The sequence below is a fragment of the Rheinheimera mangrovi genome (assembly GCF_003990335.1).
Lineage (GTDB): Bacteria > Pseudomonadota > Gammaproteobacteria > Enterobacterales > Alteromonadaceae > Pararheinheimera > Pararheinheimera mangrovi.
The window spans coordinates 4256886-4372228 of the sequence record NZ_CP034683.1 but is presented as its reverse complement, the minus strand read 5'-3'; the positions used below and the strand labels follow the sequence as shown (position 1 = coordinate 4372228).

The following is a 115343-nucleotide window of genomic DNA, read 5'->3' as shown; positions in this document are numbered from 1 at the left end:
CTCTGGCGTTGGAGCCCATGGCGATAACTGGCGCGAATTTGTCTTTATGACCGAAGCCGGCATGCCAGCTATGGCAGCTATCCAATCAGCCACTATTGCTTCAGCACGGCTGCTGAAAATGGATCAGGAGTTGGGTTCAGTGACTGCAGGTAAGATTGCCGATTTAGTGGCAGTACCAGGGGATCCACTGCAGGATATCCAGTTGATGGGCAAGGTTAGTTTTGTGATGAAAGCCGGGGTTGTCTACAAGCAATAACTGTGGGCAAAAACTACAAAGGCAGCCTGAGCTGCCTTTGTTTTTTACTTCTGGAAAAACGCCAGTAGTTTTTCGACGTCGGCCAAAATCTCAGTCTTAAAATCAATTTCAGCTTGTTCACGCAGGTGATCCAGATGCCGGATCTCCTTTTTATCACGCTCTTTACGCGCCTGGTGGGTCGGCATGTCTTTGACTACGTCATACATTTTAAATAAGCTTGGATAGGTCTGCATTGCATTAGGTTTATTGGGTAGCTGAAGATGGTCCAGCAGCACCCAAATTCGCAATGCGCCTTCAGACAACTCACACTGTTCTTCACGCATGGCTTTGGCTATTAGCACTATGCTTTGCGTCAGGTCAGCATTTTTTGCCTCAACGACCTGTTGCTGCTTTAACTTCTGTTGCTGAATTAGCCACAACAAACGACCCAGGTAAAAACTCAGGCCAGCAATAATCAAAACGGCAGCTAAGGTGGCCAGTATCCAGTTAAAGGTCAAACTTTATCCCCTATTCGCCTAAAAATTCTTTACGCCAATCTGTACGCTCTAATTTGGCTAACGGATCTTCGTCTTCCTCTGCTTCGTTTTCCTGATCTAAACCTAACAGGGCAACAAGCTCCGCATGACGTGCCGTTTTGGCATTAAAGTACTTCGCGTCTTTACCTGTCAGGATTTCGCCTTTATCGACCAGGTCCAGCAATTCCAGCAACTTCTCATCGTTTTCGAGTAGCGCTAATTCCTGTTCAGCTGGCATTTCCGGCTCTTTGGCTTTGCTCAGTTGCACCACTGGCTTGAACTGCTTAGGTTGTGCCATCAGCTTTTGTTCTGCTTCAGTGACCACCAGCGCTATAGGCTTTTTACTGCCATGACGTGGATCTTTTGGACTTTTGGCTGACTGTTTTTGTTTATCTTCAGCGGACGGAGAATGGCGACTACCGGATTTTAAGCCTGCACCTTTCTTTTTGGTTTCAGGTGCGCGCGTGCGATCCTGACGGGCTTCTTCAGCCGGTCTGTGCCTGGTTCCAAGTGGGCCTGAGGTGCGAGTTTTTTTAATCCGGGTCATATCTGTTACCTACGAAAAAGGGCGCGTATTTTAACCAGTTTATCTTAGAAAACCTAGGTATTTCGTTTTTTAAATAGAACTACGTCATCGGCCGGAAAATTCACTGTGAAATTATCCCGTTTCGCCAAAAATTCAAAAGTGTCCTGATGGAAAAAACTGATATGGGTGGGGTCGTTTTTATAGTGCCAGTTGGTGAAACTGCTTTGGTCTGTGTAGCGTTTGGTCATCAATGCCAGCACAGCTTCTGGCAACAGTAAATCCAGCCATAAACTCCATTCTTTCGCCGGATTAATGAAATGTTCTATGGCTTCAGTGCAACTGACAAAATGATACTTTTGCTGCAGAGCTTTTGGCTCCGGCGCATAAAAAGGATCCCAGACTTGCATCTTTTTACCTGCTTCGCTGAGCATTTGCGCTAATAAGGGCCCGGGGCCACAACCGAAATCCAGTCCGGTGTTTTGTTCAGGCGTGAGGCTGCTCAGCAGAGGCACAGATAAGCGAGATAAGAATTTGCGGTAGCCAGGGTCGTCCAATTGATTTTGATGTAAATCGTATTGGGCCTTTTCCTGCTCTGCAGTCAACAAGGTGTTACGGTCCGCAAAGACTAAAAAACACTGCTGGCATTGAAAGTATGCACGTCTTTTATCGCTGCAAAAAGGCTGGGTTTGTGAATGCTGACACAAAGGGCAAACTGAATTCATGGTGAGCATAAATAAAAAGGGCGGTGTAAGATGTTACCGCCCTCTATATAAGGTGTCTAGCGCGACACATAATCTGCTTTAAGTCATCCTGACGGGAGTTCAACACCCTGTCTGCACAAATTCCCTATATTTTTACGCAAATTCCCTATGAAAATAATTATTCGCGATCGTCCTGATACTTAATGGTCCTTCCGTGCGCTGTGTAAAATACACATTGTCATCATCTTGATGCTGCAAAAAATGTACTGATGCACTGCTGCTTTCCGTGCCAGCTTCCGTGTTTTTTAATGGTTACTAAATGTAACGGACTTAAATCTACTCCGATTTTTCAGAATGGCAATACAACGGTATAAAAAAAACACAAAAAAACTGAACTTTTTTGTAATGTCTTTATAAATCAATTGCTTGGGTTGTTGTTTTGTAGTTTTTGGGTTGCGTAAGTTATATCTTACAAGGTTGTGAGATATATCTCACAAATGGAAAGTAATCGGTTGGTGGATTAGTGTGGGGGGCTGTAGAAATAAAAAAACCAGGCATGAAGCCTGGCTTTGTGCAGAGTAAAAGAGCTGTTAGTGTAAACCACCCACATACTTAGATAATACTTCTATATCTTCGTCAGTTAGTTTTTTCGCAACATCACGCATCATGCCATTCATATCATTGGCACGTGAACCGTTACGGAAAGACTCCAGCTGAGTTTTAATATAAGCCGCATGCTGGAACGAAATTTTCGGGAAGCCAGCTAAGCTATGGCCTACACCACGTGGGCCGTGACAAGCGATACAGGCTGCAATGCCACGATCCAGGTCACCACCACGGAATAATTTTTCACCTTTAGCAACCACATCTTCCGGCGTGCTGCCTTCTTTCATGGTTTGGCTGGAGTAATAAGCCGCCAGATCTTTCATATCCTGCTCAGACAAAGCAGCAACCATACCTGCCATCACAGGGTTATTGCGGCCTTCTTTACCACCTGTAGTGGCTCCGAGTTTAAATTCTTTTAATTGCTTAAATAGATAACCAGCATGTTGACCAGCAATTTTTGGATATAAATCTGTTGGGCTATTCCCGTCCATGCCATGGCAGGCAGCACAAGTCACGGATTTAGCTTTACCTGCTTCTGCATCCCCATCGGCTGCATAAGCTGTACTGATTAACCCTAAAAAGAGCGTGAGTGGAAGTGCGAATTTTTTCATTTTTTTTCCGTCTCTGTCCGCGTTGAACCGCCAGTGATCTGGCAACCAAGTTGAATAACCCTATATTTTATGTCTATTTTACACGAATCTTGCGCAGATAGAATCCCATAAATCACAGTAAAGCTTCTGTGGATCTTCAGGATCCGTTACACTATAGCCAAATTTACAGCCGGAGCTGACAGTGTACAAAGCGATCATCAATTATCAGAAAGCAACTTTTCTGACCAGTGCCCCTGATATTAAGGCTCTGCCCGCAGATACAGGTATCGAAGTTGCCTTTGCTGGTCGTTCTAACGCCGGCAAGTCCAGTGCATTAAATACGCTGACACGGCAAAATGGTTTAGCCCGAACCAGTAAAACGCCAGGTCGTACTCAGTTAATTAATACGTTTTCTTTAGCTGAGAATCAACGCCTGATCGATTTACCAGGTTATGGCTTTGCTAAAGTGCCTTTAGCAGTCAAAGAAAAATGGCAAAAAGCCCTGAGCGAATATCTGATGAAACGCGAAAGCCTAAAAGGCATAGTGATTTTAATGGATATCCGCCATCCGTTAAAAGATTTGGATCAGGATTTAATTCATTGGGCTGTGCAAAGTAATTTGCAGGTTTTATTGCTGTTGACTAAAGCTGACAAGTTAAGCCCTGGCCCACGCAAAAAAGTATTAATGGAAGTAACAGAAGCTTCTATGGCGTTTATGGGTGATGTGACAGTGCAAGTCTTCAGTTCCCTGACTAAATTGGGTTTGTCTGAGTTAGAACAAAAACTGGACCAATGGTACAGCGCAGAACAAGAATAAGTTTTTACCAAGTCTAAAATTGAGAAAGCAGAGCATGTCTCTGCTTTTTTTATTCATGCTATTTATGACTTTCTTAGGTCTCTATCAGTTTTTTGATAAAAATCAGCGTACACAATAAGCAGCACCCTAGCCAGTCAGCCGGAATTGGGTCATGTTGAACATTTTTGCTTGGTCAGAAAAAAGAAAACCGGCCCTTTTTGAGGAGGCCGGTCATAGCAAACGGGGAGAAGCTATTCAATAATTTCAAATCAACAGGGTGTCTTGGATTAACAAGACAACGCCATTATACATAAAATTTTGAATGTTTGAAGTATTTGCTCTAAAAAATCTAGTTTTATTTCAGTTTTTCTGATCGGCAGACAAAAAAAACGCCCCACTGCAAGCAGTGGGGCGGCTAAATAAGCCTTTCTTTCTGGCGACTAAATAGGCTGTTAGGCCTGTTAGTGCTGAAAGATAGAACATCTTACCTCTGTACCCTACGAATTTGATTCTACAAGTGTTGATTAAAAAAGCAAGCCAAGAGCTGTAATTAAACTACAAATATTTAGTTAAACTGTCATTAATTTGAAAATATGTAGCTTTATTACCAATGTGGGACGCTAATTGTTGTATGTAAATCATACGATTTGGCTTGAAAAGCAGATCAGTGTGCTGGTTCTTTATAAAAAAGCCCCAAACAAGTTGGGGCGAAAAATCAAACTACCAGGAATGGGCATTTACACAGCTAATAAGACTATGTGTTTTTAACTAAGTTCAGCCTTAGTGCATTTTTTTAATGCGCCTGATCCCAGTTTGGACCAAAACCAGCTTCTGCAAGTAATGGCACATCCAGTGATGCGGCAGATTGCATGATTTCAACCAGTTCAGAACTTACCCGTTCCAGTTCTTCAGTTTTCACTTCAAACACCAGTTCATCGTGTACCTGCATAATCATTGCAACGATACCTGCAGGTTGTTTGTCCTGCCAGGCTGACACTTGAATCATGGCCATTTTGATAATGTCGGCTGCAGTGCCCTGCATAGGCGCATTGATGGCTGCTCGCTCGGCACCTTTTTTCCGGGCCATGTTTTTGGCATTAATTTCTGGTAAGTACAAACGGCGGCCAAACAGAGTTTCCACATATCCTTGTTCGTGCGCCTGAGTGCGGGTGCGCTCCATATAATCCAATACGCCAGGAAAACGTTCGAAGTACAGATCTACATACTGCTGTGCTTCCCCCCGACTAATGCCTAACTGGCGCGCCAAACCAAAAGCCGACATACCATAAATAAGACCGAAGTTGACCGCTTTAGCGCGGCGGCGTTGTTCTGAACTGACCTGATCCAGCGCTACACCAAAAACTTCAGCGGCTGTGGCTCTGTGAATATCTTTGCCTTGCGCAAAGGCATTCAGCAGAGCTGGGTCACGTGATAAGTGCGCCATGATGCGTAGTTCAATTTGTGAATAGTCGATTGCCAAAATGGTTTTACCCGCTTCAGCAATAAAAGCCTGACGAATACGGCGACCTTCTTCACTACGGATCGGAATATTTTGCAGGTTAGGCTCGGTGGAACTTAAGCGGCCTGTGGCTGCAACAGCCTGATGATAAGAGGTATGTACCCGGCCTGTTGCCGGATTAACTGACAACGGCAGTTTGTCGGTATAGGTGGATTTGAGCTTACTTAAACCCCGGTGTTCCGTAATAAGTTTCGGAAACTCATAATCAAGCGCCAGCTCAGCTAGTACTTCTTCTGCGGTGGATGGTGTGCCTGTAGGTGTTTTTTTCAGTACAGGTAAACCCATCTGTTCAAACAAAATTTCCTGTAGTTGCTTCGGAGATGACAAGTTAAATTCTTTACCCGCCATCTGATAGGCTTCCTGCTCAATCTCGCCTATACGTTTGGCTAAATCCAGACTTTGTTGCGCCAGCAAGTTGCTATCAATTTTTACCCCGGTACGTTCCATTTTGGACAAAATAGGTACCAGTGGCATTTCGATATCACGGAATACTTTCTGCAAGCCTGAATGTTGCTCCAGCATCGGCCACAAGGTTTGGTGTAACCGCAAAGTCACATCCGCATCTTCTGCTGCATAAGGTGAAGCTTGTTCCAGAGCAATTTGGTTAAAGGTGATTTGTTTGGCGCCTTTGCCTGCGATGTCTTCAAAGCTTATGGTTTTATGGCCAAGGTACTTCAGTGACAAGGAGTCCATATCGTGGCGGGAGGCCACACTATTTACAATGTAAGACTCAAGCATAGTGTCAAAGCGAATTCCGCGCAGCGTTATGCCATGGCGCGCCAGTACGCTTTGATCGTACTTCAGGTTCTGGCCTACTTTGGCTTTGCTTTCATCTTCCAGCCAGTCCTTCAACTGAGCTAACACCCAGTCACGATTCAGCTGTTCAGGTGCACCAACATAGTCATGCGCCAACGGAATATAACAAGCATCCCCGGCTGCTAAAGCCAGAGAAATACCCACCACATCAGCTTGCATATAATCCAGGCTGGTGGTTTCGGTATCAAAAGCTACCAGTTCAACTTCTGGCAGACGCTTTACCAGCTGCAGAAAATCAGCTTCGGTTAAAATACATGGGTAGCTGCTGGTATCAATGCCATTGGCTGGCGTTTCACTTGCTTGCTCTTCTGTCTGTTTGGCAGCTGCAGTCGCTACTGCTGTTGCAGTATCTTTACCTGCTAATACTTCGCTTAACCAGCGTCTGAATTCACAAGCTGCAAACAGTTCGGCCAGTTTAGTCTGATCCGGTGTTTTGATATCTAAGCTATCGGGTTGTAACGATAATTCGACATCTGTTTTGATGGTGGCGAGCTGATAAGACAACGTCAGCTGATCTTTAAATTCTTCCATTTTGGCTGCTATGGTTTTGCTGCCACGGAAGTTCAGTGCTGCTATCTGATCCAACTGCTGGTACAACTTTTCTATTGAACCAATACCTTGCAGCAAAGCCATGGCAGTTTTTTCACCGACACCTGGCAAACCCGGAATATTGTCAGCTTTATCGCCCATCAAGGCTAAATAGTCGACAATCAGCTCTGGCCCTACACCAAACTTTTCAGCAACTCCTGCCGGGTCCAAAATAGTATCTGTCATGGTGTTAATTAAGGTGACATGCTGATCTACCAACTGGGCCATATCTTTGTCACCAGTAGAGATCAACACATGGCGGCCTTGTTGGCTGGCTTGAACAGCCAAAGTACCAATCACATCGTCCGCTTCAACACCACTGATACAGATCAGCGGTAAACCCATAGCCTCAATGATTTGATGTAATGGCGCAATCTGGCTGCGCAAGTCGTCAGGCATCGGCGGGCGATGGGCTTTGTATTCGCTGTACATTTCATTACGAAAGGTAGGACCTTTGGCGTCAAACACCACCACCATCTGACTGGGTTTGTATTGGCGCAACAAACTTTTCAGCATGTTGACCACGCCATAAATAGCGCCGGTGGCTTCTCCTTTGGAATTGGTCAGGTGTGGTGGCGAATGATAAGCGCGGAATAAATAAGAAGAACCGTCGACCAAAATGAGAGGATTGTCCGGTATAACAACCATAATAAGGATCCCTAAATGTTTTGCTTAAGCATGCCACAACAGGTCCGGTTCAGCCAGCTGTAGCTACGTTGTCGCCCTATGGCATTGATACTTTTTTATACGAAAAAGCTGTGGATAACTTTGTGGACAGACAATAGCCAATAACCAGATAATCTCTGAAAAGAGTCCGGTGACATGTGTTTAAGTTGTTGTATTTAAAAGAAAAAGAAGGGTAATGCTACAGGTTCCCTTATTGTTTTTCTTATCATTCCATTTTGTGGAAAATTATCTCACTTTGGTTTCCTGTCAAAAAGGCGACAGCGTAAGACAATCAAAGTGGGGCAAACAGACTACCACAAAGATTTTCTTTGCACAGTCCTGATTTGAATTTTTTTTAACTGGAAAAAAATGCCTTTCAGACTGATCAGTTATAAAGCGATTTTGACTGTGAAATTTACCCAACGAAGTCTGGATTATGGGCTAAGTTAAAAGCCAACAAATACAGGGGCTTCCACTATGAAGCATCCCGGCGTTATAATACCCTAACTTTTGTATGGCTTATTGACAGGATTATCCAGATGAAAAAACTCACTTTTGCCTTAGTGCTGATGACAACTGCTGCAATAGCCAACGTTGCTGCACAGGAAGCAGACAACGAAGCAATTAAAAAACGTCTTGAGCCTGTAGGCCAGGTTTACCTGGCTGGTGCACAGGCTGCAGCAGATACCGGACCTAAAGGTCCACGTACAGGCGAGCAAGTTTATCAGGGCGCTTGTTTTGCATGTCACGGTACTGGTGCTTTAGATGCGCCTAAAAAAGGTGATGCAGCCTGGAAACCTCGTTTAGCGCAGGGTCTGGATGTATTGAAGAAACATGCTATCGAGGGTATCCGTTCTATGCCTCCTCGTGGTACTTGTGGCGATTGTTCTGATGATGAAATTGAAGCCGCTATCAAGTTTATGACCGAAGGCGTTTAGAGTTTCTGTTAGTTAAAAAACGCTGCTATGGCAGCGTTTTTTGTTTCTAATTCTTTATAGATCTAATTGTTATCTATTTAGCTCAATTGCTTATAAGAAGATCTGACCAGCTAACTCTTTTTGCCTTCCATCTGGTTAAGCTTTGTGCATAATAGAGATGCTTAACCATCAGCCAGTTTTGGCTACCTTGCCTTTAGATAAGAATAAGAGAATAAGTTGAAGGATATAACAACTCTGGATAAAGCCCACCACCTTGTGGTTAGTCAGTTGCGCCGTTTGCGTAAGCTGGCTGCTGGCTATAAACAGGCTTATATCATTCAAGGCGCTTTACTGAAGCTGTCAGAATTAGCTTCTGGCATTAAAGATATGCGCGAGTTTTACCCTGCCATTCACCGTTTATTAAACCAGCAACTCAAAGCCGATAATTTTTACGTGGTGCTCTGTGATCAGGACCAGCAGTTTATGCTGGAATACTTCGCGGACGAAAAAGATCAACAAGTTTTACTGGATGCGCCTTCCGACGCTTTTGCTTCTGGCCTGACTGGTTATGTGGCGCGGACTAAGCAAGCGCTGTTGTGTGATCAGGACGGTTATCGCCGACTGGTTGAAACCGGTGATATTACGGCGCAGGGCACGGCTTGTCAGTATTGGTTGGGTGTGCCTTTATGCCGTGGTGAAAAAATTATTGGTGTGATGGCGATTCAAAGTTATGACCCGGAGTGTCGCTACAATCAGCATGATTTAGCGCTGATCAGCAATATCGCCATACATACAGTGACAGCCATAGACAGAGTGAAAAGCCGTGAATTGCTGGAGCAAACCGTACGTGAGCGTACTAAGCAGTTGCGCAATACCAATCAGTCGCTGGAAAAAGAAATTCGCGAGCGCACCAATGCAGAACAATTGCAGTCGGCTTTGTATAAAATTTCTGAGATGACAGCAAAAAGCACCGACATGATGAGTTTTTATCATGAGGTGTACCAGATTTTGTCCGAACTGATGAAAGCAGATAACTGCTACATAGCGCTGTTGAATGAAGCCGGTGATCGCTTACATTTCCCCTTTTATTTAGACCAATACACGCCAACGCCGAGAGAGCGCGCTTTGCAAAGTGGCTTAACTGAGTATGTGATCCGCTCTGGTGAAGCCAAGCTCATCAGTCAGGCTCAGTTATTAGACTTAATTAAAACTGGTGTCGTTGATCGAGTGCAATCCAGCTTAGGCCATCATGCCATGTCGACCAGCTGGTTAGGCGCTCCTCTATTGGTGGGGGAACAGGTGCTGGGTGTCATTGCACTGCAGTGTTATGACAATACTTACAGCTACAGCGAACAAGAGCTGAACCTGTTGCGTTTTGTGTCTCAGCATATAGCTGTGGCTATTTCGCGAAAACTAAACACAGAACAACAAAAGCTGCAGCATGAAGAGCTGGAAAAACGTATTTTTGAGCGGACCCGCGAATTACGTCAAACCAATTTATTTCTGCGTTTGCAGGTGGAAGAGCGGAAAAAAGCCGAAGAAAAACTGTTTCACGAAGCCAACCATGATGCGTTAACTGGTCTTGCAAACCGTCAGATGTTTTTAATGCAGTTGCGTCAGCGTTTTTCCTATCGCAACAGAGAAGCAACGCCGCGTTTTGCTTTGTTATTTATTGATTTAGACCGTTTTAAACTGATCAACGATACGCTGGGGCACCACATCGGCGATTTGTTTTTAATCGAAGTCAGCCGACGTTTACAGCAAACTGTGCGTGAACATGATTTAGTGGCTCGTTTAGGTGGTGATGAGTTTGTTGTTTTATTAGGCCAAATTCAAAGCGATATAGATGCGGAAGAAGTAGCGGAGCGTTTGATTGAATCTCTGCGTCAGCCGATGATGCTTGAAGGTCAGCAAGTCTGTTCAGGTGCCAGTTTAGGTATTGCCTGTTGTCAACCTGAATATCAAAACGCCGACGAATTATTAAGAGACGCTGATGCGGCTATGTATCAGGCCAAGTCGTTTGGCCGCAACCGCTTTGTTATTTTTAATGACTCCATGCGTCAGCAAATGCTGCAGGAGCTGGGACAGGAACAAGCCTTACAACAGGCTGTGGACCAACAGCAGTTTGCACCAGCCTTCCGGCCTTTATTGCAAGGCGATGAACAAATCTTGGGTTATCAGGTCGTGCTGGAGTGGCTGCGGGGGGATGCAGAACAAAAAGCTGAATTAAGCCGCCAGGCCACTCAAGCCGGTTTAATGCCTGATATTGAATTGGAACTGGTGCGTCAGATTTGCCAGAAAAATGCCAGCGCAGAAATATTCAGCATTACATTAAGCAGCGGCCATCTGAACAATACCTTGCTGTTTGATAAGCTTTGTAATGTATTACGCCATTCGGTCTTGCCTTTACATCAGTTGTGTATTGGCTTTAACGAAGCCGATTTGTTGCGTTTAACTTCTACCCAACTGGCAAATTTACATCAGTTGAAGCGACTTGGTATTCGCTTATTGCTGGATCAGTTTGCTGCCGAAGTGGCTGCTTTAGGTTTACTGGTACAGTATCCATTTGATCTCGTTGTGTTAGACACTGCCTTTAGCCGCAGTTTACAGCGCAGTGATCATCGTAAACAGCTGCTGCAAGTGCTGTTAAGTCTGGCACAAACCCACAAATACCGTCTGGTCGCTGCCGTGGCCGAAACTGACGAAAGCCGCGCTTATTTGACTCAACTGGGATGCTGCTATTTCGCCGAGAGCAGCCCAGTGAGTGAAACCCAATCAGGGCTTTTTCAACAGTTGGCGTAATCTGTCAATGTGCGCCAGTCCTGTTTCTTGTCGTTGCTGCTCAGTTTTGACTGGGGCCGCTTTGCTCCACTCTAAATCATCCGCAGGCAATTCATATAAAAACCGGCTTGGTTCAGGTTTGATAATTTCACCATACTGACGGCGCTCGCGGGCATAAGTAAAAATCAGCTCACGTTGTGCTCTGGTAATACCCACATAAGCCAGACGGCGTTCTTCTTCCACATTGTCTTCATCTATGCTGCTTTGATGTGGCAGCAAACCTTCTTCCATACCGACCATAAAGACATAAGGGAATTCCAAACCTTTAGAAGCATGTAACGTCAGCAGTTGTACCTGATCGGCTTCATCTTCCTGCTCCTGACGCTCCATCATGTCCCGTAGTGTGAGTTTGGTGACCACTTCGTTTAAGCTCAGTGGTTCTTCATCGTCTTTGCCTTCGAGCATTTCACTGATCCAGCGATACAGCTCATTGATATTTTTCAGCGCCATTTCAGCTGCTTTGGGGCTGGCACTGCTTTCAAATAACCAGGCTTCGTACTGGCTTTGCCGGATCAAATCTTTTACTGCATCTTTTGGATCTGCTCGCAGCGCGTTGTCTGCCACATTATTAATCCAGTTGGCAAAATTCTGCACCGCCTGCAGGCCACGAGCTGGCAAACGTTCTGCCAATTCAGGTTCGAAGCAGGCCGCAAACAAGCTGATATGTTTTTCGTTGGCCAAACTGCCCACTCTTTCCAGCGTAGCTGCGCCTATTTCACGTTTTGGCGTGTTGATAATACGCAAAAACGCATTGTCATCGTCCTGATTCACCAGCAAACGTAAATAGGCCATGATGTCTTTAATTTCAGCACGGGAAAAAAACGAAGTGCCACCTGACACTTTATAAGGAATTCTGTTGGTGAGCAGTGCCTTTTCAAATACCCGTGCCTGATGGTTGCCGCGATACAGCAAGGCGTATTCTTTGTATTGGGTGCGGTTAATAAAGCGGTGCGAAATAATCTCTGCCACTACTTTTTCCGCTTCATCTTCTTCGTTACGAGTCGGTAATACCCGTAAAGGCACACCATAACCCAGTTCGCTGAAGAGTCGTTTATCATATTCGTGTGGGTTATTGGCGATCAGAATATTGGCCGCCTTGAGAATTCGTTCGGCTGAGCGATAGTTTTGCTCCAGCTTAATGACTTTTAAATTCGGGAAATCTTTACCCAATAACACCAGATTTTGTGGTTTGGCACCTCGCCAGGAATAAATCGACTGGTCGTCGTCGCCAACCACAGTAAAGCGTTGACGCTCACCCACCAGCCATTTCACCAGTTCGTACTGACTGGTGTTGGTATCCTGATATTCATCCACCAAGAGGTACTGAATTTTTTGCTGCCACTTCTGCCGCACTTGCTCGTTAGAGGCAAACAAAAGGGTGGGCACCATAATTAAATCGTCAAAATCCAAAGCGTTGTAGGCCCGCAGTTGCTGGGCGTATTGCTGGTAGAAGTTGGCAAAGCTGATACTTTGTGCGTCTGTGGCACGAGCCAGAGCCTGACCAGGCAAGGTTAAATCGTTTTTCCACGAAGATATTTTGCTTTGCAAAGCTTTCAGTAAATCTTTATCACCTTGCAGCTCGTCATCGGTCAGCTCTTTGAGTAGCGCCATGCTGTCCTGATCGTCAAACAGCGTGAAGTTGGGCTTATAGCCAATAGCACGATATTCCTTTTTCAGGATCTCTAAGCCTAAGGTGTGAAAGGTAGAGACTGTTAAACCCCTCAGCAAAGGCCGTGCTAACTGCTGCTTGATCCGCTCTTTCATTTCGCGGGCGGCTTTATTGGTAAAAGTTACGGCCGCTATATGTTTGGCAGGCATATCACATTGCTGAATTAAGTACGCAATTTTATTGGTGATTACCCGTGTTTTGCCGCTGCCAGCGCCAGCCAGAACCAGGCAAGGCCCGCTGATATAATGCACCGCATCGTTTTGTTGAGAGTTAAGTTTCATCAGACACCTTTTGCAGAAGGTGGTTAGTTTAGCTTATTTTTTCTGGCCATACGCCTGCTGATTTCAGCACAAAGCGAGCAAGTCCGGCAAATATGCGGCAGAATGGATCCACCCTGAGCCTAAAGGCTCGTAGAATAAAATGATGCTACAGGAGCTAGACCATGATTGATGCAAAAAAGATTGAAGAAATTGCGAAACAAATTGGTGCAGCTATCCCACCTAAAATGCGTGAGATGGCCGATGATGTTGAAAACAAAGTAAAACAGGTGTTGCAGCAAAAGCTGAGCCAATTGGATTTTGTCTCCCGCGAAGAGTTTGATGTGCAAACTCAGGTGCTGGCGAAAACCCGTGCCAAATTGGATGAACTGGAACGTCGTGTGGCTGAACTGTCTGCGAAAGACGAGTCAGCTAACTAAAAAGTGATGTAAATAAGGACCATTATGAAGTTAAGTCAGGTATCGGTGCTAGTGGCAGGGCTATTCAGCTCTGTGGTTTTGGCTCAGGTTGAGCAGGTAATTCAGGTCGGGCATCTGCTCGATGTACGCACAGGCAATTACCAGAAAAACAAAGCTATTTTGGTTGAAGCGGGTCGCATCAGCGCTATAGTCGATGCGGACCAAGCGCCAAAAAATGTGCAGGTGATTGATTTATCAACACATTATGTAGTGCCTGGCCTGATCGATATGCACGTACATTTAACTTCAGATCCGCAAAAACATGGGTACCGTGGTTTAGTGGAAACCCCAACCCGTGAAGCGATATTTGGTGTCAGTGCTGCCAAAGCTACTTTAAAAGCCGGTTTTACCACAGTGCGAAACTTGGGTGCTGCTGGTTTTGCCGATGTGTCTCTGCGTGATGCCATTGATGATGGTGAAATTCAGGGACCACGGATGCGGGTGGCGGCCAATACCATTTGTATTACAGGCGGTCACTGTGATAACAACCTGCTGCCGCATATCTACAACTCCAGAAGCGCAGGTGTGGCCAATGGGCCGGATGAAGTTCGGGCAAAAGTGCGTGAAAATATTAAATACGGCGCCGATGTGATTAAGTTTGCAGCTACAGGCGGTGTGTTATCCAAAAATACAGATGTGAATGCCAGTCAGTATAACTTTGAAGAAATGAAAGCCTTAATAGATGAAGCGCACGACAGAGGCCGTATAGTCGCGGCTCATGCCCATGGTTTACAGGGGATTAAGCGTGCTATTGAGGCCGGTGTGGATTCGATTGAACACGGCAGTTTTATCGACGACGATGCTATTAAACTGGCGAAAAAACACGGCACTTATTTAGTGATGGATGTTTACGTTAGTGACTATATCTTAAGTGAAGGTGAAAAAGCTGGCATATTGCCAGAGTCTCTGGCCAAAGAGAAAAAGGTAGGCTTGTTGCAACGACAAAACTTCCAGAAAGCTGTTAAAGCCGGAGTGAAGATGGCCTATGGCACTGATGCAGGTGTATATACTCATGGTCTCAATGGTCGTCAGTTTGCTTATATGGTGCAGTGGGGCATGACGCCTTTACAGGCGATTCAGGCTGCCACAGTTAATGCTGGCACCTTATTAAACTGGAAAAATGAGCAAGGCCAACAAAATGTCGGCGTGTTAGAAGTAGGGGCTTTTGCTGATTTAGTGGCAGTGCCTGTTGATCCCCTTACTCAAATCAAAGCGCTGGAGCAACCTGCACAAGTGCTGAAGTCAGGTCAGCAAGTGTTATAAACCACAGCTACAGTAGCATTAGATTATCTAATGCTACTGTCACACTTTTTCTCGTCTTTCTTACACAGAGTTGTCATGGCTTTGCTGAATAATTGCGCTCAGTGAAATGACTTACTATTGGGGAAGACCTATGAAACTTATTACTGCTGCTGTATTTACTGTTGCTACTTTGTTGGCTAGCCAGGTTCAGGCCGCGTCAAACTACACTTATTCAAACACTGAATACTGTGAGCTGGTTGCACAAAATGGCGCTGACAACTTATCAAAAGCTTATGCGAAAAAGTTAGGTTTTACTCCATCGCGCAGTGCTTGTGTGCAGTTACTCAACCCTATGACGGCGCAATTAACACAAGATGCAGAAGCGCAAATTCGTGCTTACTCTCGTGGTTCAGCCCGCAAGTTACCTGCATCCTTGATTCAGCAATTAAAAGCCATGTCTGAACAACAGCGTCGTGCTGCTTTGGTTGAGATCTACGGTTAATTTGCTAGTGCTTATGCTTGAAATCTGCGTACACTAACCCAAGTGTAAAGGCTGGATAGCAAGGCGGAGCATACAATGAGCGAATTTGACTTTGATTTAGACCATCTGGATTTTGATGGTGCTGAGAAAAAAACGGCGCAGCAACAGCTGGCTGCTGATCAGTTAGCCGCAGAACAGGCTGCGATGCAAGACGATGATTCAGATGATTGCGCTGGTGGCGCCTGTAAAATCTGAAGTAAATCTTGTATCAGCTTTATAGCTAAAACCTAAGGGTCTGAGTTCATCACTCAGACCCTTATTTGTTTTTTAGATTAATGCGATTGTTTTATTTTGTTTTTTAAATTGACCCTGGGCCTCTACTCTGTGTTGGCAGGATAGAGCGAACTCCAAAGAGGGTCATAATAATGTTTAATAAATCAGCCTTAGTTTTAGCTTTAGGTTTGTCTTTAGCGGTTCAAGCAAACACCTTAACCAGAGACAATGGTGCTCCGGTTGGGGACAATCAGAATTCCACTACAGCAGGAGCTAACGGCAGTGTGTTACTGCAGGATGTGCACCTGATCCAGAAATTACAACGTTTTGCCCGTGAGCGTATTCCTGAGCGTGTTGTGCATGCCCGTGGTACCGGTGCTCATGGCGAATTTGTTGCTACTGACGATTTATCCGATTTAACCATAGCTGCGCCTTTTGCCAATCAAGGTAAAAAAACGCCTGTTTTTGTGCGTTTCTCCACTGTTATTCATGGTAATCACAGCCCTGAAACGTTACGCGACCCTCGTGGTTTTGCTGTGAAGTTTTATTCTGACCAAGGCAACTGGGACTTAGTAGGAAACAACCTGCCGGTATTTTTTATCCGTGATGCCATTAAATTCCCGGATATGGTGCATTCGTTAAAACCGTCACCTGTTGACAATATGCAAGACCCAAATCGTATCTTTGACTTTATGTCGCACGAACCGGGTTCTACTCAGATGCTGACTTTTGTTTATTCAGATTTAGGCACGCCAGCCAGCTACCGTGAAATGGATGGTTTTGGTGTGCATGCATACAAATTCATCAATGACCAAGGTCAGGTGCATTACGTCAAGTTCAACTGGAAGAGTCAGCAGGGCGTGAAATCCCTGGATGCTGAGGCTGTGACTAAAACTCAGGGCATGGATTTTAACCACCTGACCCGCGATTTGTATCAGAACATCAATGCCGGCAATAACCCGAAATGGGATCTGTATGTACAGGTGATTACACCTGATCAGCTGGATGATTTCGACTTTAATCCACTGGATGCCACTAAAACCTGGCCTGGTGTGAAAGAGCGTAAAGTCGGCACCATGACGTTAAACCGGATGCCGGATAACTTCTTTGAAGAAACTGAACAAGCGGCTTTTGCACCAGCCAACCTGATCCCAGGTATTGAGCCGTCTGAAGATCGTTTGTTGCAGGGCCGCATATTCTCTTATGCCGATACTCAGCTGTATCGTTTAGGGGTTAATCACAGCCAGCTGCCTATTAACAGAGCCAGAGTGATGGTGGATAACCACAATCAGGACGGTGTGATGAACTTTGGCAACAGTACATCCACTGTCAATTACGAGCCAAGCCGGATTGAACCAAAAACTGTAACGACAGCAGCCCGAGCTGTGGAAACCCAGCTGGATGGCACTGTGCTGCAAAAAGCCATCAGTAAGCAGGACAACTTTAGTCAGGCTGGTGCTTTGTACCGCAGCTTTGATAAGCAACAGCAAGCCAACCTGATCCGCAATTTGTCCGGTGATTTAGGTCAGGTCAAAGATGCAGTCACTAAACACAAAATGCTGGCGCATTTCTACAAAGCCGACAGCGACTATGGCACTCGTTTAACCAAAGCCGTTAATGGCGATTTAAAGCAAGTGCAGCAAATCGCTTTGTCTTTGTAAGTCCTTCTCTGGTGCAGGTCAGAAGCCCCTATTCAGGCCGCTGATGCGATTTTAAAGCCCTGCGAAACTCGTATGCTCTGTCCTGCACCCAGGGTGAGTTTCGCAGGCATTACCCCTTCGTACTTTAATTACTTTGGGGAATTCATAACTCTATATTTGAGGAGTTTGTCTGATGCGATTACTGTTACTGAGTCTGATGCTGTTAAGCACTATGCTGCGCTCTGAAGAGCAAGCCGCTGAGCCACTGGAACAACTCACGTCTTACTTTTTTGCTGCTGCCCGTACTGGTGATCTGGTGGTGCTGAATGAGTTTTTACAGCAGGGCTATCCTGTCGATCAGCGCAACAGTCAAAGTTACACCGCTTTGATGGTGGCGACTTATGCCGGTCAGCAACAGGCTGTAGAATTATTACTGCAACAAGGTGCGGATGCCTGCTTACGTGATAAAAGAGGCCATACCGCTATGATGGGCGCCATAGTCAAAGCCGAGTGGACTATAGGAAAAATTCTGTATGCTATTGATTGCAAAGAAGACAACTTAGTGGATGCCAAAGCGCCTGTGACAGACAAAGAGAAGATGACGGTTGCACAGTTTGCTGAAGTTTTTGGGCAAAGCGAAAAACTGCAGCAACTGGCAAAAGAAGCAGAAACGAAACAGCAGAAGAGCCCGAATTAAAGAGCTGCGGTTACTTTAATCTCTACTTTCCACAACGGATTGGCAAGACGGGCTTCCACAGTGGCGCGAGCCGGCGCCTGACCTTCCGCCACCCATAAGTCCCAAGCTGTATTCATCGCGTTGTAATCCGCCATATCGGCCAGATAAATAGTGGTATCGACAATACGGCTTTTTGTGATGCCGACTTCCGTCAGCAACGCGTCAATTTGCGCCAGTACATTAGCCGTTTGTGCTGTGGCGTCAGCGTCCAGATTGTCCGGCACCATACCAGACAAAAATACCAGACCATTGAATATCACCGCTTCACTGTATCTTTTGCTGGGTTGTATACGTTGGATCATTAGTGTTTCCTTGTATCAGATCACGGGTTTAAAACCTTCACTCTGACCATCGATTAAATCATAAGGGGACATGGCCGGGATTTGTTGCTGAATTTGTTGCTCCAGCTGGTCCAGGCTTTTTAGTTGCTGACAAATTTGCTTGCCACGTTGTTGTAAATTTTTGCTGTTTTTTTGCATATCGGTTTTCAGTTGTGTACCGAAGGTTTGCATTTTAGCGCGGAAGCTTTGCATTTTCTCCGAGGCAGACCCCGGACTTTGCAATACATTTTGCCCTAAAGTCAGCATCATCTGGCCACTGATTTTCGCTACGGCTTGCTGAATGCGTTGTTCTGCTTCTTTGGCTAAGTTTTTATCTGCTGAACGCAACTGACTACCGTAGACATAAATAGTATCACCTTGTCGTTGTACCAACTGATTCAGTTGTTGTTCCAGTTGTTCCACAGGTTGTTGTAGTTCCGGGTTTTCGGCCAGACTCATGCCTGTGGCTGTTTGCACATTTTGATCCAGCACAGTGCGGGCCAACTGCAGACTGTCATCCATTAAAGCCGCAGACGCTATAACCTGAGTGCGGATCCCTTGTTGATAGGCTTTCAGTTGTTGCTGAGTTTCAGCATTACTGCTGCTTTTTTGCTGAGCCAGCCACAGCTGCCCTTTGGTATCAATGCGCCATAGCTCCTGATCACCCCGTTGAATGCTGACAATAGAAGGGCTCACTTTTAAATCATCCTGTAGCGTCAAGGCACACTGAGCGCTGGCATAACTTAAGCCACTTAACAGCATCAATGTACTGGCACAAATGTACTTCATAACAACCTCAATCAAGGTTAAAAAAACCATGCTGCCCGACAGGGTCTGAATCACCCCTGAATCAGCTTTCAGCTGTTTTGGTTATAGCGCTCAAACAACAGTGCAATAACGTGCTGGCTTTGTTTCAGGCAAAGCTGTAGCTGGTTGCATAACCAGGGCTCCAGTGCATTATGCTGTAACAGTTGCTGCTCGGTCAGGCGACAAAGCTGACTTAAACGTATCAAGCCTAACTGCCCCATACTGCCGATCATGCGATGGAATACTTTAGGGTCGGCTTTAGTCTGGCTTAATTCGTGCTGCAAAGTGGCAAGCTGTTGCTCTACACTCTGGCTTAGGGCCTGACGTTGTGTTGCATTTAATGCCTGCAAAGCTTGTTGCAAATAATCGATTTGATACAAAGGGCTTAATGGCGGCAGTTGCGCCAGTTGAGCTATTAACGCTTGTAATTGTTCACGCCGCCAGGGTTTACACAGCACAGCGCTGATCTGTGCAGCAATGTCTTTTTGCTCTGAACCAGTGACTAATACAAAACGACTGTTTTCATCAACCTGTCGCTGCAATTTAAGTAGCTCTATGCTTTGCTGTGCGTCAGCGTCCTCCAGCTGGCCATCTAAAAATACCCAGGCCCAAAGCTGTGGTGGCAATTGTTTCAGCTGTTGCAGACTACTGACTGTTGTCACCACAAAACCCAGTTGGGTTAAAGCCTGCTGCAGACTAACCCGGCATAACTCATCGTCTTCCACCACTAAGGCCTGATTGTGTTCTGTGGTTGCTGGCTGCAGTTGCGGCAGTAAAGAGGATTGCTGGCACTTCAGGCTGAAACTGACTTCTGTGCCAAGTCCCGGTACCGATTGGATCTCCAGAACTGAACCCAGTTGCTGCAACAGCTTTTGGCACACCAGCATGCCAAGACCTGGACCTGCCTGCAAAGAACGTTGCTGATTCAGGCGTTCGCCTCTAAGTAACTGGCTGACTTGTAATGTTGTTAAACCTACACCGGTATCACGCACTTTAAATAACAAGTGCAGCACATTGGCTTGTTGTTCAATCAGTTCTACCCGAACTTCAATTTCGCCCTGTTTCGTGTATTTGACAGCATTGGATATTAGGTTGGTCAGTAGCTGAGTGAGTAAGTTTTCGTCCAGCAATAGCAAGTCCGGCACATTGGACGCCACTGAATAGCTTAATTTCAGGCCTTTGTTGCTGGCCAAAGGTTCAAGTAAGCTATGCAATCTGCCAAGTAACTCAGTCAATACAACCTGTTGGTCTACTGGTTGATAGACTCCATAATCCAGCCGGCTGCTGGTCAGAATGTTATTGATAATATTGTCCAGCGACCAGACAGAGCGGCGCGCCAACTGGACTTTTTGTTGGCTGCTTTGATGTTCCAGCTCTGTGAATAACTGAGCCAGCACCGCATCTATGCCCTGCAGCGGCGTGCGGATTTCATGACCTAAGGTTGCAATGAATTCATTTTTCACTGCGATTTTTTGTTGTGCCATTTCCTGCTGTTTTCGCAACAACAGCCGGTTACGCCGTGACTTGTGGTAAAACAATGACAAGAGTAAAGCTAACGCTAAAAATGCGCCAACAGACAATAACAGCAGCATATTGCGCTGATGTTGGTGGGTCAGCTGATCCAGTTGGCTTTGCTGCGCGGCTTGCTGCAGATTTCGCTCCAGTAAACTTTTGTGTTGTTCACTTGAGATCACCAGCGACTGTTTATGAATTCTGTCATCAAATAATTGTTGTTGCAGCTTTTGCACTTGTTCTGCAGCTGCATAAGCCTGTTGGTAATTCTGATTAAAGTCTGCCACTTTGGCTGTTGCAGACCAATAATCCAGCAAGCTCTGAGGTTCGCTAAAATGCGATGTTTGCAAATTCAGTTGTTGGTATAAGGCCGCAGCCTCAGCTTGCTGCTTAAACTCCAGCAAAGCTGTTAAGTGATGCAAGCTGAACTGGCGGAGATTAGCCAGATGTTCGTTTGCTTGCAGCAACTGGCGGATCTGCTGAAACCTGCTGGTGGCCATAGCGGGGCGGTCAAAATATAAATCCAGCCAGGCCAGGCTTTGTAATGCATCAGCTTGTTCAATCTTGTTATCCACTTGCTGAGCGGACAATAAGGCCAGCTGCAACTGCTGCTCACTTTCCTGATACTTATGCTGAGGCAATAAACTACGCGCCAGACTCAAATGATATTGTGCTGTTAAGGCTTGCTCCTGCCGGTTCAAACGCAGTTCCAGCGCTTTGCGGGCAAAGTCTTCTGCAGCCTGATGTTGCTGATACAGCCGGCTTGCTTCGGCCAGCAGATGTAAAAAATTAGCCTGGCGGTTGCTGTCATCCCCAGTCATCGCAAGATTTAAACCGTCGCTGGCAATTTGAATAGCCTGAGGGTAGGCATACAAGTTTAAATAAATATGAGCCAGGTCATAACGAATGATTTGTAGTGGTATAGCATTATTGGCATCGACAGCAATTTGCATTGCCTCGAGCGCTTTGGGCAAGGCTTTATCGGCCTGACCTAAACGATTCAGGTTGTCGGCTTGTCGCCTCAGTGCATTAAATAACTGCTTAGTATCTTGCTGAATACGGGCTAAACGTTCTGTTTCCAGACTGGTTTGATAAGCTTGTTGATATTTCCCTTGCAACATAAAAGCCGTGGTTTGTTGCAACAGTACTCTGTGATAACTGGCACTTTCTCTGTCTGTGCTGTTATCCAGCCATTGTCTGGCATAGCTCAGGCTGAGCGCGGGATCTTGCGTGACAAAAACTTCAGTTAACCTGACCAGTAGGTTCAGCCGTTGTTCTGGTGTTGTACTTTCGGATAGTTGCTGTTGCAATTGCTGACGTTCAGCTGCAGTAGACACTTCCACCTGAGCTTGGTTTTGCGCCATAGCAGGTAAATGCAACATCAGACCTAACCATAGAAAAAGCAGCTTAACGGCCACTATACAGCTCCTTGAACAAACTCAACCCATGCTAACAACAGCTTCTGGTTAGGGCAAGGCGTCCTCTGGTTTTAAGGTTATAAACCAAAAACTTATTTTAATAACTAAAAGGTATAAAGCAGAGAGAAGGGTTATTTAGGTTTATCCATTTAGACGGCTAAAATGGCTGCAACTTAGCTTATTTGTGGTGTTTTTATGCTATTTGCATCGTTAGCTGCTCAGGCCAGTCCTTTGTCCGCTCAACAAATCAAGGATTTACAATCGCTTGTAAGTCAACTGAACCCTATTCAACAGGCCTGGGTTAGTGGCTATCTGGCGGCAGCAGCGCAATTGGCTGGCGGTCAAACTGCTGCGGTTTCGCCACAGAGTCACGAAAGTGCCGTGTTGACCATACTGTATGGCTCACAAACCGGTAATGCCAAAGCTGTAGCGAACAAAATTAAAGCGGCTGCTGAGCAACAAGGCATAGCTGTGAAGTTGACAGATATTGGCAGCTACAAAACCACTCAATTGGCGAAAGAAAAATACCTGCTGATTGTCACTTCTACTTATGGCGAAGGTGAGCCGCCAGAAAGTGCTGTGGCTTTCCATAAATTCTTATTCAGTAAGAAAGCACCAAAACTGGATGGTCTGAAATATGCCGTGCTGGGTTTAGGTGATACCAGCTATGAATTCTTCTGCAAAACAGCCATCGACTTTGACGAACAACTGGCTGCTTTAGGTGGCAAAAGATTACATGCCCGTGCTGATCTGGATGTGGATTATGCAGCGCAGGCGGCCAGCTGGACAGAAACAGCAGTGCAGGCTTTTGCGCCAGAGTTAAAACAAGCTACAGGTTCCGCCCAGGTTATTGCCTGGCCTGGTGCCACAGCCACAGCTGGTCATGACAGTGCTTATAGCAAAGAAACACCTTATCTGGCTGAGTTATCCGTCAATCAGAAAATCACTGGCCGTGATTCAACCAAAGATGTGCGGCATATCGAAATTTCTTTAGCTGATTCAGGAATAACCTATCAGCCTGGTGATGCGCTGGGGGTGTATTTCCTTAATGACGAGAAAGCTGTAGACGCTATTCTGGCCGCTACGGGTCTGGATGGTGCTACTGAAGTGCAGTTGGCAGGCCAGACGTACAGCTTAAAAACGGCGTTAACTGAACACTTAGAGCTGACTCAGTCCTATCCAAGCTTTGTAGAAAAGTACGCTCAGGCGACCGCCAACAGTGAATTGCTGGAGCTGGTCAAAGATAAAGCTGCTTTGCGTCAGTATCTGGACAATCGCCAGACTTTAGATGTGATTTTGCAAAACCCGGCGCCTTTAACTGCCCAGCAGTTAGTGGATGCGTTGCGTAAACAGCAGCCGCGCTTGTACTCCATTGCATCCTCTCAGGCTGAAGTGGGTGATGAAGTGCATTTAACTTTGGGCGTAGTACGTTATGACGCTTTTGGTGACACCCATTTAGGTGGCGCTTCAGGTTTCCTTGCCGAACGCCTGGAAGAAGGCGCTCAATTAAAAGTATTTGTGGAACACAACGACAACTTCCGTCTGCCGGATCATGAAACCCCAGTCATTATGATAGGGCCAGGCACTGGCATAGCGCCGTTTCGCGCTTTCTTACAAGAGCGGGATCAGGCTGGAGCCACAGGCCAGAACTGGTTGTTTTTTGGTAACCCGCACTTTACGCAAGACTTCCTGTATCAGGTCGAACTGCAGGATTATTTGAAACGCGGTGTGCTGAGCAAACTGGATGTGGCTTTTAGCCGCGATCAGGCTCAGAAGGTTTATGTGCAGGACAAACTGTGGTTAAAAGCCGAAGAAATCTGGACTTGGTTACAACAAGGCGCCTACCTGTATATCTGTGGTGATGGCAACAAAATGGCCAAAGATGTACATCAGGCCTTGCTCGACATAGCCCAACAACAAGCAGGTTTTACTGCGGAACAAGCAGAACAGTATTTTGACGATTTACGTCAAGCCAAACGTTATCAGAAGGATGTTTATTAATGACTCAGCCAATTAACCCGGATTTGCAGGTGCAAGGTCAGCTGTCTGATAACGAACGGCTGAAAAAAGACAGCCATTTATTACGTGGCACTATCACCAAAGATTTAAAAGACGAGATCACCGGTGGTTTTAACGGTGACAACTTTATGTTGATCCGTTTTCACGGCATGTACCAGCAGGACGACCGTGATATCCGCCCTGAACGCGCTCAGCAAAAACTGGAACCTCTACATAATGTGATGCTACGTGCCCGTATGCCGGGCGGTATTATCAAACCAGAACAATGGCTGGCCATCGACGAGTTTGCGGCGGATAACACCATCTATGGCAGTATTCGTTTAACCACCCGTCAGACTTTCCAGTTCCACGGCGTATTAAAGCCAAAGATCAAAGGTATGCACCAGATGCTGAACAGCATAGGTATCGACTCTATCGCTACCGCTGGTGACGTAAATCGTAATGTCTTATGTACCTCCAACCCGGTCGAGTCGGTATTGCATCAACAGGCTTATCAGTGGGCTGCGAAAATTTCTGAGCATTTATTGCCAAAAACCAAAGCCTACGCCGAAATTTGGCTGGATGAGCAGAAGGTAGAGACCACAGAAGTCGAACCTATTCTGGGCGAAGCCTATTTACCGCGGAAGTTTAAAACCACAGTAGTGATCCCTCCGCAAAATGACGTCGACGTGCATGCCAACGACTTAAACTTTGTCGCTATTGCCGAAAACGGCCAGTTGGTCGGCTTTAACGTCTTAGTGGGTGGTGGCTTGGCCATGACACACGGTGATAAAGGCACTTACCCACGTAAAGCCGAAGACTTTGGTTTTATTGGCCTGGAGCATGTGCTTGCTGTGGCTGAACATGTGGTCACTGTACAGCGTGATTATGGCGACAGGGTCAATCGGAAAAATGCCAAAACCAAATACACCATAGACCGAATCGGTGTGGACGTATTTAAAGCCGAAGTGGAAAAACGTGTTGGCGTGAAGTTCCAGCCAAGCCGTGCTTATGAATTCACTGGCCGTGGCGATCGTTTTGGTTGGGTCGAAGGCATAGACGGCAAACATCACCTCACTGTCTTTATCGAAAACGGCCGTATTCTGGATTATCCGGGCAAAACTTTAAAAACAGGTGTCGCTGAAATTGCCCGTATTCACAAAGGCGATTTCCGCATGACAGCCAATCAGAACCTGATTATCGCTGGCGTCGCTGCTGAAGACAAAGCCCGTATTGAAGCTTTAGCCCGTCAACATGGTCTGATCAACGACTCAGTCACAGAGCAGCGTAAAAACTCTATGGCTTGTGTGTCCTTACCTACATGTCCACTGGCGATGGCGGAAGCTGAACGTTATTTACCGACCTTAGTCACTCATGTTGAAGGGTTGCTGACAAAACACGGCGTGCCTGACGATCACATTATATTGCGGGTGGTGGGCTGTCCTAATGGCTGTGGTCGCGCCATGCTGGCCGAAGCTGGTTTAGTGGGTCGTGGTCCAGGTAAATACAACCTGTATTTAGGTGGTAATACTCAAGGCACCCGTATTCCTAAGCTGTATTTAGACAATGTGGCCGAAGCTGAAATTCTGCAGGCACTGGACCAGCTGATTGGTCGCTGGGTGCTCGAACGCAACAGCGGCGAATGTTTTGGTGATTTTGTCGTGCGTGTTGGCGTTGTGGCCGAAGTGAAAGTATCAAAAACCGACTTTCATGCCTGAGTTCAGTATTAGATATGCCCTGATCAGTCATTAAAGGCTATTAGGGTAGGAGAGGCAGATCATGAGTCAGTATAAACAGCTATTACAGCTGGACACAGAACAACAGCAACAACTGCTGGTTGAAGCCAACCAGTTGCTGCTGCCTTTAACGCCTGCACAACGGGTGCAATGGGCGCTTGAGCATTTGCCGGATCAGCAGATTTTAAGTTCCAGCTTTGGCATTCAGTCTGCTGTGATGCTGCATCTGGTGACCACCGAGCGGCCTGATATTCCAGTGCTACTCACCGACACAGGGTATCTGTTTCCTGAAACTTATCAGTTTATTGATGAGCTGAAAGAGCGGTTACAGCTGAATCTGAAAGTGTATCGTGCCCATTTAACTCCAGCCTGGCAGGAGGCGCGTTTTGGTCGCTTATGGGAAACTGAAGCTGGTATTAAGCAATATAACCATATGAACAAAGTAGAGCCTTTGCAGCGTGCTTTAAAAGAGTTGAATGTAGGCACCTGGTTCAGTGGTTTACGTCGCAGCCAGTCCAGCACCCGGGCTGACAAAGATATTATCGAAATCAGCCGGGGCACAGTCAAAGTACAGCCTATTATCGAGTGGTCAAATAAAGACGTGTTTTATTATTTAAAACAGCACGATTTACCTTACCACCCGCTATGGGAGCAGGGTTATGTTTCAGTTGGCGATGTGCATTCCACCCGCAAACTCGAACTGGGCATGACCGAAGAAGACACCCGTTTTAATGGCTTTGGCCGCGAATGTGGCATTCATTTGGATGGCGATGGTATTTAAGCTGGCCTCTGAACTCTCAGCCACTGAACGGCCAAGTAGTACCGATTATCGCCTTTGTCCCTTAAGTGAATAAAAATAACTTGTAGTTAACAAGCCGAACCATTACATTTCGTCGGTTAAACAGCCTGCAACGGGTATGTGACATCAGTGCCGAGCTGGCCTGATACATGGAATGAGGGAGCTGCATGTGGGGTGGTTAGGTCGTTTTTTGCGGCTGAGGGCACAGGATTTAGACATAGCTGAAAGTGCGTTCTGGCAACAAAGTGTGCTGCGCATTATCCTGGTGTCTGGTCTTTGCCTGGTGGCTGCGATAGTGCTGCACAGCTCCTGGCAAGCCTGGCAAGCAGGTGCCTATCATGTGATCGCTATCACAGTAACCTTTTATCTGGCTTTACTTTCTACGTTGTTTATTTCTCGCCGTTATGTCAAAGGCAGTGCGGCTGCGTTACTGGCTATAGTGGTTTTAGCCGGCCTCTGTATTTTGCTGCTGGTTGATAATTTTGAGCTGGGTAAACTCGGCATCATTTTTATTTATACCTTGCCAATGATCAGTCTGATGTTTTTTGGGTTTCGAACTGCTATAGCATTTATGGTTCTGAATTTTATTCCCTTTTTCTACCTGCTCCAGAATGAAGCTCCAGGCAATCTGCTGGGTTTGTCTATTACATTGCCCGGTACCCATGACTATCTGCATGGTTTGTTGTTTCTGTTTTTTAATTTGTGTTTGCCTTTGGCCGCTGCCCGTATTTTCAGTACCTTAAAGCGCAGTGCTGGTCAGCTTTCTGAACTCAATCAGAATTTGGCACAAAGCCATGATTATTATGAAGAATTATTTGAGCACAATGGGTCTGCCACTGTGCTGGTGACCGCCGCCGGTGACATCATTAAATCTAATAGCCTGGCGTGTGAGATGTTAGGTCTGGATGTAGGGCAACAAGCCAATTTATTGTCTTTACTGAGTTTTGTGCAGGAGAGTCAGCTGCAAGGGCACTGGCTGAAAGGCAAAGTGGAATGCAACTTAAAAAGCCGTCCTGAATCCAGTTTGGTGCTGAAACATGTGATGCTGACCCGCTCAGGCCATCATGTGGTGAGCTTGCAGGAAATCAGTGTTTTACGCCAACTGCAACAGCAATTAAAACAAAGCCAGAAAGCTCAGGACAGCTGGCTGCATTATGACGGTTTAACCTGTTTGCCTAATCTAGCTGGATTTACTGAACTGGCTAATTACAAACAAGAGCAGTTAGCGCCGCATGAGTTTGCTCTGGTGGCTATTATTCGGCTGCGCCATGTGAAAACACTGAACCAGCAATATGGCTACGAGTTCGGTAGTCAGTTATTGCAACATTTTGCCAAAGTGGCTAAGGCTGCTTTGCCGTCAGACGCTATATTGGCGAGGGTACGGGGTGTGAAGTTTGCGCTCTGGCTGAAAGGTGATTTAAACGTACTGGACCCGAAACAGCTTGCACAAGCCATAGCGACTCAATTACCTGTAGAGTTAACTGTCGGGCCTTACACAGCGCGTATGAGTTATCAGTTTGGTGTCAGCTTCACCGAACTGCGGGATAATCATAATGCGCAACAACTGATTGAACAATGTGAGCTGGCGCTGGAATTGTCAGATCCGAATCAGGCCGTTGGCTTTTATGATCAGCAGCAAGCTCAGCAACTGGAGCAGGACTATCAGTTGTTGAATGCCTTTCGTGATGCAATACGGCAAAAACAGCTGGAGCTTTGGTTACAACCTAAAGTAGACCCACAAGGTAAAATCCAAAGCTTTGAAGCGCTAAGTCGCTGGTTTGTTGATGGGCAGGCGATAGCCCCTGACTGTTTTGTTTTGATGGCTGAGCGCCATGGCTTAATGACCCTGTTTTCGCGTTTAGTTTTGCAGCAAAGCGTCAGTATTTTGCAAAGCTGGCAGCAGCAAGCTTTGCTATACCCCATAGCTATTAACCTCGGTGGGCCAGAGCTTTTAGACGATAGTTTTTTTGCAGAATTGATGAGCTTAAGTGCGGATCATCCATGGTTAACCCGTTACCTGCAGTTAGAAATCACCGAAACCAATATAGCTGTGCAGCAACCTTTGTTGCATAAACGCTTGAAAGCCTTAAGTCAGTATGGTTTTAGTATCTCCATCGACGATTTTGGTACTGGCCATTCGTCTTTAAGCCAGCTGGTGGATTGTCCGGCCGATACCATCAAAATAGACAGACGTTTTGTTAGCTGTATCCCGCAAGACAGCCGTACAGTGCGTATTTTGCATACCACTATTCAGCTGGCGAAAGCCCTGAACCTGAACATAGTGGCTGAAGGTGTGGAAAACGATATTCAGCGTCGTTTCCTACAGAGTTTGGGCTGTCAGCTGATGCAGGGGTATTTGTTTGGCCGTCCAGCACCTGCTGAGTATTGGCAAAACCAAGTGTTACCTGGCTCAGCCGAACTGGAACTTACTTCTAAAAAAGCATAGGAAATGCTGTTCAGTTTCTGTCCATTTTCCTGCAATAAACTGCAAGAAAAATTAAATCAGGGACAGTACAAATGTGGAATACACTGCTGAGAATTGTCGGATTATTGGTTTTGCACTCATGTACAGAGCCTTCGGCACCTGAACTGCCTATCCGCAGTCAAAGTACTGAGACCCTGAATGAACTTCCCTCTGTCAATGAACCTTTAGCCAATGCCAACCTGACCTTATGGGTGGCCGCAGAAAAACGTGAATGCTGGCAACCGGCCCTTCGTATTGTTTGCAAATCCGCTTTAACAGCAGGAAGAATGGCAATTGTTTTATGGCGAAATACAAGGCTTTAATTATGAACCAAGCCAGGTGTATCAGCTTGAAGTCAGCGAGATATTAGTACCGCAAGCTGCAGCAGATGCTCCAGATCGGCAATGGGTGTTGCGACAGGTCATTGGCACTCACTATCAGTAAGTGGCAACTATAGCTATGTTTTCTGAAGTTTACTCTTTGCAACTGTACAACTCTGCAGCAATTTACGGCATGCTATAGTCAACAGAACAACATTGGCTTGTGAGGTCACCGTCTTGAGATTTTGGTGCGCTTTAGTCTTCATGCTGCTGATGCATTGCTCGGCCCTGGCAACTGAGAATTTAACTTCGCGTTTGCTGGAGCTGGAGGAATTAGCCGCCAATCAGTTTGCTAAAGCCGACAAAGAATTTCAGTTGCTGTTCAAAACGGTGTCTGAACCAGAGCAATTATTGCAGGTGCAACAAAGTTATTGTTGGGTCATGACGGATGTCGATGCTGCGAAGGCTTTAAAGCTGGCGCAGAGCTACAAAAATCCGCAACAGGATTTGCTGTGGCAACTGAGATTTTTGTTGTGTGAAGCTTTTGCTAAAGAGCAACTGGATCAAACCGTTGAAGCCATGCAGGACTACCAGCGGGTTTTATCTTTTCAGGAAACCAGTCAGGACAATGAATTACTGGCCAAAGCTTTGGTGCTTCGGGGTGAGTTGCATGCTCTGAATGCAGCATTTGCTGATGCGCTGACCGATTTGCAAAAAGCCTATCAGCTAGAACTGAATTTAGGCAGTAAAAGCCGACAAAATAATGTAGCCAATGCCTTAGCTAATTTGTATTCAGATGAAGCAGTCGGAGATTACGATCAGGCGATCGCTTTGTATAAAAAGACGCTGGAGTACTGGAAAGAAAGCGGCAATTTGCAGGGGCAGGCTACCGCCCTGTTTAATTTAGGTGGAACTTATGAAAGTGCGGGTCAGTTTGAGCTGGCATTAAGCTATTTAAGTCAGGCGCTTGCCATCGATATGCAACGTGGCGATGCGGATGAAATTGCATACGATAAAAGGTCGATTGCCAGGGTGTTGACCAGAGCAGGACAGGCAGAGAAAGCGCTGCTGTTGTTGAATGAGGCTATGGCCCATTACCAGTCCACCCGGGATTTACAAATGCTGGCGTATTGTCAGCTGAGTCGTGCGACCAGTTACAGGGCGTTAAAACAGTACGCACAAGCCCAACAGGATTTTGAATCAGCAAAAAGTTATTTTGAGCACAAACCGGATCTGAGGTTTGAAGCTCTAATGTACAAAGAATATGCATTGTTGCTGGCAGACATGCAGCTGTGGCAAGACGCCTTTATTATGCAGCAAAAACAGCAGCAAAAAGAAGCTGATATTCGGCAACAATTGCTTGACCAACGTACCTCCCGATTAAGGATCCAATTGCAGACCGAACAAATTCAACGTGACAATGTTGAGTTGGAAATCAAAAATGCATCGCAGCAACAGGCTTTGGTTGATGGAGAACAACTCCGGTTCTGGCAGTATCTGGCTTTATGTTGCGCGGTTTTACTGATGTTAGCGATGTCACTGTTGTTTATACGGCAACGGACATTGTCTGCCCGCTTAAAAGATATGGCATTGACCGATGAGTTGACGCACTTGCCAAACCGACGCCATATGTTGGCTTTGGCTCAGCAAATGTGGCAGCAATGGAAGCTGCATCAGCAGCCTTTTACGGCAGTGGCTGTTGATGTCGATTTCTTCAAACAAATTAATGATGAGTTTGGCCACGTCGCTGGTGACCAGGTATTACAAAAAGTAGCCTATTGTTTAAGGCAAGAACTTAGACCCGTTGATAAGCTTGGCCGGGTGGGAGGTGAAGAGTTTTTAATCCTGTTGCCTGCTACTGATCTGAACACCGCCACAGCCATAGCTCAGAGGGTATGTGATGCTGTGGCAGCATTAGGCTGGCCACATCTTGAGGATGGTTACTCGGTCACCATCAGCCTCGGCCTGGCTCAGTCCGACCGTCAAAAAGACTTTATGCAGCTATGGACTTGTGCTGACGATGCTTTGTATAAAGCCAAACAAAACGGCAGGAACAGAATTGAACTGGCTACTTAAACTTATTTTTTAATCCGCATTGTGCAGGTTTTTTCTGTGTTGCTGTAAGGCTAAAAATCTAGCGTCCTAACATTTACGATGCTCTGGTTCATCCCCCTAAGTTGATGACTTGCTCCACCCAGGGTCGTGCAGCATTGACATAGTGTTTCTGCCCCTACAAAGCTAGCAAGGCCAGAGGGGCGTTGCGCAGAGATGGCGCTTTTTCCGGTAGTTTTATAAAGCCTTTGTCTCACAAAAAATGCTCATCAATAAATATGAAAGTTTAAAAAAATAAAACCCGCAGCTTGGGCACTTGGGTTGACCACCTGACTCTGTCGCCGGACAACTCCGACTTGCCCCTCGATAGGATTCAGGGCAAAATCGGGCACTTATTCCTATAACTGTGGCGCGCACCACAGCAGCAACAGAGAACTCGTATGACATCCACCGCATCCCGTCCATGGCAAAAACTTTTGCAACTCGGTTTAGTGCCGCAAATTATTATTGGTATTTTGTTAGGTGTGCTGGTGGCCGTTGTGTCGCCTGAACTGGCAAAGAACTTATCCTTGTTAGGTACTTTATTTGTCAACGCTTTAAAGGCTATAGCGCCTTTACTGGTGTTTGTATTGGTGGCTTCGGCTATTGCCAATAAACAAGCATCTGAAGGCAGTAGCATTAAACCCGTGCTGGTGCTGTATCTGTTTGGTACCTTTTTAGCTGCTGTGGTCGCTGTGCTGTTAAGTTTTATGTTCCCAACGACGCTAGTACTGACGACTGTACCTGAAGCTATTGCCGCGCCTGAGGGCATTAGTGAAGTGTTAAAAGCCTTGTTATTGAAAGTAGTAGATAACCCAATTAACGCTTTAATTGGTGGCAACTACATTGGTGTTTTAGCCTGGGCCGTTGGTTTAGGCCTGGCTTTACAACATGCCAGCAAAAGTACCAAGCTGGTGTTTTCTGACTTGTCGCATGGTGTGTCCTCTTTAGTGCGTTTTATTATCCGTCTGGCACCTTTTGGTATTTTGGGTTTAGTGGCGGATACCATAGCGACTACAGGTTTTGCTGCTTTGGCCAGTTATGGTCAGCTGATTGCTGTGCTGTTGGGCGCTATGGCGATCATTGCCTTTGTGGTAAACCCGCTGCTGGTTTTTGCTAAAACAGGTGCTAATCCTTATCCGCTGGTCTTTACTTGCCTACGCGAAAGTGGTGTGACGGCCTTTTTTACCCGCAGTTCAGCCGCTAATATTCCGGTCAATTTACAGCTTTGTGAAAAGTTAAAACTCAACGAAGAAATCTACGGTGTGTCTATCCCATTGGGCGCGACCATCAATATGGCTGGTGCTGCTATTACCATTACTGTGCTGACACTGGCAACAGTGCATACGCTGGGGATAGAAGTTGATTTTGCCAGTGCTATTTTACTTAGTTTACTGGCCGCTGTTTCTGCTTGTGGCGCTTCTGGCGTAGCTGGTGGTTCTTTATTGTTGATCCCTCTGGCCTGTAGCTTATTTGGCATTCCAAACGAAGTTGCAATGCAGGTGGTCGCCACTGGTTTTATTATTGGTGTGATTCAGGACAGTGCTGAGACTGCTCTGAATAGTTCGACTGATGTGGTCTTTACTGCGGCAGTCTGTCAAAGCCAGAAAGTCTGACCTTCACACTATTTAATTCATCCAATCAGAGGGGCAGAGTTTAAGCTCGGACCCTCTATTCCTTTTAGTTATAAGAGATCGATATCCATTCTTGATAAAAAGACGTTTAGACGTCTAATATGCAGGCTCAAACGAAAAAGCTTTGATTGAGGTCACCACTCTACAACCTAAGTAATTGGAGTTGCAGTGCGGCGACAAGTTGGTGAGTCCCCATGAACATAGCTAACCTATGTGATTGGGGCGAGATAACGCAGTCAACAAAACTGCAGCTTCAAGTCCGACGGTGATAACCAAATCAGAGCATAGTGGTACTAAACCGCTGTCCAGACAGCAGGAGCCTGAAGTGCAGTATTTGCCTATTTTTGCCCAATTGAATAACAGACCCGTCTTGTTGGTGGGGGCTGGTCATGTGGCATTACGTAAGGCTGGTACTTTGTTAAAAGCTGGCGCCCGTTTAACAGTAGTGGCCACTTACTTTTCAGATGAATTCAAAGAGTGGCAGCAACAAGGCAAAGTCACTTTAATTGAAAGCCGTTTTGCGCCTGAACACATCGACGGTCATGTGCTGGTGATAGCCGCTACTGACGATGATGCAGTCAATCAGTCGGTGTTTGAGGCCGCCGATGCGCGCAATATTCTGGTTAATACTGTGGATGACCAGCCAAATTGTAGTTTTATTTTTCCTGCCATTATCGACCGTAGCCCTATTCTGATCGCCATTTCCAGTGCTGGCACAGCTCCCGTGTTGGCGCGGCGTTTACGGGAAAAACTCGAAGCTATTTTACCTGCGCATTTAGGCCCGCTGGCTCAGTTAGTGGGGTCGTTTCGCGACAAAGTAAAACAAAAGATTTCAGGTTTTGCCGGCCGTCGGCAGTTTTGGGAGCGGGTATTTGACTCCTCCATAGTGCGTGAAGTGCAGGCGAACAGGCTGGATGTCGCTCAGCAGCAATTAGAAGCTTTATTAGAGCGGGAAATCCCGACTCAAGGCGAAGTCTATTTAGTAGGCTCTGGCCCTGGCGATCCGGAGCTTCTGACGTTAAAAGCACTGCAACTGATGCAGCAAGCTGACGTTGTGGTTTACGACTACTTAGTCTCAGAACCTATTATGCAGCTGGTGCGCCGTGACGCTGAATTGATTTGTGTCGGCAAAAAAGCGGGGGCCCATTCGGTTGCTCAGGAAGAAACAAATAACTTGTTGGTTTCTTTAGCTTTATCAGGTAAAAAAGTATGCAGGCTCAAAGGTGGCGACCCTTTTATTTTTGGTCGTGGCGCTGAAGAAATTGAAGTCTTGTTACCTCATGGCATTCCGTTTCAAGTGGTACCCGGCATCACAGCAGCTGCTGGTTGTGCCGCTTATGCCGGCATCGCCTTAACTCACAGGGATTATGCTCAGGCTGTGCAGTTTGTCACTGGCCATTGCCGCAAAGATGGTGTCGAGCCGGACTGGCACAGCTTAAGCCGGCCAAATCAGACGCTGGTGATTTATATGGGCCTGATGAAAGTAGAACATATTCAGCAGCAGTTACTCAGCGCAGGCCGTGCTGCAGATATTCCTGTGGCTGTGATTGAAAATGGCACCAGAGCGGATCAGCGCGTTTTTACCGGACAGCTCAGCGAACTGGCCAGTTTAGTGGCAGAGCATCAGGTGCAGTCACCGGCTTTATTGGTGATAGGTGAAGTGGTGGCTTTGCAGCAGAAATTACACTGGTTTGGTGAACGGCCTGATCAGCAGGCTCAGCAGCCTTTAACCAACAGAATTTAAAAACTTTTTGTTTTAGAACTCTTTTTTACAGACTTAATGGGAGCAGACCCTATGGGCCAGCCAGTCAAACCTCTGACACATTTACAACAACTGGAAGCTGAAAGTATCCAGATTTTCCGCGAAGTAGCGGCCGAATTTGATAATCCGGTGATGTTGTATTCCATAGGTAAAGATTCCTCTGTGCTGCTGCATTTAGCGCGCAAAGCTTTTTATCCGGGCAAAATTCCGTTTCCACTGTTGCATGTCGACACCCGCTGGAAATTCCGTGAGATGATCGAGTTCCGTGACAAAGTGGCGAAACAATACGGCTTTGATTTGCTGGTGCATATCAACCCGGAAGGCGTAGCCATGGATATGAACCCCTTTACCTACGGCAGCTCAAAACACACTGACGTAATGAAAACTCAGGGCTTAAAACAAGCGCTGGATCAATATGGTTTTGATGCCGCTTTTGGTGGCGCGCGTCGTGATGAAGAAAAATCCCGGGCTAAAGAGCGGGTTTATTCATTCCGTGACCAACACCACAGATGGGACCCAAAAAATCAGCGTCCAGAGTTGTGGCACACTTACAACGGTCAGGTGAATAAAGGCGAAAGTATCCGTGTATTCCCGCTGTCGAACTGGACTGAGCTGGATATCTGGCAATACATCTATCAGGAAAAAATCGACATAGTGCCGCTGTATTTTGCTGCGGTGCGTCCTGTAGTGGAACGTAACGGTACCCTGATTATGGTGGATGACGAGCGTATGCCGCTGAATCCTGGTGAAGTGCCGGAACAAAAACTGGTGCGCTTCCGCACTTTAGGCTGTTACCCGCTGACCGGTGCCATTGAATCTTCAGCCGACAGCCTGACAGGTATTATTGAAGAGATGCTGTTGTCGACCTCCAGTGAGCGACAAGGCCGGGTGATTGACCACGATTCCAGTGGTTCTATGGAAAAGAAAAAACGTGAGGGGTATTTCTGATGTCAGTCGCCAATGAATTAGCCCAAGTAGGCATTGAGCAGTACTTAGAGCAGCAACAGCATAAATCGCTGCTGAAGTTTTTAACCTGCGGCTCAGTCGATGACGGTAAAAGCACGCTGATCGGCCGTTTACTGCATGACAGCCAACAGATTTATGAAGATCAACTGGCTGCTTTGCACAAAGACAGCAAAACCCACGGCACCACAGGTGAAACCATAGATTTGGCTTTGCTGGTCGATGGTTTACAGGCTGAGCGCGAGCAAGGCATTACCATAGATGTGGCTTACCGCTATTTCTCCACCGATAAACGTAAGTTTATTATTGCCGACACCCCAGGCCATGAACAGTACACCCGCAATATGGCGACAGGGGCTTCAAACTGTGACCTGGCTATTATTCTGGTCGACGCCCGTTATGGTGTGCAAACCCAAACCCGTCGTCACAGCTTTATCTGTTCATTGCTCGGCATTAAGCAGTTTGTGGTGGCCATCAATAAAATGGATTTATTAGGCTTTGATCAGCAGCGTTTTGAGCAAATTAAACAGGATTACCTGCAATTTGCCGCCCAGCTGAATGTGCCTTCTATTCAGTTTGTACCGCTGTCAGCCCTGAATGGCGACAACGTGGTGCACAGCTCCAGCCAAACGCCATGGTACAACGATGGTCCTTTACTGAGTTTATTAGAAAAGGCGCCTGTCACAGGTTTTAACTGGCAGGCTGAAGCCCGTTTACCGGTGCAGTATGTCAGCCGCCCTAACCTGGATTTCCGAGGTTTTGCCGGTACCATCGCCAGTGGCAGTTTTAAAGTAGGTGATGCCATTGTGGCTTTACCTTCAGGCAAAGGTTCCACTATTAAATCGATCGTCACTTTTGATGGCGAATGGCAAGAAGCTATTGCAGGTCAGGCTGTTACGCTGACGCTGAAAGACGAAATAGATATCAGCCGTGGTGATGTGATAGTGCCGGCTGTGCATCATGCAGCGGTATCCAACCGTATTCTGGCTAAAGTGGTCTGGATGCATGAAGAGCCACTGTTGATAGGCAAAAGCTACAACATCAAACTGGCCACAAAAAAGGTCAGCGGCAAGGTCACAGCTATAGCTCACAGCATAGATGTAAATACCCTGGCTGAACATCAGGCCGACAAGCTCGAGCTCAACACTATAGCGCTGGTCGAGCTGGAGCTGACCGAAGCAGTGGTGTTTGACCCTTATGCACAAAACCGCGATACAGGTGGCTTTATCTTTATTGACCGCATCAGCAACATCACTGTGGGTGCTGGTATGGTCGATAGTGCTTTGGCCAGCGTCAGCAGCAAGGCAGAATTCAGCGAATTTGAGCTGGAACTGAATGCTTTAGTACGTAAACATTTCCCACACTGGCAGGCACTGGATTTAAGCCAGCTGACAAAAGGCTAAGCATGAGTTTGGAGCAGTACGGCGTATTCGCTATTTTGGCAGGCTTGATTGCCCTGTTGACGCTGACCAGGCTGTCGGCGGCCTGGGTCTTCGGCGCTGTGGCCGTACTGACTTATCTGACGGACCTTTTAAACGTCCAGCAGTTTGCCGCCAGCTTTACCGACTCCTCGTTATTAACACTGGTGTTGTTATTGCTGGTGTCCATCGCTTTGGAGAAAACCCGGCTGATCAGCTGGGTCGGGCAACAGTTGAATAATGGCGGCTTGCGTACTGTGCTCACCCGGCTTTGGGTGTCCACTGCGTTATTGTCATCTTTTACGGCCAATACCGCAGTGGTTGCCAGTTTAATAGGGGCTATTAAACGCAGTCAGAAGTTTGCGCCCAGCAAGCTGATGTTGCCTATGGCTTTTGCCGCTACTTTTGGTGGCACTCTGACGTTGATCGGCACCTCCACCAACTTAGTGGTCAACAGCTTTTTAGATAAAGCAGGTTTGCCTGTGCTGGAGTTTTTTACCACTACAGCTGTAGGGGCTGGTGTGGTGTTGTCCGGTATGCTGATGATGTGGCTGATCGCGAATCGTCTGCCTGTCACTGAAAAAACTGTGGATGAAGCCGACTTACCTTATTTCCTGGAAGCCCGCATCAGTGCGGACTCAGTGTTGATCGGTAAAACCATTGGTGAAGCAGGGTTGCGGCATTTACGTAAGCTGTTTTTAGCCGAAATAGTAAGGGGCGAGCAAAATATTGCGCCTGTGTGCCCTGAAGACCGCTTGCAACAAGGTGATGTTTTGCTGTTCGCCGGTGATATGGAATCTGTGGCTTTATTGCAGGAAATTCAGGGACTGACCTTATACGGCCATCACAGTATGAATGGGCAGGCCTTGGCTGAAGCTATTATCAGCCACTCATCGAGCCTGAATGGAGTATCGCTGAAAGACGCCAAATTCCGTGAAGAATTTGACGCTGTGGTGGTTGCCGTCAAGCGCGGGCAAGAACGTTTGCAAGGCGGCTTAGGTTCTATAGTGCTGCAAACCGGTGATACTTTATTACTGGTGCCGGGCAAAACCTTTCATCAGAACAGCAAACTCACTAAAGAGTTTTTGCTGGTGAACGGTGTGGACTCGGCCACCCGTTTATCCTTGCGTCGCAGCTGGGGCGTATTATCTGCTTTTGTCGCTGTGATTGCTTTGTCGATGACAGGCGAGCTGCCTTTATTAAAGGGGCTGGTGTTATTGCTGATTGGCTTAATGGCCACAGGCATTATCAGCTTACAGGAAATCAGACGGCGTTTCCCGCTGGATATAGTGCTGATTGTAGGTGGTGCTTTGGTGCTGTCGCAGGCGATGGAAAACACTGGTGTATCTGAACTATTAGGGCAAGGCTTGTTGCAGTTGTTTAGTGGCTATCACTTATTCTGGGCTTTAGCTGCTTTGTATTTTTTCACACTGATTTTAACTGAGCTGATGTCCAATAACGCTGCTGCAGCCCTGGCTTGTCCTTTGGCTATCAGTCTGGCCAAAGCTTTTGGCATAGACCCTATGCCTTTGATTATGGCGGTGTTATTTGGTGCCAGTGCCAGCTTTATCTCGCCCTGGGGTTATCAAACCAACTTATTGGTTTATACGGTTGGTAACTACAAACTCAGCCAGTATGTCAAAGTAGGCTTACCTATGGCGTTGGCCTATTCGATAGCGGTACTGGCGTTAATACCCTTGTTTTTCCCTTTTCAGTCGCTGTAAGGAATTTTTATGAGTCAGGTTGTTTGGCAAAACTATCAAATTAGCCGCGCCGATCGTGAGCAACAAAACGGTCATCAGGGCGTTGTATTGTGGTTTACCGGATTAAGTGGCGCAGGAAAATCCACAGTGGCGAATGCTTTAGAGCAGGAATTGGTAAAACGTAAAGTGCATAGTTATTTGCTGGACGGCGACAATGTCCGGCATGGTTTATGTGCTGATTTAGGCTTTAGCGAAGCAGACCGTACTGAAAACATCCGTCGTGTCGGCGCAGTGGCTGGCTTAATGCTTGATGCGGGCCTGGTGGTGCTGAGCGCCTTTATTTCGCCTTACCGTGCACAGCGTCAGGCGATAAAAGACAGCCTGCCTGATGGCAAGTTTTTAGAGATTTATATCGCCACGTCTTTAGATGTGTGTGAACAGCGGGACGTGAAAGGTTTGTATCAAAAAGCCAGACGTGGTGAAATCAGTCACTTCACTGGGATTTCCGATCCTTATGAAGCACCGGAGCAAGCGGATTTGATCATAGACACAGCTCAGCAAAGTCTGGAGCAAAGTGTTGATCAACTGATTGCCTTACTGACCGAAAAAGGAGTGCTGAGCTAATGCTGGAACTGACACAGGATTTACTGGATCAAGTACGACGTATAGCTGTTGCTGCTGGTGAAGCCATTTTAACTGTGTATCAGCGTGATTTTAGCGTTGAACAAAAAGACGATGACTCGCCATTAACCGAAGCTGATTTAGCCGCGCATCAGCTGATTTTGGCTGAACTGACTAAGCTCACGCCGCATGTGCCTGTATTATCCGAAGAAGCGGCTGATATTGCTTGGTCAGAACGTCAGCAGTGGACAGAATACTGGCTGGTCGACCCTTTAGATGGCACCAAAGAGTTTATTAAGCGTAACGGCGAATTCACCGTTAACATCGCTCTTATTCAACAAGGGGAGCCTGTGCTTGGCGTTATTCACGCACCAGTGCTGGATAAAACCTATGCAGCAGCTGAAGGTTTAGGTGCTACTCGCCAGCAACACGGCTTAACCGAGACGATCAGAGTGGCCGTCACTCCTGCCGCAGGCGAAGTGGTCAAAGTAGTGGGTAGCCGCAGCCATTACAGTGCGGACATTGAAGACTATTTAAGCCGTTTCCCTAAACACGAATTGATCGCTGTTGGTAGCTCACTGAAGTTTTGTTTAGTGGCTGAAGGCAGTGCGCATTTATACCCACGTTTTGGCCCTACTATGTTGTGGGACACTGGTGCAGGTCATGTGATCGCCAAAGTGGCTGGTGCCCATGTAGAGTATCAGGGCATAGCCAATCCGGCTTATCATAGAGAAAACCTGAAAAACCCGAATTTTTTGGTCAGTGCCTTATAATTCAGCGCCTTATAATTCAGTGAGAGAAGCTAAATACTACAAAATAATACTGTCTTGTATTACCAAAGCAGCCGATAATGTTTATGCCAGTCATCTGGATCGCGGTGTCAATAGACGGGCGGGTACAAGACCCGCCCCTACAGGATCTGCAGGTTGATTGGGTATAGAGGCAGTTGAGGTGGGTATGAATCTGTTAAGTCGGTTGCACAAAGCTCCGATCCGGGTATTGCGATTACAACGGCGTAAAAGTATGTCGCGTATTCGCTTTAGCATGATTCGGCTCAGGATGGCCTTGTCGCAGGAAACCGATGAAACCAGACGGATGCTGATTATTTATCAGCGCTCTTTGCAGGGCAAAGCCACTCAGGCTGAATTACGTTTCGCCAATCATCAACTGGTCGACGTATTAAGAGCTACAGGTTTAGGCATATTTGCCGTACTTCCTTTTGCTCCCATTACTATCCCTATCTTAATTAAACTCGGCCGCAAGCTGGGCATAGAAGTGCTGCCAAGCTCTTTTCAACCTAAAGCAGACAAACAGAAAAAGCTGCCGGATTACGAATCTTAATCGCAGCCTTTTATGACTTTGAACTTCTGAATTTCTTCAGTAACTGATCCTGCTCAAACCACACCACAATAATCAGTGAAATGGCAAAAGGGATCAGCAGATAAAATAAGCGGAACACCAGCAACGCTGCAATCACGTCGGCAGGATTTACATCAGGTAACGCCAGCAAAAACATCACTTCCAGCACGCCCAAACCGCCTGGTGCGTGCGATAACAAAGCGGCAGAAAAAGATGCCAGAAATATACCTAACACCATAAAATAACCTGGATTACTTTGTTCAGGCAGGGCGTAATAAATAATGGCGGCAGCAGCTAATAATTCCAGTGGTGCCACGACCAACTGGCGGCAGACCAGAGAAAAACGTGGATACTCCAGCTTCAGTGTCCATAAGTTAATACAGCCTCTGTCAGTCAGACTACCCCATAAATACAGGGCCACCAGAAACAGCATGCCAGCGCCCAATAAGAAGGCGACCCATTCAGGTATGGCTTTGTGAAAATGAGCGGGCAGGCTGGGTTCGATCATCAGGGCTATGCCGCCCAACAAAATGCTACCTAAAGCAAAAGTGAAAGAGCAGAACGCAACCAGAATGCCTACTTCGCCTGCGGTTAAACCTTGTGAACGATACGCTCTGTAGCGCACCACAGCGCCGGAAAATACCGAAGCGCCTAGGTTATGGCCTATGGCATAAGCAGTGAAAGAGGCGACGGAGATAAAGGTCCAGGATACTTTTTTACGTAGATGAGATAAAGCCAGCCGGTCGTAACCCGCTAAGGCCACGTAAGCAAATACGGTAGCTAACCCAGCCATCAACCAGCCATGCAGAGAAATGGCTTCGAGACTGAGCACTACATCTTCATAGGAGATGTCTTTGAGCTGCTCAAGCAACACATAGACGGAAAATGCTACAGCGGCCAAACCTAACAGCGGCCAGAAGTAGTCTTTTTTTATCATCATCTCAATCCTTGTCTGGTTGCAGTGTGGAGCCTGAACGATCAAAGCTGCAACAACATGACTTGTCTTGTCTATATCCGGAAACTTAGACATTACTGACAATGCACCGGACTTTATAATTATAACAACAGGGATATATCAGCATTCACAGCAGGCTTTGGCAAGCAAAGCCGCATTTTTCTGTGTTTAGCTGCTTAAAACTACCGCAGATTAGTTAAAAACCGGCACTTGATACCAAAGCTGCCGGTGTATTGTCTTACTAATTTAACTGCCTTTAATGGTCATGACTGCCACTATCGCAATCAAAACAGGAGAAACTATAGCAGCTAATAACCAGTAAATTTTTTGCACAGCGACAGGCACTTCACCTGCCAGAATAGTCTTAATTTGTGGCCATACCCGCCAACCGACAAAAGTAGCGGCAAACATACCGCCTAACGGCATCAATACATTAGAGGCCATAAAGTCCATCGCATCAAATGGGGTTTTTCCGAAAATTGTATAACTTTCCATACCGCCACCAAAAGATAAAGCTGCCGGAATACCTAACACCACATAATTGACGATAGCGACCAGAATAGTTGCTGTTTTACGCTGTATACCGTATTCATCGATCAGGAAAGCCACTACAGGCTCCAGAATGGAAATAGACGATGTCACAGCAGCAAATAGCAATAAACAGAAGAAAATTAACGCCAGAACCTGACCACCTGCCATTTGCGCAAATAAGGCTGGCATGGTGATAAAGGTTAAACCAGGCCCTGCAGCAGGGTCGACATTAAAAGCAAAGACTGCAGGTAAAATCATTAAACCAGCCAGTACAGATGCCATAGTTGCTAAACCTGCAATCCATAAACCAGCATTCACTACCTTAGTTTCAGGGCTTAAGTACGAACCATAAGCCACCATCAAACCGGCACCTACAGATAAAGAAAACACTGCTAATCCCAGAGCGTCCAGCACCATTTTAATGCTCAGTTTGCTCCAGTCAGGCGTAATAAAATAAATGACCCCTTCAATAGCGCCAGGTAAAGTCAGGCTGCGCCATACCATCACCAGCATCAGCGCAAAGAGCGCAGGCATCAAAATTTTACAAATACGTTCAATACCTGACTGTACTCCTGCAACAACAATCACTGCGGTGATGATCATAAACAAAGCGGTGTAAAGCAGCGACGAAGTTGGGTTGGCGATAAAGTTAGTGAAAGTATCACTTAACACTTTGGCGTCAGTGGTCAGCACTGTGCCCTGTATAGTTTGCACTATATAGGCAATGGTCCAGCCTCCTACCACGCAGTAGAATCCCAATATTAAAAAGACTCCAAGCACAGAGAGCCAGCCTGCGATGTGCCAATAGCCTTTGCCCATAGCACGATAGGCTGAGGTGGCTGATTTTTTTGCTGTACGGCCAATCATCATTTCTGCCAGCAGCATAACGACACCAACAGAGAATACACAGGCCAGATAGACTAATAAGAATACGCCGCCGCCATTGGCTCCTGCGACATAAGGAAACTTCCAGATTGCGCCAAGGCCAACTGCAGAGCCTGCTGCCGCTAAAATAAATCCGATACGCGAACCCCAGCTGCCGCGTGTTGTAGAGTTAGTCATGCTTATCTCTTATTTAGTTATAGTTTTTAATTTTTATAACTGCTGACTCATCAGTACAGAAAAAATGAGTCTGGAAGTCGCAGAAGTTACACCTTGGTGCAGCAGCAAGATAGAGGAAATCTGTGGCAAAAAGCAACCAAAAATCCGCCGCTGTCATTAATCTATCGTTAAACTCTGCTTAGTTTAAGTAAAACATTGAACGAAATTAGCAGAAAGACCGTTCTATAGTAGGTAAGAGCAGTCTGACCAGGAGTCTCTAATGCGTTTTAAACTAATAATCTGGATTTTCATCATGGCCTGTAGTTTAACCTTTGGCCTCGCCAAAGCTTCCGCCCGCACCAATAGTGTCGAGTTCCCGGCAGGTTTGCCCTGGGTCAATGTGACTGAACCACTGACGATGCAACAGTTAAAAGGCAAGGTGGTATTGCTGGACTTTTGGACCTACGGCTGCGTCAATTGTATTCACGTGATCCCCGACCTGCACAAGCTGGAGCAAAAGTATGGCAACAAGCTTGCGGTGATCTCTGTGCACTCCCCCAAGTTTGATAACGAAAAGCAGCTAAGTACTTTAACCTCTATAGTGCGACGTTACGGTATGCAGCATGCGGTAGTGAATGATGTCGACTTCCAGTTATGGCGCTCGTACGCTGTGCGGGCCTGGCCCACTTTTGTGCTGATAGGGCCGGATGGTAAATACGTTGGCCAAACGTCGGGCGAAGGTCGTTATGACGTATTGGATCAAGCCATTGAGCAGTTACTGGCCGAGTTTCAGGGAGAACCTAACCTCCAGCCTCTGCCTATTAAATTACTGGACCCGCTGAACACCATATTAGCAGCCCCAGGTAGTTTAACTGTGGACCAACGTTATATTGCCATCAGCGATACGTTGCATAATCAAATAGTGCTGCTGGATCATCAGGGCAAGCTGGTGAAACGTTTGGGTTCTGGCGTAGCTGAACTGAAAGATGGCCATAGCGACAGTAGCGCTTTTTCGTCCCCTCAGGGTTTGGTTCTGACAGACAAAGCTTTGTATGTGGCCGATACCGGCAACCACGCTATTCGCCGTATTGACTTAGCGACCTTTCAGGTGACGACTATTGCTGGCAACGGTCAATTGGCGCAAGGCCGGTTAGTGCCGGGTTCAGCGCCAACTGAAGTATCGCTGCGTTCACCCTGGGATTTAGTCTTAGATAAAACCACTCTGTATATAGCTATGGCTGGCAGCCATCAAATCTGGACTCTGGATTTGCAAAGCTCACAACTAAAAGCTTTTGCCGGTACAGGTCAGGAAGCTTTACTGGATGGCAAACGCAACGATGCTGCTTTTAATCAGCCGAGTGGTTTAGCTTTAGCTGGCAACAAGCTGTGGGTTGCTGACGCTGAAGCCAGTGCTGTACGACAAATTGATCTAGGTTCTGGCAAGGTAGAAACTTTAGTCGGGCAGGGCTTATTTGAGTTTGGTTTAAAAGACGGTGGTTTCAAACGGGCCTTGCTGCAACACAATAAAGACGTGGTTTCGCTGGATAAAAACACCCTGGCCGTGGCCGATACCTACAATCACAAAATAAGGTTGCTGGATTTAGATGAAGAACAGGTGATGACTTTAAGTTTAGGCACTGAACTGAACGAGCCAGGTGGCTTGGCTGTATTTAACGATGAGCTGTATATAGCCGACACCAATAACAACAGAATTTTGCGCTGGGATTTGAAAAAGCAGAAATTGTCTGAAGTGCAGGTGCCTGCGTCCGCTAAGGCAGATACAAAGCCAAAGTAAGTGGAGTCTGGTACACTGAATGCAGAATAGTTGGGAAACTCAAAATGCGTTTAGATAAGTTTATTTGTGATTGTACCGGTCTGACCCGCAGTCAGGCTGGTAAGGTAATACGTCAGAAACTGGTGACAGTGAATGGCGCAGAGGCCAAACAACCCGCTTTACAGCTACAGGCCTCTGACAAAGTGTTTCTGGATGGTGAGGAACTAGAGCTGATTGGGCTGCGTTATATAGTGATGCACAAACCCGCAGGTTATATCTGCTCGACTGAAGATCCAGACCACAATACAGTGTTTGCCTTAATGGATGAACCTTTGCTGGAGCGTTTGCATACAGTAGGTCGTTTGGATTTGGATACCACAGGTATGGTGCTGATCACAGACGATGGCCAGTGGTCGCACAAAATCAGTTCACCTAAACATCACTGCCCTAAAACCTATCGTGTATGGCTGGCCGACCCTGTGCCTGAATCCGCAATAGAGCAATTTGCCGAAGGTATTATGTTACGTGGTGAAAAAGACTTAACTAAGCCTGCGAAGCTGGAAATTATCGACCCTCATCAGGTCTTGCTGACGATCAGCGAAGGACGTTATCACCAGGTCAAACGTATGTTTGGCGCTATAGGCAATAAAGTCGAAAAGCTGCATCGCGAACAAATTGGCGCCCTGCCACTGGACCCTGATTTGGCGGAAGGCGAGTACCGTTATTTAACTGACGAAGAAGTCGCTTTGTTTCGTTGAGCTAGTGTAAGCAATAAACAGAGTAGCCCCAGTTTGAATGAGGGCTACTCTGTGATTGAGCTAGGGGCGGACCATAGCAGATTGCAACTGCACTGTATTCGTCAGTTGGAATGTCGCCTGATTTGAGGTAGTGGAATCCGTGCCAATAAACAGATTAAATTCTCCAGCTTCTGCAACATATGCCATATCCAGGTTGTAAAAGGCTAAATCTGTGGCTTTGATGCTGAACTGCACAGTTTTACTTTCCCCTTTATCGAGCATTACTTTTTGGAAACCTTTCAGCTCGCGAACAGGCCGGGTAACCGAGGCTGTTTTATCCTGGATATACAACTGCACCACTTCTTCGCCAGCCCGGTCACCCGTATTCGTCAAAGTGACTGACGCGGTGATTTCTTCTGCAGGCTGAAGTTGTGTTGAGCTCAGAGTCACAGCCGAATAGGTAAAACTGGTGTAACTTAAGCCAAAACCAAAAGGGTAAAGCGGCTGATTGGGTGAATCCAGATAGCGCGAGCGATACTTTTGCTCCGGACCTTCAGGCTCGTAAGGCCGTCCGGTATTTTTCATATTGTAGTAAATCGGGATCTGGCCAACATGACGTGGGAATGTGACCGGTAACTTACCTGCCGGGTTGTAGTCGCCATAGAGTACATCGGCAATAGCATGGCCTCCTTGAGTACCGGCATACCAGGTGTGCAGTATTGAATCGAGATTGTCATTCGCCCAGTTGATGGTCATAGGACGGCCACTCATCAAGACTAAGACCATGGGTTTACCAAGCTTTTTCAGCTCTTTCATCAGGGCATCCTGAGTGCCTGGGAAATCCAGTTCAACCCGGCTGGCCGCTTCTCCTGTCATATCCCACTTTTCACCCATAGCCAGAATGATGACATCCGCTTTTTTAGCTGCAGCTATAGCTTCAGCAAAACCAGACTGGTCGGTATCAGTAAATTCATAACCTGCACCTTTGGCATAGTGGATCGGGGAATCAGGGCCTAAGCGCTCGACTAAAGCTTCACGTAAAGTCACAGGTTTAGTGATACGGTCACCTGCAGCGGACCAGGAGCCAATCATATCGGCCTTGGAATCGGCCAACGGACCTATCAAAGCTATAGATTGTTTGGCTGATAAAGGCAGCACTTTGTTTTCATTTTTCAGCAATACAAAAGATTTACGTGCACCATCACGGGCAGCTGCCAGATGCTCTGCTTTGTATATCTGATCTGCCTGACGTTGTTCATCCGAATAACGGTACGGGTCTTCAAACAAGCCTAGTTTGTATTTCATTTCAAGAATACGACGTACAGCCTGATCCAGTTGCGCTTCCGACACTTTGCCCTGCGCCAGTAGTTCTGGCAGGTGTTTACTGTACACTGCGCCTTGCATGTCCATATCCACACCGGCGTTCAGCGCCAGTTGGCCGGCATGAGATAAATCTTCAGCCAAACCATGTGGCACCAATTCATTGATGGAGGTGTAATCCGTCACCACAAAACCATCAAAACCCCAACGATGTTTCAGGATATCCTTGATTAGATAGTGGTTTGCTGTCGCTGGTACACCATTCAGATCGTTAAATGCCGTCATAAAGCTGCCGACACCTGCTTCGACCGTCGCTTTAAAGGGCGGCAGGTAAGTTTCCCAGAGTTCACGCTCCGACATATCCGTCGAGTGATAATCGCGACCAGCCTGAGCCTGACCATAAGCGGCATAATGTTTGGCGCAGGCCAGCACTGTGTTTGTAGCTTTTAAATCGTCGCCCTGAAAACCATGTACTCTGGCTTTAGCCAATTCGGTAGCGAGAAACACGTCTTCACCTGAACCTTCAGAGATCCGACCCCAGCGCGGGTCGCGGCTGATATCGACCATAGGTGCAAAAGTCCAGTGTAAACCTTCAGCAGAAGCTTCGGTTGCTGCAACTCTGGCACTGGCTTTTACAGATCCCAGATCCCAGGACGCAGCTTCACCTAAAGAAATAGGAAAAATAGTACGATGGCCATGAATAACGTCGTAGCCAAATAATAAAGGAATACCTAAGCGGGTTTGTTCCACCGCCACTTTCTGCAGCTCGCGGGTAAAGTTCGCTGTATAAGCGTTAAATACTGCACCTACCTTGCCTGCTTTAATCTGCTGCTGATAGTCGGCTGATAAGGTTGGGCCTGTTTTATCCCAGTCGCTGCTGAGTAAATTGAGCTGGCCTACTTTTTCTTCAATGCTCATTTTGCTGATCAGCTCACTGATAAACTGATCCATGGCTGTTTGTTGCACAGGAGCCACAGTTGCAGAACCTGTGGTCTGTTGCTGAACTGAGCCAGTTATTTCCGGCACAGTGTTCGGATTGCAAGCGCCCAGAACTAAAGCCAGAGCCACACCGCTGGCTATTTTCGAGTAGGTGGTAAATGTCATCTTTTATTCCTTTGACTTTGCCGCGGGCTGAGATTCAGGCTGGAGCTGTTGAATGGGTTTTCCATAAAGAGTGAAGCCAAGTTTATGCAGTCCACTGCGTACATCCGGGTCTCGCATAAAGTAGTTCCACAACAAGGCTGTTCTGTAATTTTCAATCATGCCAACAATAGGGCCTTGATCGATGGCCAGATAAGTCCGGCGCACCTGTTTGACCGGATCCGAACTGGCGCTGAGGTTTATGCCATCGTAAAAACCAGCAGGGCCGAACAGCGTTTTTCCATGGTTGTAGTAAAGGTTCTTCAGCACCCGCATGGAATGTTCTGGTGTGTAAGGCATCGAAGATAAAGCTGCTGTGGGCGCTATGGTTCCTCTGTCGCTGTACATGCCCGGAGCATGAGCACCATAACCATCAGGGACGTGATCACCTGCAGTCAGGCCCCATAAATCCTCACCATAACCTTTCCAGCCAAAAGGGTTGTCTATGCTATAGGCTCTGTTAATCAGCGTATGACGCACATTCTGTTGCCAGTAGTTGGCGTATCTGTCCTGCAAACCGCGAGGATCCAGCCCCATAAAAGAGTAGTGGGCAAAAAACAACGGACCACCTTTTTGACTTTTATCGCCTAAAGGCAGGCTTATACCATAATAATCTTCACCATTACGGAAGGTGTGGACAGTGCTTGCAGCCCAGCCTTTGTGATAAGGAGCGTCGCTGATAGGATAGGTTGGAGAGGCTGCCGCTAACACATAGACAATAAGAGCTTCGTTGTAGCCTTTAATAGGGTGATTCATGGCCCAGCCATGATGCTTCGACCAGTGCCAATACAGAATGTTTTCGCCTTTGGTGTACCAGCTCCATTCCATGTTTTGCCACAGACGGCTAATGTCTTGTCGCAGCTGTTGCTCTTTTGCATTGGCTTTATTGAAATACTGCCGGGCTGTCAGCAACCCCTGTGCCAGAAAAGCGGATTCAACTATGTCTCCACCATCGTCGTATTTACTAAAGTTATGCACTTTGCCGGTCGCCGGATTGTACCAGTGAGCCCACATACCGTGGAATCGCTCTAACTGTTGCGAAGCAGCAGTGATTTTCAGCATACGATCCACAGCGGCTTCACGACTGACCCAACCACGTTCTGAGGCAGTGATTAAAGCGGCTATACCAAAGCCTGTTCCACCACTGGTAATAATGTCACCATCGCGTGGGTTCGGCATGCGTTCTTTGGCCCAGCCTGTGATCGGATCCGCATGATCCCAGAAATAACGAAAGGTGTATCGCTGCACCATTTCCAGTAACTCGTCATCAGAAAAGTCTCTGGTTTGGGTCTGAGCGCTTGCCAGCACTTCTTTTTGATCAGCCGACAATAGCTGATAACGCAGTGTTAAATTACGACCTAAATCCCTGGTAAAGTCTAATTGTGACTGCCCCTGGAACTCTCCTCGGTTTTGCCATGCACCATCATTGATGGATACCCTGAGCTGGTACTTTTGCTCTGCTTTGCATAACTCAATGCACTGCAATTCAACATGACTGTCGTAGCCAGTTGCGTTAAAGGCTGCAGCCTGACAGCCAACACTAACTAATAAAACTGCAGAACTTAGCAGTAAAGTTTTCAGAAACTTTGCGAATAACATCAGATTCTCCATTACAACAAAAAACTGTGCCCGAACATTTCAGGCACAGTCATCAACATGCTCTAGAAGCTCCAGCCGGCAGAAAGTTTTAGCTGGCGCTTACCACCGTTGGTGGAGGTAAAAGCGTTCGGCATGGCAAATTCTGCTGAATCAGGGTTTAAGTTGAAGTTGTTGTAATTGTTTTGGTTAAACAGGTTCTGAATGTCGAAACGAATACGGAACTTGGATCCGTCAACCAGATAACTGCTGCCAAATTCTTTACTTAATGACAGGTCAAAACGCTGGTAATCGCTTTTTGCAGGATCGGTGCGGTCAAAGAAGCAGGCATTGCCGCCTTGTCTGCAGTCGAGATATTCATAGGTGGTTTTTGAAGCCCAGGTGTATTTAAAGGCAGCAAACATTTCCCATGGCAGATCGTAACTACCTGACAACACAATACGGTGTTCTGGTACGCCTACAGATTTCTTCCAGCCATAGTCAGATACGCTTTCATAATCCAGCGCAAAAACTTCACTGAATACCCGGTTCTCCTCGGCGTCGCTGAAGGTATAAGCCAGGTTCAGGCCCCAAAAATCTCTGTGTGGGCGGTCAATTTTAACAAACAGGTTATTAATACGGGTTTGACCATCGTTGGAAGACAGTATTAAGTTGCCCCAGCCTGGTACTCCAAAGGCCCATGGTTGACCCCAAGTTGTGCCATCTGCTAAAAACTGACCATTAGGTCTCCTGTTACCCAGCAGCCAGTTAAAACCGTCTTTGGACTGGGTATGAGCGACACTGACTTCGGTGTTCCATTCATCCCAGTTACTGCGCAGTCCTATGCTAAATTGATCGGAATAAGGGGTTTTCAGATCATTGTTCAGCAGGAAACGTTCACCTTTCACATCAATGCTCGACAATAAGCTATCCAGACCGGCCTGAGTTAAATACGCAGGGTCCCAACTGGTACAGTTTGTTGCAGTCGGGCCACATGGATTCGCTGGATCACCAGCAAACAGATAACTCACCTGCGCAAAGGAGCCTTTACTTTCCTCCAACTGCACAAAGTCGAACTGCTGACGGTCGTAAGAACGGCCATAGCCACCAAATACTGTATGGCTGCGGCTATCGTCCATCACATAGCTAAAGCCAAATCTTGGTTGCCAGGCTCCTTTGAAATAACTGCGTTCTTTGCCAGTACTGATGTAGTCTTCAATATTGTAATTAGCATTGTCCAGATTAGACCAACCACGTAATGCCGCGACCAATTCTGGTGGCGTCTGGTAGTTTTTATAGCTTGGCGTTTCTTCATAATCCCAGCGTACACCAGGGTTCAGCGTTAATCGGTCTGTCACTTCCCAATCGTCCTGAATAAACAAGCCTAGCTGGGTATTTTCGGATTCCACATTACCGCCCACTGAGCCGTTGGCAGGCACACCCCATTCCACCATGTAAGGCTGATCTATCGCAAAAGTGCCTGGACCATTTATTTCAACATTATAGAAATATTGTGGGTTGTAGGGTTGCTGTTGCAGGGTGTTGAGGGTGATCTCCTTGTATTTAATACCAGCTTTAATTACATGGTTACCCTGCCATTCTAAGTCCAGCAGAGTATAGTCATTTTGCACTGCCCAACCTTTTTGGCCTTTGTCCTGAAAATTACGGCCACCGCCCATATTCAAAATGGATTGACGGGTTGCAGTTTGCAGCACAATACCAGGGCCATCTGTATAAGGTTTTGGGTTCCAGCTGGCGTCTTCGTAAGTCAGGCGGAATTCGTTCTGACCATGATCCATATAGTACACATGCTTGACGTTGTATCTGTGGTCTTTGACTTCGCGATTTACCCCATAACTCAGCGTATTAGCGCCACCGAAATCGGCAACATCGCTTTCATCTCTCAATTTGACTGAAGCTTCCAGCGAGTTGTCATCGTTGATCGCCCAGTCCAGTTTGCCAAAAAATAAGTCTTCGTCAAAACCTGAGGTTTCCCGACCCAGCATGGCTTCCAGCTCCGCAGGCAGAGTCACCAGATTCACCCCGGCGCCGCCAGGTATATCTACTGGTTCCTGAATTTCTTTACGTTCATACGACATTAAAAAATGCAGCTTGTCTGTCACAATAGGGCCAGATAACAACATACCGGCATGGCGGGTCAGTGACTCAGTTTTACCGTTTTGCTCGTTGGGTTCTGCTTCGCGCAAACTTTCATTGGTGTAGTCTACAAAAACATCGCCTTCAAATTCGTTAGTGCCAGAGCGGGTGACTGCTGTAATGGCCACACTGCCAACCTGGTCAAACTCGGCCTTGTAATTCTGGGTAATGACTTTGTATTCCCCAATAGCGTTTTGAGGGAAGGGATTACCACGACTGGAATCCTGACCTGTCACACCGCCTTTGAGGACATAATCTTTTTGGCTGACACCATCGAGGAACACATTCACATTACGCTGGTGCTGAGCACCACCGCGGATACTCACGTTGCCCTGACCATCGGTATTGAGTTGCACGCCAGGCGCAAGATCAGCAAAAGATAAAAAGTTTCTGTTGTTTTGTGGCAGGCGGGCAATCATTTCCGGAGTAATGTTGGTGCCCACTTCACCCCCGGAAAAGCTTTCAATACGCACGCCACTCACAGCTATGCGTTCGATGTTATCGTCACTGGGCGCTTCTAATGTGATATTCACAGTCGCTTTTTGACCAATCCGCAGCTCGACTGGTTCTGTCGCGTTATCACCTACTTTGACCAGATAAATACCTGGTTTCAGGCCAACGAAGACATAAGAACCATCTTCGCGGGTTTGAGTCGTTTTGCTGTAGCCCCTGTCTTTGTCTGTTGCTGTAACTGTTACTCCGCCAGCTTTGCGCTCTGCGCTTTGTTGGATCACTTTACCCGCTATAGTCGAGCCTTCTATCTGAGCAAAAGCGGCAGGTACCATGCCGCCGAATAAAGTGCTGGCAACAGCAAAAGACAGCGCATTGCGCCGGAACCAGTGTGTTTTATTTTTCATCGTCTTATCCCTGTTGAGTGCGTATTTGCGCGCCCGCTACTGCTTTAGTTTTATTTTGTTATGTTTTGGAAATCGATTTCCATTTGATGCTAAAAAAATATCCTGAACGGACATTTTTCTATTTTCTTGATGGTATGCTGCAACCACCTGAATTCTTAATTGTTTAAAAAATAACTTTTTGTTTTCAAGGTGTCAAGCCTGTTCATTTTATGTGAAATCTGCTTATATTTTATTTATAACAGTGACTTACGTGTGTTTTTGAGTTTGTTTTTGCAAAATGAAAATTGCTTTTGATTATTTGTTACACAATAAATTAGAGTACAGATACCTAAACAGTACATTTCCGAGGTATATTTTTCTAGGATGTTGTGCCGCAATGGGTTACATTTCTGACAGAAAAAATCCTGAGAAAATGAGATATTTTCTCTGTAAACGCTGTTTTTTAACGCCTTTTTATGAATTTAGAAAGCATTTGTGAAAACGATTTCCAATGCAGTTAAAACGCTTAAGAATTATAAAAATCATGAGTTTAAGTGAGCTTGTTATCAGGCTTTGGCGCTGCATGTAGATTTGATGCGGTGGATAAGACTAAGGGGTTGTTAGTTTATGTCGAACAATCAGTTTAAACATTTGGCTATGGGAGACATCGCCAAAAAAGCCGGCGTTTGCATGGCTACAGTATCCCGTACATTAAACAATCCTGATCGGGTTTCAGAGAAAACCCGTGATCTGGTGATGAAAGTTGTTGAAGATATGGGGTATATCCCTAATCGTCTGGCTGCCAGTTTACGACAAGGGCGTTCACGCAATATCGCCATTATGCTGCCTGATATTACCAATCCCTATTTTTCACCTATAGTCCGGACCATAGAGCAAATTTCGCTGGCCAGAGGTTATTCCGTCATTCTGAAAGATACTCAGGACGATCCTGTACTGGAGCGGTCTTTTGCTGAAATGGTAAAAACCCGACAAGTTGATGGCATTATTACCAACTCGCAGCGTATCCCTTTTGATGTTGATCCAAAGCAGCCATTGCACGAGCAATTACCCCCAATAGTGAATGCTTCCGAGTTTTGTGACTTAGAGGGCATACCTAAAGTTGGGGTTGATAATGTGGCTATAGGCAGAGATGCGGCTGAACATCTGTTGAGTTTTGGTCATAGCCGTATCGCTGTGATCACGGGAACATCACATATTCTGAGCAGTCAGCAAAGGGAAAAGGGCTTCAGAACAGCATTACAGCAGGCAAAAGTGCGTTTTGATGAAAAGTTGCTGTATCAGGGGGACTATTCCTGTGAATCTGGGGTGGCTGGAGTCCAGGCTATTATGCAACTCAAAGATCGGCCTACCGCATTTTTCTGTTTTGGCGATCAGGTTGCCATAGGTGCTTTGCATGCCTTGCGTGAGCTGGGGTACAGGGTACCTGAAGATATTTCGGTAATAGGCGTAGATGGTATTGCACTGTCGCAATACAGCGCTCCGCCTTTAACCACTGTAGCTCAGCCTTTAACTCTGATTGGGGAGCATTGTGCGACCTTATTAATCGACTTGATTGAAGGTAAGCAGCCAGAAAAGCTAGTCCATATTTTGCCCCACCAGTTGCTAATTCGCGCCAGTACAGGGCCTGCTCCTAAGTAGTGACAAAGAGGGTTGGTACAACGCAGCACTAATCAGCATTGCTGCAATACCCGCAGCAGAGGCTGATACAACAAAGCTGGTTGTTGGACTTAACTCCCATAGCCAGCCGCTGACAAGTGCTCCAGTTGCTTGCCCTGTGCCGACACAAAGGGAGTAATACAAAGCCTGCCCACGGCCTTGATAATCGTTGCCAAAGTAGCGATAAAGCAACTCAATGGCACAGGCGTGTACAGCGCTGAAACTAAGTCCATGCAACAACTGGCAAAACACCAGAATACCTATCCAGTCTGCACCAAAAGCTATACCCAGCCAACGCAACGAGGTGGCACAGACGCTGACAAGCAAAATGGTCGCGACTGAAAAACGCTTGAGCAACACAGGCATCAGAGCAAAAACCAGCAGTTCAGCCAGAACAGCTAAAGACCAGAGTAAGCCCATAGTGGTTTTATCGTACTTTAGTTGCTCCAGATAAATACTATAAAAACTGTAATAACTACCGTGACTGAAATAGGCCAGCGTGAGGCCGAGCAATAGTGTGATCAATGCAGGTTGGCGAAGCAGTCGCCACAAACTTTGGGTTTGAGGTCGAATTTTTGTCGTTTTAGTCGCTTCCTTGATCGTAAGGGTGCTGCCCCACATCAAAGCTAAAGCGACCACTATCAAAGCTGGCAGCAGGCTAAGCTGCACCCGATCAAATAACCAGCCGCCACCACTTACTGCGCAGACGAAACCTACTGAGCCCCAAAGTCTGATCCTGCTGTAATCCCTGCTGTTCTCACGTAAATAATCCAGAGTAATAGTTTCAAACTGAGCGTTAATACCTTGCCAACACATGCCACAGGCAATAATAGCCAGAGCCATACCCGCCAGGCCAAAGTCTTTCAGTAGCCAGGCAAAACACAACACACTGGCCGCAGAGCCCCAGCGTATTAATGCCAAACGATGACCTGTTTTATCTGCCCACCAACCCCAGAGTGGCGGTGAAAAAATATTAGTAATCATCAACAGTGAGGTGACAAAACCTATCTCTGCAGCATGATAACCAAGAGAGTGCATGTAAAGGCCCCAAAAGGGCAGCATCAAGCCTAAAGCAACGCAATTAAAAAAGTAAAAGCTGGAAAGGCGCCAATAGGGAAGATTGCATTGTGTCACTTGTACGGCTCTCTGCTTGAACTTTAGGGCTGTACTTTAACTCAATCAATTAAAAATGTGAGCTGCCCCTTTTAGTTCATCTGCAATTCAGCCGGCCTGCCTATAATTGATTGCAACACGGCAGCAGAAGCATATAACGGCATAGTCTGTTACAACTTTTTACCTGATGTATGAACACTTCGCCTTGGTCTGTAACGAGCTGTCCGTTAAACTACGCAGGTCTAATTTCACTTTGTGTTATGGAGTTTTGTATGTCAAAAATGAAAATCGCTGTTGCTGCATTAGCTATTGGTGCTTTGATGTTGTCAGGTTGTTCGGCCACTCATACGGCGATCAGCAAAAGGAATTTGCAAGTTCAGACCAAGATGAGTGACACCATCTTTTTAGACCCTGTTGCAGACGATAAGCGTACAGTGTTTGTGCAGGTGCGAAATACCTCGGATCAACAAGGTTTATCTATCGAACCTCAGATCATCGAAGCTGTGCAGTCTAAAGGTTACCGCGTAGTGCGTGACCCTGAGCAGGCTAACTTCTTATTACAGGCCAACGTGTTACAAGCAGGTGAAACTGATTTACGTGCGCAAAATGAAGCCTTTGGCAGTGGTTTTGGTGGTGCATTAATTGGTGGCGCTATTGGTAACCAGTTTGGCAGTGGTGGTGGCCGTGCCGCAGCTACTGTAGGTGGTGCTTTAATAGGTTTAGCTGCTGATGCGCTGGTGAAAGATGTGCACTACAGCATTATTACTGACCTGCAAATTTCTGAGCGTGCGAAAAAAGGCGTGGTTGTGCTGGAAGAAAACAAAGCCAGCTTAAAACAAGGTAACAGTGGCTATAAAAATGTCAGCTCCACTGAAGAAACTGAGTGGAAACGTTACCAGACCCGTATTTTGTCTACTGCCAATCAGGTCAATATGGAATATGCCGAAGCTGAGCCTGAGTTGGTTAAAGGGCTGATGCGTTCAATCTCTGGCATCCTTTAACCCGTCGTCCTTGCAGCTGCAGCGGCGTTGACTTCTGCCTCGTCGCCTTGCTGCAAAGCTCTAACTATTTTGATTTCCCAGTGGCCGCTGTTTTGTAGTCCTCGGTGGCCATTTTTTTCTACTCTGTTGTCCTGAAGAGCAGCTTCCAAGCCTACTGTACTCTTATTTGAAAGTTTTTAATTGATCGTCCTGTCTCTAGTTGCAGTATCTATCGCAGTGATTCAAAAAGGATGGTCCATGAACAAAATTACCTTATCATTATTGCTGGCGTTAAGCCCTGCCTTATCTGCTGCTGAACAGGCTACACCCAATCAATTTATTGATGTCTTTGCCAAAATTTTTGGTGAACATAAAGGTGAGCGTAAAGGCCATGCCAAAGGTTTTTGTGCTGCAGGCAGCTTTCAGGCGTTGCCTGATGCAAAAAACTTCAGCTCAGTCGCCTGGTTGTCCGGTGAAACTGTGCCTGTCACTGCACGTTTTTCCATGGCTGGTGGTAATCCAAAAGCCGCAGAAAATGGCCGTTCGCCACGAGGCTTAGGTTTACAACTCAAAACAGCCAACGGGCAGATCCAACATTTTGCCATGCTAACCACACCAGTTTTTGGCGCTAAAGATCCGGAAAACTTCTTAGGTCTGCTGCAAACTCAGATCCCAGACCCGGCCACAGGCAAACCTGACATGGCTAAAATTCAGGCCTTTCGCGCTGCTCATCCGGATACCCAAGCCCAGGCTGAGTATTTAGCGAAAAACTCGCCACCCTGGAGCTATGCCACTACAGCTTATTTTGGTATTCACACCTTCTTTATCAAAGACAACAGTGGCGTGGAGCAAAAAGTGCGTTGGCAGTTTGTGCCTAAAGATGGCGTGAAGGGCTTAACTGAAGCTGAAATTAAAGCGCCGCCAACAGACTTTCTGCAAAAGCGGTTAGCAGATCGTTTAGCCAAAGGCCCTACTCAGTGGACTATGCAGCTGGTGCTGGGTGAAGCAGGGGATACTGAAACCGATCCTTCAGTGTTATGGCCTAACGAGCGTAAAACTCTGGATATAGGGCTGTTATCTATCACAGAGCAAGGCGGTGAAGCCTGTACTGGCCTTAACTTTGATCCAAACGTGCTTAGTACAGGTTTACGTGCAAGCGCAGACAGAGTGCTGCAGATGCGCTCTCCGGCTTATGCCATCTCTTTTGGCAAGCGTTTAACCAACCAATAAGCCTAATTTGCGCTAAATAAGATGCACCTTTCGGGTGCATTCGTATGCAGTCTGGCCCTGTTGGCTGAATTTGACTAAGCTGGGTCAAATTCAAAAAAAACAGGGATCTTCGAATGCTGAATAAATCATTGCTCGCGCTGGCTTTAGCGCTGGCTTTAACAGGCTGCGGTAAAGCGCCGGAACAAAACACCACTGCTGTTGTAAATCCAGCAGAATCCAGTCCAACCGCAGTTCAAAGTACTGCAGCAACAAAACCCTGGTGGCAGGATGCAGTGTTTTACCAAATCTGGCCCCGCAGTTTTTATGACACCAACGGCGATGGCACAGGCGATTTTAAAGGTATTGAAGCTAAGCTGCCGTACTTGCAGGATTTAGGCATTAACGCCATCTGGCTGACGCCTATGTTTGAAGCGCCTTCTTATCATGGCTACGACTTCACCGAGTTTTACCAGGTAGAACAAGATTACGGTTCAATGCAGGATTTTGAGCAGCTGGTACAGGCAGCCAAAGCTAAAAACATTAATATTATCCTCGATTTAGTCATCAACCACATTTCCGATAAACACGACTGGTTCCAGCGTTCAGCCAAAGGTGAAGCCCCGTATAAAGACTATTTTATCTGGCGTGACGAACTGCCGACAGAGGGCTGGGGGCCGGCCTGGAGCACTGAAGTCAAGCCTGAAGCCGTCTGGCATTACAACGCAGAACGCAAAGCCTATTACTACGCGGCTTTTGGTGCGTCGCAACCTGATCTGAATTTAAAACACCCAGACGTCATAGCTGAAATGAAAAAGATGGCCAAATTCTGGCTGGATAAAGGCGTTGCAGGTTTCCGTTTAGATGCAGTGCGTTATGTACAGGAAGATGGTCCACAGCAACGTGCTGATACCCAAGGCACCATCGACTATTGGGTCGACTTTACCCAGTACGTGAAAAGTGTCAAACCAGACGCTTATCTGGTGGCTGAAGCCTGGGTCGATTTGCCTATAGCGGCCAAATACTGGGGCGATGGCAAAGGACTGGACGCAGGTTTTGATTTTGAGTTTGGTTACAAGGTGCTGGAGCTGCTGAACGCGGGCAAACAAAATGCTGAGTTTGGCACTATGCAACAAGCTGCAGGTCCGCAAGCCGACAATTTGCTGATGGCTAACTTGCAACAACGCAAAACGACCTCTGCTCCTATGGAGTTTTTCAGCCCATTCCTGACCAACCACGACCAGCCACGTTTAAGCTGGCAAATAGGGCAGGACTTTAACAAAGCCAAGCTGGCTGCGGCTTTGTTATTCAGCTCACCGGGCACAACCTATATCTATTACGGTGAAGAAATTGCGCTGACTCAGGCCTCAGACAAAGAGCATTTACACCGCCGCTCCCCAATGTTCTGGGACAACAGCGCTCAGGCTGGTTTTAGTTCAGCAGACAAAGTCTGGGTGCAGCGCGATGACTTATTCCCGCCTCAGGCTGAAAGTAGCTGGTGGACACCTTTCCTGGCCGCTCAGCAACAAGGCCCGAATAACGTCGCAGCACAGCAGGCGGATGCGAAGTCGGTCTGGTCTTTGTATAAATTCCTGATCAAACAAAAAGCTGACCGCGCTGAGTTTGGGATAGCAGGAGATTACAAAGCAGAGTTCTTAGCCGAAGGTAAGTTACTGAAAATAGTCCGGTCTTTAGGCGATAAACAAAGCCTGATGCTACTGAACTTATCGGCTGAAACTATGGCTGTCCCAGCTGACATAGTGCCAGCAGGTTTTACAGCGACATGGCAGGAAGATGAAACCCCAGAGTTAAATGCCCACCAACTGCAAATCTGGCAGAACTAAATGAAAATGGGTCCAGAACACTTTGTTAACCGTTAACAATGTGTTCTGACCCTAATTTTAAGTCGATAAAAAAAGTACTGCCTTTGCCTAAGCTGCTTTCAAACCAGAGTGTTCCGCCGTGCTGTTCCACTATAGATTTGCTGATACTCAAACCTAAGCCTGTTCCACCAAAGCGTCTGATATCTGATGTATCTGACTGACTAAAAGGTCTGAAAATCACCGATTTAAATTTGTCTTCTATGCCTGAACCATGATCCTTAATAGCTATTCGCACAAAGTCTGTAAACAGCTCGACACTGATATGTACTGTGGCATTGGCAGGTGAGAATTTGGCTGCGTTAGATAAAATATTGGCCAAGACTTGCATTAATCTGTTCGGATCGGCGTATAACCACACATCATTTACGACCGGAGTTAGTTCAAAATGCACCTGGTGCTTCAATGCATAACCTTCCAACTGCTTGATAGCATTGGTCAGCCAGGGTGCCAATTGCAGTCGGGTCAAATGAAAGCTCATTTGACCCGCTTCTACCTTTTGCATATCAAGTATGTCGTTGATTAACCGAATTAAACGCTGGCTATTTTGTTCCGCAATTTCCAGCATTGCTCGTATTTTGGGTTCAGGTTCTCCCAACGCATTTCCCAGTACTAAACCTAAAGCTCCGTGAATTGAGGTTAAAGGAGTGCGTAATTCATGACTGACGGTTGAGACAAAATGGTTTTTTAATAAATCCAGCTGTTTACGGTCGCTAATATCTTCATACACTGAGATACCAAAAATCAGTTCGCCTCCAGCGTTATAGCCAGGCCTTCCCCAGGCTTGAATTGCTCGTCTTTGGCCTGCCTGTTCAATTTCCATATCGTCCAGCTTACAGGTTTTGCCTTGCAGTGCTTGCACTGCTGGCATTTGTAGAGCGGGATAAGATTCGTGGCTACCTGCTACATAGGCTTGTGGCTGGTGTGGTTTGGCACCTAGTAAGTCTTTAGCAGCCTGGTTGCTATAGTAGGGTTGGTTATTGCTACCTTGCACTACTATGCCTAAGGGCAAATCATCAATCCATTGTCGGAACTGGTGTTGCGTGGTTGCTTGTAAAGAGGCGTTATAGCTAATAAAACATCGAACTACGACGTAAAAGGCGATCAGATTCACCAACAGATAAGTAGCCCAGGTTGTGGGGTCTGCCAGATATTTACTGGAACTAAGGGGTAAGCTCAGGTAACCACTGATAAAGCCTGAGGCAATGATCAAAATACTAAGCAGTGTGGCAACAGCCAGAGCTATGGCAACTTTGGTCCTGAACAGCACATGAGCAACCAAACAGCTTAAGATCAACCACCAAATACCAGATGAAGAAAAACCGAAGGTAACAGAGCTTGGGATACCTATTAGCCAGAATAGTAAAATCAGCAGACTGCCTTTGAGTTTTATTGACATGCGATTATAAAAAAAATAGCCAAGAACGAAGCTGGCACCAATAAACAAATGCACGCTGTATAAATGCAGCCAGCCTGTATTGACTGCTCTGAACACAGAAAGTGGAACACCAATCAGCGCTAATAAAGCAAAGCTACGCCACAAAGAGTTAGCAAACTGATGGTGGATTAACCGGAGTTGGTTTTGCAACTCAGCTGTAGATGAGTGATGCGACTGGCTCAAAGCACAAAGTCTCTGCGTTGAAGGTGACATCACTCTAACCAGCATCTCTGGTCTGCGCAATCAATCCTGTGACCAAAGCTGCAAAATAACTAAAGAGTCCTGGCCCATCAGCCTTAAAGATGGATACCACCAGATACTTCAATGCGCTGGCCATTAATCCAGCCGCTTTGTTCTGACAGCAGCATCTGCACTACACCGCCAATATCGTCTGGTAAACCAACGCGGCCCAATGCAGTTTGTGAGGCAATATACTGATTAATAGTAGCGTTATCGCGCACTGCGCCACCGCCAAAATCAGTTTCAATAGCGCCAGGTGCCAGAGTGTTTACCCTGATACCACGAGCGCCAGACTCCAGCGCCAGATAACGGCTGAAGATTTCAACAGCACCTTTCATCGCGGCATAAGCGCCATAACCAGGCAAGGCAAAACGGGTTAAACCTGATGAGAAGTTCAGAATACGGCCGCCATCTGCAATCTGTGGCAACAATTGCTGAGTTAAGAAAAACACTCCTTTAAAATGCACATTCATCAGCGCATCAAATTGTTGTTCTGTGGTGTCCGCCAGTGCTGCCTGAGCGCCAAAGCCTGCATTGTTCACTAAAAAGTTAAACTGATCACGTTGCCAAACTTGCTGCAAATGAGTAGTTAATTGTGCTGAAAAATTTGCAAAAGACGACACATTGCCAGTATCCAGCTGAATGGCTACCGCCTTTCGGCCCAACCATTGAGCTTCAGCCACCACAGCGGCTGCTTCGTCGGCTTTACTGTGATACGTAATAATTAAATCCACACCGGCTTTGGCCAAAGCTAAAGCTGCATTTTTACCTAAACCCCGGCTGGCACCTGTAATTAAAGCGATGTTCCGACTCATACTATTTACCCCTTGTTTATGCGTGGCTAATTCAACAACTGCAGTGTATTGTTAGATTTAATTCGGATAAATAATGTATAAACGAAATCACTGTCCGAAAAATCCGGATAGTTGCTGTGGGGATAAAGCAGTATGGACAGAATTCAGCAGATGCAGATTTTCCAGCGGGTGGCCGAACTGGGCAGTTTTGTCCGCACCGCTGAACAATTGGGCTTACCAAAAACTTCAGTGTCGGAAGCAGTACAGCAGTTGGAAACTCAGCTTAATGTGCGGCTGTTAAATCGCACCACCAGAAGGGTTGAACTCACTCAAGATGGTCAAAACTATTACCAGCGTTGTGTTGAACTGCTGGCTGACTTTGATGAGTTACAGCAGTTATTCCAGCAACAGCCGGAACAACTTAAGGGCGTATTGCGTATTGATATGCCAACAGGTCTGGCCCGTGAAGCCGTGATCCCGGCTTTGCCCGGTTTTTTAGCCCAGCATCCGCATTTGCATATTCAACTGAGCAGCACCGACAGGCGGGTCGACTTAATAGCAGAGGGCTTTGATGCTGTGATTCGGGTAGGTCAGCTCAGCAGCAGTAGCTTAATTGCCAGGCCTTTGTCGCAGTTTCGGCAGGTGAACTGTGTCAGCCCATCGTACCTGGATAAATTCGGTTTACCTGAAACTCTGGACGATTTAAGCAGTCACAACTTAGTGTTTTACAGTCAACAACTTGCAGGCAAGCCGGATGGTTTTGAATATCAGCAGGATGGCAAAACTAAGTTCTGGCCTATGTCTGGTGCTGTCACTGTCAATAATGCCGAGGCTTATACTGCGGCTTGTCTGGCTGGTTTAGGCATTATTCAGGTGCCGGAAGTGGGGGTGCGACAGTTGGTGCAACAAGGCCGGTTGGTGAAGGTATTACCAGAGTATCAGCCCGCAGCCATGCCGGTTTCAGTGTTGTATGCACACCGTCGGCAATTAAGCCGCAGGCTAAAAGTTTTTATTGATTGGTTGCAAGCTGTGGTCAATTCAGACTACAACTAATGAGTGCTAACACTCAAGGTAAAAGCTGTTAGTCTGATTATCCAGTACAAACTTTTGAAGAATCTAACCATAACCCGGGAGTGTATATGCGCTGTTTTTGCATCAGTCTGTTGTTGTGGTTCAGCACTGTGACCCATGCTGCTATCCATATGTCTGATCAGTTTATTGTGGATGGTGTGCCACATGACGTTGACAGTAGTCCACTGGCAAAACTCTATGCTTCTGATGAAATTCAGCTGAAGTTGCAAAACCAGCAACGATGTGAGGCAGAGCAAAATGGTTATAAAGGAGTTTGGGAATTAAAAGGCCAGCAGTTGTTTTTAAATACCTTGCTGCAAAGTAACTGCAACGCCACTACGGCCAGCATAGATCCGCAGCTGCTGTTCAGCGAAAAACAGTACCCGCTAAAAGCTCAATGGTTTACAGGTGCGATCAAAGTGCCATTAACCGACAAAGACTATAAACATTGTCTGACCGACGAAGGCTCAGACGAAACCATAGGTTATGCCTATTTGGCGATGGTGTACGAGTTTATTGGTGGTGAACTGGTCCAGCAGTCCGAGCAGCTGGTCACAGAAAACTGGCAAAGACCCCGCAGTAACTGCGCTAACGTGCCGACAGCCCGGGTTTAAACCCCCGCCCGTGGTGACGATAGCGTCGTATTCCACACCCAAATACAACGCGGAACAGAGAGACGGGCCGGGACAAGCCGCGGCCCCTACAGCCCGCCGGTGTTTAATCCCGATCCAATGTCAGAGTTCTAAATCCCAGATAATAGGAATACTGTCGTCCGGCGCTGGTGCGTCGCCCAAATCCAGTTTTTGCTGAGCTGCTTTTTCTGCAGCAAGTTGAGCCAGTTTGGCATCACGGCGGGCTCTGCGTTGTTCCAATAATTTCAGAATGCGGGAGCGTTCCGCCACAGGTTTGTTGTGCCAGTTAAAGCGTTCGTCACGCGAGCGCAAGCAGCCAAGGCAATAGCCTTTGCTGTTGTTTTCGCAAACCCCAATACAAGGATTGGGTAAGTCAAACAGCTCTAATTGATCCATTACACCAACAATGCACCACACTCTGCTTAAGATTCTGGCTTATTCTGCCTAAAAATGCAGCTTTTGTAATTTTTTTACAAAAATTGGCCAAAAGCAAAAATATCTGTTGACTTAAGATGGTTAGACGGCTATTTCTATAGGCATAAATTTTCGGCACCTAACGTAAAAACACCGCCGAAGTAAAAAATAAACTTAACCAAAGAGTTAAAATTTAAAAATGCGTTTAGCTTCTATTCTGAACATTATTGTGGTCCTCGTAATCGTGGTGATTAGTCACTGCGGGGGCTCGCGTTTGGAATTTTAAGCAGCAAAAAAATTCTCAACAAAACCCCCGCACCGAAAGGTCCGGGGGTTTTGTGTTTTAAGGTCCCCGGAAATTTCGAAACAGGTTTTGTTGTACTGACAACAACACGATAAATGCCCAAAGCAACTGACATTGCAGGGCCAATGAAAACAAAAACCGTAGGGGCGGGGCTTGTCCCCGCCCGTCCAGCAGGTGAGTCGGAACCGGATGGGGCTTGTCTCCGCCCGTCCAGCAGGTGAGTCGGAACCGGATGGGGCTTGTCCCCGCCCGTCCAGCAGGTGAGTCGGAACCGGATGGGGCTTGTCCCCGCCCGTCCAGTAGGTGAGTCGGAGCCGGATGGGGCTTGTCCCCGCCCGTCCAGCAGCCGAGCTGGAGCCGGATAGTTTTCAACAGTCAAAGCAATGTCGGTAACCCAGGGTGCAATGAAATAAGGACGGGATGATGAAAGGCGCAGAACTGGTTATTAAGCTGCTGGAGCAAAAGGGAGTCGAACATATCTTCGGCTATCCTGGCGGAGCTATTATGCCAATCTACGACGCGCTGTATCAGAGCAAAGTCAAACACTACCTGTGCCGTCATGAACAGGGTGGGGCTTTTTCTGCCATAGGTTATGCCCGCAGTTCAGGCAAAGTTGGCGTTTGTATGGCCACTTCTGGCCCTGGCGCTACTAACCTGATCACTTCCTTAGCCGACGCTTTATTAGATTCAGTGCCTTTAGTGGCCATCACAGGTCAGGTGTCGCAGGCCGTGATGGGCACAGATGCGTTTCAGGAAGTTGACGTTTTAGGTTTAAGCCTGGCTGTGACTAAGCACAGCTTTATGGTGACAGACGTAACCGAACTGGAACACACCTTAAACGAAGCTTTTGAGCTGGCCATGTCAGGTCGTCCAGGCCCTGTGTTAGTTGATATTCCTAAAGACGTGCAACTGGCCGAAGTGCAGTTTAAGCCACGTTTAGTTGAAGATGCTGCTTCAGCCCAGCATCAGTTTTTACCGGCAGCGGCGTTGGATCAGGCACGTTTGTTAATCCAAAACGCTAAACGGCCTATCGCCTACATAGGCGGTGGTGTGCATATGGCCGATGCGGTGGAGCAACTGCAAAACTTTTTAGCTGCCAGCCCAATGCCTTCTGTGACCACTTTAAAAGCCATGGGTACAGTTCCGCCATCTAATGCCTATTACTTAGGCATGTTAGGTATGCACGGCACTCAGGCTGCGAATTTGGCGGTGCAGCAAAGCGATTTATTAATCTGTTTAGGCGCCCGTTTTGATGACCGTGTTACAGGCAAACTGGCCGCTTTTGCGCCGGACGCCAAAGTCATTCACATCGATATAGACCCAGCTGAGCTGCACAAATTACGCCGTGCCGAATGCGCCATGCTAGGGGATTTACGTCAGTTATTGCCGGCTATGTCAGTACCCACTCACTGTGAAGACTGGTTAAAACATTGCGTGAAGCTGAAACAGCAACATGGTTGGCGATATGACCATCCGGGCGAACGTATCTTCGCGCCATTAATGCTGAAACAGTTAAGCGAGCGGTTGCCAGATAACTCAGTGGTGTGCTGCGACGTCGGCCAACATCAAATGTGGGTGGCGCAGCATATGAGCTTTAGTCATCCACGTAATCATTTAAGCAGTGGCGGTTTAGGCACTATGGGTTTTGGTTTACCAGCGGCTATAGGTGCGCAGTTGGCCAGGCCAAAAGATACGGTAGTTACAGTGAGCGGCGACGGCTCTTTTATGATGAATGTGCAGGAACTGGGCACCATCAAGCGTTTCCGTTTACCTGTGAAGATTGTCATTGTTGATAACCAGCGTTTAGGTATGGTGAAACAATGGCAGGAGCTGTTTTTTAACGAACGCTACAGCGAAACCGATTTATCCGACAACCCGGATTTTGTCTCTTTAGCTGCTGCTTTTGCTATACCAGGCCACAGCATCAGCCGTAAAGACGAAGTATTACCAGCGCTGGAAGCCATGTTTACCTGGCCAGGCCCATACTTATTACACGTTCGAATCGATGAAACAGACAACGTCTGGCCCTTAGTACCGCCAGGTGCAGCCAATCAGGATATGTTAACGGAGAAAGCACAATGAACCACGTATTAACCATTCAGACTAAAAACCAACCTGTGGTATTAGAGCGGTTATTGCAGGTTACCCGTTACCGTGGCTTTGAAGTGGCTGGTATGGAAATGAAACCAATGGCCGATTTCAGTGGCTTACTGGTGACTTTGTCTATCGTTAGCGACAAACCTATCAGCCTGCTGACCAATCAGTTAAACAAGTTATACGATATCGAATATCTGGATTGTGTTGAGTCTGAACTAACACAAGCCGAAGCAGGATCAATGCGAGCTTAAGCCGCTAAACTTAAGAAAAATAAATAAGGCTCTGCGTCAAATATCAAGTAGCAGAGCATGAATCAAACAAACTGTAACCAAAGTAATTGGAGTCGCAGCTAGGCGACAAGCGAACGAGGCCCCAGGAGCATAGTCGTCTATGTGACTGGGGCGAGAGAACGCAGTCAACAACGCTGTGGCTTCAAGTACGAAGGTTAAATGCACCCCAAAGTAATTGGGATTGCAGCTAGGCGACAAGCGAGCGAGACCCCAGGAGCATAGCAGTCTATGTGACTGGGGCGAGGAGCGAAGTCAACAACGCTGCGGTTCCAAGTACGCAGGGGAACAAAACAAATTGGAGTTACCTAAATATGCCAAAGTTAAGATCCGCCACCACTACTGAAGGCCGCAATATGGCGGGAGCCCGTGCTTTATGGCGTGCCACAGGGGTAAAAGATACCGACTTTGGTAAACCTATTATTGCCGTTGTGAACTCCTTCACCCAGTTTGTGCCTGGCCATGTGCATTTACGCGACTTAGGCAAACTGGTGGCTGAAGCTATTGAAGAAGCAGGTGGTATCGCCAAAGAATTTAATACCATCGCCATAGATGACGGCATCGCCATGGGCCACGGCGGTATGCTGTACAGCCTGCCGTCCCGCGAAATCATCGCCGACTCGGTGGAATATATGGTCAATGGCCACTGCGCCGACGCTATGGTCTGTATTTCCAACTGCGACAAAATCACCCCTGGCATGTTAATGGCTGCGCTACGCCTGAATATCCCGGCCATTTTTGTCTCTGGTGGCCCTATGGAAGCAGGCAAAACCAAACTGTCGGACCAAATTATCAAGCTGGATTTAGTCGACGCTATGGTGTCGGCCGCTAACCCGAATGTCAGCGATGAAGACAGCGAAAAAATTGAACGTAGCGCCTGCCCAACCTGTGGTTCCTGCTCTGGTATGTTTACCGCCAACTCGATGAACTGCTTGGTCGAAGCTTTGGGTTTAGGCCAACCGGGCAATGGTTCTATGCTGGCGACCCATAGCGATCGTAAAGCGCTGTTTATCAGTGCTGGTGAGCGCATTATGGACTTATGCAACCGCTGGTATAAAGACAACGACGCCAGCGCTTTGCCACGTAATATCGCCAATAAAACTGCCTTCGAAAATGCCATGATGCTGGATATCGCCATGGGCGGTTCCACCAACACAGTGCTGCATTTACTGGCCGCAGCTATTGAAGCCGAAGTGGATTTTGGCATGAACGACATAGACCGTTTGTCGCGCATAGTGCCGCATTTATCCAAAGTGGCGCCGAGCACGCAAAAATACCATATGGAAGACGTACACCGCGCCGGTGGTGTTATTGCCATTCTGGCCGAATTAAACCGCGCCGGTTTACTCAACCCAAATACACCTCATGTGGCCGGTTCTTCTCTCGGTGACGTGTTAGAACGCTTCGACATTATGACCACCCAGGATCAGGCGGTAAAAGACTTCTACCGCGCTGGCCCTGCCGGTATCCGTACCACTAAAGCTTTTTCGCAGGATTGCCGTTACCCAACGCTGGACGACGACCGGGTTGAAGGTTGTATTCGCAGCAAAGAACACGCCTATTCACAAGACGGCGGTTTGGCTGTGCTTTACGGCAACATAGCGCCGAACGGCTGTATTGTAAAAACCGCTGGTGTGGAAAAAGAAAACCTAGTGTTTAACGGCCGCGCCCGTATTTTTGAAAGCCAGGACAGTTCTGTAGAGGCCATTCTGGCTGGAAAAATTGTTGCAGGCGACGTGGTGATCATCCGCTACGAAGGGCCAAAAGGCGGCCCTGGCATGCAGGAAATGTTGTATCCAACCAGCTACTTAAAATCTATGGGCTTAGGCAAAGCCTGCGCCTTAATCACAGACGGCCGTTTCTCTGGTGGTACTTCGGGTTTATCTATAGGCCATGTATCGCCAGAAGCCGCCAGCGGCGGCGCCATAGGTCTGGTCGAAGAAGGCGACGCCATCGCCATTGATATTCCAAACCGCAGCATAGCTATTGGTGTCAGCGACGAAGTATTAGCAGAGCGCCGTGCCGCTATGGAAGCCAAAGGCAAACTGGCCTGGAAACCTGTAGATCGCGTGCGCTCCGTCAGCCCGGCCTTAAAGGCCTACGCTATGCTGGCAAGCAGTGCCGACAAAGGCGCAGTGCGTGATTTGAGTAAATTGGAAGACCTATGAGTGCCGTTAATAAAGAGCCGGGTGCCGTACAAAACTCTGTAAAAGACGCTGTAAAAGATCAAGGTAAAACGGCAGCCGACTGGCAGCGCCCTGCGCCTAATCCAACTTTGATGCAGCAGTATTTACGGGAAATTTTATTGTCGCCTGTGTATCAGGCTGCGATAGAAACCCCGCTGCAGGCTATGCCAAAACTGGGTCAGCGTATTGGCCAGCATGTGCTGTTAAAACGTGAAGATATGCAGCCTGTGTATTCCTTTAAGCTGCGTGGCGCTTTTCATAAATTGCATAAAGTGCGTGAGCAACAGCCAGGCGCCAGCGTAGTGTGCGCATCTGCAGGCAATCATGCCCAGGGTGTGGCTTTGTCTGCCAGCAAACTGGGCCTGAACGCTACTATAGTGATGCCTATCACCACACCGGAAATTAAAGTGGCTGCAGTCAAAGCCCTTGGCGGCAAAGTGCTGCTGCACGGCACCGCCTTTGACGAAGCCAATAAGTTTGCCATCGAGTTATCCCAAACTCAGGGCGCCACATATATTCCACCTTTTGACGATGCCGACGTGATCGCAGGCCAGGGCACAGTCGCCAAAGAGCTGCTCAGCCAACATAACAAGCTGGACGCAGTCTTTATTCCGGTTGGCGGCGGTGGCTTATTGGCCGGTATGGCGGTGTATATCAAAGCCGTGATGCCAGGCGTAAAAGTAATAGGGGTAGAGCCAGACGACGCCGCCTGCTTAAAAGCTGCAATGGACGCGGGCGAGCCTGTGACTTTAGACAGAGTAGGACTATTTGCCGACGGTGTGGCGGTAAAACGTATAGGCAACGAGACCTTTAAACTGGCGCATTTATACTGCGACGATGTGATCACAGTCTCCAGCGACGAAATTTGTGCCGCCATCAAAGATATCTTTGACGACCTGCGAGCAGTAGCCGAACCTGCTGGTGCTTTGGCTTTAGCTGGCCTGAAAAAATATGCGGCAACTGCTAGCCAAACGCAAAACCTGAGTGCAGTGTTAAGCGGCGCTAACCTGAACTTTGATACTTTGCGTTATGTGTCAGAGCGATGCGAATTGGGCGAGAAAAAAGAAGCAGTATTTGCCGTTACTATTCCGGAAGAAAAAGGCAGCTTCCGCCGTTTCTGCCAAACCTTAGGCGGCCGCGCCATCACCGAATTTAACTACCGCTATGCCAGCGACAACAAAGCCCATATTTTTGTCGGCATCAAACTACGCCACGGCGCAGAAGAACTGCAACAGGTCAATCAAGCTTTGTCCGCCGCAGGCTACGACTATCAGGACTTATCCGACGACGAACTGGCCAAACTGCACGTCCGCCATATGGTCGGCGGCATGCCACCGCGTTTAGTCAAAGAGCAGGTCTATCAATTCAACTTCCCGGAATACCCAGGCGCGTTAATGAACTTCCTCAACACCCTGGGCGAAAAATGGAATATCACCCTGTTTCATTATCGTAATCATGGGGCTGCTACTGGCGATGTTTTGGCAGGGTTTGAGATAGCTGATCATGAAGAGATAGCCGAGCATTTGGATACATTGGGCTATGAGTATCGGTTGGTGACTAGTAATGGGGCTTATAAGGTGTTTTTGACGGCTGGGTGAGGCCGGTCTTTCGTGACGCAAACTGCTTTGCGTCACGCCGTTTGAATGCTGGATTTCGTTGATTTATTCAACGATCCTAAGATGAGGTTGAGGAACTTTCAGTGTATATCGTTGAGTTAATGTGAACTCATTGAGTCCACTCTGTGTTATTAGTGTTCTCCACGTAGAATAATCAAGTATATCAATGGCTTTTTGGATGACTGTTGGTCTTTCTAAGCTCAATCTTTCATCACCATTTTCTTCTCTAGTTTGTCCACTTCTGGATAAATATGTAAAACCAGAGGCTGCTTTTTCTGGAGATATTAGCCCCAGTTTGCTTGCTCGGTAAATAATTGCTTTAAGGCTCACCCCCCAACGTACTTTCATGTCTTCTAAGACTGACCAATTGAAATATTGGCCACGCATTTGGGGGAATTCAGAGCTAAATGAAATCCTAGGCATTAAAAATGCGCTGGCAAAATTGTTTGCTTGTTCTTCTGTTTTTCGGCATCCAGTTTCAATACCTTGGTGCATTAATAAATGACCCAGCTCATGTGCTACATCAAACCTTTGTCTACCAGGGCTCTGCTTTGATGAGTTTCTTACAATCAAAGGCCTATGATTAAAAATAGAAAATGCATCAATCTTCTCATCTGCATCAGCTAAATCTAAAACCAAACATCCAATTGATTCGCAAAATCGTACGGCGTTTGAAATCGGTCCGAGCCCTAGTCCAGTTTCGCGTCTGAATCTTTCAGCTATTTGTTCTATCAGATTTACTGAACTGATATCTAAATCTTCGGCAACGAGCAGTTTTACTTCAGGAAACTCTACCTCTTCATTTAATAATCGCAGAAAATTATCTTCAAATATTTCTACTTGAGCCATAACCATTTTCTTTAATGTCATTGTAGATGAGCGAAGACTTCTAAAGTGACATTGATCCACTTCAATTGGTTTTTTGCGGCTACCAAAGAAAAAAGCTTCGGAGACGTTAAGAATTTGTGACAGCTCACTTAACTGTTCTTTAGATGGTGTAGCTCCGTTTTCAAGTCTGTGAGCGTACTGTCTTGTTACTCCTAATGCTTCTCCGATCTCACTCAGAGAATATCCTGAAGCTATACGAGCAAGTCTTAATTGTTCGCAATTGAAGTTTCCGGGGAATTCAAAAAAATTAAGTTCCATTTGCTAAATTATCATCATTTTTACGGATTTTACGAGTTACAACAGGCTCTTCGATTTCTGATGGCTCAACAACGTTTACGCCCATAGGAACTTTAGATACTGTTTCATACTGCCAAATACAAAGAGGATTTTGGTTGATATCAAAACCAATCAGGGTCGCGCTAGGACTGACTCCAACTCCTGCATCGCTAAGGCCTACAAAGATTCTCCAGACAACAGCGAGAGTTTGATTATTATCTTCCAAATCGAGACTAATCTGCATATTTTCTAAAGCATTAGTTTTTAAACGATGTGTCTTTTTCGGACTAAAAGCATCATCAACAATAAACTGGATATATGTGCTGCCGATTTTTGCGGTGAAGTCCATTGTATTGTTAGCTAAAGTTAGCCAAGGATAGTCTTTATCTATTGCAAGGCGTTTCATAAGCCCTTGCAGTCGGCCATATGACAAGCAGCCTTTTGTCCAAGCCGTGTCATTTGGCGAACTCGCATCTAGCTGGCTTTCCCTTACAGTATCTAACACGCACTCACACAAGGTTTCTAAACGATCAATCGTCAGATCTTTAGAAAAATCGGTAGGTTGGGTAGTTGTCATCTTCTAAAGTCCTATGCAGTTGATGTGTTTATTTTGTGCTTTATTTTAATTTTGTCAACTAAATTTCTGCACATTTGATTTTTTGTCAACTAGGCAAGCCAGAGCTGTTTACAGAGATTGTGTCAGATCTGAAAGCGATATTAGTTTCGAAGTGAAGTGACAATGTTGACGCGGGGATTCAGTTAAGGCTTTTTGTTAGATGAATGAATAGATTAAAGCCTGCGTCATGCAGGCTCAGACTGCTGACAAAGGTCTGGACGTAGCTCCAGACCTTTGATCTAATAGAATCAGTTCAACACAGGACTGATTATCTATGTTACGAGACACATCTCCCCAACAATATCAGCTTGAGATGGTAACTTTGGAGCAACTGGTTCCTAAAGACCATCTGGTTCGTAAGATTGATACTGCTATTGATTTTGAATTTATCCGCGCTGAAGTGGCTCACCTCTATTGCAAAGACAATGGCCGTCCGGCGATTGACCCTGTGGTGCTGTTTAAAATCATGCTGCTCGGTTATGTATTTGGTGTGCCAAGTGAGCGGCGACTGATGCAGGAAATCGAAGTCAATGTAGCCTATCGCTGGTTTTTACGGTTGAGCCTGACGGATAAAGTGCCGGATGCCTCGACCTTAAGCCAGAACCGTATCCGCCGCTTTAATGGCACTGATGTATTTCAGCGTATCTTTGACCATATTGTGGAGCAGGCCATATCCCGCCATCTGATTGGAGGACGCACGCTGTACACCGACAGCACCCATTTAAAAGCCAGTGCGAACAAGGGGAAGTCCATCAATAAACTGGTGTCTGCCAGCACATCTGCGTACATCAGGCAGTTGAATGAAGCGGTTGAGGAGGAGCGTAAAGTCGCCGGAAAAAAGCCGCTGAAGGAGAAGCAAGAACAGGTCTGTGAACTGCAATCTATCAAGAGTAGCACCACGGACCCGGACAGTGGATTTATGACACGCGAAGGCAAGCCACAAGGCTTCTTCTACCTGGACCACAGAACCGTCGACGGCAAACATGGCCTTATCACCGATACCTTTGCAACCCCTGGTAATGTGCACGACAGTCAACCTTACCTTGCCCGATTAGACCGGCAACTGGAGCGTTTTGACCTGAACCCGGTGGCGGTCGGATTAGATGCTGGCTACAACACGGCCATGTTGTGTCACTTAATTCAAGAGCGCCAGATTGAACCTGTGATGGGGTATCGTCGACCGAATAAAGGCAAGGGACTGCTGCGTAAAAGTGCGTTCAGCTATGAGAAAGACAGCAACAGCTACCTCTGCCCACAAGGTCAGAGTCTTCAGTACAGCACCACCAACCGTGATGGATACCACGAATACAAATCAGACCCGGCGATATGCAGGAATTGTCCGTTACTCAAACAATGCACGCGCAGTAAAAACCAGACCAAAGTGTTGACGCGGCATGTGTTTGAGCAAGCCAAAGAAGCCGCAAACCAGACGAGACTCAGCGCTTGGGGTAAGAAAATCTACCAACGACGAAAAGAGACGGTAGAGCGTAGCTTCGCAGACGCTAAACAACATCATGGTCACCGATATGCACGCTTCAGAGGATTACAGAACGTACAAATGCAATGCCTGATGGCAGGCACCGCGCAAAACATCAAAAAAATGGCGTTGCTACTGGCCGCCTGAGGAAGAAGCCCTTCAAACACCTGCTAATCGACCACAGACACACGACCAGACCTCTTCAGAACAACCCAACGTGCCAAAACACTCAGTCATGAAGTCATCGAGCTTCAGCCGTCAACTGTCGTAAAACTCGCGCTAAAAGTCCTTAAAAAAACAAACCCCATCAAAAAGGTGGGGTTTGTCATTAATCTGAGCCTGCGTCATGCAGGCTTTAACTCAACTTGAGAGTTAGACTCAGTTTTCGGTTTTGTGTACTCCTGAGCGTGTCCTTCTCGTAAATTCAAAAAAATCTCTTTTTTCCACGATGGCCAACTTAACACTGCTTGGGTTGATTTATTGAGATGCTCTAGGAATTGTTGTTTATCATCCATTTCGGGGTTCCCTATGTTGTGTTATATAACTTTGAACAGATGTTGCTGCGAGCGTTTCTCGTTCTATATAAGATGAAGGTAGCATTTGCATTCGCACATTGGTAGTCCCCTCATCCCAACTAACTGTTTCACCAGCTTTTGTTTTTCTTGTGATTGGGTATCCGCTACCTAGGCTGGTCGAAAATAGGTTGAAAAAGCTGCGAGGACCAACCCCTACAAATGGTTCAAACTTAACTGCATCGGCAGAGTCTGCCTGTGAGATTGAGTCTGAATGAAAGTCAAATGCTTTACTTTTTGGATAAGGCTCCACATACACAACTCGTTTTATACCTGCAGCGATGATGTGTTTTGCACAGTTATGGCATGGAAAAGTCGTGCAGAACAGTTCAGCGTCTTTTGTACTGATATTACTTCTGGCACAAGCTAGTATTGACTCCATTTCTGCATGAACAACTCTGCCATATTCAGTAATATCTTTAATTCTGCTTTTCTCAAGGTATCCTTTGAACGTTTCTCTATCACTTTCTGGAATTTTATCCAAAATATTTTGAATTATGGCTTTCTTTTCTGCTGCATTGGAATCAAACCCTCTTTTGTAATCTCGTCCATCGTCTGAATCTTCTATGCTTGATGTCTCGGCATTATATTCAGGCCAGTAGAGCCCTCCACCATATTTAGGGACGTCATTTGCACCTGTAGAAATAATATTACGATCTTTTGTCATCACGGCACCTACCTGTCTTGACAAATCTGCAGACCGTAGGGAAGAGGAGAAAGCCATAAACATTGCAAACTCCTCAAATGTTGGTGTTACATAAGGTTTTCCAAATACAAGGTCTATAATCCGCCAAATATCATTTTGGAGTTTATCTGCATCTCCATCAAAGTTCACAAAAAAATCAGATAGATGAAATGTGTCTCTTGTATGCTGACCTGAATGTAGTGATTCGTCAGCATCTCGCTCAATAAGTTTTAAAGCATTATTATTTTCTATTCTTTTGTTCTTAGTAAGGTACTCGTGCCTACGTTTCTGATCTGAATAAACACCTATAAGAAAAAAACCATTTGAATAAATTTTTCTTAATGCTTGAACTTCATCGGGATGTTTTAATGAGCTAATGATAAACGCGCTTCTTCTCAACGGCTCTGGTTCTCCATTTTTAGAACGCTGAGTCCTTATCTGGTTTATTTTTGCTGCTGCTGTCAACGCTAGGATACTGTTATCCTCGGCATTTGTTCGAATCTCATTACCTTTTGTCATCAAAGTGTCAATTCGAAGATAGTTATCATTTTGAAATTCGGGCAAATCAGTTAGTTTTGGGATAACGTCCCGAGAAATCTTAATTTCTTCACCGATATATTTAAAAGCTTGAAGTCTCTCAGAGATCACTCTCACAACATTTTCAAGTTCAGTACCAACTGCACCAACTAATCCAATTATTAATTCTGAGTCATTAAAATCATGAGATTGATTATTAAGTTTAGACAAAGCATCTGTGACTTGTAAGGGGGGAGTCTGTACTGTAGTTAATTGATCTTCTTGATAATTATTTAATAGGTCGGATACTTCTTTACTCAGTTGCTCGCATAATACGGATGGTCCTTGAAAATTAATTGTTCCTGTACTCGGATACCAATTCATAATTGCGCCGTTATGGATTCTTAATTGGATCTGATTTTCATTTAGTTTTTTCAAGTTTCCGAGGTCGATAATTTTTTTTAGTTTGTTTTCAAACTCGATATATGTACCTATAAATTTCATATTATTACCTATGCTAATCAACCCAAAAACAGTGTCATACTCTGTACCCCACACTACAAACCAACCCCATCCGTCACTTTGACTAATTCTTTAAAAAACTTAATCGCTTTTTCCACTTCGTCTCGTTTAATTAAATGCGGGACTTTGGGGTCGGCGTTATTACGGCCTTGATGCACAGCATCACCACGTTTACTTAACCAGCTATTGAGTTGGGTGCATGCTATTTTGGGTTGATAGCCGTTCCACACCCAGCTTTCTGTGATATCGCGTTGCAGAAATTCCAAGCTGAGTTGCCTGACTTTTTCAGAATTGGGGTTATTGAGCCGCTTAATGTCCTGATCCAATTTCTTTTGAATATAGTCGCCCGCAAAGCTGCCTTTAAGCACTGAAATCTTTTGGCAGAGTTGTTCGTTTAGCCAGGCTTCAATATAAGTTTCCCATGCCGTCAGCGTCATAATAAGCGCAGCACGTTTCAGTACTTCATTGGTTTGTTGTTCTGGTTTGGGTAGTTTATCGAACAGCACTAGCAGACGCTCGGCGTCGGCGATAGCGGTTTCAAAAGCTTGATAGGAGGTTGATGCCATGACGTCCTTTCCCGGCAACTGCAGCCATCTTTAGTGGCTTGAATAGAACCAAATTAGAACAACTGAAACCAAAGCACAAGTTGTTTTTCGGGACTTGCAAGTGGTGACGACTCACTACTGAGGCGAAGCATTGTTGTTGCTAGTCGAATTTGTAGTCGATAAACCAGCCGTTGGCCAATGCTTTGGTAAACCTGATATCTGTTTTCATATCGCGGTTTTCTTTTAAGTGAATAGCGGGGTTAAAAGGGTAAAGCTGTTCTGGCTGAAATCTGAGCCCCATTTCGTTAGAGTCGCCAGCAAAACCGTATCCCCATACGGGTAAGTACAGGCTGCAGTTTGTATTACCTTCAATGACAATCGAGTCTGAACCTACCTCTTCCAGCAGTGGCTCAAGCTCTTTATAAAGCAATAAAGAATGCTCAGAACTCTCGCCCTTCGTAAAATGCTGCCATCTGATGTTGGTTGTGCTCCATATTTCACAGCCAAGGCGCGATATTTCGTTAAAAATGAAGGCCTTTTCTGCGTACTTTGGCTCAAGCTGAGGAATATCTGGGTCAGAAGAGGGATAGATAAGCCATAATCCAGCGCCCAGTAGTGGTGTCGCTATCCATAGTTTTTTCACGGTACATCCTTATTCTTTATATCAAAACCTGTGTCAGGTTTTACCACGTATATGAGACAAGTCCTCCAATTTTAGGCATACCTCAGGCTCTTTGTTGGACGTCTTGTTTCAACACCAAAACTGCCACATAGCAGAGCCCTATCACAGGTAAAAAAGACAACACAAAGCCTAATAAAGTGGCTAAAGCAGGAGTAGTGGTCTTTCTATTTGCCAGTAATGCACTTATCACACTGACGCCAAGCACCTGTAGTAGATATAAGGTCAACATGTACATAGTTCCTTTAGTTGGCAAAACCGCTGTCAGGTATTGCCCTGTGCCCCGGTGAAATCTGAAGTCGCGGATAAAAAATAGAAGATTTAAAGCGGGAGATCTAAAGGCTAAAAGGCCAAGGAGAACTGAACGGCCATGACTTCCTTTTCCGGCAACTTCTTTATAGTTGTAACTCGTTTCGAACCAAGTTAATTCAGCGCGAATAAAACAGCAAGCTCTTTTTCGGGACGGTTTAACCAAGAGGTTAATGCGCCAGATGAAAACCATCAGCCGTTAAAGCCTGTTTGGCGAAAGCGGTAATAGCTTTGGTGTCGTTATAACGAATGGTATGCAGGCCACACTGAGCAAACTCTTGCTCTACCTCTTTAAAAGCGCCTGCCAGTTTAGTGTTGGTTTGTGTTGGGCCTTGCAATGGCAGCAGTATGTTGTCTTTTTTCAGTACATCGTTTTGCGCTAAACGGTCAAAGCGTCCCAGCCAGGTTTGAGCGTGATCCAGAATTTTTCCGGCATTTTTATGCTGGAATGCCAGAGGGCGGATCACAAAGGTGTCGTTGGTTTTTGCTACCAGTGGGAAGGTTATTTCGTCATAGCGGCCAGCAAGTGCCTGCTTTTTAAAATGAGTCAGCTTTTCAGTTTTCAGCTGCGCTCTGATGGCGCGAACCATTAACTGTTCCTGATATTCTTCGGTTAAAAAAGTACGGTGAACCAGCTGTTCAAATAAATGGTCTGCTAATTCGGCTGGCTTTTTATCCACGTACATAGTGCGAAGGTCTGAGTAACGCACCAGCGTTTCCCTTGGTCGCACCAATTCCTGCATTGCTGCCACCAACTCTTTGGGTAATACAGTGGTGGTGTAGTCTTTAATGCGTTTTAGCTCGTTTTGCACTGTAGTAATAGTGGTTTTGTATAACTTACCTTCAACATCTTCAAAGAAATCGGTCACGCGGGCAAAGCGGGTTGGAGCTAAGCGGAATTCAAAAGCAGCTTGTTCAGGAGCGCACAGCACTATGCCGACGTTGGCGAATTCGCCCGTCTCGGCATGAGGTAAAAACCTTACTATTGCATACTGATATAAAGTCTTCATATCAGAGCCTCCCAAAAATCGTTTGTTCTGAACAATGCCAAAGTGGCTGAAATATGAGCCAGATAATCAGGCTCCTCAGCTAACCATTCTTCCGGCAGACTGGCAGCATACTGGGCTAAACCGTCGAGCGCAATCTCTAGCTTAGGACTGTAATAGTCACGCCAAAGTTGATCGTGCTGCTGGTTAAACCAAAACGGGTAACCCAGGTGTAATGGTGCATTTTGTGCAAAGTTGTAGTTTGGGTCAAAAGCCAGATTATGATCCACCACTACATAACTGTTGGAACGCCCGTCCAGGAATAAGTTCGGATTCCCACCGCTTTGGCCCATAGTTCTGTCTTCGTTTTAGATCCAATAATCAAACAGAAATAAATCTTTTGCGAATTGTGTGGGCAGGTTTTGCTGTGATGAAGGCGAGAGTTCAATCATGCCTTTCACTTGCCTCGAAGCAAAAACTACAGAGTTGCCGTCGCCCAGTATTTGACGCGCTGTATCATGATAAGTCAGTAGCTGTGCAGGTAAGTAAGCGGCATGATGTGCTGGCACATTCAGGCCAAAAGCTTTGCCTAAGAACGCACACACCGCTTCGTTAATTAAACCTTTGGTGGTGGCTTGCGGGCCTTTAATGTAATACAGCTGATCATCAGACAACCGACAAAGCCAGGGTTGTGTGCGGCCCTGAGTTGCCTTCTCCTGCAGTTCTTCCACTTCAAGCAAAGTTAAACCCCGGCAAGTGTCTGCTGTCGCTGTTGAATAAAACCAAGTTAAAACAGCGTTGTGGTAAGTACAAGTTGTTTTTGGGGACTGACTGGAAAAGAGCAAAGCAGGGGTTTTGCTTTGCCTCTTGTCCTTGTCGCGCTGAATTAGCCTTTAAAACCACTGTCATCGACTTGGGGTTTGGCTTGCAGGATCACCACAGTTCCGGCCAGTTTGTCGTGCCAGCCTTGTTTTCTTTTATCAAAGATTACCCACAACAGGCCAATAAAAAACGGAATAGCCGCGACAAAGTAGCCAAAGTAGCGCCAGATATATTGGCTGGTGCTTGGTTTATTGCCGGTACGGGCATCGACAATAATGGCTGACACCAGTTTTTTCCCCGGGGTACTTTGGGTTTTTATCCAGAACAGCACTACAGCTAACGCCGGAAATAGCCAGGACAATAAAAAATCAGCAGGCCCCTGAATCATTTTTTCGCTGTTCCAGTAGGCTTCGCCATAGGCCATATACAGCAGGGGGCCTGTGACAAGAAATATAAGCAGAGAGTCGATCAATGAGGCGCCAAGCCGTGGCCATGAGCCCAGATAGGTAGGTTCTTCGTTTTGCATGAGGTTCCTTGTTAGCAAAATATAGTATTGGGTGTTGCTGTATAAAACCGGCTTTAGGTTTTGCCCTTTGTCCCAATTAAATCTGAAGTCGCGGATAAAAAGCAGAAGGTATGAAGCGGAAGGTCTAAAGGCTGAAACGCCAAAGAGAACTGAACTGCCATGACTTCCTTTTCCGGCAACTTATCGATGGTTGTAACTCGTTTCGAACCAAGGTAAAGCAGCTTTTCAGAAACGGCAAGTTGTTTTTCGGGACTCGCGGCGAATGTCTTGGTGTTGATTTAAAAACAGTTGTTTTGACTTTGTCGCTCGGCTAAACCTGCCTACTTTAACCAATACTCAACACAAAACCATCAGCTGGGGATTTGAGAGCAAAAGAGATGCAAATAGTCCATCCTTACCCCGAATGAACTGCCCAGGATAGGGTGGGGCGCGTCATTGGTGCAAGTCAGGCTCTGTGCGGCAGGGCCAATAATTGCCATTCCTGCCGCGACTTGCTTAACTGATTAAAACATTCGAATGATCAGTTATTTACAGGTTGTTAATTCAAGAAATGTTGTATCAGTACAAGCGCTGGCAGCACCTGTATTTGTACAGGTTCGCACCGTTTTAGATTGCGTACAAAAGCTTGCTGGGCCCTTACCAAAATTATAGGTAGCAGGTGAGCTGATTGGACCCAGGTCTACAAAGCTCAAATCACCTGGTTTTACCTCACGAACTAGTTGTGCAAGGCAGCTGCCAGGGTTTTCAATACGAACTTGTGCCGCACCAAATAAAGTTGATGGTCTAATCCCTTCAATTTTAGAGATATCTGTTCTTAGCTGAAAATGCGGTAAAAGTGTATTGATACTTTTTGTCGTAATATCACCGCTATAAGTTACTTTGTAGTGAATTTGGTTATTCACATCTCCCTCTTTGCACCACAGTCCAAAACCATTACAACTGCTGGCTCTTACTGGTGTGATAAGAGATGTATATTCAATAAATTGTTGCTCAACAGCAACACTCGCCATACCAGAAACTCCGGGCCTGGTTCCTGCCGTAATGGTCAAGCTACCGGCAGAAACACTGCCTTTAGACGGTAATGATGACGTAAAATCTCGCGATGTTTGACGTTCCATCTCGGCTCTGATTGCAGTTCGCATTTCATCTAATAAACGGTTTTTGTTCTGTTCTGAGCTGTAAAGATATGCCGCAGCAGAGTTAAGGCAAGCCTCGCTTACGCCTGATGATGTATTGCTAAAAGCTTCAAAGTGGTTTTTTACTCCACTTTTGGGCAAGGTTGAAGCAGGTGGTGTTGTACTTAATTCGGCAATACTAGTTGTAAATGCTTGATGCAGGTCGTAATAGGTTTGGATAATCTCTAGTTCATCTGCATTGATTGAAAGTGACATAACATAACCGGGTTCTCCCATTTTGAGGTTGTCAGCTTTAACCCGGTACTTAAATGCCTTTTTTGTCAAAGGATTAGCAACAAAGAGATCTTTTGTAGGTGCGTAACAGGTGGCATTATTTTCCCCCTGCTCACTATCTGCAGCACCCGTATCAGGGTTTATCCCTTCCTCACACTGTAATAATGGAGCTTGTAGCGCTGCTATTTGTTGCATTTGCTGTATATCGCAGGAGTCACAGCCAAAAAGTTGTAACTGATTACTGGCACTGACATTCATAGAAAGTAGCGATAAAAAAACTAATAGAAAAACCTTTTTAAGAATTGGCATGTAACATCCTTATAAAACCAGTATCAGGTCTCGCCCTGTGCCCCAGTTAAATCTGAAGTGGTGTTAGAAAAAAACGGTATGAAGCGGGAGATCTAAAGGCTGAAAAGCCAAAAAGAACTGAACTGCCAAACTTCCTTTTCCGGCAACTTCGCTACATACTCTTCGTCCTTGACGCCGCAGCTTTGTTGGCTGCGTTCTTTCGCCCCAATCACATAGTGCATCTATGTTCATGGGGACTCGCTCACTTGCCGCCGCACTGCAACAGCAATGACTTTGGGTAGGGTTGTAACTCGTTTAGAACCAAGGTAAATCACCTTTTTAGAAACGGCAAGCTGTTTTTCGGGACTTTTAGCGAGCTATCCTTGGGGCGGCTGATTACTCAACCACAGACAAATTGACGAGTGAAGCCTAAAAGGCTACATTCGTAGCTTATTTGGCTTCATTTGGTGCTGCTATGTCTGCTCTTACGGATTTGCTTTTTACAGGTTATCGCCGTCAGGTGTTGGGTTTGTTATTGCTGAAACCCGACGAGGCTTGGCATGTGCGCGAAATTGCCCGTTTAACTGACACACAGCCTGGCACTTTGCATAAAGAGCTAACGAAATTGGCACAGGCAGGCATTTTGAAGAAAACACAGCAAGGGAATCAGCTGTGTTATCAGGCCGATACCAGTTGTGTGGTGTATGAGGAGTTGGCCAGTATTCTGCGTAAAACGACTGGTTTGGCTGATGTGTTACGGCAGGCTTTGTTGCCTGTATCCGATCAGCTGAACTTTGCTGCTGTGTTTGGTTCTGTCGCCAGTGGCAAAGCAACGGCCAGCAGTGATATCGACCTGCTGTTGGTGGGTGAACTGAGTTTTGTGGATGCAGTGAAGAGCTTGTATCCAGCACAGCAACAGCTTGGCCGCGAGATCAATCCTAAACTATATTCCGTAGCCGAATGGCAGAAAGCGTTGGCAGAGCAATCCGGTTTTATCCGTGAACTGCTTGCCAATCCGCTACTGATGATCGCTGGAGACAAGGATGACCTTAGACAATCTGATTGGCAAACTGCTGGAACGCATTAACCCAGATAGCGCCGCTATTCAGCGGCTGCGGAAGCTGCGCAACGTAATATCAAGTATTCAGAGCTTGCTGAATTAAGTAATGAAAACCGCTTTGATGCTGCATACAAAGCCATTATGCAACTGTCGAATGCTGCATTGCAGGCCGCAGGGTTTCGAACCCTCACCAGTAAACCCGGCCACCACCAGACCATGTTACAGTCACTGATAAAAACTGTGGGCATAGAGACAGACAGGCTTATCGTTCTGGACGCCTTGCGTAAACAACGTAATGTTGCTGATTATTCTGGCGATCTCGTTGAGGACGCTGCCGTTGCTGAATGCATCAGGCAAGCAAAAGAGTTGTTGGTTTTGACACAAGATTGGTTGCAGCAACGCTGATTTGCCTAACTTCTTTTTTCAGCAACCTGATGATGACTGCTGGTTTATATTCTAAGTGATACAGCACTTTAGCTACGATAATCCGTTTTTAGGGGCTTGCTATCATTGTTTTATCACTCTTGGTGAATGACATTGCTTTAATAGATTTCCGCTGCAAAGCACAGCTAGAATGGCGTGTCGTTTTATCACAAGGACTGTCTGATGCCGAGCCCCCGTTATTTTTACTGCACTCTGGCGATAGCTGTGGTGATTTTTATCGCCTGCTTATTAATGGCTGGACCTATGCGGCCGGGTTTGCCTGTGGTGACTGATTTGCCTGTCCGTTTAGCTTATATTCAAAGTCATTTGGCGGTATGGCAATTGGGCTGGCTGTTTTGGATGGCGGCGGCTTTAAGTTTATTGCTGTTTTGTTGTCTGCTGGCATCTGCTATTCCGCAGAGCCCTGTCCGGCAATTTGGGTTGTTGTTGGTTGCGCTTGGCATAGCGCCCGATCTTGCCGCTGAAACTTTATATGCCTTTGTGTTTCCGGCCATGATAAGTGCCAGCAGTTCGGTCGAGTTACTGCATTTTATTGACCAGTTGGCGATGCACCTGACGGGTTTTCTTGGTAATGGCTTGTATAACATAGGTGGCTTAATTCTGACGCTGTTGTTGCTGCTGCATAAACCCGGCTTAAAACTCTGGATTTTCCCCGGTATTCTGGCTTGGGTGGCAGGGCTTGGTTTATCAATGGCGATAGCGTTACAACAGATGGCACTGGCCGAAGCTTTAACTGCTTTTAGTATGGCGCTTAGTACAGCCTGGTTTGTATTGATTGCTTATAAACTTTGGATAAAAGCCGATGTATAGCCTGCTAAAAGTGATTCATATTGGTTCGCTGATTTTGTGGCTTGGCCCTGCGCTTGGGTCATGGTTGGTACTGCGGTATTTTCAGCAGCAACAGGGCGAAATAAGTAGTGGAACATCGCTGGTGTATAAGGTGTTTTTCCTTACCTTAACGCTAGAGCATCTGGCGCTTTGTACCTTGTTGATGAGCGGTGCATGGATGGCTTTTGGTTATGGCTGGATTGATATGCCATGGTTGCAAAACAAGTTGTTGCTGGTGTTGCTATTGATAGTACCGCTGGAAATTGTCGATATCTGGCTAGGTAACTGGAAAGTGCAACAGCTCATCAAAAAGCGCAGTTTGGGTGAGGCGCTGACCAGCAGGCAACAGAACTTAATTCAGTTTTACCACAAAGGTTTTACTAACCTGGCGTTACTGACATTACCTGTAACTGTGCTGGCTATTATGTGGCTGGCGGTGTCAAAGCAGCCGCTGTGGTAGCTTTGTTCTCTTTTCACGAATAACAGCAGGACTTTTTAATGCAACAAGCCAAATGGCCTGGTATGGCTGCAATGTCTTTATTCTCTATGGCTATGGGTATTTTTTTCCTGTTGTTTTATGACTCACAACTTCAGGCCGAAGACAATTTATTGCAAGCCAGTGGGCAGTTGAGTTGGGTGGAAAAACACCGTTATGATTTGCGTTTTGCTTTAAAAGACCAGCCGCAGATGTTTGCTTATTCTCGTAATTCAGGGGCATCTGATAAGGTGAAAAAAGTGCTGGAGGCTGCAGGTGAAAAGATAGTGTCGCTTCGGTATGAAAATGAAACTCATGGTCCGATTTATTCTGATGACAGATACCACAGTGTGTGGGAAATACAAATTGATCAGCAAGTGGTCAGAACTTACCCTCAAATAAAGGCTGCTATAACAGCGGATGAAAAACTTGTTCCTTGGTTAGGCTGGGGATTTTTTTGTTCAGGTCTTTATTTTGCGCATATTGCCCGAAAATCCTATCGCATCATGAAGCGTAACGCCCAGTACCATCATTTGTTTCCGTGGAGTTAAAGTAAAATCTGTGAAAACTGAAGTTGCATAAGGACGCAGAGGGTGCTCAGCTGGAGATCGCAAGACTGAAACGCCAAACTTCCTTTTAACGCCATAAGTCAGGCTTTGTAGTGCTTCAAAACACTAAAACAAAACCTGACTCAGCTGGGCTTTTATGTTTTCTGTTCTGCTTTTTTAGTTTCTTTCGATTCTTCAGTTGTGGCTTCTTCGTCTTTCGCAACGGCTATTTCTACTTTAACCACAGCTCTGCTGCCGTTTTCGCTGACTACCATAATATTTGCTGTGCCTTGGGCCTTTGGCACAATAGTTAAAGTAGATCCAGTGCAATCAGCCACCAGCGCAATAGCAGGGGAGTCCGAGCTGCATTGCGCCAACTTGGCGCCACGGACCACACTCACCACTTTGGTGTAATAAGTCTGGGCAGCTTCCGTCAGGTTAATTGATGTCTCTGTTGCGGGTGCGAACTGGCTGAGCGGGGTTTCTGTAATGGTAAGCACATTTGTATCCAAAGCAAACAGGCTATATTTGCCTGTCGCTTTGGCCAGGTCTTCTTCGCTCGGCAGAGCTTGTAGTAAGGCGTCTCTCATTACTTTTAACGTCGACATCACGCTGACAAATAAGGCTGCACCTTCAGGAGTGAGTGAATCTGGCACTATGGCCCCGTTTGCACCTGCAGCCGCTTCACTTCTGGCCCTGATGTAGTTAGCGTTAGCTGCCTCTATCAGTTCTAAGCCCTGGGAATAGGCCTTGGCTTTTCCTCCGGCATTAATAATGTTTGCTATATCCGGCGTGAGTGCGCTCAGCCCCGCTAATGTGGTGACCACATCCGGATGCACACCTGTTGAGGCTGAAAATGCTGACGCAAAAGCGGCCAGAATCACCTGCATAGCCGACAGGCCCTCTTCCCATTTACGGCCATGGTCCACACGTTTGCGCATGGTGTCTTCCACCAGATAAGCAAACTTATACACTTTTTGGTCTGTGATGTTGTAGTCAACCTCTGGCAGCCCCTCAATATTTGTATCGTTGTCATCGATTTCCAGCAGATGCAGCGGTGGTGTTGGTTTTACATCCAGCCAACCGGCATCTTTATGATCATAGGTGTTTGAACAGCTTGCCAACGCTAAACTCAGAGTCAGTAGCAGAATTAGTTTTTTGCAGTTCATAACTTGTCCTTATTGCTCAGTAAATGGATAGCGCTTTACGCAGTTGTTGCAGGTGGCTGGGCACACCGGGTTTAGTGCTGGATTTTTCCCAATACCGGGTGTGGCAAAACCCGTTGTAAATATCTTTCCAGGGCAGTTCTATTTCCTGAATAGGCGTATTGCCTATATCTGTCGGAGCTTGAATATCCTCTGGGTTTGTTGCGTTTTGGTAGCTGAAAAGTCGTGATACGGGGCCGGAAATAATATCGCCCTTGTAGAACCTGCTGTGCTGCATATACAAATTGGTCCAGCGGACCGGCGCAAACACGGCGGCGTGATGCAAAAAATACTGACCAGCTTCGCTGTAGTAAAAATGACGGTTGTCGGGCACAGGGGGCGAGGTGGGGTATTCTCTGTCCAGCTTACGTTGCCTGAACTGTTCTTCGTTATCAAACAACAGAAAATCGGCGTAGGTTAACGGGCTGCCTAAAGATATAAAATCAGAAATCAGCCAGTTACCCGCAGGAGCGTCCTGACAGAGCTGTGAAAACAACTGCTGCTGTAAAGTACGGTACTGCTGCTGTTTAAAGTTTGATGTTCCACATTCTGTGGCTAACTGCTGTAATTGGTTAAGTAAAACAATAGATTGTGCCGAAAGCGCTGTGGCTTTGTTGTCATTCTGCGGGTTTTTGAACTTGTTATGTCGTGCCCACAGATGGTTTAGCAGGTCGTAGGAAATAATGCTGCCCAGACTATGGCCTACCAGAATGATGCGATCGTAGTCGCCGGTTTGGTGAATACGTTCCAGCAGATCGATGCCTCCTTCCCGTATTGCTTGCCTGATGCTGATATTTTCAGGTTCTGCCCTTACGTATCTGGCGACATCTCCCAGATATTCGGTCAGCCGCAACTGAACCCAACCCATAAAAAAAACCATGGCGGCTTCTGTACCACCAATAAGCCAAAGCCACCATTGGCTGGCGGGTTCATTGATGTGTTTAAAACAGAGCCCAAAAGTGATCAGTGATATGACAACCAACAGAAAGATCGCCCAGGTGAAATACCACAGGCGCTGAATGCTTTTCGGGTGGTTTTTATACTTCCAGGGCGGACACAGCACTAAGGTTTTGGCCCAATCTGTTACATGTTGCCAGTTGCTGCCAACAGTATGATGCGCCCAATAATATTCGTAAAAATCGATACGGGAGCGCACTGGGGTTTGGTTTGATTTTAGCAGTGGTGTGTCTGTGGTCAGCCTGCGCTGCTCAAATGAATTTGAAACAGTGCTTGGTTTGTTCCAGAACTGAGGGTTTTCCAGGTTATCGTCATCTTTCCAAACCGCTTCGACAAAGTCCCTGATAGTTTGCATTGGTTGTTGTTCACCAATACCGTGTACTACGACCACAGCTTGTTTTTTTGCAGTCATATGATTTCCTAAGGCTGCTCAAACCGATGTTTTGCAGCATATTCCATTGGGTTAATGTTTATGCAAGAGGCTGCCGACTAGCTTGCGTACGGATGAATTATCGAGGAAATACATTGAGGTATTGAACATTGTCCCGAAATTCGCCTGTAAGCATAGATCATAATTTGAGGAACAAGAATAAATTTTGGAAGTATCTTATGGTGGCGAATAGCCTCAGCCAGCACCAACAGAACTGGCTTTTTCTGGTAAGGCATTGGGTGTTAAAGCGCTGAGCTGTGTCTGGTTGCACGGCATCAAAACGCCGGACATTGCGGGCCTGGCGCGCTGCGACAACCCGCTGGATTAATTTACTCTGTAGCTAAGGCTATGGAAGTTTTTCGAAACATTCCCTTTTAACGAAACCCATCAAAGCTGAAAATCTGTTCTACCGGCACTTCAAAATAACGCGCCATTTGCAACGCTATCACCACTGAAGGGGTAAAACGGCTGGTTTCTACTGTGCTGATGGTTTTACGTGATACGCCAATGGCATCGGCCAGTTGCTGCTGCGACAGCCCTCTGGCCGCGCGCAGCTCTGCAATTCTGTTGTACAGGGTTTGCTCTTCCATTAATTCGTTTCCTGCGCTGCTTCATCTTGCTCATCCAGCACGGTGCGCAAACTCAGATAAAAGCTCAGGGTGCCGATGAATACCGACAGCAATAAGAAAGGCTGGAAGGCGATCCACTGTGGGTCACCATGTTTGTTGATTAAATGGGTTGCAGCATACCCCGCAAACGCTATCGTAATCGTTAAGTGAAATGCCAGTGTGGTGGCCCGCTGAAAACGACTGCGTAAATACTCGTCCTGAAAATCACCGCATATTTCCCGGATCCTCCAGCCGTATGACAGCAGTTTGGGGATTTTCCTCACTTTGACCAAAAAATAAATCAGAGAGAGAAAAATGCCAAAACCGAATACATCGCTGAGCGTACTCATTTGAAACCAAAATAAACTGATGTCTCTGAGCAGTTGAAAGCCAGTGATCAGCGCAACAAAGAGTGCACCAAAAAGAGACGCTTTCACACAATTTTCCTGATCTTCGATAGTCCACGTAGCCATAATAAGTGTTCCTTTTTTATTAAGTTTAGATACCTTGAGGTATCAATATGAAACCTCAAGGTATCAATGTCAAGTTTTTTTGATACCGAAAGGTTACAAATTGTGTGGTAAGAAAAGAACGTAAATGAAGGGATGCAGTTTTTATGTGGTTGCAGTGCTTAACTGCCCAACCAATTCCTGGATCTGATGTCTTTGCTGCTGTAACTCCTGCATCTGCAGGTCTATTTCTGTCAGCTTTTGTTGCAGCAGAGGCAATAGTAACTGGCAGTCGACCGGATGTTGGTCGCCGCTGTGATTATGGCGTTGTACTGAACGGATTTGCTTTAGGCTAAAGCCCATTTGCTGAGCTTTTAAGATCACTTCCAGCCGGTTTTTGCTGTCTTCGCTGTAATAACGGTAACCGCTGTTTTCCCGTAGCGGACTGATCACCCCTTGTTGTTCCAGAAAGCGTAGTTTTGATTCCGATACATTGAGTAGTTTGGCAAGTTGACCAATACGATACATGTTGTTCTTCCTACGGCAGAAAAATATTGCTGGATACTGGCCGGATTTTGGCACGGTAAAGCTTGACTCTCAACCTAGGTTGAAGCTTTACACTTGCGTTGTACTTGAAGTCAGGCGGCCTTTATTGACATCGGATTGGGATTCGAGACGGGCGGGTGCAAGACCCGCCCCTACAGTCAGCACCAGATTGAAACGGGGGCGTAGGGGCTTGTCCCTGCCCATCCATCGATACCGCAGTGTCGTTATATCGGGCGAAATTGCCATAAAGGTTAAAAAAATTAATACCAAGAGGTGTAACTATGTTGTTTGAAGCCACAACCCTGCCCAATGGCGTATTGCTGAAAAATCGGCTGGTAAAAGCCGCTATGGAAGAGAATATGGCCGCTGCCGGGCAAAATCCGTCGGCGCAGTTGATTGAGTTGTATCGGCACTGGGCTTTGGGTGGCACAGGCTTATTGATTTCCGGCAATGTGATGATCAGCCGCAAAGCGTTAACAGGACCAGGTGGTGTGGTACTGGATGCCAAATCGGATTTAACTTTGTTCCAAAGCTGGGCAGAAGCTGGCCAACAAAACGGCACTAAGCTGATTTTGCAGCTGAATCATCCTGGACGACAAATGCCAGCGAATTTGGGCCAACAGGCGATAGCGCCTTCGGCTGTGGCTTTAGATTTAGGCCAGTTCTCAAAGATGTTTGCCAGCCCCAGAGCTATGACGCTGGATGATATAGCCGATTTTAAACAACAGTTTTTGTCGAGTAGCCAACTGGCGTTGCAGGCAGGTTTTACCGGAGTGCAAATTCATGCGGCTCATGGTTATTTGCTTAGCCAGTTTTTATCACCGCTGGTGAATCAGCGTCAGGATCAGTACGGTGGCCCTTTAGAAAACCGTGCCCGTTTATTGCTGGAGCTGGTCACTTTATTGCGTAATGAATTGCCCGCCAATTTTATTATCAGCCTGAAGCTAAACTCAGCTGACTTTCAGCGTGGCGGTTTTTCCACAGAGGATGCGCGTCAGGTGTTGTTATGGCTCAACCCGCTGATGCTGGATTTTGTCGAGTTATCAGGCGGTAGCTACGAAGCTCCGGCTATGCAAGGCGATAGTCGTGATGGCTCGACGCTAGGGCGTGAGGCCTACTTTTTAGACTTTGCCAAAGAACTGCAGCAGTCTGCGCAAATGCCGTTGATGGTGACTGGCGGTATTCAAAGGTTAGAGGTGGCAGAGCAGGTGCTGCAAACTGGGGTTGCTTTAGTAGGCATAGCTACAGCTTTGGCTTTGGCGCCGGATTTACCAAATCGCTGGCAGCAAGGCGAAGCAGTAAGCCCGGTTTTACCTGCCTTTAGTTTTGCCAAAAAACCTCTGCAATCACTGGCAAAAATGGCTTATACAAGACTGATGTTACGCCGCTTAGGCCAGGCTTTGCCATTTTGGTCTATCCGCCGTTGGCCTCTGGCAATGCTGGTGCTGGATCAATTGCGGCTGGCCCGTCTAAGCCGTCGTTATAAAAAGCAGATGGGGTTGTGATAAGCGACTGTGCAGCTAATGTTTTTCAGCTTCTGACAAAGTCTTGATGAATCAGCTTATATCAGCCTAGCCTTCGCCAACACTGCAGATCTGAATTTTTCTGGTAAAGCATTGGGTGTCAGAACATCGACCTGAACTTTCAGCAGTTTCAGCAGTTTGTGGCGGATAGCACCGATGTCCAGCATGGTCATTTCTGGTGTTGGGTCGACCAGCAGATCCAAATCGCTTTGTTCTGTGTCTGTACCTTGCAACACAGAACCAAAGACCCGGACATTGCGGGCGTGGTGCGCCGCTACAACCTGACGGATCTCTTCACGGTATGTTGCTAAGGCAACTGAAGGTTTTATACCTTTGTTTTCCATATCAAACTTTCCTGAAAGAGTTCTCTGCCGAAGTTGTGCAGATTTTAGCCTTGTGAGCAATAACATACAACCCGGCGATTGGGAGCGTTGTTATTCCGCCTTTCCTCAACTCGCCGGAATAGCCCTGAGCTCTTTGCTCAGAATATCAATGGCGGCTTTTACTTTGGCGGGTTGCGAGTTTCTGCTGCTGGTGATGGCACAGATATCAATGCTTGGTAGTTGCCAATCGGGTAAGAGTTGCACCAGGCTGCCATCGCGCAGATAGTCCTGAATTTCCAGCTCTGGCAAGATGGCAAAACCTAAGCCGTCATACACCAGCTTGACCAGGGTTTGCATATTGTTCAGCCGCATTTTGACCGGGGCAGCTAAAGTGCTGGGACCGGCAGGGTGTTGCAATACCAGATGGCCAGCTTTGCTATTGGTGTGAACCAGCCAGTCCATATTGCTCATATCTGTGGGTTGTTGTGGTAAACGCCCGGCGCGAAAGCCTTGTTCTGCCAGATAAGCCGGGGACGCCGCCAGAATCATCTTCATGCACACCAACTGCCGCACTATCAGGTTGGAGTCGGGCAGTGGGCCAACTTGTACACTTAATGCCAAATCGATGCGGTTGGCTATTAAATCCAGTTCGTCATCTGTGACAAATAATCTGATACTTAGCTGCTCATGTGATTTCAACAGTTGTTTCAACGGCTGACTTAACAAACCACAGCTGCCAAATCCTGCAGGCACCGAAATACGCAATTCCCCCTGAGGTTGTTCACGCAATTCACTTAACTGCTGTTCTGTGTGTTGCCACAAACTGATGCTTTGTTTGCAGTTTTGGTAATACAGCTGGCCTGCTTCGGTCAGGGTAATTTGTCTGGTGTTGCGGTGCAGCAGGCTAATGCTAAGTTGTTGTTCCAGCTTTTGAATTTGTTGCGTGACTGCAGAACTGCTTAAATCTAACAAACGGGCTGCTGCCGCCATTGAGCCGGATTCTGCCACTGCCACAAAGACTCTCATACTACGGATCATTGTGTCCACAATTCAGTTTCTCTTAATTCTGTATTCAGCGCCGGACGCTGTTTCGAAGTCCATCAGGCCTGTATTATTGAGTTATTGATAATGATTTGCAATTAGAAACATTGTGAATTAGTCCAGCCCCACGTCAAGGAAACTACAGATCATGTTTGTTCGTCGCCGTACCTGCCTGAGTTTAGCTATTGCCTCTGTGTTCACTGCCACTGCCGTTTATGCTGATGACGATGCTGTGAATCCTATTGAAGTAATAGTAGTCACAGCCTCAGGGTATGAACAAAATCTGCTGGAAGCGCCAGCTACCATTTCTGTGATTAGTGCAGAAGAACTGAAGAAAAAATCGTACACCGATGTCACTGATGCGCTGAAACATGTAGCTGGTGTACAGATCATGGGCGGCGGTGTGGAGCAGTCTATTATGCTGCGTGGTATGTCGTCCGACTACACCTTGTTTCTGATCGATGGCAAACCAGCACAAAGCAACGAGGCTTTTGGTCTGAACGGTACTCAGGCAGGCACTCCTATTCACTTTTTACCTCCTATTGAAGCCATAGAGCGGATTGAAGTCATTCGTGGCCCGGCTTCGTCTTTGTATGGCTCCGACGCTATGGGTGGTGTGATTAATATCATCACCAAAAAAGTGCACAACGAATTTAACGGCAGTATCACCTCTGAATACAGCAGGGCCGACAGTTCGAATAAGGTTAATGAAGACGGTAATCAAACCAGCCTGTATCTGAATGCACCTCTGATTAAAGATGTGTTGTCGTTACAGCTGACGGGAGCTGTGCAAAACCAGCAGGAAAGTTTGTTTTTGGGTGGTGACGACAGCGCAGCCTCAGACCCGGATTACAGCAAAAAGAATGTCGGCTCTAAACTGGGCTGGCAGCTGGATAAAGATAATGTGCTGACTTTAGGCCACAGTTACACCGAACAAGAGCGAAGCGCTACGCCAGGCAAAAGTATTGCGGTGGACAGCGAAGCTAGCTACAACAAGTCGATTAAAAACAATTACTTTGTGACGCACGATGGCAGCTACGGCAGCCTGCTGCTGAAAAGTTATCTGAATTACGACAGCACAAAAAACCCAACTCGGGTCAATGAAACTACAGGCAACGGCATCAGTTTTGATGTACTGACCGTCAACAGCCAGGCCAGTTATTTTATGGATCACCACAGCCTGTCTGCTGGCGTCAGTTACGAAAATGAAAGCCTGGAAGATGGCGCTAGCAATGGCTTACGTCCACCAGTGGTGCCGGATGCCAATGCTGTGGTGAAGATGGATCGTTACCAGTATTCGCTGTATCTGGAAGATCAGTGGCAGGCGCTGGACAATCTGACGTTTACCTTCAGTGGTCGTTACGATGATAACGAAAAGTTTGGCAGTGAAATCAGCCCTAAAGCTTATGCGGTGTACAACCTGAATGATGAGTTTGTGCTCAAAGGTGGGGTTACCTCTGGCTTTAAAGCGCCCAGCCTGCGTCAGAGTGCGACAGATTTTGGTTCAACCTCCAGAGGCGGCGTGATTATAGGTAACCCGGATTTAATGCCTGAAACCAGTCTGAACTATGAGATTGGTCTGGGGTATCACAATGCTGAGCAGGAATTAAGCGGGTCTTTAACCGCCTATCAAACCAACTACAACGACAAAATCAACAGAACAGGCCGAGTCTGCCTGCAGAATGAAGAGTGTTATTACAAGGGCACTTATTACCCTGCACATCAGTTTGGTTACACCGCCTATGAAAATGTCGACAAGGCCGAACTGCGTGGTGTTGAAATGACGCTGGATTATCAGCTGCTGGACAACCTGAGTTACAGGCAGAGCTACACCTACACGGCGACAGAACAAAAGTCAGGCACTTATGCCGGTGAGCCGCTCAATGACGTGGCCCGTCATATGTTTAATGCGTCGTTAGACTGGCAGGCGATGGACAAGTTAAACCTGTGGGTGCAAACCAACTTTCGCAGCAAAACCACAGGCCGCTGGCAAACCGGCACCAGTGGCTCGGCCAGCAATGGGGTGCAATACCCAGCTTATGCCTTTACCGATCTGGGGCTGATGTATAAGCCTCAGGAACAGTTAAGCCTGAAAGCCGGTATTTATAACCTGGGTAATAAAGAGGTGACGTCTGAAGAGAACTTCGCCTACATACTGGATGGCCGCAAGCTGGTGCTATCTTTTACCTACAATTTCTAAATAAAAGCTGAATAAAAACAAGGCTCTGCAGCTCCTTTTGGACTGCAGAGCTTTTGCCGTTCTGCGGCAGGGGTGTGGATGACAAGAGGATGTCCGACATGAATAAACTACTACAAACTTTCGCTGCGACTGAGCTGGCGCGTTATCGCTGGACTGTGCTCTGGCGGGTTTTTCTGGCCAGTGCCGGCGGTTTTCTGATCGCCAATCTGACAGCGCCAGTGCTGGCCTCATTGGCTGACGAGCAGCGGGCTTTACTGACTCACGGCGCCACTGTGTTCAGTTTTCTGGTCTGGTTAACTGTGATTATGGCGGTGTTTTCTTTGTCTAAAACCCGGCATGCAACACTACTGGTGCTGGGGGCTGTGCTGCTGATGTCTGCTGTGGTGCTGTTGGCGTCAGGAGGTTCGCAGCGATGAAAGCAAGTTTTCGGCAGTCTATGACCTGGTTACATACCTGGACTGGTTTGGTGGTGGGCTGGGTGCTGTTTTTTGTGTTTGTGACAGGCACTGCCAGTTACGCCACACAGGAAATTACCCGCTGGATGCAACCCGAACGGCCTATGGCCCCGGTGCTGGTGCCTGATGCTGCGACTCAGTTTGACATGGGGTATCAGCAACTGCGCAGTTTGCCGCAAAGCCAGCAGGCACAAAGCTGGACTGTGACCCTGGCCAGTGATGCCCGCAACAGCAGTGCTTTAAGTGCCAGCTGGACTGCAGCGCCAGAACCTGGCGAGCGCCGCGGCCGCACTGAAACTTTGTATCTGGATACCAGCAGCGGTCAGCCAATAGAGCTTGCAGAGCCAGTGCGGGAAACGGCGGGCGGCCGGGCTTTGTTACGTATGCATTATGCCTTGCACTATATTCCGGCGGACACCGCTATTCTGCTGGTTGGGCTCTGCACTATGTTGATGCTGGTGGCTATAGTCACTGGCGTGGTAGCCCACAAAAAGATGATTCAAGACTTTTTTACCTACCGTCAGCAGAAGGGCCTGCGCTCCTGGCTGGATGCGCACAACCTGATCAGCCTGTCGGCTTTGCCCTTTTATTTAATGATTACCTACAGCGGACTGCTGTTTTTCCTCTACTCCTATATGCCACTGGCAGTGCCTTTGACTTATGGTTTTGCACCTGATGATCGTCAGGCCTATTACTCGGAGCTGGTCAGCCAAACCGGTAGCAACAGAATAGTTGGGATGGGCGGTGGTGGCCCACGTCAGGCTCAGTCGGAGCAAGCGGGTCGCTCTGGTCGGGAAGGGCGTTCTGCACGTCCTTTGTCGCTTGGTCAACAAGCAGAGCAGTTTGCCGATTTCAGACCTTTGCTGGCGCAGACAGAAGCCTTGTGGGGTAAGGGACAAATCCGCTCGGTAACGCTGTTGCCAGCCACCAGAGGGCAAGTTGCGCAACTGCAAATTACGCCAGCTTACGCACAGACTATACGCCGTAGCCGTGGTGCCGGTACTCTGAGTTTTAATGCGCTGACAGGACAAGCTATTACCGCAGCTCCGGCTGATATTGCTGCAGTTGAGGTCTTTGGCAGTTCCATGTTGGGTTTGCATGAAGGTTTGTTTGCAGACTCCTGGTTACGCTGGTTGTACTTGGTATCAGGCTTATTAGGTTGCGGCATGATTGCGACTGGCCTGGTGCTCTGGACAGTGAAACGTCGGCCTAAGCTAGCGAAAACCGGTGAGTACGAAGCTGGGCATCAACTGGTAGAAAAACTCAATGTCGCCACTATTGCCGGTTTGAGCTTTGGTCTGGCTGCCTATTTCTGGGCGAACAGGTTGATCCCTGCCGATCTGGCCGGACGACAGCAATGGGAAATTCATTCGCTGTTTTTGGCCTGGGGCGCGCTGGCGCTTTACTGCTTTAGCCGACCTGTCTTTATCGCCTGGCGTGATTGCCTGAGTCTGGCCGCTGCTGCATTTTTACTTTTGCCGCTGCTGAATGCCCTGACCACTGAACGTCATCTGGGGCAGACCTTAGGGCAGCAGGACTGGGCGCTGGCCAGTGTGGATCTGGTGTTTATTCTGCTGGGCCTGATGCTGGGCTGGGCGGCGGTGAAAGTGCAGCGCAAACTGGGCCAGACAAAACGCAACACAGCGACACGAAACAGAGCTGCCACTGTGGCATCGGCGGAGGTGCTGTAATGGACTTGCTGTTGTTGTTTGGTGTTCTGGCGTCCGGTTACGCGGCTATGGCAGCTTTAGGACTGTCGATGGATAAACATTTTGAACAGGTGTTTGGCACAGAGCCTAAAGCTTTTGAGCTGAGGGTACTGCAAAGCGCAGGCTGGTTGTATTTGTTGCTGGCTTTGTGGCTTTGTATTCAGGGCTGGCAGTTGGCTATTGGTTTTGTGGTCTGGTTTGGCACTTTAACCCTGATGCAGGGCAGCTTTGCTTTACTGCTGGCCTATCAGCAGCGACTGACCTCAGTGCTGTTATGGGCTGCAGTGCCACTGGCAACCTTGAGTGCGGTGTTGTTGTGGAGTAGTAAGGGCTAGTCACTTATTAATGTTAAGAAAAAGCAGGCCTTAAGCCTGCTTTCTTATGAGTTGAACTCAGCGAAACATTAAATCTTCGTCAACCAGCCGTGCTTATCTTCGGCTTTGCCCCACTGAATATCGTTCAGGGTTTGGCGTAATTTGGCAGTAGTGCTGCCTGGTTCGCCGTTGCCTACTTTGTATTCTTTGCCCTGGTGGATCAAGGTGCCAACTGGTGCTAATACAGCAGCAGTGCCTGATAAAGCCGCTTCTGTGCCTGGTTTAGCGGCGCGCTCTAACAGTTCTTCAACTGTCAGTTCACGCTCTGACACTTTCATGCCTAAGTCACGGGCCAGTGTCAGAATAGTGTCGCGGGTAATACCGTGCAGGAACGAGGCGTCCAGTGCTTTGGTGATAATTTCGTCGCCATCGATTAACAGGAAGTTGGCTGCGCCAGTTTCCTGAACGTCACCGTTCGGGCAAAACAGCACCTGATCGGCCTGATACTTGGCTTTGGCTTGCATAGTTGGGTGCAAGGCGCTGGCGTAGTTACCACCGCTTTTGATCATACCCATATGAGGCGCGCAGCGGGCATTGTCTTCCATCAGCAAACGTAAACCGCGGCTGCCACCGGCAAAATAATCGCCAACCGGAGATAACAGTACATAAAGTAAAGACGTCAGAGTTGGTGTTGCTGCTTTACCAATAGCAGGTTCAGTGCCGATATGAGTTGGACGGATATACATAGAACCAGGAGGTGTTGGCACGTCGGCGGCATAATGGCGCACCACGTCGACAATCATCTGGCTCAGCAGAGCTGCGTCAAAAGTAGGCAAAGACAACAATTCAGAGCTTTGTTGCATACGGGCAACGTTTTTATCCATGCGGAAAATAACCACAGAACCGTCTTCATGGCGGAATGCCTTTAAGCCTTCAAAACAAGTGCTGGCGTAATGCAACACGTGAGCGCCCGGATGCAGACTGATGCTGTCGGACGGAACTATTGCGGACTGACCCCAAGCTGTACCATCGAAACGGGCCATTGCCATTTCAGGCATAAATACACTACCAAAAGCTGCCATTTTTCTCTTTCCTGCTGATGTTCTAAGGCCATGATTGATGGCCTGATTAAAATAGGGTGCGCTTTGTTATATGGGTTGGGGCTTTATAGCGGCTGCCAGCTTGGTGCTGCGCCACGGCCTTGGTAAATGAAAAACATAACCCTGAGAATTATTAACGCTTGGCTATTGTACTCAGGCTTGCTGTTTTCGGCATCAACTAATTGCCTATTGTCGTACCCGCGTCGTCGGCATGATAGCTTTACAGCGGTAGCTCAACAGCGTGGAAAAGGCAGTTTGTCAGCGTTGTATATCACTCAGAATTCAGCTGTGGGTTTGCCTATTCGTTAACGATTTCAATCTGAGGTGCATGCTGGCGGAAAAAATGTCGTACTTGTTGCAGCTCATCCAGCTGAAATATCCACTGATGCCCTTGATTCCAGGCCAGTTGTAAAAAAGCTGGCCCCTGAATATCCATGCGACCAATCACAACTTTGCGGACTGTATCAGGAAGCTGGTAGTCGCCTATCCAAATCGTGTTATTTTCCACTTTAAGCTCATTCATCAGACTGCCCAGCTCTTCTTTGGGGGCGCCTTTAGCTTGCAAGACAAGTATTGTTATATACAACGCAGTGTAGATCCCCACCACTAAGCTCAATACACTGCCTTGTGCATTGTAGTTGTACAGCATTAAGCTCATGCATATTAAATTGCCCAGCATCAGCCACAGCTTTCCATTTCTGCTTAAGTTTTTCCAGCCGCGTTTTAGCGATGAGCGTGATGGAGTTTGATTTCTCCAAAGGATTTGGGGCTTTTGCATTATTCTTCCTTGAAACATTCAGTTTTCGCTGTGATTTTTACTAAGTATCAGATTTGTAAACCTATTTAACTCATTTATTAACCTTTATGCAATAAGATTTTCTTTATGTTCTGTCAAACTCAAATTTCTGCTGATGCCTCAATCCGGTGCCGTTTTGCACCAATTCAACGCAAGCTTTTGATAATTGCTTGAGCATAAATTAACCATTACCCAATAAAATCAGCAAGTTAATAAACTGGCATTCTTTGTGCTTTTACATAGTCAGCAACACCAGCGCAGACTGGTGCTGACACAATTTGAATTGAGGTGCAAAGCTTAGCTCTGCACGGGCAACGAGGCCCAGGTTCTGACCATTTTTTAAGTGGTTCAGGCCTGGGCTTTTTTTATGGGCAAAATTTGGTGGCTGAGCCAGTCGCCAAAGGCCTTAAGGACATAAAAATGCAGCAGACCAAACAAATTCTGGTGATCGGCAACGGTATGGTGGGGCATCATTTTGTTGATCAATTACGAGCCAAAGACCCATTGGCACAAATTATTGTGCTTTGTGGTGAAGCTCAGCTGGCGTACGACAGGGTGCATTTATCCGGCTATTTCAGCGGCACCAGCGCAGAGCAGCTGGCGCTGACGACAGAACAAGCCTATCAGGCTGCCAATATTCAATACCGCTTAAATTGTTGGGTAGAAGAGATTAACCGCGAAAAGCAGTTGGTCGTCACCCGTCAGGGCGAGCAGTTTTATTACGACCAGTTGGTGCTGGCGACAGGCTCTTACGCTTTTGTACCGCCTATTCCGGGCAATGACCAACCGCATTGTCTGGTGTACCGCACTTTGCAGGATTTAGACGCGATAGCGCAAAGTGCAGCAGTCAGCAAAGTGGGTGTGGTGATAGGCGGTGGTTTGCTTGGGCTGGAAGCGGCCAATGCGCTGAAACAACTGGGTTTACAGACTCATGTGGTGGAGTTTGCACCTCAACTGATGGCGGTACAGCTGGATCAAAATGGCGGCCAGATGCTGAGCCAAAAAATTATCGAACTGGGTGTGCAGGTGCATACAGGCAAAGCCACGCAAGCCATAGTGGCTGGCACTGAATGCCGTTATCAGCTGCAGTTTGCTGATGGCGAAAGTTTAGAGACTGACTTAGTGTTGTTTTCCGCTGGCATCCGGCCTTATGACCAGTTGGCACGCAGCTGCGGTTTAGCTGTAGGCGACCGGGGTGGCATTGTGGTGAACGATCAGTGCCAGACCTCTGATCCACATATTTATGCCATAGGTGAATGTGCCTTGTGGCAGCAAAAGATTTTTGGTCTGGTGGCGCCCGGTTATCAGATGGCGCGTGTGGTGGTCAGTCAACTGACTGGTGGCGAGCAATGCTTTAGCGGCGCTGATATGAGCACTAAACTGAAACTGCTGGGTGTGGAAGTGGGTTCTATTGGCGATGCCCATGCCAGAACGCCCGGTGCTTTAAGTTATGTCTTTACCGACCCAAGGGCTCAGGTCTACAAAAAAATGGTGGTAAGCAAAGACGGCAAACGCCTGCTGGGTGCTGTGCTGGTCGGTGATACCAGTAACTACGACAGTCTGCTGCAATACGCCTTAAACGATATGCTGCTGCCAAAACAGCCGGAACAACTGATTTTACCTGCAGCATCCGGCGCGCCTTTGGCGGCTTTAACTTTACCCAACAGCGCCACCATTTGTTCCTGCCATAACGTGGCCAAGGGCGACATAGTGGCGGCTATGGACAGTGGCTGCTGCGATTTAGCCAGTATCAAAAGCTGCACTAAGGCCAGCACAGGCTGTGGTGGTTGCACGGCTTTGCTCAAATCCGTGGTGGATGATGAACTGAAAAGCCGTGGTGTGGAGGTGAAAAACCACCTCTGCGAACACTTTGCCTATTCCCGTCAGGAGTTGCTGCATTTAGTTCAGGTCGGCGGTATTAAAACCTTTGCCGAGCTGTTAAGCCGCCATGGTCAGGGCTTGGGCTGCGATATTTGTAAGCCGACTGTGGCTTCCATCCTGGCGTCGAGCTGGAACGATTATGTGCTGAAAAAAACTCATGTCGGTTTACAGGACACCAACGATACCTTTCTCGCCAATATGCAAAAAGACGGCTCATATTCAGTGGTGCCGCGTATTGCTGGTGGTGAAATTACCGCAGAAAAACTGTTGGTTATAGGTCAAGTGGCGTTGGATTTTAACCTCTACACCAAAATTACCGGTGGTCAGCGGATCGACTTATTTGGCGCCCGTTTAGAGCAATTGCCTGCCATTTGGCGACGTTTGGTCGATGCGGGTTTTGAAACTGGCCAGGCTTATGGCAAGTCGCTGCGCACCGTGAAGTCTTGTGTCGGCAGTACCTGGTGTCGTTATGGCGTACAGGACAGTGTCGGTCAGGCCATTGCCATTGAAAACCGCTACAAAGGTTTAAGGGCGCCCCACAAAATCAAAATGGCAGTGTCGGGTTGTACCCGCGAATGTGCTGAGGCGCAAAGCAAAGACATTGGCATTATTGCCACCGAAAACGGCTGGAATTTGTATGTCTGCGGTAACGGCGGCATGAGGCCACGCCACGCCGACTTATTTGCCACCGACCTCGATACTGAAACCTTAATCCGCTACATAGACCGCATTCTGATGTTGTATATCCGCACCGCCGATCGTTTGCAGCGTACTTCAGTCTGGATGGAAAAGCTCGATGGTGGCCTGGATTATCTGCGTAAAGTCATTATCGACGACGAGCTGGGGATAGCCGCAGAGCTGGAAAACCAGATGGCTGCCTTAGTCAATACCTATGCCTGTGAATGGAAAACCACGCTGGACGACCCACAAGCGCTGAAACGTTTCCGTCAGTTTGTAAACAGCCCGGATGCAGATGAAAACATCGTTTTTGTCGAAGAACGTTCGCAAATCCGCCCTGCTACGGCTGAAGAAAAGCGCCAGTGGCAACAACAAATTCCGATTAAAGAGCTGCCTGTAGCCGCTTTAGCAGAGGAGAACTAACATGGCCTGGACTGATATTTGTGCTTTTGAAGATTTAGTCGAAAACAGCGGTATTTGCGCTTTGGTTGATGGCCAGCAAGTGGCGGTGTTTTTGCTGGAGCTGCAAGGCGAGCCGCAGATTTATGCGGTAGGTAATTACGACCCTATTGGCGGCGCTAATGTGCTGTCGAGAGGGATTGTAGGCTCTTTAGGTGAGCAAATCGTAGTGGCATCGCCTTTGTATAAACAGCACTTTGACCTGACCACTGGCCGGTGTGTAGAGCAACCTGAAGTGCAGATCCCTGTGTACGAGGTGAAACTGGAACAGGGTAGGGTATGGCTGAATGCAGTCAATCAAGCCCAAGCGGCGTCAGCGGCCTGATCGCAAGATGCAGCAAATGCAGTGATGACGGCAAAGGACAAGGGCAGACTAGCAAGGGGTATCAAGATGAGCGTAATCAGTAATTTACTTCGTGCACCACTGGCAGGAAGCTGGTTTTCCGGCTGGAACTGGAAAGCTGAAGTGGCTGAAACAGAGCAGAACAAGCCAAAAGTTAAAGGTCAGGTGGTGCTGATAGGTGCTGGGCCTGGTGATCCTGAACTGCTTACCGTTAAAGCTCAGCGTTTATTACAACAAGCTGATGTGCTGCTGTTTGACAGTTTAGTGTCGGCTGAGCTGCTGGCTATAGCGCCACGGCGCTGCAAAAAAGTCTTTGTGGGTAAAAGAGCCGGCCGTCATGCCATGCCACAAATCGAGATTAACCAGTTGTTGGTGCAATACGGCCAACAAGGTGGTTTAGTGGTGAGGTTAAAAGGTGGTGACCCGGCGATTTTTGGCCGGGTGTCAGAAGAAGCCGCTGCTTTGCAACAGGCTGGTATCGCCTTTGCGATAGTGCCGGGCGTGACCAGTGCCTGCGCTGCTTCGGCTTATTGTGGTATTCCGTTGACTGCCCGGGGTTGTGCCACTGCTGTGCAGTTTTTAACAGCGCAGTTTGCTGATCCGCAGAAACAGCCAGACTGGTCTGGTTATCACTACAGAGCCAATGCTTCTAATCCAACGCTGGTGGTATATATGGGACTGAACCGCTTGCAGCAATTAAGTGCCGGTTTAGTCTCTGTTGGCTGGCCGGATGATACGCCTATAGCGCTGCTGGATCAGGTCAGTACAGCCCAGCAAACCCAGTTGCAGGGCACTTTGGCTGATATCAATGATCGTCTTGCTGCTTCTCCACTGAATGGCCCAACCCTGATTGTGGTGGGCGAGGTGCTGAAGCAGCGGATGAAAGTAGATTTAAGCCTGTTGCAACAGGTCACTGTAACCAGTTAACCCTTTAGTAAAAACCCATTTGTTTTGCTTTCTGGCTGCTTTAAAGCGCCAGCCGGCGAAGCTTTGCCAAAAATAGAAGGAATCCTTATGCGCTGTTACTCTTTACCCGCTTTGGCTGTAATGGCCGCTTGTACTTCAGTTTGTGCTGCTGATGTTGCTTCCACCGCTTTAGCTGCCCCTGAACTGAAAATGTTATTCCGTTACCGGCTGGAAGCAGTGGACCAGGATGGCCTTGCCGAAAATGCTTTAGCCAGTACCTTGTTATCGCGTTTTAGCCTGACACAAAAATTCGGCCATGGCTGGTCGGCTGGTGGTGAGTTTGATTACGTGGCGGCTTTAGGGGATAAAAATTACAACGACAGTATCAATGGCAAAACAGCTTATCCAGTGGTAGCAGACCCTGCTGGTGCTGATTTAAATCAGGCTTTTGTGCAGTATCAAAGCGGTGAGCAGACACTAAAAATTGGCCGGCAGCGTATTAACTTAGCCAATGAACGTTTTGTCGGTGGCGTAGGCTGGCGTCAAAACGAACAGACCTTTGATGCAGTGCGTTATCAGGCCAGTGTATCTGCTGAACTCAAACTGGATTACAGCTACAGCAGTAAAGTGAACCGGGTGTTTGGCAGCAAAAGCCCACAAGGCGACTGGAGTTCGGATTTACATCTGCTGGATGTACGTTACCAACCGAATAGCAACCATCAGCTTGGTGCTTTTGTTTACCAGATGGAATTTGAAGATGCACCTTTAGTGTCCAATCAAACGCTGGGGCTGGACTATCAATACAGTCAGGCGTTATCCCAAAGCAGCCGTTATAGCCTCTATGGCTCTTATGCCCGGCAGCAGGACGCTGGTGATAACCCAAATTCGTACGACGCCGATTACTGGACTGTAGAGGCCAACTTGTGGCTGGGAGCCTGGCAAAGCGGGGCAGGGATTGAAGTCTTAGGTGCTGATACGGGGTCTGGCACCAGCATTGGCTTTGCCACACCGCTGGCGACATTGCATAAGTTTCAAGGTTTTGCCGATAAGTTTCTGGCAACCCCGGCCAATGGCATTGAAGATAAATACCTCAAGCTGGGCTATAAACTGGAGCAGCTGGAGCTGATGGCTTTTTACCACTGGCTGGATGCGGCGCAGGGCGACGCTGACTATGGCAAAGAGCTGGACTTACAACTGAGTTATAACCTGAATGCTCAGCACGCGGTATTGCTGAAATTTGCCGATTATCAGGCCAAGTCGTTACACACAGACACCAGCAAATTCTGGTTGCAGTGGCTGGCTAAATACTGATGAATCACTGTGGATCTGGCCTGTTCGTTCAGGCCAGATCCCTTAACAGCCATAGAATAATCAAAGTTTGCAGTACGCACAGGCACTGCCAGAACCAAAGTGGATGCAGTTCAATCAGGCTCAGAGGTTTTTGAAATTCGGCATTGGGGTGGCGTAAGTCGTATAAAAACTCCGACAAAGCCTGGTAGCGTTTATTCGGGTCGGGTTGCAGTGCTTTTTCTAAGGTTAAATCCAGCCAGACCGGCAGCTCGCTGTCTTTGCTGAGTACCGACTGATAGCGCAATTTTTTCTGCGCTTTGATGCTTTTACCACGCGCCACATCAGCGCCATAAGGATAACGGCCGGACAGCAACTGGTAAGTTAAAACCGCTAGTGAATATAAATCCGACAGCTCTGTGCCTGCCAAACCTAAAAAGTACTCAGGTGCTGTGTACAAAGCTGTGCCGGGAATATCCCCTGCCACTTCGTCATCTGTTTGCAACCCTGCCAGTCGTGCAGCGCCAAAGTCGATAATTTTAACTATGCCCTGAGGGGTCATCATCAGGTTGTCGGGTCGGATATCCTGATGCAGAATTTCACTGCGGTGCAAAGCCTGCAGCCCTTTACCCAACTGTTCAATAATGTCGCGCACTTGTTCCAATGTGGGATTGGGGTGATCCAGTTGCCACTGTTTTAGCGTCTGGCCTTCGACATAATCAAACAAGGTATAAAGCGCAGTGCGAGGCCTGTTGCTGCTGGCCGGGCGCACTACATGATTGCTCTGTACTCTTTTGGCAATCCATTCTTCGCGCATCAGCCGCTCCAGATAATCCGGCTGTTCAGCTAAATCAATGGATGGAGCTTTGAGCACCAGAAACTGCTCTGTACTTGTATCCTGCACCAGATACACATGGCTGCGGCTACTTTGTTGTAGTGGCCTTATCACCTGCAAGCCGTCCAATGTATCGGCTGGTTGCAACAAAGGTGGTAAAGGTAATTGCTGATCCAGGCAAAGAGGTAAATGGTTGTCTGCCGGCAACTGATCAATTCGTACCAATTGCAGCGTAATATTATCTTCGCTGCCTGCAGCTAACGCGGCTTCGGTCAGTTGCAAGGCCAGCAGGGATAAATCGGATTCTGTCTCAAGCAGATTGATCAGTTCAGTCTGAGATAAAGCCTCAAATAACCCGTCTGTTGCCAACAGAAACAGGTCACCCTGTTGCAAAGGCTGGCTATGATAATCCGCTTCCAGCGCTGCTCCTGCGCCAAGTGCCTGACTTAAAAAGCTGCTGCTGCCTCGCCAGACTCTATGATCCCGCGTCAGTTGTTCCAGTTGCTGATTACGCAGCAAGTAAATCCGGCTGTCACCCACATGCAGCAAATGAGCATGGCGTTGTTTTAGTATTAAGGCACTAAAAGTGCAGACATAACCTTTGTCCGGATCGGATGCAAAAGGGCCATTGCGGCTTTGGGCATACAACCAGTTATGGCTGGCTTTAAGTACTTGCAAGGCGGCATGAGGTACAGACCAGGCATCGCTGGTGCAGTAATAATCATCCAGAAAACTTTTCACTGCTGTTTCACTGGCGATCTGACTGACAGTGCTGGTGCTGATGCCATCGGCCACCGCCAACACTATGCCTTTACTGCTTAATTCCGGCTCTTTTGGCAGATAAGCGCCAAAGCTGTCCTGATTTAAAGCTTTACGGCCAGCAGTGGAGTGCTGGCCTATGGAGACTTGTAACGATGCTCCATGCCACATGATCAGGCTTTGGCCAGAGTAGCAACAGGGCTTTCTGCTGTTTTAGCGGTCAGGTTACGTTTTGGTGCCGTTTTATAGTGGGTGCTGTACAGGGTCAAACCGGTAAAGGCCAAACCACCCACCAGATTGCCTAATGCTGTTGGGATTTCGTTCCAGATCAGATAATCCATTACTGAGAAATCACCACCCATCATCATGGCAAAAGGAAACAGAAACATATTGACTACTGAGTGCTCAAAACCCATAAAGAAGAACAACATAATAGGCATCCACATTGCCATCACTTTGCCGCTGACATGAGTGGAAATCATAGCGCCCACCACACCCATAGACACCATCCAGTTACACAACATGCCACGCAGGAATATGGTCATCCAGCCGGCCACACCATGTTCGGCATAACCTAAAGTACGAGCTTCGCCTACGCCAGCCAGTTTTGTCCCCACAGGCCCGGCTTCGGTATGAAAACCCATAGTCAGCACAAAAGCCATCATGGCGGCGACTGTTAAAGCGCCAAGGAAGTTACCGGTAAATACCAAACCCCAGTTACGAAGTACGCCTTGCACTGTAACGCCTGGACGACGGTCGAGCAGGGCCAGCGGAGTTAATACAAAGACACCGGTCAGTAAGTCGAACCCCATCAGATACAGCATAATAAAACCGACAGGGAACAACATGGAACCTACTAAAAAGGAGCCGGTTTGCACAGCTACTGTCACTGCAAATACTGCAGCCAAAGCCAGAATAGCTCCTGCCATATAAGAGCGGATCAGCGTATCCCGGTTGGACATAAAAATTTTTGATTCGCCGGAGTCGACCATTTTGGTCACAAACTCGGCTGGAACTAAATAAGCCATAGGTTCACCTTTTCCTGTTGTTGCTTTTTTAAATTCAGGAGTTGTTTTTTAAAAAACAAAAAAGGCGTCCGGATCATTCTGTTGCCAGAAGATCACGGGACGCCTTTGTCCTGAAATATGTTGGGAGGTGGTTATCACCTCTGCCGTTTTAACAGAGCAACTTTGATGCCAGCCAGCTGCTTTTTATTAATGTATTGATTTTACTTGGCTTTTACGAAGTTGTGCTAGTGCAAGAGTGACAGAGGGGTTCCATTGTTGTGCATTTTCTGCACCGTTACAGGGCAGTGCAGCTTTGTGCTCTGCAGAAAAAAGACGAACTAAGTCTGACAATCCAGCATTGGCGCGGCCTGTCAGCTGTCGCGGGCAGCGTGGAATAACCATTGCTAGAGTATGGGATTATCAGCACTACAGAGTGATCCATGAATTATTCGACAGCTCAGTTTTTGCTGGCCGCGAAACAGGCAGAAATAAAAGCCCTGCAGCAGCTTTCGGCTAACTGTTTGCTGGTTACCAGCGTCAGTGAACTGGTGCATCAGTTACAACGTGAGCGTGGTATCAGCAATATTTTTCTGGCATCAGACTGTGAAGTGTTTGTGATGCAGCGCCAGCAGCAATTATTGCAAAGTACTAAAGCAGAGCAACAATTGCGAACCCAACTGAATCAGCAGTATCTGCAGGCAACCGAACCTTGTAGCAGCAGCCGTTTATTGAGTGCTGTTTGTATGGCGTTGCAGGGCATGGACCATCTGGCTGAGTTACGCGAACAGGTAGGCAAACAGAAATTTACGCCGTTGCAATCAACAGAAGCATACAGCAGATTAATTACCGCCTGGTTGGCTGTAGTGCTGGAGTCGGCTGATTTAGCCTGTGACGCTGGTATTACCCGTTTTTTAGTGGCGTTATTTAACTTACTGCAATCCAAAGAATACGCTGGGCAGGAACGCGCATGGGGAGCTATGGGCTTAGCTTCGGGTCAGCTCACGACAGAGTTGGCCGAGCGTTTGTTATTGCTACAGCAAGCACAGCAACATAGTGCCGCTGTATTTTTGGAGTTTGCCACTGCATCACAGCAACAGCAGTGGCATCAGCTGGAACAAGCGACTGCGGCAAAACAACTGCAGCAATTAAGAACTATGATCCAACAACTGTCCGGTACTACAGCACCAGTGCCTGCGGTTAGTGATTTGTGGTATCAGTTTGCCACTGAACGTATGGATGAAATGCATCTGTTGCAGGCTGGATTAACTTCAGAGTTGCAGCAACTTACATCAGACACAGTAGCAGCGGCACAGCAGCAATTGCAGCAACATCAACTGAAGCTGACCGAACTGACAGAGTTGCCAGCCAGCCCAGGTTTAACCTTGCTGATTGATCCGGGTATGCTGGGGTTGTACGGTGCCTCTATTGTGCCTGCGGGACAGGTTGAACAAAATCTGCAGGTACCGAGCCGGTCCTTTTATCAGCTGTTGTCTGAGCAAGCTCAGCATATTCGCCAAATGCACACAGAGCTGACGGACGCCCGTCGTGCTATTAGCGAACAAAAGCTGATAGACCGCGCTAAGTTATTACTGATGCAGTATAAAAAACTGACTGAAGAGCAGGCTTATCGTCAGTTACAGCAAAGTGCGATGAAACAACAATGCCGTATTGCTGATGTGGCTACTGCTGTAGTGAAAGCTCTGGTACCGGCGAAAACTTAGTTTTAGTATCCCAGTTGCGGGTCAAACCACAGGGCTTTATTTTTTAGCGGTGTTTCGGCTGGTAAAATTGGATTGCTTAACTGAACCACTGTTCTGGTTTTTAAATCTGCCTGCTGTATGGCGCTGCTGAAATGTTGTAAAAACAACTGCTGCATACTGCCATCTTCAATGGCGCGCAATAGCCCAATTTCAATGGCGTTGGCCAGTTCGATATTGTCTTTTTGCACAAAAAAATACAAAGCAGCCGGATAATGCAATACCCACTTCGGCGCAACGGTTAGCGACATGCCTGTTTTTTGCTGCAATTCGGGCCAGATTTCTGTGACTGAGCGGGGGAAATAATCAATACGTTTGGCACTCAGCATCTTAAACATAGCGTCAAAATCACCACTGCCAAGTACCCGAAAATGATTGGCTTTTAAAATAGGGTAGTCTGGCCAATCGCTCCCTTGTACAGAAGGGCTGGTTCTCAATTGTTTTTCATCCAGTTGCTGAATTTTTTGTTCGTTATCGTTGTGAATTAGCAATAAACGCCAGCCAATTAATCCTCTGTCTATGGGCACCCGGATAGGCCTTAATTCCTTTTCGCGCTCTGGTGAGGTCATAGTCCAGACAACATCTAAGCCATTATTAGAACCCAACTGACGCAAAGTTCTGTGTTGGCTCATCACCTGACCACTGGGAACCAACTGATAATCAGCACCGGATTTTTCCACCGCCAGATGTAATAACGCGATCGGATAGCTGCCGCGGGCGTCCCCCAACATCGACATAGGCCATGAGTAGATCACTTGTTGCGGTTGTGCCTTACTGAAAATGGGCAGCAGCAAAAGAACAGACAGAAGCAGGATACAGAACCGGGCCGTCATCACAGACATATGATCCACTCCATGGCGTTGATTTAGAAACTATAGAACATTTCAGCTACAAGGTTAGGTTGTTGTCTTTGCATGATGTTATTTCGCCGCATATTTTTAGTTATACTCAGCGGCAAAAATTGACGGCGGGAGCAGTAATGACGGCTGAATTAAAAATTGAAGATCTGGTGTTGGGTGAGGGTAAGGCGGCTGAACGTGGTGCTTTAATTACCGCGCATTATCGCGGCTGGCTGGAAGATGGAACAGAGTTCGATTCGTCGCATAGGCGTGGCGAAGCTTTTCAGTGCATTTTGAGCAATAACAGAGTGATTCAGGGCTGGATTTTAGGCTTAAAAGGCATGCAGGTGGGGGGCAAACGTAAGTTATGGGTGCCAGCTCATTTAGCTTATGGTGAACGCCAGATTGGCACTATGATACCGCCACATTCTAATTTGATTTTTGAAATAGAACTGTTGGAAGTGCTGACCAGAGACTAGAGATTTCTTTGTGAAATACAGCTTTTTGTTATCAGTCGGTTATAAATTTGAAACCACTTACATCGCATAGGTTTTTCGCGCCGCTCTTTACCTTAATCTAGTTGATAACAATTCGTATTAGTGTATTATTCGCTCGATTTTATTGGGGGGGTAATCATGGCGTTACAACAGAAATTCAGCAAGCTGCCAGTGGTACTGGCAGTTCAATTGGCTTGTATGGTGGGGGCGGTTCAGGCCGCTGACGATAAAGCTGAAAAAGACATTGAAAAGATTTCGGTGAAAGGCCACTACACAGTGAATGAAAACATTGATACGGCTACTGGTTTAGGTTTGTCTTTATTTGAAACCCCTCAATCCGTAACTGTGATTACCTCACAACGTATTATCGACCAGGGTTTTAGCGGTATTAATGAGGTAATGAGTCAGGCTGTAGGTGTGTCGGCTAAACAGCTGGATTCTACTCGTAATGTGTTTAGCTCCCGTGGTTTCGATATTGATAAATACCAGATTGATGGTGTGCCTTTAGCTTGGTCTTTAGCTGGGGATTCAGGCGAAACCATCACTGACGTATCGATTTATGAACGTATTGAAGTGGTGCGTGGCGCCACAGGTTTACTAACTGGTGCTGGTGATCCTTCTGCTTCTATCAACCTGGTTCGTAAACATGCCAATTCCGCTGAACTGAAGGGCTATATCAATGCTGGTGTAGGTCGCTGGAATAACAGATTTGCTACTGCAGACGTATCGACTGGTTTAGACAATCAAGGCGATGTACGAGCGCGCTTTGTTGCCAAAAAAGAAGTGGGCGACAGCTTTATGGATATCCCTGAAGACGACAAAACGGTGCTTTATGGGGTAGTAGATGCTGATTTAACGAATCAAACTTCCATTAGTCTGGGGAGCAGCTATCAGGATAACGATCCTAAAGGTTCAACCTGGGGTGGTCTAACGCCCTGGTTTAGTGACGGCACTCCCACTAACTGGGATCGTTCGGTTTCGTCAGCGGCAGACTGGACCTACTGGGCTTCTACCAATGAGAACAGTTTTGCAAACCTGAACCATAACTTCACGAATGGCTGGCAAGCAAAAGTAAGTTTTAACCATACCAAAAATACTGCAGATGCCCAACTGATGTATTTGTCTGGCGCCGTCGACAAGGCGACAGGTGAAGGTTTAAATCCATGGGCGTACAAGAGCACAGGGTTTAGCAAGCAAGACAGTGTTGATTTGCAGTTAAAAGGCGATTATCAGCTGTTAAATCGTCAGCATGAATTTGTGCTAGGCTACCTGCACAGTGAGCAGGACGCTGAAACCAGCACTTTCGCAGTAGAATCAGCCTATCCGTCTACAGGCAGTTTTTATGACTGGGATGGCAGTTATCCTGAACCTGAGTTTGCAGATAGCAGCAGTGTAGCTGTTGATTTAGACACCAAACAGACCGGCTATTATGCCGCCACACGTTTGTCTTTAACTGATGATCTGAAATTGATTGCTGGCGGTCGTTTATCCGAGTGGAAACGTAATGGTTTTAGCTACGGAGTACCAGAAAACTATGGTGATGACAGTGTCTTTGTACCTTATGCTGGTTTGATGTACCAGTTGAGTGCAAACCACAATGCCTATATCAGTCAGACTGAAATTTTTAAACCACAAAATGCGCGTGTGGCGTCCGGCGAATTTATCGATCCTCTGGAAGGTACAAATACTGAATTGGGTTTAAAGAGCTCTTTTCTGAACGGTGCGGTGCAAACTGCTGTGGCCGTGTTCAAGGTGGAACAAGATAATCTGGCTCAGGATACTGGTACTACTTTCCCTCAGGTAGGAAATAACCTGCCAGAAACTATATATCGTGCTGCGCAGGGGGTGGAAAGCACCGGTTTTGAACTGGAAGTGATTGGCCAATTGACAGAGCAGTGGAATATTTCTGCTGGCTATTCACAGTTTAAAGCAGAAGATGCTGCTGGCATTGAAGTGAATACAGATCATCCGCGTAAAAAGCTGAATATTTTTACGACTTACGATTTTGCCAATTTCTTACAAGGTTTAGTCGTAGGTGGTGGTGTGAACTGGGAAGATTCACAATACAGCGGCTCAGGCGCTACCCGTTTAGATCAGGACTCCTACAGCCTGGTTAGTCTGATGGCTCGTTATGAAGTGACTGAACAGCTGTCTGTGCAGTTTAACGTCGATAACCTGTTTGACGAAACCTACTACAGCCAGATCGGTTTCTTCAATCAATATGCTTATGGCACGCCACGTAACTTCACTCTAGGCGCGACTTACTCGTTTTGATCTAATACCTGAATAAGTTGAAGACGAAAGGGTCAGAGTTAAAACTCTGACCCTTTGTTTATCAGGCTAAAGCGTAATCCACACCAGCACAAATCACAGCAACCTGAGCTGCATTGCATTGCTCTGGGCTTGATTTGGGGCTATCCGGATACACTTCGGTGGTTGTGACAAATCGGGCATCTGTCATACCGCCACACAGTCCCAGCGAACGTTTTGGGTAATTCACTACGCCAAACTGTGCCAGTTTTTCACCGATCAGGCAGCCGTTTTCATCGGCTTCGGCTATATGGGTGACCTTTTGCACCGCTTCGATAATAGCGCGTTGAAAGCCTGGTTCCGGCTTGTTGCTATCACCCACCAGATAAAAACCATCAGGAATATTCCAGTTGTGATTCACTGTGCCATCACGAGCGGCTTTAGCTGGGCGGAATTCGCTGTTATCAGAATCTGTCGTTTCGTGCAGGTCGATATGCACTAAGACTTCTCCACTGTGCTGACGGACAAAAGCCATAGCCTGCGTTGCTTCATCGGACTGGCTTTCTGCGCCAAAAGAACGGTTAGGGTCTACGGCTTTTGGGTTCCAGCGGTTGATGGTTTCATAGCCCCAGGGGCTGATACAAGGTAAAACCAGCAGGTTCACTTTGCCGCTGTAACGGCTGAATTCTTCTTTAATAAACTTAAGCGCACCTTGTACACCACTGGTTTCATAACCATGTACGCCACCAGTCACCAGCACTATAGGGTAACCTTCTTGCCAGTTTTTGCTGCGTACGGCAAAAAGCTCATAGACAGGCAAATTAAAAGCACTGTAATCCAGAGTGCCGTAATTCAGCAGTTCTGCGGTATCAGGTAAATACTGCTGAAGTGGTGTTACGACTTCGTCTTGATAGCTGCGTTTAATCTGTTGTTCACTCAGCCACTGCCGTTTTTCCGCATCGCCCCATGGCGTGCCTACAGTGCCTAAGTGATAAATAAAATCTTTCATTGGGCTGGTCATACCGCACCTTATAGTTTAAATGAAGCTGTTATTCGGTAGTCATTTCATCGGCAATTTGCAACAGACTAGCTGCTAAAGTGGCTGGGTCTTGTGCACCGGAAATTAAGTAACGTTGATTGATGACAAAAGCAGGAACTGAACTGATACCTGCCTGCTGATACTGCGCCTCTTCGGTGCGTACTTCATCAATAAATTGTTGTGATTGCAGTACTTTTAGCGCTTCATCCGCATTAAGTCCGGCTTTTTCTGCGCATTTTTGCAGAACTTCAGCTTTGGATACATCTTCGGCAAAACCAAAGTAGGCTTCAAATAAGGCCTGTTTCATCGCTGTTTGTTTATCAAAGCCTGCAGCCCATTTCACCAAACGGTGCGCGTCAAAAGTATTGCAGGTAAAGCGTTGCTGCATTTTTTCAAAATTCAGCCCAAGATCAGTGGCCACCTTGATCATCGAGTCCTGATTCGCGCGCATCTCTGCTTCGCTGCGGCCATATTTTTTGCTCAACGCAGGCAAAATAGCTTCAGGGATCAGGTTTGGATCAGGGTTTAATTCAAAGGCACGCCACTGAATGCTGACGCTGACTTTATCTTTTATGCTGTGCATGGCTTGTTCTAAGCGCGCATAACCTATGGCGCACCAGGGGCAGGCGATATCGGAGACTAAATCTATATGCAGGTTTTTCATGACAGATCCTGGCTTGGGTGAGTTTTGTTGGATCTGGTTACGTGAATGCAGAATATCAATGCCGGAACGGTTTTTTGTTGTGGTGAAAGCTGCAAGTCTGATAGGGAACAACCAACCGGCTTCAGGCCCGGCTGGTTGTGATAAAACACCAACAGTAGTTCAGTTTAAAAACGATAATTGACGCCAGCGCTGATGCTGTTCACATCCAGATCATCTTCATCATCTCCCAACTCTGGTAAGACGGCGTATTCAAAGTTGACGCTAAAATTGGAAGTAATGCGAAGCTCAGCACCTGCGCCATAAATCAGACCATCTTCGCTGTGGCTGTCGTTCAGATTGCCGTCTTCATCATTGATCTTGATGTCGTATTTGGTTTTATTAAAACCAGCTATACCGTAAACAGATAAGGTTTCCAGCACTGGCCAGGACGCTTTGCCTAACACTGAATAGCTATTATCTATACCTATTTTAACGCGGGTGAGTTCCCCAAAGTACTCTTCATCCTGCACTCCAACGCCTAAGCGGCCTTCGATGGCAAAGATGTCATTAAACTTATAACCAGCCACTCCAGAGACCAAACCGAAATCCCAGTCGGCACCATCAACACTTTGTTGGCTGTACTGAGCACCAAAATAGAGAGGCTGGTCAGCCTGAGCCGAAAATACTGCCATTGAACAGCCTAAACCCATCAATGCTACTGCGATTTTTTTTAACATATTTTTCCTTAAACAGTCTGAGAGAGCAGCCAGGCCTGGAAGCATGGCTGGTGTCCTTGAAGTGGACTAAAGGTAATTTATGTTAAGTATTGTGAATATAAGATTAACGAAATTGCAGGTTAACAGCTCTGATCACTGTCTGTCAGGCTGACACTGGCATCATCCAGATTAATTTTTATTACTCCGGCTGGGCGGATTGGAAGATAAAAATCACGCTGCAGCAGATAGGGAGATTTTTCAAAACAGCGCCATTGCACAG

98 protein-coding genes and 2 pseudogenes (2 of these 100 cut by a window edge) are annotated in these 115343 nt (G+C 47.0%); 55 read left to right on the top strand and 45 right to left on the bottom strand.

What is annotated here, in order from left to right:
- A protein-coding gene (locus tag EK374_RS19580; RefSeq protein ID WP_127026203.1) for a metal-dependent hydrolase family protein crosses the window boundary here: on the top strand, positions 1-256 show its 3' portion. It extends 1025 nt beyond the left edge of the window; 256 of the gene's 1281 nt are visible here — the last part of the coding sequence; its start codon lies beyond the left edge, outside the window; the stop codon is at positions 254-256.
- A gap of 44 nt (positions 257-300) precedes the next feature.
- Here the strand turns inward: EK374_RS19580 and EK374_RS19575 are convergent, their stop codons facing one another.
- From EK374_RS19575 to EK374_RS19560, 4 genes are all read right to left on the bottom strand, one after another.
- Positions 301-753: a DUF2489 domain-containing protein gene (locus tag EK374_RS19575; protein WP_127026202.1), complete on the bottom strand. Its 453-nt coding sequence runs from the start codon at positions 751-753 to the stop codon at positions 301-303.
- Between the two features lie 10 nt (positions 754-763).
- Complete coding sequence (gene yihI / locus EK374_RS19570) at positions 764-1318, bottom strand: Der GTPase-activating protein YihI (RefSeq protein WP_127026201.1); 555 nt, start codon at positions 1316-1318, stop codon at positions 764-766.
- 53 nt (positions 1319-1371) lie between these two features.
- Positions 1372-1902, bottom strand: a complete 531-nt coding sequence (locus EK374_RS19565; protein ID WP_233280288.1) for a class I SAM-dependent methyltransferase — start codon at positions 1900-1902, stop codon at positions 1372-1374.
- Between the two features lie 686 nt (positions 1903-2588).
- Positions 2589-3215, bottom strand: coding sequence for a c-type cytochrome (locus EK374_RS19560; protein ID WP_127026199.1), 627 nt, complete (start codon positions 3213-3215; stop codon positions 2589-2591).
- A 181-nt stretch (positions 3216-3396) separates the two neighbouring features.
- On the opposite strand from EK374_RS19560, the gene yihA reads away from it, so the two are divergent.
- Positions 3397-4011 (top strand): ribosome biogenesis GTP-binding protein YihA/YsxC, encoded by a 615-nt coding sequence (gene yihA, locus EK374_RS19555; protein WP_206099247.1) that lies wholly within the window; start codon positions 3397-3399, stop codon positions 4009-4011.
- A gap of 772 nt (positions 4012-4783) precedes the next feature.
- On the opposite strand, the gene polA is transcribed toward yihA, so the two are convergent.
- On the bottom strand, positions 4784-7561 hold the full coding sequence (polA, locus tag EK374_RS19550; protein WP_127026198.1) for a DNA polymerase I: 2778 nt from the start codon (positions 7559-7561) through the stop codon (positions 4784-4786).
- A 557-nt stretch (positions 7562-8118) separates the two neighbouring features.
- Here polA and EK374_RS19545 point away from each other — a divergent pair.
- Both EK374_RS19545 and EK374_RS19540 read left to right on the top strand, forming a co-directional pair.
- Positions 8119-8517 carry a c-type cytochrome gene (locus tag EK374_RS19545; RefSeq protein WP_127026197.1) on the top strand — a complete coding sequence of 133 codons (399 nt, stop codon included), beginning with the start codon at positions 8119-8121 and terminating at the stop codon, positions 8515-8517.
- A gap of 216 nt (positions 8518-8733) precedes the next feature.
- A complete protein-coding gene (locus tag EK374_RS19540; RefSeq protein WP_127026196.1) occupies positions 8734-11298 on the top strand; it encodes a diguanylate cyclase domain-containing protein in 2565 nt (854 codons plus the stop codon).
- Here the strand turns inward: EK374_RS19540 and rep are convergent.
- The gene (rep, locus tag EK374_RS19535) at positions 11272-13287 is read right to left on the bottom strand and encodes a DNA helicase Rep (protein ID WP_127026195.1); all 2016 of its coding nucleotides are present in this window, start codon (positions 13285-13287) and stop codon (positions 11272-11274) included. The two genes, EK374_RS19540 and rep, sit on opposite strands and share 27 nt — an antisense overlap.
- Before the next feature lie 161 nt (positions 13288-13448).
- On the opposite strand from rep, the gene ubiK reads away from it, so the two are divergent.
- The 6 genes from ubiK to EK374_RS19510 all read left to right on the top strand — a co-directional run bounded on the left by ubiK (position 13449) and on the right by EK374_RS19510 (position 18075).
- Positions 13449-13703, top strand: a complete 255-nt coding sequence (ubiK, locus tag EK374_RS19530) for a ubiquinone biosynthesis accessory factor UbiK (RefSeq protein WP_127026194.1) — start codon at positions 13449-13451, stop codon at positions 13701-13703.
- A gap of 24 nt (positions 13704-13727) precedes the next feature.
- Positions 13728-15005 (top strand): Xaa-Pro dipeptidase, encoded by a 1278-nt coding sequence (locus EK374_RS19525; protein ID WP_127026193.1) that lies wholly within the window; start codon positions 13728-13730, stop codon positions 15003-15005.
- A gap of 130 nt (positions 15006-15135) precedes the next feature.
- Entirely contained in the window at positions 15136-15486 is a 351-nt protein-coding gene (locus EK374_RS19520) for a hypothetical protein (RefSeq protein WP_127026192.1), read from the top strand.
- Positions 15487-15561: 75 nt separating this feature from the next.
- The gene (locus EK374_RS20720; RefSeq protein WP_164731921.1) at positions 15562-15720 is read left to right on the top strand and encodes a hypothetical protein; all 159 of its coding nucleotides are present in this window, start codon (positions 15562-15564) and stop codon (positions 15718-15720) included.
- A gap of 170 nt (positions 15721-15890) precedes the next feature.
- Complete coding sequence (locus tag EK374_RS19515) at positions 15891-17399, top strand: catalase (protein WP_127026191.1); 1509 nt, start codon at positions 15891-15893, stop codon at positions 17397-17399.
- 172 nt (positions 17400-17571) lie between these two features.
- Positions 17572-18075, top strand: a complete 504-nt coding sequence (locus EK374_RS19510; protein ID WP_127026190.1) for an ankyrin repeat domain-containing protein — start codon at positions 17572-17574, stop codon at positions 18073-18075.
- Here the strand turns inward: EK374_RS19510 and EK374_RS19505 are convergent.
- The 3 genes from EK374_RS19505 to EK374_RS19495 all read right to left on the bottom strand — a co-directional run bounded on the left by EK374_RS19505 (position 18072) and on the right by EK374_RS19495 (position 22171).
- Positions 18072-18416 carry a RidA family protein gene (locus tag EK374_RS19505; RefSeq protein ID WP_127026189.1) on the bottom strand — a complete coding sequence of 115 codons (345 nt, stop codon included), beginning with the start codon at positions 18414-18416 and terminating at the stop codon, positions 18072-18074. The two genes, EK374_RS19510 and EK374_RS19505, sit on opposite strands and share 4 nt — an antisense overlap.
- A 15-nt stretch (positions 18417-18431) precedes the next feature.
- The gene (locus EK374_RS19500; protein ID WP_164731920.1) at positions 18432-19223 is read right to left on the bottom strand and encodes a DUF2884 family protein; all 792 of its coding nucleotides are present in this window, start codon (positions 19221-19223) and stop codon (positions 18432-18434) included.
- A 68-nt stretch (positions 19224-19291) separates the two neighbouring features.
- Positions 19292-22171 carry an ATP-binding protein gene (locus EK374_RS19495; protein ID WP_127026187.1) on the bottom strand — a complete coding sequence of 960 codons (2880 nt, stop codon included), beginning with the start codon at positions 22169-22171 and terminating at the stop codon, positions 19292-19294.
- A 195-nt stretch (positions 22172-22366) separates the two neighbouring features.
- On the opposite strand from EK374_RS19495, the gene EK374_RS19490 reads away from it, so the two are divergent.
- From EK374_RS19490 to EK374_RS19425, 14 genes and pseudogenes are all read left to right on the top strand, one after another.
- Positions 22367-24172 (top strand): assimilatory sulfite reductase (NADPH) flavoprotein subunit, encoded by a 1806-nt coding sequence (locus EK374_RS19490; protein ID WP_127026186.1) that lies wholly within the window; start codon positions 22367-22369, stop codon positions 24170-24172.
- On the top strand, positions 24172-25887 hold the full coding sequence (gene cysI / locus EK374_RS19485; protein ID WP_127026185.1) for an assimilatory sulfite reductase (NADPH) hemoprotein subunit: 1716 nt from the start codon (positions 24172-24174) through the stop codon (positions 25885-25887). The genes EK374_RS19490 and cysI overlap by 1 nt, the downstream gene beginning before the upstream one ends.
- A 61-nt stretch (positions 25888-25948) precedes the next feature.
- The gene (locus EK374_RS19480) at positions 25949-26686 is read left to right on the top strand and encodes a phosphoadenylyl-sulfate reductase (protein ID WP_127026184.1); all 738 of its coding nucleotides are present in this window, start codon (positions 25949-25951) and stop codon (positions 26684-26686) included.
- A gap of 172 nt (positions 26687-26858) precedes the next feature.
- Positions 26859-29150 carry a GGDEF domain-containing phosphodiesterase gene (locus EK374_RS19475; protein WP_127026183.1) on the top strand — a complete coding sequence of 764 codons (2292 nt, stop codon included), beginning with the start codon at positions 26859-26861 and terminating at the stop codon, positions 29148-29150.
- 309 nt (positions 29151-29459) lie between these two features.
- Positions 29460-29612, top strand: a pseudogene (locus EK374_RS19470) (DUF4377 domain-containing protein); the annotation flags it as partial.
- 113 nt (positions 29613-29725) lie between these two features.
- A complete protein-coding gene (locus EK374_RS19465) occupies positions 29726-31564 on the top strand; it encodes a tetratricopeptide repeat-containing diguanylate cyclase (protein WP_127026181.1) in 1839 nt (612 codons plus the stop codon).
- 416 nt (positions 31565-31980) lie between these two features.
- Complete coding sequence (gene sstT / locus EK374_RS19460; protein ID WP_127026180.1) at positions 31981-33195, top strand: serine/threonine transporter SstT; 1215 nt, start codon at positions 31981-31983, stop codon at positions 33193-33195.
- A gap of 343 nt (positions 33196-33538) precedes the next feature.
- Positions 33539-34957 carry a siroheme synthase CysG gene (cysG, locus tag EK374_RS19455; RefSeq protein ID WP_127026600.1) on the top strand — a complete coding sequence of 473 codons (1419 nt, stop codon included), beginning with the start codon at positions 33539-33541 and terminating at the stop codon, positions 34955-34957.
- Between the two features lie 51 nt (positions 34958-35008).
- A complete protein-coding gene (cysD, locus tag EK374_RS19450; RefSeq protein ID WP_053423049.1) occupies positions 35009-35923 on the top strand; it encodes a sulfate adenylyltransferase subunit CysD in 915 nt (304 codons plus the stop codon).
- A complete protein-coding gene (gene cysN / locus EK374_RS19445) occupies positions 35923-37341 on the top strand; it encodes a sulfate adenylyltransferase subunit CysN (RefSeq protein WP_127026179.1) in 1419 nt (472 codons plus the stop codon). The genes cysD and cysN overlap by 1 nt, the downstream gene beginning before the upstream one ends.
- A gap of 2 nt (positions 37342-37343) precedes the next feature.
- Complete coding sequence (locus EK374_RS19440) at positions 37344-39080, top strand: SLC13 family permease (protein WP_127026178.1); 1737 nt, start codon at positions 37344-37346, stop codon at positions 39078-39080.
- Between the two features lie 9 nt (positions 39081-39089).
- A complete protein-coding gene (gene cysC, locus EK374_RS19435; protein WP_127026177.1) occupies positions 39090-39683 on the top strand; it encodes an adenylyl-sulfate kinase in 594 nt (197 codons plus the stop codon).
- Positions 39683-40453, top strand: a complete 771-nt coding sequence (gene cysQ / locus EK374_RS19430; RefSeq protein WP_127026176.1) for a 3'(2'),5'-bisphosphate nucleotidase CysQ — start codon at positions 39683-39685, stop codon at positions 40451-40453. The genes cysC and cysQ overlap by 1 nt, the downstream gene beginning before the upstream one ends.
- Positions 40454-40637: 184 nt before the next feature.
- The gene (locus EK374_RS19425; RefSeq protein ID WP_127026175.1) at positions 40638-41021 is read left to right on the top strand and encodes a hypothetical protein; all 384 of its coding nucleotides are present in this window, start codon (positions 40638-40640) and stop codon (positions 41019-41021) included.
- A gap of 10 nt (positions 41022-41031) precedes the next feature.
- Here EK374_RS19425 and EK374_RS19420 read toward each other — a convergent pair whose 3' ends face one another.
- A complete protein-coding gene (locus tag EK374_RS19420; RefSeq protein ID WP_164731919.1) occupies positions 41032-41979 on the bottom strand; it encodes a putative bifunctional lysylphosphatidylglycerol flippase/synthetase in 948 nt (315 codons plus the stop codon).
- A gap of 261 nt (positions 41980-42240) precedes the next feature.
- Positions 42241-43587 carry a sodium-dependent transporter gene (locus EK374_RS19415; RefSeq protein ID WP_127026174.1) on the bottom strand — a complete coding sequence of 449 codons (1347 nt, stop codon included), beginning with the start codon at positions 43585-43587 and terminating at the stop codon, positions 42241-42243.
- Positions 43588-43846: 259 nt separating this feature from the next.
- Here EK374_RS19415 and EK374_RS19410 point away from each other — a divergent pair, with 259 nt between their 5' ends.
- Complete coding sequence (locus tag EK374_RS19410) at positions 43847-45361, top strand: thioredoxin-like domain-containing protein (RefSeq protein WP_127026173.1); 1515 nt, start codon at positions 43847-43849, stop codon at positions 45359-45361.
- A 44-nt stretch (positions 45362-45405) separates the two neighbouring features.
- Entirely contained in the window at positions 45406-46098 is a 693-nt protein-coding gene (gene rsuA, locus EK374_RS19405) for a 16S rRNA pseudouridine(516) synthase RsuA (protein WP_127026172.1), read from the top strand.
- Positions 46099-46158: 60 nt separating this feature from the next.
- On the opposite strand, the gene bglX is transcribed toward rsuA, so the two are convergent.
- The 3 genes from bglX to EK374_RS19390 all read right to left on the bottom strand — a co-directional run bounded on the left by bglX (position 46159) and on the right by EK374_RS19390 (position 53126).
- Entirely contained in the window at positions 46159-48501 is a 2343-nt protein-coding gene (bglX, locus tag EK374_RS19400) for a beta-glucosidase BglX (protein ID WP_127026171.1), read from the bottom strand.
- Between the two features lie 3 nt (positions 48502-48504).
- A complete protein-coding gene (locus tag EK374_RS19395) occupies positions 48505-50136 on the bottom strand; it encodes a glucoamylase family protein (RefSeq protein WP_127026170.1) in 1632 nt (543 codons plus the stop codon).
- Between the two features lie 62 nt (positions 50137-50198).
- A complete protein-coding gene (locus tag EK374_RS19390; protein ID WP_127026169.1) occupies positions 50199-53126 on the bottom strand; it encodes a TonB-dependent receptor in 2928 nt (975 codons plus the stop codon).
- A gap of 606 nt (positions 53127-53732) precedes the next feature.
- Here EK374_RS19390 and EK374_RS19385 point away from each other — a divergent pair.
- On the top strand, positions 53733-54764 hold the full coding sequence (locus EK374_RS19385) for a LacI family DNA-binding transcriptional regulator (protein ID WP_127026168.1): 1032 nt from the start codon (positions 53733-53735) through the stop codon (positions 54762-54764).
- Here the strand turns inward: EK374_RS19385 and EK374_RS19380 are convergent.
- Positions 54729-55916: an MFS transporter gene (locus EK374_RS19380; RefSeq protein ID WP_127026167.1), complete on the bottom strand. Its 1188-nt coding sequence runs from the start codon at positions 55914-55916 to the stop codon at positions 54729-54731. The two genes, EK374_RS19385 and EK374_RS19380, sit on opposite strands and share 36 nt — an antisense overlap.
- Positions 55917-56167: 251 nt before the next feature.
- Here EK374_RS19380 and EK374_RS19375 point away from each other — a divergent pair, with 251 nt between their 5' ends.
- From EK374_RS19375 to EK374_RS19365, 3 genes are all read left to right on the top strand, one after another.
- Positions 56168-56896, top strand: a complete 729-nt coding sequence (locus tag EK374_RS19375; protein WP_127026166.1) for a complement resistance protein TraT — start codon at positions 56168-56170, stop codon at positions 56894-56896.
- Between the two features lie 237 nt (positions 56897-57133).
- Positions 57134-58105 carry a catalase family peroxidase gene (locus EK374_RS19370; protein WP_127026165.1) on the top strand — a complete coding sequence of 324 codons (972 nt, stop codon included), beginning with the start codon at positions 57134-57136 and terminating at the stop codon, positions 58103-58105.
- 113 nt (positions 58106-58218) lie between these two features.
- Complete coding sequence (locus tag EK374_RS19365; protein WP_127026164.1) at positions 58219-59925, top strand: alpha-amylase family glycosyl hydrolase; 1707 nt, start codon at positions 58219-58221, stop codon at positions 59923-59925.
- A gap of 25 nt (positions 59926-59950) precedes the next feature.
- On the opposite strand, the gene EK374_RS19360 is transcribed toward EK374_RS19365, so the two are convergent.
- Complete coding sequence (locus EK374_RS19360; protein WP_164731918.1) at positions 59951-61612, bottom strand: PAS domain-containing sensor histidine kinase; 1662 nt, start codon at positions 61610-61612, stop codon at positions 59951-59953.
- A gap of 83 nt (positions 61613-61695) precedes the next feature.
- Positions 61696-62454 (bottom strand): SDR family oxidoreductase, encoded by a 759-nt coding sequence (locus EK374_RS19355; RefSeq protein ID WP_127026162.1) that lies wholly within the window; start codon positions 62452-62454, stop codon positions 61696-61698.
- A gap of 132 nt (positions 62455-62586) precedes the next feature.
- On the opposite strand from EK374_RS19355, the gene EK374_RS19350 reads away from it, so the two are divergent.
- Both EK374_RS19350 and EK374_RS19345 read left to right on the top strand, forming a co-directional pair.
- On the top strand, positions 62587-63486 hold the full coding sequence (locus EK374_RS19350) for a LysR family transcriptional regulator (RefSeq protein ID WP_127026161.1): 900 nt from the start codon (positions 62587-62589) through the stop codon (positions 63484-63486).
- An 86-nt stretch (positions 63487-63572) separates the two neighbouring features.
- Positions 63573-64118 (top strand): hypothetical protein, encoded by a 546-nt coding sequence (locus EK374_RS19345; protein ID WP_127026160.1) that lies wholly within the window; start codon positions 63573-63575, stop codon positions 64116-64118.
- A gap of 120 nt (positions 64119-64238) precedes the next feature.
- On the opposite strand, the gene EK374_RS20975 is transcribed toward EK374_RS19345, so the two are convergent.
- The gene (locus EK374_RS20975; RefSeq protein WP_233280287.1) at positions 64239-64553 is read right to left on the bottom strand and encodes a DUF1289 domain-containing protein; all 315 of its coding nucleotides are present in this window, start codon (positions 64551-64553) and stop codon (positions 64239-64241) included.
- A gap of 724 nt (positions 64554-65277) precedes the next feature.
- On the opposite strand from EK374_RS20975, the gene ilvG reads away from it, so the two are divergent.
- The 4 genes from ilvG (at position 65278) to ilvA (ending at position 71022) form a co-directional block, all read left to right on the top strand.
- Positions 65278-66936, top strand: coding sequence for an acetolactate synthase 2 catalytic subunit (ilvG, locus tag EK374_RS19335; protein WP_127026159.1), 1659 nt, complete (start codon positions 65278-65280; stop codon positions 66934-66936).
- A complete protein-coding gene (gene ilvM, locus EK374_RS19330; RefSeq protein WP_127026158.1) occupies positions 66933-67202 on the top strand; it encodes an acetolactate synthase 2 small subunit in 270 nt (89 codons plus the stop codon). The genes ilvG and ilvM overlap by 4 nt, the downstream gene beginning before the upstream one ends.
- 350 nt (positions 67203-67552) lie before the next feature.
- Positions 67553-69406: a dihydroxy-acid dehydratase gene (gene ilvD / locus EK374_RS19325; protein ID WP_127026157.1), complete on the top strand. Its 1854-nt coding sequence runs from the start codon at positions 67553-67555 to the stop codon at positions 69404-69406.
- Between the two features lie 110 nt (positions 69407-69516).
- Positions 69517-71022 carry a threonine ammonia-lyase, biosynthetic gene (gene ilvA / locus EK374_RS19320; RefSeq protein WP_127026598.1) on the top strand — a complete coding sequence of 502 codons (1506 nt, stop codon included), beginning with the start codon at positions 69517-69519 and terminating at the stop codon, positions 71020-71022.
- Positions 71023-71085: 63 nt separating this feature from the next.
- On the opposite strand, the gene EK374_RS19315 is transcribed toward ilvA, so the two are convergent.
- Positions 71086-72186, bottom strand: coding sequence for an XRE family transcriptional regulator (locus EK374_RS19315; RefSeq protein WP_127026156.1), 1101 nt, complete (start codon positions 72184-72186; stop codon positions 71086-71088).
- Complete coding sequence (locus tag EK374_RS19310) at positions 72176-72781, bottom strand: hypothetical protein (RefSeq protein WP_127026155.1); 606 nt, start codon at positions 72779-72781, stop codon at positions 72176-72178. The genes EK374_RS19315 and EK374_RS19310 overlap by 11 nt, the downstream gene beginning before the upstream one ends.
- A 313-nt stretch (positions 72782-73094) precedes the next feature.
- Between EK374_RS19310 and EK374_RS19305 the strand changes: the two genes are divergently transcribed.
- A complete protein-coding gene (locus tag EK374_RS19305) occupies positions 73095-74444 on the top strand; it encodes an IS1182 family transposase (RefSeq protein ID WP_127019037.1) in 1350 nt (449 codons plus the stop codon).
- 197 nt (positions 74445-74641) lie between these two features.
- On the opposite strand, the gene EK374_RS20715 is transcribed toward EK374_RS19305, so the two are convergent.
- From EK374_RS20715 to EK374_RS19260, 9 genes and pseudogenes are all read right to left on the bottom strand, one after another.
- A complete protein-coding gene (locus tag EK374_RS20715) occupies positions 74642-74812 on the bottom strand; it encodes a hypothetical protein (protein ID WP_164731917.1) in 171 nt (56 codons plus the stop codon).
- Entirely contained in the window at positions 74805-76574 is a 1770-nt protein-coding gene (locus tag EK374_RS19300) for an anti-phage dCTP deaminase (RefSeq protein ID WP_127026154.1), read from the bottom strand. Before EK374_RS19300 ends, EK374_RS20715 begins: the two co-directional genes overlap by 8 nt.
- Before the next feature lie 53 nt (positions 76575-76627).
- Complete coding sequence (locus tag EK374_RS19295; protein ID WP_127026153.1) at positions 76628-77158, bottom strand: HEPN domain-containing protein; 531 nt, start codon at positions 77156-77158, stop codon at positions 76628-76630.
- A 139-nt stretch (positions 77159-77297) separates the two neighbouring features.
- Positions 77298-77780 (bottom strand): hypothetical protein, encoded by a 483-nt coding sequence (locus EK374_RS19290; protein WP_127026152.1) that lies wholly within the window; start codon positions 77778-77780, stop codon positions 77298-77300.
- 82 nt (positions 77781-77862) lie between these two features.
- Positions 77863-78048 carry a hypothetical protein gene (locus tag EK374_RS19285; RefSeq protein ID WP_127026151.1) on the bottom strand — a complete coding sequence of 62 codons (186 nt, stop codon included), beginning with the start codon at positions 78046-78048 and terminating at the stop codon, positions 77863-77865.
- Positions 78049-78295: 247 nt separating this feature from the next.
- On the bottom strand, positions 78296-79135 hold the full coding sequence (locus EK374_RS19280) for a DUF3037 domain-containing protein (RefSeq protein WP_127026150.1): 840 nt from the start codon (positions 79133-79135) through the stop codon (positions 78296-78298).
- Positions 79132-79842, bottom strand: a pseudogene (locus tag EK374_RS21110) (HipA family kinase). The gene EK374_RS19280 and the pseudogene EK374_RS21110 overlap by 4 nt, the downstream one beginning before the upstream one ends.
- Before the next feature lie 155 nt (positions 79843-79997).
- Positions 79998-80459 carry an RDD family protein gene (locus EK374_RS19265; protein ID WP_127026147.1) on the bottom strand — a complete coding sequence of 154 codons (462 nt, stop codon included), beginning with the start codon at positions 80457-80459 and terminating at the stop codon, positions 79998-80000.
- A 524-nt stretch (positions 80460-80983) separates the two neighbouring features.
- The gene (locus tag EK374_RS19260) at positions 80984-82177 is read right to left on the bottom strand and encodes a hypothetical protein (protein WP_127026146.1); all 1194 of its coding nucleotides are present in this window, start codon (positions 82175-82177) and stop codon (positions 80984-80986) included.
- A 454-nt stretch (positions 82178-82631) separates the two neighbouring features.
- Here EK374_RS19260 and EK374_RS19255 point away from each other — a divergent pair, with 454 nt between their 5' ends.
- From EK374_RS19255 to EK374_RS19235, 5 genes are all read left to right on the top strand, one after another.
- The gene (locus tag EK374_RS19255; RefSeq protein WP_127026145.1) at positions 82632-83243 is read left to right on the top strand and encodes a nucleotidyltransferase domain-containing protein; all 612 of its coding nucleotides are present in this window, start codon (positions 82632-82634) and stop codon (positions 83241-83243) included.
- Between the two features lie 114 nt (positions 83244-83357).
- Positions 83358-83621 (top strand): hypothetical protein, encoded by a 264-nt coding sequence (locus tag EK374_RS20820; RefSeq protein WP_206099246.1) that lies wholly within the window; start codon positions 83358-83360, stop codon positions 83619-83621.
- 201 nt (positions 83622-83822) lie between these two features.
- Positions 83823-84470 carry a hypothetical protein gene (locus EK374_RS19245; protein ID WP_127026144.1) on the top strand — a complete coding sequence of 216 codons (648 nt, stop codon included), beginning with the start codon at positions 83823-83825 and terminating at the stop codon, positions 84468-84470.
- Positions 84463-84948 (top strand): DUF2269 family protein, encoded by a 486-nt coding sequence (locus tag EK374_RS19240; protein WP_127026143.1) that lies wholly within the window; start codon positions 84463-84465, stop codon positions 84946-84948. The genes EK374_RS19245 and EK374_RS19240 overlap by 8 nt, the downstream gene beginning before the upstream one ends.
- Positions 84949-84986: 38 nt before the next feature.
- The gene (locus tag EK374_RS19235; protein ID WP_127026142.1) at positions 84987-85514 is read left to right on the top strand and encodes a hypothetical protein; all 528 of its coding nucleotides are present in this window, start codon (positions 84987-84989) and stop codon (positions 85512-85514) included.
- 152 nt (positions 85515-85666) lie between these two features.
- On the opposite strand, the gene EK374_RS19230 is transcribed toward EK374_RS19235, so the two are convergent.
- From EK374_RS19230 to EK374_RS19210, 5 genes are all read right to left on the bottom strand, one after another.
- A complete protein-coding gene (locus EK374_RS19230) occupies positions 85667-86680 on the bottom strand; it encodes a hypothetical protein (RefSeq protein WP_127026141.1) in 1014 nt (337 codons plus the stop codon).
- A gap of 16 nt (positions 86681-86696) precedes the next feature.
- Positions 86697-88085, bottom strand: a complete 1389-nt coding sequence (locus tag EK374_RS19225) for a hypothetical protein (protein WP_127026140.1) — start codon at positions 88083-88085, stop codon at positions 86697-86699.
- Between the two features lie 392 nt (positions 88086-88477).
- Positions 88478-88693, bottom strand: a complete 216-nt coding sequence (locus tag EK374_RS19220; RefSeq protein WP_206099245.1) for a helix-turn-helix transcriptional regulator — start codon at positions 88691-88693, stop codon at positions 88478-88480.
- A complete protein-coding gene (locus EK374_RS19215) occupies positions 88693-89184 on the bottom strand; it encodes a hypothetical protein (RefSeq protein ID WP_127026139.1) in 492 nt (163 codons plus the stop codon). The genes EK374_RS19220 and EK374_RS19215 overlap by 1 nt, the downstream gene beginning before the upstream one ends.
- Positions 89185-89325: 141 nt before the next feature.
- Positions 89326-89688, bottom strand: coding sequence for a MerR family transcriptional regulator (locus EK374_RS19210; RefSeq protein WP_127026138.1), 363 nt, complete (start codon positions 89686-89688; stop codon positions 89326-89328).
- A 299-nt stretch (positions 89689-89987) separates the two neighbouring features.
- Here EK374_RS19210 and EK374_RS19205 point away from each other — a divergent pair, with 299 nt between their 5' ends.
- Positions 89988-91211 carry an NADH:flavin oxidoreductase/NADH oxidase family protein gene (locus tag EK374_RS19205; RefSeq protein ID WP_127026137.1) on the top strand — a complete coding sequence of 408 codons (1224 nt, stop codon included), beginning with the start codon at positions 89988-89990 and terminating at the stop codon, positions 91209-91211.
- A 56-nt stretch (positions 91212-91267) separates the two neighbouring features.
- Here EK374_RS19205 and EK374_RS19200 read toward each other — a convergent pair whose 3' ends face one another.
- Positions 91268-91573, bottom strand: coding sequence for a nucleotidyltransferase family protein (locus tag EK374_RS19200; RefSeq protein ID WP_407691848.1), 306 nt, complete (start codon positions 91571-91573; stop codon positions 91268-91270).
- Between the two features lie 105 nt (positions 91574-91678).
- On the bottom strand, positions 91679-92590 hold the full coding sequence (locus EK374_RS19195) for a LysR family transcriptional regulator (protein WP_127026136.1): 912 nt from the start codon (positions 92588-92590) through the stop codon (positions 91679-91681).
- 151 nt (positions 92591-92741) lie between these two features.
- Between EK374_RS19195 and EK374_RS19190 the strand changes: the two genes are divergently transcribed.
- The 4 genes from EK374_RS19190 (at position 92742) to EK374_RS19175 (ending at position 97292) form a co-directional block, all read left to right on the top strand.
- A complete protein-coding gene (locus EK374_RS19190) occupies positions 92742-94793 on the top strand; it encodes a TonB-dependent receptor domain-containing protein (RefSeq protein ID WP_127026135.1) in 2052 nt (683 codons plus the stop codon).
- Positions 94794-94891: 98 nt separating this feature from the next.
- Positions 94892-95209: a hypothetical protein gene (locus tag EK374_RS19185; RefSeq protein ID WP_127026134.1), complete on the top strand. Its 318-nt coding sequence runs from the start codon at positions 94892-94894 to the stop codon at positions 95207-95209.
- Positions 95206-96939: a PepSY-associated TM helix domain-containing protein gene (locus EK374_RS19180; protein ID WP_127026133.1), complete on the top strand. Its 1734-nt coding sequence runs from the start codon at positions 95206-95208 to the stop codon at positions 96937-96939. The genes EK374_RS19185 and EK374_RS19180 overlap by 4 nt, the downstream gene beginning before the upstream one ends.
- On the top strand, positions 96939-97292 hold the full coding sequence (locus EK374_RS19175; RefSeq protein ID WP_127026132.1) for a DUF3325 domain-containing protein: 354 nt from the start codon (positions 96939-96941) through the stop codon (positions 97290-97292). Before EK374_RS19180 ends, EK374_RS19175 begins: the two co-directional genes overlap by 1 nt.
- Positions 97293-97360: 68 nt before the next feature.
- Here EK374_RS19175 and EK374_RS19170 read toward each other — a convergent pair whose 3' ends face one another.
- Complete coding sequence (locus EK374_RS19170) at positions 97361-98353, bottom strand: branched-chain amino acid aminotransferase (protein ID WP_127026131.1); 993 nt, start codon at positions 98351-98353, stop codon at positions 97361-97363.
- Positions 98354-98669: 316 nt separating this feature from the next.
- Positions 98670-99149, bottom strand: a complete 480-nt coding sequence (locus EK374_RS19165; RefSeq protein ID WP_127026130.1) for a hypothetical protein — start codon at positions 99147-99149, stop codon at positions 98670-98672.
- Positions 99150-99587: 438 nt separating this feature from the next.
- Between EK374_RS19165 and nirB the strand changes: the two genes are divergently transcribed.
- The 4 genes from nirB (at position 99588) to EK374_RS19145 (ending at position 104745) form a co-directional block, all read left to right on the top strand.
- On the top strand, positions 99588-102149 hold the full coding sequence (gene nirB, locus EK374_RS19160; protein WP_127026129.1) for a nitrite reductase large subunit NirB: 2562 nt from the start codon (positions 99588-99590) through the stop codon (positions 102147-102149).
- Position 102150: 1 nt separating this feature from the next.
- Positions 102151-102510 carry a nitrite reductase small subunit NirD gene (gene nirD / locus EK374_RS19155; protein WP_127026128.1) on the top strand — a complete coding sequence of 120 codons (360 nt, stop codon included), beginning with the start codon at positions 102151-102153 and terminating at the stop codon, positions 102508-102510.
- Between the two features lie 66 nt (positions 102511-102576).
- Positions 102577-103455, top strand: a complete 879-nt coding sequence (gene cobA, locus EK374_RS19150; RefSeq protein ID WP_127026127.1) for a uroporphyrinogen-III C-methyltransferase — start codon at positions 102577-102579, stop codon at positions 103453-103455.
- 87 nt (positions 103456-103542) lie between these two features.
- Complete coding sequence (locus EK374_RS19145; RefSeq protein WP_127026126.1) at positions 103543-104745, top strand: alginate export family protein; 1203 nt, start codon at positions 103543-103545, stop codon at positions 104743-104745.
- Positions 104746-104773: 28 nt separating this feature from the next.
- Here the strand turns inward: EK374_RS19145 and EK374_RS19140 are convergent, their stop codons facing one another.
- Together EK374_RS19140 and EK374_RS19135 are read right to left on the bottom strand one after the other, a co-directional pair.
- Positions 104774-106486, bottom strand: a complete 1713-nt coding sequence (locus tag EK374_RS19140; RefSeq protein ID WP_127026125.1) for a bifunctional protein-serine/threonine kinase/phosphatase — start codon at positions 106484-106486, stop codon at positions 104774-104776.
- Positions 106487-106488: 2 nt separating this feature from the next.
- Positions 106489-107343 (bottom strand): formate/nitrite transporter family protein, encoded by an 855-nt coding sequence (locus EK374_RS19135; RefSeq protein WP_127026124.1) that lies wholly within the window; start codon positions 107341-107343, stop codon positions 106489-106491.
- A 419-nt stretch (positions 107344-107762) separates the two neighbouring features.
- Between EK374_RS19135 and EK374_RS19130 the strand changes: the two genes are divergently transcribed.
- A complete protein-coding gene (locus EK374_RS19130) occupies positions 107763-109043 on the top strand; it encodes a nitrate regulatory protein (RefSeq protein WP_127026123.1) in 1281 nt (426 codons plus the stop codon).
- 2 nt (positions 109044-109045) lie between these two features.
- Here the strand turns inward: EK374_RS19130 and EK374_RS19125 are convergent, their stop codons facing one another.
- Complete coding sequence (locus EK374_RS19125) at positions 109046-109921, bottom strand: substrate-binding periplasmic protein (RefSeq protein WP_127026122.1); 876 nt, start codon at positions 109919-109921, stop codon at positions 109046-109048.
- Between the two features lie 137 nt (positions 109922-110058).
- Between EK374_RS19125 and EK374_RS19120 the strand changes: the two genes are divergently transcribed.
- Positions 110059-110397 (top strand): FKBP-type peptidyl-prolyl cis-trans isomerase, encoded by a 339-nt coding sequence (locus EK374_RS19120; protein ID WP_127026121.1) that lies wholly within the window; start codon positions 110059-110061, stop codon positions 110395-110397.
- A gap of 156 nt (positions 110398-110553) precedes the next feature.
- Positions 110554-112689, top strand: coding sequence for a TonB-dependent siderophore receptor (locus tag EK374_RS19115; RefSeq protein WP_127026120.1), 2136 nt, complete (start codon positions 110554-110556; stop codon positions 112687-112689).
- A 61-nt stretch (positions 112690-112750) separates the two neighbouring features.
- On the opposite strand, the gene EK374_RS19110 is transcribed toward EK374_RS19115, so the two are convergent.
- Together EK374_RS19110 and EK374_RS19105 are read right to left on the bottom strand one after the other, a co-directional pair.
- Positions 112751-113686: a M14 family metallopeptidase gene (locus tag EK374_RS19110; RefSeq protein WP_206099244.1), complete on the bottom strand. Its 936-nt coding sequence runs from the start codon at positions 113684-113686 to the stop codon at positions 112751-112753.
- 28 nt (positions 113687-113714) lie between these two features.
- Positions 113715-114368 carry a DsbA family oxidoreductase gene (locus tag EK374_RS19105; RefSeq protein ID WP_127026119.1) on the bottom strand — a complete coding sequence of 218 codons (654 nt, stop codon included), beginning with the start codon at positions 114366-114368 and terminating at the stop codon, positions 113715-113717.
- Here EK374_RS19105 and EK374_RS19100 point away from each other — a divergent pair.
- On the top strand, positions 114367-114549 hold the full coding sequence (locus EK374_RS19100) for a hypothetical protein (RefSeq protein ID WP_127026118.1): 183 nt from the start codon (positions 114367-114369) through the stop codon (positions 114547-114549). The genes EK374_RS19105 and EK374_RS19100 overlap by 2 nt on opposite strands.
- Here EK374_RS19100 and EK374_RS19095 read toward each other — a convergent pair.
- Positions 114533-115084, bottom strand: coding sequence for a porin family protein (locus tag EK374_RS19095; protein WP_164731916.1), 552 nt, complete (start codon positions 115082-115084; stop codon positions 114533-114535). The genes EK374_RS19100 and EK374_RS19095 overlap by 17 nt on opposite strands.
- A gap of 119 nt (positions 115085-115203) precedes the next feature.
- On the bottom strand, positions 115204-115343 hold the end of the coding sequence (locus EK374_RS19090) for a hypothetical protein (protein WP_127026116.1). Its footprint extends 424 nt past the window's final position; only the last 140 of its 564 coding nucleotides appear in the window; its start codon lies beyond the right edge, outside the window; its stop codon occupies positions 115204-115206.

Bases quoted from the DNA above. Each gene is read 5' to 3' on its own strand.
- EK374_RS19345 (WP_127026160.1), top strand. From the start codon at position 63,573: ATGCGCTGTTTTTGCATCAGTCTGTTGTTGTGGTTCAGCACTGTGACC.
- EK374_RS19395 (WP_127026170.1), bottom strand. From the start codon at position 50,136: ATGTTATTCGCAAAGTTTCTGAAAACTTTACTGCTAAGTTCTGCAGTT.
- EK374_RS19130 (WP_127026123.1), top strand. From the start codon at position 107,763: ATGAATTATTCGACAGCTCAGTTTTTGCTGGCCGCGAAACAGGCAGAA.
- cobA (WP_127026127.1), top strand. From the start codon at position 102,577: ATGAGCGTAATCAGTAATTTACTTCGTGCACCACTGGCAGGAAGCTGG.
- EK374_RS19510 (WP_127026190.1), top strand. From the start codon at position 17,572: ATGCGATTACTGTTACTGAGTCTGATGCTGTTAAGCACTATGCTGCGC.
- rep (WP_127026195.1), bottom strand. From the start codon at position 13,287: ATGAAACTTAACTCTCAACAAAACGATGCGGTGCATTATATCAGCGGG.
- EK374_RS19165 (WP_127026130.1), bottom strand. From the start codon at position 99,149: ATGCAAAAGCCCCAAATCCTTTGGAGAAATCAAACTCCATCACGCTCA.
- EK374_RS19175 (WP_127026132.1), top strand. From the start codon at position 96,939: ATGGACTTGCTGTTGTTGTTTGGTGTTCTGGCGTCCGGTTACGCGGCT.
- EK374_RS19315 (WP_127026156.1), bottom strand. From the start codon at position 72,186: ATGGAACTTAATTTTTTTGAATTCCCCGGAAACTTCAATTGCGAACAA.
- EK374_RS19095 (WP_164731916.1), bottom strand. From the start codon at position 115,084: ATGTTAAAAAAAATCGCAGTAGCATTGATGGGTTTAGGCTGTTCAATG.
- EK374_RS19490 (WP_127026186.1), top strand. From the start codon at position 22,367: ATGCTATTTGCATCGTTAGCTGCTCAGGCCAGTCCTTTGTCCGCTCAA.
- EK374_RS19385 (WP_127026168.1), top strand. From the start codon at position 53,733: ATGTCGAACAATCAGTTTAAACATTTGGCTATGGGAGACATCGCCAAA.
- EK374_RS20720 (WP_164731921.1), top strand. From the start codon at position 15,562: ATGAGCGAATTTGACTTTGATTTAGACCATCTGGATTTTGATGGTGCT.
- sstT (WP_127026180.1), top strand. From the start codon at position 31,981: ATGACATCCACCGCATCCCGTCCATGGCAAAAACTTTTGCAACTCGGT.
- EK374_RS19235 (WP_127026142.1), top strand. From the start codon at position 84,987: ATGCAACAAGCCAAATGGCCTGGTATGGCTGCAATGTCTTTATTCTCT.
- EK374_RS19120 (WP_127026121.1), top strand. From the start codon at position 110,059: ATGACGGCTGAATTAAAAATTGAAGATCTGGTGTTGGGTGAGGGTAAG.
- EK374_RS19145 (WP_127026126.1), top strand. From the start codon at position 103,543: ATGCGCTGTTACTCTTTACCCGCTTTGGCTGTAATGGCCGCTTGTACT.
- EK374_RS19355 (WP_127026162.1), bottom strand. From the start codon at position 62,454: ATGAGTCGGAACATCGCTTTAATTACAGGTGCCAGCCGGGGTTTAGGT.
- EK374_RS19105 (WP_127026119.1), bottom strand. From the start codon at position 114,368: ATGAAAAACCTGCATATAGATTTAGTCTCCGATATCGCCTGCCCCTGG.
- cysN (WP_127026179.1), top strand. From the start codon at position 35,923: ATGTCAGTCGCCAATGAATTAGCCCAAGTAGGCATTGAGCAGTACTTA.
- EK374_RS19365 (WP_127026164.1), top strand. From the start codon at position 58,219: ATGCTGAATAAATCATTGCTCGCGCTGGCTTTAGCGCTGGCTTTAACA.
- EK374_RS19240 (WP_127026143.1), top strand. From the start codon at position 84,463: ATGTATAGCCTGCTAAAAGTGATTCATATTGGTTCGCTGATTTTGTGG.
- EK374_RS19230 (WP_127026141.1), bottom strand. From the start codon at position 86,680: ATGAACTGCAAAAAACTAATTCTGCTACTGACTCTGAGTTTAGCGTTG.
- EK374_RS19200 (WP_407691848.1), bottom strand. From the start codon at position 91,573: ATGGAAAACAAAGGTATAAAACCTTCAGTTGCCTTAGCAACATACCGT.
- EK374_RS19190 (WP_127026135.1), top strand. From the start codon at position 92,742: ATGTTTGTTCGTCGCCGTACCTGCCTGAGTTTAGCTATTGCCTCTGTG.
- EK374_RS19305 (WP_127019037.1), top strand. From the start codon at position 73,095: ATGTTACGAGACACATCTCCCCAACAATATCAGCTTGAGATGGTAACT.
- EK374_RS19360 (WP_164731918.1), bottom strand. From the start codon at position 61,612: ATGTCACCTTCAACGCAGAGACTTTGTGCTTTGAGCCAGTCGCATCAC.
- yihI (WP_127026201.1), bottom strand. From the start codon at position 1,318: ATGACCCGGATTAAAAAAACTCGCACCTCAGGCCCACTTGGAACCAGG.
- EK374_RS19425 (WP_127026175.1), top strand. From the start codon at position 40,638: ATGAATCTGTTAAGTCGGTTGCACAAAGCTCCGATCCGGGTATTGCGA.
- polA (WP_127026198.1), bottom strand. From the start codon at position 7,561: ATGGTTGTTATACCGGACAATCCTCTCATTTTGGTCGACGGTTCTTCT.
- EK374_RS19280 (WP_127026150.1), bottom strand. From the start codon at position 79,135: ATGAAGACTTTATATCAGTATGCAATAGTAAGGTTTTTACCTCATGCC.
- EK374_RS19180 (WP_127026133.1), top strand. From the start codon at position 95,206: ATGAAAGCAAGTTTTCGGCAGTCTATGACCTGGTTACATACCTGGACT.
- EK374_RS19295 (WP_127026153.1), bottom strand. From the start codon at position 77,158: ATGGCATCAACCTCCTATCAAGCTTTTGAAACCGCTATCGCCGACGCC.
- EK374_RS19225 (WP_127026140.1), bottom strand. From the start codon at position 88,085: ATGACTGCAAAAAAACAAGCTGTGGTCGTAGTACACGGTATTGGTGAA.
- EK374_RS19195 (WP_127026136.1), bottom strand. From the start codon at position 92,590: ATGATCCGTAGTATGAGAGTCTTTGTGGCAGTGGCAGAATCCGGCTCA.
- EK374_RS19255 (WP_127026145.1), top strand. From the start codon at position 82,632: ATGTCTGCTCTTACGGATTTGCTTTTTACAGGTTATCGCCGTCAGGTG.
- rsuA (WP_127026172.1), top strand. From the start codon at position 45,406: ATGCGTTTAGATAAGTTTATTTGTGATTGTACCGGTCTGACCCGCAGT.
- EK374_RS19210 (WP_127026138.1), bottom strand. From the start codon at position 89,688: ATGTATCGTATTGGTCAACTTGCCAAACTACTCAATGTATCGGAATCA.
- nirD (WP_127026128.1), top strand. From the start codon at position 102,151: ATGGCCTGGACTGATATTTGTGCTTTTGAAGATTTAGTCGAAAACAGC.
- EK374_RS19415 (WP_127026174.1), bottom strand. From the start codon at position 43,587: ATGACTAACTCTACAACACGCGGCAGCTGGGGTTCGCGTATCGGATTT.
- EK374_RS19505 (WP_127026189.1), bottom strand. From the start codon at position 18,416: ATGATCCAACGTATACAACCCAGCAAAAGATACAGTGAAGCGGTGATA.
- EK374_RS19500 (WP_164731920.1), bottom strand. From the start codon at position 19,223: ATGAAGTACATTTGTGCCAGTACATTGATGCTGTTAAGTGGCTTAAGT.
- EK374_RS19410 (WP_127026173.1), top strand. From the start codon at position 43,847: ATGCGTTTTAAACTAATAATCTGGATTTTCATCATGGCCTGTAGTTTA.
- EK374_RS19110 (WP_206099244.1), bottom strand. From the start codon at position 113,686: ATGACCAGCCCAATGAAAGATTTTATTTATCACTTAGGCACTGTAGGC.
- EK374_RS19350 (WP_127026161.1), top strand. From the start codon at position 62,587: ATGGACAGAATTCAGCAGATGCAGATTTTCCAGCGGGTGGCCGAACTG.
- EK374_RS19390 (WP_127026169.1), bottom strand. From the start codon at position 53,126: ATGAAAAATAAAACACACTGGTTCCGGCGCAATGCGCTGTCTTTTGCT.
- ubiK (WP_127026194.1), top strand. From the start codon at position 13,449: ATGATTGATGCAAAAAAGATTGAAGAAATTGCGAAACAAATTGGTGCA.
- nirB (WP_127026129.1), top strand. From the start codon at position 99,588: ATGCAGCAGACCAAACAAATTCTGGTGATCGGCAACGGTATGGTGGGG.
- ilvD (WP_127026157.1), top strand. From the start codon at position 67,553: ATGCCAAAGTTAAGATCCGCCACCACTACTGAAGGCCGCAATATGGCG.
- bglX (WP_127026171.1), bottom strand. From the start codon at position 48,501: ATGACATTTACCACCTACTCGAAAATAGCCAGCGGTGTGGCTCTGGCT.
- EK374_RS19480 (WP_127026184.1), top strand. From the start codon at position 25,949: ATGAGTCAGTATAAACAGCTATTACAGCTGGACACAGAACAACAGCAA.
- cysQ (WP_127026176.1), top strand. From the start codon at position 39,683: ATGCTGGAACTGACACAGGATTTACTGGATCAAGTACGACGTATAGCT.
- EK374_RS20715 (WP_164731917.1), bottom strand. From the start codon at position 74,812: ATGGATGATAAACAACAATTCCTAGAGCATCTCAATAAATCAACCCAA.
- EK374_RS19440 (WP_127026178.1), top strand. From the start codon at position 37,344: ATGAGTTTGGAGCAGTACGGCGTATTCGCTATTTTGGCAGGCTTGATT.
- EK374_RS19260 (WP_127026146.1), bottom strand. From the start codon at position 82,177: ATGCCAATTCTTAAAAAGGTTTTTCTATTAGTTTTTTTATCGCTACTT.
- EK374_RS19125 (WP_127026122.1), bottom strand. From the start codon at position 109,921: ATGTCTGTGATGACGGCCCGGTTCTGTATCCTGCTTCTGTCTGTTCTT.
- ilvM (WP_127026158.1), top strand. From the start codon at position 66,933: ATGAACCACGTATTAACCATTCAGACTAAAAACCAACCTGTGGTATTA.
- cysD (WP_053423049.1), top strand. From the start codon at position 35,009: ATGGGCCAGCCAGTCAAACCTCTGACACATTTACAACAACTGGAAGCT.
- EK374_RS19205 (WP_127026137.1), top strand. From the start codon at position 89,988: ATGTTGTTTGAAGCCACAACCCTGCCCAATGGCGTATTGCTGAAAAAT.
- EK374_RS19515 (WP_127026191.1), top strand. From the start codon at position 15,891: ATGTTTAATAAATCAGCCTTAGTTTTAGCTTTAGGTTTGTCTTTAGCG.
- EK374_RS19475 (WP_127026183.1), top strand. From the start codon at position 26,859: ATGAGGGAGCTGCATGTGGGGTGGTTAGGTCGTTTTTTGCGGCTGAGG.
- EK374_RS19310 (WP_127026155.1), bottom strand. From the start codon at position 72,781: ATGACAACTACCCAACCTACCGATTTTTCTAAAGATCTGACGATTGAT.
- EK374_RS19560 (WP_127026199.1), bottom strand. From the start codon at position 3,215: ATGAAAAAATTCGCACTTCCACTCACGCTCTTTTTAGGGTTAATCAGT.
- EK374_RS19545 (WP_127026197.1), top strand. From the start codon at position 8,119: ATGAAAAAACTCACTTTTGCCTTAGTGCTGATGACAACTGCTGCAATA.
- EK374_RS19140 (WP_127026125.1), bottom strand. From the start codon at position 106,486: ATGTGGCATGGAGCATCGTTACAAGTCTCCATAGGCCAGCACTCCACT.
- EK374_RS19185 (WP_127026134.1), top strand. From the start codon at position 94,892: ATGAATAAACTACTACAAACTTTCGCTGCGACTGAGCTGGCGCGTTAT.
- EK374_RS19265 (WP_127026147.1), bottom strand. From the start codon at position 80,459: ATGCAAAACGAAGAACCTACCTATCTGGGCTCATGGCCACGGCTTGGC.
- EK374_RS19135 (WP_127026124.1), bottom strand. From the start codon at position 107,343: ATGGCTTATTTAGTTCCAGCCGAGTTTGTGACCAAAATGGTCGACTCC.
- EK374_RS19220 (WP_206099245.1), bottom strand. From the start codon at position 88,693: ATGGAAGAGCAAACCCTGTACAACAGAATTGCAGAGCTGCGCGCGGCC.
- ilvG (WP_127026159.1), top strand. From the start codon at position 65,278: ATGAAAGGCGCAGAACTGGTTATTAAGCTGCTGGAGCAAAAGGGAGTC.
- EK374_RS19115 (WP_127026120.1), top strand. From the start codon at position 110,554: ATGGCGTTACAACAGAAATTCAGCAAGCTGCCAGTGGTACTGGCAGTT.
- EK374_RS19245 (WP_127026144.1), top strand. From the start codon at position 83,823: ATGCCGAGCCCCCGTTATTTTTACTGCACTCTGGCGATAGCTGTGGTG.
- EK374_RS19285 (WP_127026151.1), bottom strand. From the start codon at position 78,048: ATGTTGACCTTATATCTACTACAGGTGCTTGGCGTCAGTGTGATAAGT.
- EK374_RS19370 (WP_127026165.1), top strand. From the start codon at position 57,134: ATGAACAAAATTACCTTATCATTATTGCTGGCGTTAAGCCCTGCCTTA.
- EK374_RS19170 (WP_127026131.1), bottom strand. From the start codon at position 98,353: ATGGCAGCTTTTGGTAGTGTATTTATGCCTGAAATGGCAATGGCCCGT.
- EK374_RS19215 (WP_127026139.1), bottom strand. From the start codon at position 89,184: ATGGCTACGTGGACTATCGAAGATCAGGAAAATTGTGTGAAAGCGTCT.
- EK374_RS19100 (WP_127026118.1), top strand. From the start codon at position 114,367: ATGACAGATCCTGGCTTGGGTGAGTTTTGTTGGATCTGGTTACGTGAA.
- EK374_RS20820 (WP_206099246.1), top strand. From the start codon at position 83,358: ATGCAACTGTCGAATGCTGCATTGCAGGCCGCAGGGTTTCGAACCCTC.
- EK374_RS19525 (WP_127026193.1), top strand. From the start codon at position 13,728: ATGAAGTTAAGTCAGGTATCGGTGCTAGTGGCAGGGCTATTCAGCTCT.
- cysI (WP_127026185.1), top strand. From the start codon at position 24,172: ATGACTCAGCCAATTAACCCGGATTTGCAGGTGCAAGGTCAGCTGTCT.
- cysC (WP_127026177.1), top strand. From the start codon at position 39,090: ATGAGTCAGGTTGTTTGGCAAAACTATCAAATTAGCCGCGCCGATCGT.
- EK374_RS19520 (WP_127026192.1), top strand. From the start codon at position 15,136: ATGAAACTTATTACTGCTGCTGTATTTACTGTTGCTACTTTGTTGGCT.
- EK374_RS19300 (WP_127026154.1), bottom strand. From the start codon at position 76,574: ATGAAATTTATAGGTACATATATCGAGTTTGAAAACAAACTAAAAAAA.
- EK374_RS19375 (WP_127026166.1), top strand. From the start codon at position 56,168: ATGTCAAAAATGAAAATCGCTGTTGCTGCATTAGCTATTGGTGCTTTG.
- EK374_RS19420 (WP_164731919.1), bottom strand. From the start codon at position 41,979: ATGATGATAAAAAAAGACTACTTCTGGCCGCTGTTAGGTTTGGCCGCT.
- ilvA (WP_127026598.1), top strand. From the start codon at position 69,517: ATGCAGCAGTATTTACGGGAAATTTTATTGTCGCCTGTGTATCAGGCT.